The 88,541-nt window shown below is 60.1% G+C and carries 89 protein-coding genes and 1 tRNA gene (1 of these 90 only partly in view); 71 read left to right on the plus strand and 19 right to left on the minus strand.

What is annotated here, in order from left to right:
- From xrtA to HNQ59_RS10670, 16 genes are all read left to right on the plus strand, one after another.
- On the plus strand, nucleotides 1-377 hold the final stretch of the coding sequence (xrtA, locus tag HNQ59_RS10595; RefSeq protein WP_184038848.1) for an exosortase A. 1,156 nt of this gene lie to the left of the window's left edge; 377 of the gene's 1,533 nt are visible here — the last part of the coding sequence; its start codon lies beyond the left edge, outside the window; the stop codon is at nucleotides 375-377.
- Complete coding sequence (locus HNQ59_RS10600; protein WP_184038849.1) at nucleotides 367-1,536, plus strand: TIGR03088 family PEP-CTERM/XrtA system glycosyltransferase; 1,170 nt, start codon at nucleotides 367-369, stop codon at nucleotides 1,534-1,536. Before xrtA ends, HNQ59_RS10600 begins: the two co-directional genes overlap by 11 nt.
- A gap of 67 nt (nucleotides 1,537-1,603) precedes the next feature.
- On the plus strand, nucleotides 1,604-3,526 hold the full coding sequence (locus HNQ59_RS10605) for an XrtA/PEP-CTERM system amidotransferase (RefSeq protein WP_184038852.1): 1,923 nt from the start codon (nucleotides 1,604-1,606) through the stop codon (nucleotides 3,524-3,526).
- A complete protein-coding gene (locus tag HNQ59_RS10610) occupies nucleotides 3,526-4,740 on the plus strand; it encodes a TIGR04063 family PEP-CTERM/XrtA system glycosyltransferase (RefSeq protein WP_184038855.1) in 1,215 nt (404 codons plus the stop codon). The genes HNQ59_RS10605 and HNQ59_RS10610 overlap by 1 nt, the downstream gene beginning before the upstream one ends.
- The gene (locus HNQ59_RS10615) at nucleotides 4,737-5,822 is read left to right on the plus strand and encodes a glycosyltransferase family 4 protein (RefSeq protein WP_184038857.1); all 1,086 of its coding nucleotides are present in this window, start codon (nucleotides 4,737-4,739) and stop codon (nucleotides 5,820-5,822) included. Before HNQ59_RS10610 ends, HNQ59_RS10615 begins: the two co-directional genes overlap by 4 nt.
- Nucleotides 5,822-7,210, plus strand: a complete 1,389-nt coding sequence (locus HNQ59_RS10620; RefSeq protein WP_184038860.1) for a phenylacetate--CoA ligase family protein — start codon at nucleotides 5,822-5,824, stop codon at nucleotides 7,208-7,210. Before HNQ59_RS10615 ends, HNQ59_RS10620 begins: the two co-directional genes overlap by 1 nt.
- Nucleotides 7,211-7,233: 23 nt before the next feature.
- A complete protein-coding gene (locus tag HNQ59_RS10625; protein ID WP_184038862.1) occupies nucleotides 7,234-8,418 on the plus strand; it encodes a hypothetical protein in 1,185 nt (394 codons plus the stop codon).
- The gene (locus HNQ59_RS10630) at nucleotides 8,411-9,340 is read left to right on the plus strand and encodes an AAC(3) family N-acetyltransferase (RefSeq protein WP_184038864.1); all 930 of its coding nucleotides are present in this window, start codon (nucleotides 8,411-8,413) and stop codon (nucleotides 9,338-9,340) included. Before HNQ59_RS10625 ends, HNQ59_RS10630 begins: the two co-directional genes overlap by 8 nt.
- Complete coding sequence (locus HNQ59_RS10635) at nucleotides 9,337-10,776, plus strand: lipopolysaccharide biosynthesis protein (RefSeq protein WP_184038866.1); 1,440 nt, start codon at nucleotides 9,337-9,339, stop codon at nucleotides 10,774-10,776. Before HNQ59_RS10630 ends, HNQ59_RS10635 begins: the two co-directional genes overlap by 4 nt.
- A gap of 1 nt (nucleotide 10,777) precedes the next feature.
- Nucleotides 10,778-12,100 (plus strand): acyltransferase family protein, encoded by a 1,323-nt coding sequence (locus tag HNQ59_RS10640; protein ID WP_184038868.1) that lies wholly within the window; start codon nucleotides 10,778-10,780, stop codon nucleotides 12,098-12,100.
- Nucleotides 12,101-12,263: 163 nt separating this feature from the next.
- Nucleotides 12,264-13,577, plus strand: a complete 1,314-nt coding sequence (locus HNQ59_RS10645) for a putative O-glycosylation ligase, exosortase A system-associated (protein ID WP_184038871.1) — start codon at nucleotides 12,264-12,266, stop codon at nucleotides 13,575-13,577.
- Entirely contained in the window at nucleotides 13,574-14,536 is a 963-nt protein-coding gene (locus HNQ59_RS10650) for a polysaccharide deacetylase family protein (RefSeq protein WP_184038873.1), read from the plus strand. Before HNQ59_RS10645 ends, HNQ59_RS10650 begins: the two co-directional genes overlap by 4 nt.
- A gap of 212 nt (nucleotides 14,537-14,748) precedes the next feature.
- Nucleotides 14,749-15,912, plus strand: coding sequence for an aminotransferase-like domain-containing protein (locus tag HNQ59_RS10655; protein ID WP_184038875.1), 1,164 nt, complete (start codon nucleotides 14,749-14,751; stop codon nucleotides 15,910-15,912).
- A 306-nt stretch (nucleotides 15,913-16,218) separates the two neighbouring features.
- Nucleotides 16,219-18,393: a primosomal protein N' gene (locus tag HNQ59_RS10660; RefSeq protein WP_184038877.1), complete on the plus strand. Its 2,175-nt coding sequence runs from the start codon at nucleotides 16,219-16,221 to the stop codon at nucleotides 18,391-18,393.
- A gap of 326 nt (nucleotides 18,394-18,719) precedes the next feature.
- Nucleotides 18,720-19,205, plus strand: coding sequence for an SRPBCC family protein (locus HNQ59_RS10665; protein WP_184038879.1), 486 nt, complete (start codon nucleotides 18,720-18,722; stop codon nucleotides 19,203-19,205).
- 39 nt (nucleotides 19,206-19,244) lie between these two features.
- Nucleotides 19,245-19,320 (plus strand) — tRNA-Phe (locus HNQ59_RS10670).
- Nucleotides 19,321-19,614: 294 nt separating this feature from the next.
- Here HNQ59_RS10670 and HNQ59_RS10675 read toward each other — a convergent pair.
- From HNQ59_RS10675 to HNQ59_RS10685, 3 genes are all read right to left on the minus strand, one after another.
- Nucleotides 19,615-19,845, minus strand: coding sequence for a DUF2188 domain-containing protein (locus HNQ59_RS10675; RefSeq protein WP_184038881.1), 231 nt, complete (start codon nucleotides 19,843-19,845; stop codon nucleotides 19,615-19,617).
- Nucleotides 19,846-19,917: 72 nt separating this feature from the next.
- Complete coding sequence (locus tag HNQ59_RS10680) at nucleotides 19,918-20,883, minus strand: hypothetical protein (protein WP_184038883.1); 966 nt, start codon at nucleotides 20,881-20,883, stop codon at nucleotides 19,918-19,920.
- A gap of 3 nt (nucleotides 20,884-20,886) precedes the next feature.
- A complete protein-coding gene (locus tag HNQ59_RS10685; RefSeq protein WP_184038886.1) occupies nucleotides 20,887-22,122 on the minus strand; it encodes a hypothetical protein in 1,236 nt (411 codons plus the stop codon).
- 244 nt (nucleotides 22,123-22,366) lie between these two features.
- On the opposite strand from HNQ59_RS10685, the gene HNQ59_RS10690 reads away from it, so the two are divergent.
- The 3 genes from HNQ59_RS10690 to HNQ59_RS19650 all read left to right on the plus strand — a co-directional run bounded on the left by HNQ59_RS10690 (nucleotide 22,367) and on the right by HNQ59_RS19650 (nucleotide 24,638).
- Nucleotides 22,367-22,696 (plus strand): helix-turn-helix domain-containing protein, encoded by a 330-nt coding sequence (locus tag HNQ59_RS10690; protein ID WP_020200576.1) that lies wholly within the window; start codon nucleotides 22,367-22,369, stop codon nucleotides 22,694-22,696.
- A 94-nt stretch (nucleotides 22,697-22,790) separates the two neighbouring features.
- Nucleotides 22,791-23,639 (plus strand): ImmA/IrrE family metallo-endopeptidase, encoded by an 849-nt coding sequence (locus tag HNQ59_RS10695; RefSeq protein ID WP_184038889.1) that lies wholly within the window; start codon nucleotides 22,791-22,793, stop codon nucleotides 23,637-23,639.
- Nucleotides 23,640-23,660: 21 nt separating this feature from the next.
- Nucleotides 23,661-24,638: a hypothetical protein gene (locus HNQ59_RS19650; protein WP_246490956.1), complete on the plus strand. Its 978-nt coding sequence runs from the start codon at nucleotides 23,661-23,663 to the stop codon at nucleotides 24,636-24,638.
- 23 nt (nucleotides 24,639-24,661) lie between these two features.
- Here the strand turns inward: HNQ59_RS19650 and HNQ59_RS10705 are convergent, their stop codons facing one another.
- Nucleotides 24,662-25,591 carry a hypothetical protein gene (locus HNQ59_RS10705; RefSeq protein ID WP_184038892.1) on the minus strand — a complete coding sequence of 310 codons (930 nt, stop codon included), beginning with the start codon at nucleotides 25,589-25,591 and terminating at the stop codon, nucleotides 24,662-24,664.
- 348 nt (nucleotides 25,592-25,939) lie between these two features.
- Here HNQ59_RS10705 and HNQ59_RS10710 point away from each other — a divergent pair, with 348 nt between their 5' ends.
- The 19 genes from HNQ59_RS10710 (at nucleotide 25,940) to HNQ59_RS10800 (ending at nucleotide 39,695) form a co-directional block, all read left to right on the plus strand.
- Entirely contained in the window at nucleotides 25,940-26,413 is a 474-nt protein-coding gene (locus HNQ59_RS10710) for a DUF2924 domain-containing protein (RefSeq protein ID WP_184038894.1), read from the plus strand.
- The gene (locus HNQ59_RS10715; RefSeq protein ID WP_184038898.1) at nucleotides 26,410-27,822 is read left to right on the plus strand and encodes a recombinase family protein; all 1,413 of its coding nucleotides are present in this window, start codon (nucleotides 26,410-26,412) and stop codon (nucleotides 27,820-27,822) included. Before HNQ59_RS10710 ends, HNQ59_RS10715 begins: the two co-directional genes overlap by 4 nt.
- Nucleotides 27,819-28,283, plus strand: a complete 465-nt coding sequence (locus HNQ59_RS10720) for a hypothetical protein (RefSeq protein ID WP_184038901.1) — start codon at nucleotides 27,819-27,821, stop codon at nucleotides 28,281-28,283. Before HNQ59_RS10715 ends, HNQ59_RS10720 begins: the two co-directional genes overlap by 4 nt.
- A gap of 174 nt (nucleotides 28,284-28,457) precedes the next feature.
- A complete protein-coding gene (locus HNQ59_RS10725) occupies nucleotides 28,458-28,721 on the plus strand; it encodes a helix-turn-helix transcriptional regulator (RefSeq protein ID WP_184038904.1) in 264 nt (87 codons plus the stop codon).
- Between the two features lie 11 nt (nucleotides 28,722-28,732).
- Nucleotides 28,733-29,209 (plus strand): hypothetical protein, encoded by a 477-nt coding sequence (locus tag HNQ59_RS10730; protein WP_184038907.1) that lies wholly within the window; start codon nucleotides 28,733-28,735, stop codon nucleotides 29,207-29,209.
- Between the two features lie 5 nt (nucleotides 29,210-29,214).
- Complete coding sequence (locus tag HNQ59_RS10735) at nucleotides 29,215-29,496, plus strand: hypothetical protein (protein ID WP_184038909.1); 282 nt, start codon at nucleotides 29,215-29,217, stop codon at nucleotides 29,494-29,496.
- 2 nt (nucleotides 29,497-29,498) lie between these two features.
- Nucleotides 29,499-30,257 (plus strand): BRO-N domain-containing protein, encoded by a 759-nt coding sequence (locus tag HNQ59_RS10740; protein WP_184038912.1) that lies wholly within the window; start codon nucleotides 29,499-29,501, stop codon nucleotides 30,255-30,257.
- Nucleotides 30,257-31,111 (plus strand): ATP-binding protein, encoded by an 855-nt coding sequence (locus HNQ59_RS10745; protein WP_184038915.1) that lies wholly within the window; start codon nucleotides 30,257-30,259, stop codon nucleotides 31,109-31,111. The genes HNQ59_RS10740 and HNQ59_RS10745 overlap by 1 nt, the downstream gene beginning before the upstream one ends.
- Before the next feature lie 5 nt (nucleotides 31,112-31,116).
- Nucleotides 31,117-31,746 (plus strand): hypothetical protein, encoded by a 630-nt coding sequence (locus HNQ59_RS10750; RefSeq protein WP_184038918.1) that lies wholly within the window; start codon nucleotides 31,117-31,119, stop codon nucleotides 31,744-31,746.
- Nucleotides 31,747-31,755: 9 nt separating this feature from the next.
- The gene (locus HNQ59_RS10755; protein ID WP_184038920.1) at nucleotides 31,756-32,244 is read left to right on the plus strand and encodes a DUF6511 domain-containing protein; all 489 of its coding nucleotides are present in this window, start codon (nucleotides 31,756-31,758) and stop codon (nucleotides 32,242-32,244) included.
- Nucleotides 32,241-32,978 carry a hypothetical protein gene (locus HNQ59_RS10760; RefSeq protein ID WP_184038923.1) on the plus strand — a complete coding sequence of 246 codons (738 nt, stop codon included), beginning with the start codon at nucleotides 32,241-32,243 and terminating at the stop codon, nucleotides 32,976-32,978. Before HNQ59_RS10755 ends, HNQ59_RS10760 begins: the two co-directional genes overlap by 4 nt.
- Nucleotides 32,975-33,202 carry a helix-turn-helix domain-containing protein gene (locus HNQ59_RS10765; RefSeq protein ID WP_024958067.1) on the plus strand — a complete coding sequence of 76 codons (228 nt, stop codon included), beginning with the start codon at nucleotides 32,975-32,977 and terminating at the stop codon, nucleotides 33,200-33,202. The genes HNQ59_RS10760 and HNQ59_RS10765 overlap by 4 nt, the downstream gene beginning before the upstream one ends.
- Nucleotides 33,195-35,486: a phage/plasmid primase, P4 family gene (locus tag HNQ59_RS10770; protein WP_184038926.1), complete on the plus strand. Its 2,292-nt coding sequence runs from the start codon at nucleotides 33,195-33,197 to the stop codon at nucleotides 35,484-35,486. Before HNQ59_RS10765 ends, HNQ59_RS10770 begins: the two co-directional genes overlap by 8 nt.
- Nucleotides 35,461-35,637, plus strand: a complete 177-nt coding sequence (locus HNQ59_RS10775) for a hypothetical protein (protein ID WP_184038929.1) — start codon at nucleotides 35,461-35,463, stop codon at nucleotides 35,635-35,637. The genes HNQ59_RS10770 and HNQ59_RS10775 overlap by 26 nt, the downstream gene beginning before the upstream one ends.
- Complete coding sequence (locus HNQ59_RS10780) at nucleotides 35,612-36,076, plus strand: crossover junction endodeoxyribonuclease RuvC (RefSeq protein ID WP_020200559.1); 465 nt, start codon at nucleotides 35,612-35,614, stop codon at nucleotides 36,074-36,076. Before HNQ59_RS10775 ends, HNQ59_RS10780 begins: the two co-directional genes overlap by 26 nt.
- A 1-nt stretch (nucleotide 36,077) precedes the next feature.
- The gene (locus HNQ59_RS10785; protein WP_184038932.1) at nucleotides 36,078-36,281 is read left to right on the plus strand and encodes a hypothetical protein; all 204 of its coding nucleotides are present in this window, start codon (nucleotides 36,078-36,080) and stop codon (nucleotides 36,279-36,281) included.
- On the plus strand, nucleotides 36,274-36,660 hold the full coding sequence (locus tag HNQ59_RS10790; RefSeq protein WP_184038935.1) for a DUF6362 family protein: 387 nt from the start codon (nucleotides 36,274-36,276) through the stop codon (nucleotides 36,658-36,660). The genes HNQ59_RS10785 and HNQ59_RS10790 overlap by 8 nt, the downstream gene beginning before the upstream one ends.
- 336 nt (nucleotides 36,661-36,996) lie before the next feature.
- Nucleotides 36,997-38,430 (plus strand): site-specific DNA-methyltransferase, encoded by a 1,434-nt coding sequence (locus HNQ59_RS10795; RefSeq protein ID WP_184038937.1) that lies wholly within the window; start codon nucleotides 36,997-36,999, stop codon nucleotides 38,428-38,430.
- Complete coding sequence (locus tag HNQ59_RS10800) at nucleotides 38,427-39,695, plus strand: site-specific DNA-methyltransferase (RefSeq protein WP_184038940.1); 1,269 nt, start codon at nucleotides 38,427-38,429, stop codon at nucleotides 39,693-39,695. The genes HNQ59_RS10795 and HNQ59_RS10800 overlap by 4 nt, the downstream gene beginning before the upstream one ends.
- On the opposite strand, the gene HNQ59_RS10805 is transcribed toward HNQ59_RS10800, so the two are convergent.
- The 4 genes from HNQ59_RS10805 to HNQ59_RS10820 form a co-directional block, all read right to left on the minus strand.
- Nucleotides 39,659-40,024, minus strand: coding sequence for a hypothetical protein (locus tag HNQ59_RS10805; protein WP_184038943.1), 366 nt, complete (start codon nucleotides 40,022-40,024; stop codon nucleotides 39,659-39,661). The two genes, HNQ59_RS10800 and HNQ59_RS10805, sit on opposite strands and share 37 nt — an antisense overlap.
- Nucleotides 40,025-40,121: 97 nt before the next feature.
- Complete coding sequence (locus HNQ59_RS10810; protein ID WP_184038946.1) at nucleotides 40,122-40,481, minus strand: hypothetical protein; 360 nt, start codon at nucleotides 40,479-40,481, stop codon at nucleotides 40,122-40,124.
- A gap of 98 nt (nucleotides 40,482-40,579) precedes the next feature.
- Entirely contained in the window at nucleotides 40,580-41,161 is a 582-nt protein-coding gene (locus HNQ59_RS10815; RefSeq protein WP_184038949.1) for a DUF3489 domain-containing protein, read from the minus strand.
- Nucleotides 41,162-41,255: 94 nt separating this feature from the next.
- The gene (locus HNQ59_RS10820) at nucleotides 41,256-41,453 is read right to left on the minus strand and encodes a DUF6900 domain-containing protein (protein WP_184038952.1); all 198 of its coding nucleotides are present in this window, start codon (nucleotides 41,451-41,453) and stop codon (nucleotides 41,256-41,258) included.
- A 117-nt stretch (nucleotides 41,454-41,570) separates the two neighbouring features.
- Between HNQ59_RS10820 and HNQ59_RS10825 the strand changes: the two genes are divergently transcribed.
- The 29 genes from HNQ59_RS10825 to HNQ59_RS10965 all read left to right on the plus strand — a co-directional run bounded on the left by HNQ59_RS10825 (nucleotide 41,571) and on the right by HNQ59_RS10965 (nucleotide 63,909).
- A complete protein-coding gene (locus tag HNQ59_RS10825; RefSeq protein ID WP_184038955.1) occupies nucleotides 41,571-42,119 on the plus strand; it encodes an elements of external origin in 549 nt (182 codons plus the stop codon).
- A complete protein-coding gene (locus HNQ59_RS10830) occupies nucleotides 42,119-44,080 on the plus strand; it encodes a phage terminase large subunit family protein (RefSeq protein WP_184038957.1) in 1,962 nt (653 codons plus the stop codon). The genes HNQ59_RS10825 and HNQ59_RS10830 overlap by 1 nt, the downstream gene beginning before the upstream one ends.
- Before the next feature lie 17 nt (nucleotides 44,081-44,097).
- A complete protein-coding gene (locus HNQ59_RS10835; protein ID WP_012080616.1) occupies nucleotides 44,098-44,589 on the plus strand; it encodes a hypothetical protein in 492 nt (163 codons plus the stop codon).
- Nucleotides 44,589-44,981 carry a hypothetical protein gene (locus HNQ59_RS10840; protein WP_184038960.1) on the plus strand — a complete coding sequence of 131 codons (393 nt, stop codon included), beginning with the start codon at nucleotides 44,589-44,591 and terminating at the stop codon, nucleotides 44,979-44,981. Before HNQ59_RS10835 ends, HNQ59_RS10840 begins: the two co-directional genes overlap by 1 nt.
- Nucleotides 44,981-45,202 carry a phage head-tail joining protein gene (locus HNQ59_RS10845; RefSeq protein WP_009521720.1) on the plus strand — a complete coding sequence of 74 codons (222 nt, stop codon included), beginning with the start codon at nucleotides 44,981-44,983 and terminating at the stop codon, nucleotides 45,200-45,202. The genes HNQ59_RS10840 and HNQ59_RS10845 overlap by 1 nt, the downstream gene beginning before the upstream one ends.
- Before the next feature lie 2 nt (nucleotides 45,203-45,204).
- A complete protein-coding gene (locus tag HNQ59_RS10850) occupies nucleotides 45,205-46,749 on the plus strand; it encodes a phage portal protein (protein WP_184038962.1) in 1,545 nt (514 codons plus the stop codon).
- A gap of 1 nt (nucleotide 46,750) precedes the next feature.
- Nucleotides 46,751-48,058: a S49 family peptidase gene (locus HNQ59_RS10855; RefSeq protein WP_184038964.1), complete on the plus strand. Its 1,308-nt coding sequence runs from the start codon at nucleotides 46,751-46,753 to the stop codon at nucleotides 48,056-48,058.
- 3 nt (nucleotides 48,059-48,061) lie between these two features.
- Nucleotides 48,062-48,439 carry a head decoration protein gene (locus HNQ59_RS10860; protein ID WP_184038966.1) on the plus strand — a complete coding sequence of 126 codons (378 nt, stop codon included), beginning with the start codon at nucleotides 48,062-48,064 and terminating at the stop codon, nucleotides 48,437-48,439.
- 75 nt (nucleotides 48,440-48,514) lie between these two features.
- On the plus strand, nucleotides 48,515-49,537 hold the full coding sequence (locus tag HNQ59_RS10865) for a major capsid protein (RefSeq protein ID WP_184038968.1): 1,023 nt from the start codon (nucleotides 48,515-48,517) through the stop codon (nucleotides 49,535-49,537).
- On the plus strand, nucleotides 49,537-49,815 hold the full coding sequence (locus tag HNQ59_RS10870) for a head-tail joining protein (RefSeq protein WP_184038970.1): 279 nt from the start codon (nucleotides 49,537-49,539) through the stop codon (nucleotides 49,813-49,815). The genes HNQ59_RS10865 and HNQ59_RS10870 overlap by 1 nt, the downstream gene beginning before the upstream one ends.
- Before the next feature lie 10 nt (nucleotides 49,816-49,825).
- Complete coding sequence (locus HNQ59_RS10875) at nucleotides 49,826-50,251, plus strand: hypothetical protein (protein WP_184038973.1); 426 nt, start codon at nucleotides 49,826-49,828, stop codon at nucleotides 50,249-50,251.
- A gap of 4 nt (nucleotides 50,252-50,255) precedes the next feature.
- On the plus strand, nucleotides 50,256-50,459 hold the full coding sequence (locus HNQ59_RS10880; RefSeq protein WP_184038976.1) for a DUF7210 family protein: 204 nt from the start codon (nucleotides 50,256-50,258) through the stop codon (nucleotides 50,457-50,459).
- A 2-nt stretch (nucleotides 50,460-50,461) separates the two neighbouring features.
- Nucleotides 50,462-51,214 carry a phage tail tube protein gene (locus tag HNQ59_RS10885; protein ID WP_184038979.1) on the plus strand — a complete coding sequence of 251 codons (753 nt, stop codon included), beginning with the start codon at nucleotides 50,462-50,464 and terminating at the stop codon, nucleotides 51,212-51,214.
- On the plus strand, nucleotides 51,214-51,615 hold the full coding sequence (locus HNQ59_RS10890) for a questin oxidase family protein (protein ID WP_184038982.1): 402 nt from the start codon (nucleotides 51,214-51,216) through the stop codon (nucleotides 51,613-51,615). Before HNQ59_RS10885 ends, HNQ59_RS10890 begins: the two co-directional genes overlap by 1 nt.
- Before the next feature lie 29 nt (nucleotides 51,616-51,644).
- The gene (locus HNQ59_RS10895) at nucleotides 51,645-51,800 is read left to right on the plus strand and encodes a hypothetical protein (protein WP_184038985.1); all 156 of its coding nucleotides are present in this window, start codon (nucleotides 51,645-51,647) and stop codon (nucleotides 51,798-51,800) included.
- Between the two features lie 3 nt (nucleotides 51,801-51,803).
- The gene (locus HNQ59_RS10900; protein ID WP_184038988.1) at nucleotides 51,804-52,445 is read left to right on the plus strand and encodes a DUF6441 family protein; all 642 of its coding nucleotides are present in this window, start codon (nucleotides 51,804-51,806) and stop codon (nucleotides 52,443-52,445) included.
- Nucleotides 52,445-55,150, plus strand: a complete 2,706-nt coding sequence (locus HNQ59_RS10905; RefSeq protein WP_184038991.1) for a coiled-coil domain-containing protein — start codon at nucleotides 52,445-52,447, stop codon at nucleotides 55,148-55,150. Before HNQ59_RS10900 ends, HNQ59_RS10905 begins: the two co-directional genes overlap by 1 nt.
- 5 nt (nucleotides 55,151-55,155) lie before the next feature.
- Nucleotides 55,156-56,214 carry a hypothetical protein gene (locus HNQ59_RS10910; protein WP_184038993.1) on the plus strand — a complete coding sequence of 353 codons (1,059 nt, stop codon included), beginning with the start codon at nucleotides 55,156-55,158 and terminating at the stop codon, nucleotides 56,212-56,214.
- Entirely contained in the window at nucleotides 56,211-57,782 is a 1,572-nt protein-coding gene (locus HNQ59_RS10915) for a hypothetical protein (RefSeq protein ID WP_184038995.1), read from the plus strand. Before HNQ59_RS10910 ends, HNQ59_RS10915 begins: the two co-directional genes overlap by 4 nt.
- Before the next feature lie 5 nt (nucleotides 57,783-57,787).
- On the plus strand, nucleotides 57,788-58,576 hold the full coding sequence (locus HNQ59_RS10920) for a DUF2163 domain-containing protein (RefSeq protein ID WP_184038997.1): 789 nt from the start codon (nucleotides 57,788-57,790) through the stop codon (nucleotides 58,574-58,576).
- Nucleotides 58,577-58,594: 18 nt separating this feature from the next.
- On the plus strand, nucleotides 58,595-58,822 hold the full coding sequence (locus HNQ59_RS10925; protein ID WP_009521704.1) for a hypothetical protein: 228 nt from the start codon (nucleotides 58,595-58,597) through the stop codon (nucleotides 58,820-58,822).
- The gene (locus HNQ59_RS10930; RefSeq protein WP_020200527.1) at nucleotides 58,819-59,034 is read left to right on the plus strand and encodes a hypothetical protein; all 216 of its coding nucleotides are present in this window, start codon (nucleotides 58,819-58,821) and stop codon (nucleotides 59,032-59,034) included. The genes HNQ59_RS10925 and HNQ59_RS10930 overlap by 4 nt, the downstream gene beginning before the upstream one ends.
- Nucleotides 59,034-61,304, plus strand: coding sequence for a phage tail protein (locus HNQ59_RS10935; protein WP_184038999.1), 2,271 nt, complete (start codon nucleotides 59,034-59,036; stop codon nucleotides 61,302-61,304). The genes HNQ59_RS10930 and HNQ59_RS10935 overlap by 1 nt, the downstream gene beginning before the upstream one ends.
- Nucleotides 61,304-61,900, plus strand: coding sequence for a glycosyltransferase family protein (locus HNQ59_RS10940; RefSeq protein WP_184039001.1), 597 nt, complete (start codon nucleotides 61,304-61,306; stop codon nucleotides 61,898-61,900). The genes HNQ59_RS10935 and HNQ59_RS10940 overlap by 1 nt, the downstream gene beginning before the upstream one ends.
- A 3-nt stretch (nucleotides 61,901-61,903) precedes the next feature.
- Nucleotides 61,904-62,254, plus strand: coding sequence for a DUF2793 domain-containing protein (locus HNQ59_RS10945; RefSeq protein WP_184039003.1), 351 nt, complete (start codon nucleotides 61,904-61,906; stop codon nucleotides 62,252-62,254).
- 65 nt (nucleotides 62,255-62,319) lie between these two features.
- Nucleotides 62,320-62,625, plus strand: coding sequence for a DUF6127 family protein (locus HNQ59_RS10950; protein WP_020200523.1), 306 nt, complete (start codon nucleotides 62,320-62,322; stop codon nucleotides 62,623-62,625).
- Nucleotides 62,622-63,098: a hypothetical protein gene (locus HNQ59_RS10955; RefSeq protein WP_020200522.1), complete on the plus strand. Its 477-nt coding sequence runs from the start codon at nucleotides 62,622-62,624 to the stop codon at nucleotides 63,096-63,098. Before HNQ59_RS10950 ends, HNQ59_RS10955 begins: the two co-directional genes overlap by 4 nt.
- Nucleotides 63,095-63,562: a glycoside hydrolase family protein gene (locus tag HNQ59_RS10960; RefSeq protein ID WP_184039005.1), complete on the plus strand. Its 468-nt coding sequence runs from the start codon at nucleotides 63,095-63,097 to the stop codon at nucleotides 63,560-63,562. Before HNQ59_RS10955 ends, HNQ59_RS10960 begins: the two co-directional genes overlap by 4 nt.
- An 86-nt stretch (nucleotides 63,563-63,648) precedes the next feature.
- On the plus strand, nucleotides 63,649-63,909 hold the full coding sequence (locus HNQ59_RS10965; protein ID WP_184039007.1) for a hypothetical protein: 261 nt from the start codon (nucleotides 63,649-63,651) through the stop codon (nucleotides 63,907-63,909).
- Here HNQ59_RS10965 and HNQ59_RS10970 read toward each other — a convergent pair.
- The 7 genes from HNQ59_RS10970 to HNQ59_RS11000 all read right to left on the minus strand — a co-directional run bounded on the left by HNQ59_RS10970 (nucleotide 63,890) and on the right by HNQ59_RS11000 (nucleotide 78,386).
- Entirely contained in the window at nucleotides 63,890-65,752 is a 1,863-nt protein-coding gene (locus HNQ59_RS10970) for a GmrSD restriction endonuclease domain-containing protein (protein ID WP_184039010.1), read from the minus strand. The genes HNQ59_RS10965 and HNQ59_RS10970 overlap by 20 nt on opposite strands.
- A gap of 16 nt (nucleotides 65,753-65,768) precedes the next feature.
- Complete coding sequence (locus HNQ59_RS10975; RefSeq protein ID WP_184039013.1) at nucleotides 65,769-68,822, minus strand: type III restriction-modification system endonuclease; 3,054 nt, start codon at nucleotides 68,820-68,822, stop codon at nucleotides 65,769-65,771.
- 10 nt (nucleotides 68,823-68,832) lie between these two features.
- The gene (locus tag HNQ59_RS10980) at nucleotides 68,833-70,746 is read right to left on the minus strand and encodes a site-specific DNA-methyltransferase (protein WP_184039016.1); all 1,914 of its coding nucleotides are present in this window, start codon (nucleotides 70,744-70,746) and stop codon (nucleotides 68,833-68,835) included.
- A gap of 74 nt (nucleotides 70,747-70,820) precedes the next feature.
- Nucleotides 70,821-73,523, minus strand: a complete 2,703-nt coding sequence (locus tag HNQ59_RS10985; protein ID WP_184039019.1) for an ATP-binding domain-containing protein — start codon at nucleotides 73,521-73,523, stop codon at nucleotides 70,821-70,823.
- Nucleotides 73,520-74,221, minus strand: coding sequence for a DUF4391 domain-containing protein (locus tag HNQ59_RS10990; RefSeq protein WP_184039022.1), 702 nt, complete (start codon nucleotides 74,219-74,221; stop codon nucleotides 73,520-73,522). The genes HNQ59_RS10985 and HNQ59_RS10990 overlap by 4 nt, the downstream gene beginning before the upstream one ends.
- Nucleotides 74,218-77,487 carry a helicase-related protein gene (locus HNQ59_RS10995; RefSeq protein ID WP_184039024.1) on the minus strand — a complete coding sequence of 1,090 codons (3,270 nt, stop codon included), beginning with the start codon at nucleotides 77,485-77,487 and terminating at the stop codon, nucleotides 74,218-74,220. The genes HNQ59_RS10990 and HNQ59_RS10995 overlap by 4 nt, the downstream gene beginning before the upstream one ends.
- Nucleotides 77,487-78,386, minus strand: coding sequence for a helix-turn-helix transcriptional regulator (locus HNQ59_RS11000; RefSeq protein WP_034019480.1), 900 nt, complete (start codon nucleotides 78,384-78,386; stop codon nucleotides 77,487-77,489). The genes HNQ59_RS10995 and HNQ59_RS11000 overlap by 1 nt, the downstream gene beginning before the upstream one ends.
- Nucleotides 78,387-78,543: 157 nt before the next feature.
- On the opposite strand from HNQ59_RS11000, the gene HNQ59_RS11005 reads away from it, so the two are divergent.
- From HNQ59_RS11005 to HNQ59_RS11020, 4 genes are read left to right on the plus strand one after another with little or no spacing between them, the layout of a single operon-like run.
- Nucleotides 78,544-80,004, plus strand: a complete 1,461-nt coding sequence (locus HNQ59_RS11005; RefSeq protein ID WP_184039027.1) for a DUF3375 family protein — start codon at nucleotides 78,544-78,546, stop codon at nucleotides 80,002-80,004.
- Nucleotides 79,991-80,698 carry a DUF4194 domain-containing protein gene (locus HNQ59_RS11010; protein ID WP_184039030.1) on the plus strand — a complete coding sequence of 236 codons (708 nt, stop codon included), beginning with the start codon at nucleotides 79,991-79,993 and terminating at the stop codon, nucleotides 80,696-80,698. Before HNQ59_RS11005 ends, HNQ59_RS11010 begins: the two co-directional genes overlap by 14 nt.
- Complete coding sequence (locus HNQ59_RS11015; RefSeq protein ID WP_184039033.1) at nucleotides 80,695-84,069, plus strand: ATP-binding protein; 3,375 nt, start codon at nucleotides 80,695-80,697, stop codon at nucleotides 84,067-84,069. Before HNQ59_RS11010 ends, HNQ59_RS11015 begins: the two co-directional genes overlap by 4 nt.
- On the plus strand, nucleotides 84,056-85,219 hold the full coding sequence (locus HNQ59_RS11020; protein WP_184039036.1) for a Wadjet anti-phage system protein JetD domain-containing protein: 1,164 nt from the start codon (nucleotides 84,056-84,058) through the stop codon (nucleotides 85,217-85,219). Before HNQ59_RS11015 ends, HNQ59_RS11020 begins: the two co-directional genes overlap by 14 nt.
- Nucleotides 85,220-85,262: 43 nt before the next feature.
- Here HNQ59_RS11020 and HNQ59_RS11025 read toward each other — a convergent pair whose 3' ends face one another.
- The 4 genes from HNQ59_RS11025 to HNQ59_RS19915 form a co-directional block, all read right to left on the minus strand.
- Entirely contained in the window at nucleotides 85,263-85,772 is a 510-nt protein-coding gene (locus tag HNQ59_RS11025; RefSeq protein ID WP_024958020.1) for a PIN domain-containing protein, read from the minus strand.
- Nucleotides 85,753-86,832 carry an XRE family transcriptional regulator gene (locus HNQ59_RS11030; protein ID WP_184039039.1) on the minus strand — a complete coding sequence of 360 codons (1,080 nt, stop codon included), beginning with the start codon at nucleotides 86,830-86,832 and terminating at the stop codon, nucleotides 85,753-85,755. Before HNQ59_RS11030 ends, HNQ59_RS11025 begins: the two co-directional genes overlap by 20 nt.
- A gap of 89 nt (nucleotides 86,833-86,921) precedes the next feature.
- Nucleotides 86,922-87,533, minus strand: coding sequence for a type IV toxin-antitoxin system AbiEi family antitoxin domain-containing protein (locus tag HNQ59_RS11035; protein WP_184039053.1), 612 nt, complete (start codon nucleotides 87,531-87,533; stop codon nucleotides 86,922-86,924).
- Between the two features lie 133 nt (nucleotides 87,534-87,666).
- A complete protein-coding gene (locus HNQ59_RS19915) occupies nucleotides 87,667-88,140 on the minus strand; it encodes a helix-turn-helix transcriptional regulator (RefSeq protein ID WP_343074245.1) in 474 nt (157 codons plus the stop codon).
- Nucleotides 88,141-88,541 lie beyond the last annotated feature (401 nt).

The following is an 88,541-nucleotide window of genomic DNA, read 5'->3' on the forward strand; positions in this document are numbered from 1 at the left end:
CCGGCGCCCTACGTGGGGCAGAGATGGTGTCCACTGGCAATGGGCTGTTCAGAGAAGAAGAACATCAAGAGTGGACACTGTTACGGCAGATGAATGTGGAAAGCCGTTACTGGGGCACAGTCAAGCAATCGGATATCCGTGGTGTCGGGACACAGTTCCGGCTGTGGCAGCGATATTGGATCGATGGCATTTGGACGGCTGATCCCTACTATGCCAAGTTGCTGCAGGCGAAAGCACGGCTCCTGGGGGCGCCTGCCCAATCCGCCATCGTCATGATGTATGCGCCCGTGGCAGAGGGTGAGAACGGTCAGGCATTGGATCAATTCGCGGCGGTGATGCTACCGGCCTTGGAGGAAGGGTTGCAACATGCCAGATAAGCAGGGCGGTGCGGCCACCCCCCCGCTGGTTGCACACCTGATCTACAGCCTGGATTTCGGCGGCTTGGAGAATGGATTGGTCAATCTGATCAATCACATGCCAGGAGATGTGTGTCGTCATGTCATCATCTGCCTGACGACCTACAGCGATTTCGCCAAGCGTATTCAACGCCCAGACGTGCCGATCCATGCTTTGAACAAGCCGCCTGGCAAGGCAATCGGGTCGTACTTGAAGTTGTGGCGGTTGCTTCGGCAGCTGAAGCCGGATCTGCTGCATACCCGCAATCTGGCCGCGCTGGAAGGACAGTTCTGGGCAGTGCTGGCTGGCATACCGCACCGTATCCATAGCGAGCACGGGCGGGATGCGGACGACATCGATGGCACCAATCTCAAGTACCAGCGATTGCGGCGTTTGTTCCGCCCATTTGTGCAGCATCAAATTGCCTTGTCGAGAGATCTGCAGCGCTATCTGGCTGACCGGGTCTTCGTGCCCCCCCATGCTTTGTCGCAAATCTACAATGGGGTGGACGACACCCGGTTTGTCCCATCGCCAGAGGGCAGGGCAGACGTTGTCGACTCACCTTTCAATGGCCGGGATGACTTGTTGGTGATCGGCACTGTAGGGCGGTTGCAGCCGGTCAAGGATCAAGTGAATCTGGCTGATGCGTTTGGTCGTCTGATCGCCAGCAATCCGCAATACCGGAGTTTTGTGCGACTGGCGATCATCGGTGACGGCGGTACACGTGACAAAGTACTCAGCAAGCTGGAAGGGTCAGGTGTGGCCGACCTGACCTGGTTGCCCGGCGCACGGCACGATGTGTCTGATCTGATGCGTGCCTTTGATGTGTTTGCCCTGCCCTCATTGGCGGAAGGCATCTCCAACACCATTCTCGAAGCCATGTCCTGTGGTTTACCGGTGGTGGCGACCGATGTGGGAGGCAATGCGGAATTGATCGAGCACGGTCATACTGGGCTGCTGGTGCCCAAGGCAGACCCGGCAGCATTGGCTGAGGCACTCAACCGTTATGTGGTGGATGCTTCCTTGCGTCGGGCTCATGGTTTGGCTGGGCGGCTACGTATCGAGCGCGAATTCAGCCTGACCCGCATGGTGGAAAAATATTCGGATATCTACCGGCGTGCCTTACAAGGCGCGTTGTAACAATCAGGCAGGGAAGGGCAGATACAAGCGCACTCTCCCGCCTCTACATGAATGATGGAGCACACATATGTGTGGCATTGTTGGTCTGTTTGACCTGAAAGGCCGTCGGGTTTACGAGCGTGAGCTGGTGTCTCGGCTCAATGACATTCAATATCATCGCGGGCCAGACGAAAGCGGCTTGCACATCGAGCCGGGCGTGGCATTTGGCCATCGCCGCCTGTCGATCATTGATTTGTCCACTGGTCAGCAACCATTGTTCAACGAAGACCGCTCCGTGGTCGTCGTGTTCAATGGTGAGATCTACAATTTCCAGGAATTGATGCCCGAGCTGCAGGCTTTGGGACACACCTTCCGCACCCACTCCGATACCGAGGTCATCGTCCATGCCTGGGAAGAGTGGGGGGAGGCATGCGTACAGCGCTTCCGGGGCATGTTTGCCTTTGCGCTGTGGGATCGCAACCGGGATATCCTGTTCCTGGCACGTGACCGATTGGGCGTCAAACCGCTGTTCTACGCTTTGCTGCCAGACGGCACCATGATGTTCTCGTCCGAGTTGAAATCGATTGCCGCTCACCCAGCTTTCGACAAGGTACTCGATCCGATGTCGATCGAGGATTATTTTGCTTATGGCTATATTCCCGAGCCCCGTACCGTCTATCTAGGGGCCTCAAAGCTGGAACCCGGCCATACCCTGACCTTCCGTCATGGTGGCATCATGCCGGAGCCGCGTGAATATTGGGATGTGCCGTTCAAATCGATCGGCCCCATCAGCGAAAAAGAAGCGGAAGAGGAAATGATCCGCCGCCTGCGGGACTCCGTGCGGATACGCATGATCTCGGAAGTACCATTGGGGGCATTCCTGTCCGGCGGGGTGGATTCGAGTGCGGTGGTGGCGATGATGGCCGGTTTGTCATCCGACCCGGTCAATACCTGTTCGATCTCCTTTGGCGACCCCAAATTCAACGAGGCCGAATTCGCCCAGCAAGTTGCCAATCGTTACCATACCAATCATCGTGTCGAGCAGGTTGATCCAGATGATTTCAGCCTGCTCGACAAGCTGGCGGGCATGTATGATGAGCCATATGCCGACAGCTCCGCGTTGCCCACCTATCGTGTGTGCCAACTGGCCCGCAAACATGTCACGGTGGCATTGTCGGGTGATGGGGGAGATGAGAACGTCGCCGGTTACCGCCGCTATCGTTTCCATTTGAACGAGGAAAAGCTGCGTTCAGCCTTACCGCTGTCGATCCGCCGTCCGCTGTTTGGCACCTTGGGCACGCTTTATCCGAAAGCGGACTGGGCGCCTCGGATGTTCCGCGCCAAATCGACCTTTGAAGCGCTGGCGAGGGATTCGGTCGAGGCGTATTTCCACGCGGTGTCGATCTTCAAGACCAGCATGCGCGCCAAGCTGTACACCCCTAAATTCATGGCCGAGCTGGGGGGCTATCATGCCAGTAACGCTATGCGCCGCCATGCCCAGAAGGCACCGACTGATCATCCATTGAGCTTGGTGCAATATCTGGACATGAAGACCTATCTGGTCGGGGACATTCTCACCAAGGTGGATCGCGCCAGCATGGCCAACTCGCTGGAAGTCCGCGAGCCGTTACTGGATCACTCATGGATGGAATGGATGTCCGGCCTGCCGCCAGAGCTCAAGCTGAAAGGGGGCGAGGGCAAATACATCCTCAAGAAATCGTTGGAGCCTTACCTGCCCAACGACATCCTCTATCGCCAGAAAATGGGCTTTGCCGTGCCGCTGGCAGCGTGGTTCCGTGGGCCATTACGGCAGCGGGTGCGGGAAGCGCTGTTGGGCGATACCCTGGCCCAGACCGGTTGGTTCAACCAGAGCTACCTGTTGGAGCTGGTCACCCATCATGAAAAGGGTATCCGTGACTACAGCGCACCGATCTGGACACTGTTGATGTTCGAATCCTTCCTGCGCAACTGTCTGGGGGTGACGGCAAGTGACACGAGCAAGGTGGCCTGATGCGGATTCTGCACATTCTGGATCACTCCATTCCACTGCATTCCGGCTACACCTTCCGTACAGCGGCTATTTTGCGTGAGCAGCGCAAGCTGGGATGGGAGACATTCCACCTGACCAGCCCCAAGCAGGAGAACTGTACGGTGCTGGAAGAGGATGTGGATGGCTTGCATTTCTATCGTACCCCGCCCGCCAAAGGCTTCATGGCCAGCAAGCCGGTATTGTCCGAAATCGCACTGATTCAAGCCACAGCCCACCGACTGGAGGAGGTGGCCAAGCAAGTCAGGCCAGATGTCTTGCATGCCCATTCCCCGGTGCTCAATGCCATTCCTGCCTTGCAGGTGGGGCAAAAGCTCGGCATCCCGGTGGTGTATGAAGTACGCGCCTTCTGGGAGGATGCTGCCGTTGACCATGGCACCAGCAAAGAATGGGGGCTGCGTTACCGCGCCACACGCGGTCTGGAGACTTATGCGCTGAAGCGTGTCCAGGCTGTGACCACCATCTGCGAAGGGCTGCGTGGCGATATCGTCGCACGTGGCATTCCTGCGGACAAAGTGACGGTGATCCCCAATGCCGTGGATATCGAGAAGTTCCAGGTTGGCGCCCAGCCAGACCCGGCCTTGCAAGCCAGATTGGGGCTACAGGGCAAGACCGTGCTGGGATTCATCGGCTCGTTCTATGCATATGAGGGCTTGAATGTCCTACTGGATGCATTGCCTTTGATGTTGCGCGAGAACCCGGATATCCGGCTGCTGTTGACTGGCGGTGGCCACCAAGAGACTGCGTTGAAACAGCAAGCGCAACAGCTTGGCATCAGCGAACAGATCGTCTTCACCGGGCGCGTGCCAAATGCTGATGTACCTCAATACTACGATCTGGTGGATGTACTGGTGTACCCACGCCTGCCGATGCGCCTGACCGAATTGGTGACACCGTTGAAACCACTGGAAGCGATGGCGCAAGGCCGCTTGGTGGCGGCCAGTGATGTCGGCGGCCATCGCGAGCTGATTCAGCCCAATGTGACCGGGGTACTGTTCCGTGCAGATGATGCAGCTGATCTGGCCAAGGTGGTGCTGGATCTTGCAGCACACCCGGAACGCTGGCCCGCTATGAAGTCTGCGGGCCGCCACTACGTTGAAACCGAGCGCAATTGGGCGAACAGCGTCAGCCGGTACCAACACATCTACCCCGCGCTATTGAACGGAAAGCGGCGATGAGGGCGTTACGTCTGGCGCTGGTCGGCCCATTACCCCCTCCCTCCGGCGGCATGGCCAATCAATGTCGTCAATTAGCTCGATTGCTGGGTGAGGAAGGTGTCGAGGTCGAGGTGGTGCAGGTCAATGCACCCTATAGACCTGCATTTGTGGAAAAGCTGAAAGGCATCCGTGCGCTGTTCCGGTTGATTCCCTACAAGTGGGCGCTGTGGCGGGCTGCTGGGCGGGCGGATGTGGTACATGTGATGGCGAATTCAGGTTGGTCTTGGTACCTGTTTGCTGTGCCAGCGGTGTATATTGCCCGATTGCGTGGCACACCCGTCATCATCAATTATCGAGGGGGCGGGGCGGCTGAGTTCTTTGCTCATGCGCCTGCACTGGCTTTGCGTGCACTGAAAAAAGCCAATGCCCTGATCGTGCCCTCGGGTTTTCTACGAGAGGTGTTTGGCCAGTTGGGTTGTACGGGCCTGGTCATTCCCAACATCATCGATCTGTCGCGGTTCACCCCGCGTCAGCCGCAGCCTGGTAAGGTGGATAAACATGTGATCGTCACCCGAAATCTGGAGCCGATCTACGACATTCCCACTGCATTACAGGCATTTGCCAGGGTGCGTCAGCAGCTGCCATCCGCACAGATGACCGTGGCGGGCTCGGGGCCGGAGCTGGCCAATCTGCAGCAGCTGGCGCAGACCTTGGGCATTGCCGATGCCGTCCATTTCGTCGGTCGCATCGACAATGATCAGATGAGTGCGCTGTATACCTCAGCTGATCTGATGCTGAACCCCAGCACCATCGACAATATGCCGATTTCCATTCTGGAAGCCTTTGCCAGCAATGTTCCGGTGGTCTCCACGGATGTCGGGGGTGTGCCATTCATCGCAGAGCATGGGCGTACCGCGCTGCTGGTGCCTGCGCGCGATGCCGATGCGATGGCTGCAGCCATGCTGCAGATTTTGCAGGATGATGCTTTTGCCGAACAGCTGTCCACGGCAGGCATGGCAGAGGCGCAACGTTATGCTTGGCCCGTGGTGCGAGAGCAATGGCTGGCGGCCTATCGTGGCCTGATGCGGCTGGAGTCCAGATAATGGGGCTCTATACCACCTTTGCCGCCAATGTGTTGTTCCCGCTGCACGAGCGTCTGAAGCACCATGACACGGTGGCCGTGAAACGCCAACTGGAACAGACACAATGGCTGAAACCCGAAGCAATCCGTGCGCTTCAGCTGGATCGGCTACGTGCATTTCTGACTGACTGTGGCCAACATGTGCCGTACTACCGCGATCTGTTCGCCAAATTGGCATTCGACCCGGTGGCCATCACCTCATTGTCAGATCTGGCCCGCCTGCCCATTTTGACCAAAGACATCATCCGGCGTGAATTCGAGCAATTGAAATCATCACAGGCTGAGCCGATGAAATTGTTCTCGACGACTGGATCAACGGGTGACCCGTTGCGCTTTTTCATCAGCAATACCCGTGTCAGCCATGATGTTGCCGCCAAGTGGCGCGCAACCCGGTGGTGGGATGTCGATATCGGTGACCGTGAAATGGTGATCTGGTCGAGCCCGATCGAGTTGACCAAACAAGATCGTGTCAAGCAGCTGCGAGATTGGCTGTTGCGTAGCCGATTGGTGCCCTCGGCAACCTTATCGCCAGCGGACATGGCGCGTTTCGTCGAGGCGATTCGCCGTTTCAAACCGGCCATGCTGTTTGGCTACCCATCCTCCATGACACTCATTGCCCAACATGCCGAGAAACAGGGGGTACGCCTGGATGATCTCGGTATCAAGGTCGCATTCTGCACGGCAGAGCGTATGTACCCGCACCAGGCCGATACCCTGAAGCGCGTGTTCGGCTGCCCGGTGGCCAATGGCTATGGTGGGCGCGATGCTGGCTTTATTGCCCACGCCTGCCCGCAGGGTGGTTATCACATCACGGCTGAGGACATCATCGTCGAAGTGGTGGATGAACAAGGCTTGCCTTTACCTGCGGGCGTGCCAGGCGAGGTGGTAGTCACGCATCTGTACAGTACCGGTTTTCCATTCGTGCGCTACAAAAACGGTGATGTCGCGGTGCTGGATGACGCGCAGTGCGCCTGTGGTCGTGGGTTGCCACTGCTGAAAGAGGTGCGGGGCCGTACCAATGATGTGCTCCTGGCCGAAGACGGCAGCATGGTTCACGACGTGGCCATTGCCATGGTGTTACGCGACATGCCCGGCGTGATCGCCTTCAAGGTGATTCAGGAAACCTTGCACCATTGTCGCTTGCAGCTGGTGCGGGATGAGCGCTTTCAAACGGTATCCAGCGAGTTGTCCATCCGAGACACCTTCCGCGCCCGGCTGGGGCAGGGTGTCAAACTTGATATTGAATACGTTGCGGCGATCGAGCCGGAAAAATCCGGCAAATATCGTTATGTAGTCAGTAAGGTCAGCCAGCACCAAGCCGGCCATCCCACCGCAACCATACAGAATTGATCTGCATTCGGAGTGAATAGACCATGTTAACCGCTGCCAAGAATCTGCTGCGCGATTGGCGCGATCAGATGCAACTGACCCCTGCCGCCAAGGCCGAAATTGCCCGCGACAAAGCCGGGGTGCCCAGTCAAGACCCGGGCATCGAGCCCGCTGTCCATGCCGCCATCCAATGGCTGAAGCGTGCGCAGGATCAGTCCGCCTCCAATGATGGGGGTGTGGCACGGGATTACAGCTTGATCAAAGGCTGGGGGGTGTCCTATCCAGAAACCACGGGTTACATCATCCCGACCATGATCGACTATGCCAAGCGTTATGACGACCCGGACTCGATCGACCGCGCCCGTCGCATGCTCGATTGGTTGGTCAGCATTCAATTCCCAGAGGGTGGCTTCATGGGGGGGCGCATCAACGCTGATGTCCGGGTGCCGGTCACCTTCAATACCGGGCAGATCCTATTGGGCCTGGCGGCAGGGGTGGCCGAATTCGGAGAGATCTATCGCCAGCCGATGCGCAAGGCGGCCAATTGGTTACGTGATTCGCTCGACCCAGATGGCTGCTGGCGTAAGCATGCCACCCCCTTTGCCAAGGCAGGTGACAAGACCTATGAAACCCATGTTTCCTGGGGCTTGTTCGAAGCTGCACGGGTTGACCCGGAGCAAGGCTACGCTGAGGCGGCCATGAAACAGGTCAATTGGGCGCTGACCCAACAGCAGCCCAATGGCTGGCTGGCCAATTGTTGCCTGACCAACCCTGATACGCCATTGACCCATACGCTGGGCTATGCGCTACGCGGCTTCATGGAGGCGCATCGTTTTACCAAGGATGATGCCGTATTGGCCAAAGCCATCAAGACTGCCGATGGCCTGATGTCTGCACTGCAGCCAGATGGCTTCATTCCTGGCATGTTGAAGCCGAATTGGCAGGGCGCTGTCACTTGGTCCTGCCTGACTGGAGAGGTGCAGATCGCTCATAGCTGGTTGATGCTGTATGCGCTGACTGGCGAGACGAAATATCGTGATGCCGCTGCCCTGGCCAACCGCTATGTCCGCCGCACCATGCGGCTGGATGGCCCGGTGGATACATTGGGCGCGGTGAAGGGATCATTCCCGGTCAGTGGTGCCTATGGTGAATTCCAGTATCTGAACTGGGCACCGAAATTCATGATCGACTCCAACCTGCTCGAACTGGATATCTGTCATCGTGGCTAAACTGATCCAATCGCTGAAACAGTGGGTGAAAGGCGTGCTGTCCGCCCAGCATGCCAAAAAGCGCGAAGCCGAGATCAAGGCCGAGGCCCCACACATCACCAAGACCATGATTGTTGAGGGATTGCGGGCGATGGGCATCGTGCCGGGGGATGTGGTGATGCTGCATTCCTCGCTCAAAAGTCTGGGTTATGTGGATGGTGGTGCGCAAGCTGTGCTGGAGGCGGTGCATGAGGCGGTCAGCCCAGGCGGCACCTTGGTGGTGCCTACTTACTATCTGCCCGGCGGGACGATCTACAACACCTGTCAGATGACTGATTATGTGTTTGACCCACGGGAGCATGGCTCCAACCTGGGGGCCTTGCCAGACACCTTCCTGAAGATGCCGGGCATTCGCCGCAGCATCCACCCGACCCATTCGGTATCCGCCCTGGGCCCGCAGGCGGAATACATCGTCAGCACCCATCATCTTGCACCGTCCATCTTTGGTGAGGGGTCGCCATGGGAACGTTGCCTGCAGGTGAATGCCAAGGTGCTCGGGCTGGGTATCACCATGGGGCCGGTCACTTTCTACCATCTGCTGGAAGACATGTGGCTGGACCGCTTTCCCTTGCCGGTGCGCCTGCCTGAGGTCTTCAAGCTGAAATGCCGGGACTGGGAAGGCCAACTGATCGAGGTGCCCGTCACGCCGCTCGATCCGCAATACAACCCGCGTCGGATCGACAACAAAGCGCGGGCGGATCTGCAGCAGTTTTTCATGGATGACTTCAGTCGAGTGGGTATTTTGAAGCCTGGTAAGGTGGGCGAGGCCAGTGCCTGGTATGTGACGGCACAGGATTTCTATGCCCGCCTGGAATGGCTGGCGGCACGTGGCATCACCATCTACGCCGAGCCAGAACAGATCGCCAAACCGGTTCTGGAATGAGTAATCTACGTTCGCAAGTGGTATCGGGCCTGCGTTGGACGGCAGGTGCGCGGATCGTGTCACAGGTCTTCACCTGGGCGATGACCATCATTGTCATCCGGCTGCTGACACCGGGTGACTATGGCCTGTTGGCCATGGCCAATATCTTCGTGGCCTTTCTGATGCTGATGTCCGAGATCGGTCTGGGGCTGTCGATCGTGCAGGCGGATAAGGTCGAGCTGCCGGAGCTGCGGCAGATCTTCGGTTTGGTCATCCTCTCCAACATGAGCTTGTGCGTGTTGTTGTTGGTGTTGGCGCCATTGATTGCCAGCTTTTTCAACGAGCCGCGCCTGACCATGGTGATTCAGGCGCTGGCGGCGCAGTTCCCGCTGGTCGCCTTGACCTCCATTCCCAAAGCCCTGCTGGAACGCAAGATGGACTTCAAACCTGCCTCGATGTTGGAGGCCATCAGCGCCATCATCAATGGGGTGGTGGTGCTGCTACTGGCCTATTGGGGCTATGGAGTGTGGGCGCTGGTGTGGGGCAATCTGGTCGGGCTGCTGCTGCGGGCGATCGGCTTTCAGATCATGTCGCCTTTTCGCGAGTGGCCTACCTTCAGCTTGGCAGGCATGCGGCGCTTTGTGTTTTTTGGCGGGCATGTCACGCTGGCCCGTATGTTGTGGTTTTTTTATTCACAGGTTGATTCCTTCATCGTCGGCAAATTGCTGGGCAAAGAGCCGCTGGGTATCTATTCGGTGTCCATGCATCTGGCTGGATTACCAGTGGCGCGGGTGTCGTCGGTGTTGAATCAGGTTGCCATGCCAGCCTTCTCACGGGTGCAGAATGACCTGGGCGCAGCCAGTGCCCACTTTCTGAAAGCAGCACGGCTGATGGCGTTCGTGGTGTTCCCCGTATCATGGGGAATGTCGGCGGTCGCACCAGAGCTGGTCGATCTGCTGATGGGTAAGCATTGGGCGGGCGCGGCCATGCCGTTGCTATTGCTGTGCCTGATCATGCCGTTTCGCATGTTGAGCAGCATGATTCCGGCTGCAGTACAGGGATTGGGCAGGCCAGAGGTGTCGGTGATGAATCAGATCTCCGCCTGTGTGGTCATGCCGATAGCGTTCGTGATCGGCTCGCAGTGGGGCCTGCTGGGAATCAGCATTGCCTGGGTATTGGGCTTCCCGCTGGTGCTGTTGGGCAATCTGTTCCGGGCCATGCCGGTGGTGGGGCTGACCGTGTGGCAATTGGTGCGCAGCCAGGTCCCCCCGGCCATCTGCGCCGGTGGCATGTGGGGCGCGGTGGAATTGCTCAGGTTGGTGGTGGGCGACTTGGCGCTCATTCCACGGCTGTCGCTGCTGGTTGCCAGCGGCGGCGCCATGTACGTGTTGTTGGCTTGGTCGATCAACCGGGCCGGCTGCCAGGAGGCGCTCGGTTTTTTCCGGCGCAAGGGCTGAGATGTCAACCACGCACGCACCCCTGCAACCGGCCACCCGCATCAATGTGGTGGAAGCGGCACGGGGGCTGTGCGCTGGCTATGTGGTGCTGGCTCATGTGTTTCAAATCCTGGGCTATAAATACTCGCTGTTGGGGGCAGCGCCCTTGCTGGTGGACCTGGCTTCGGGCTACCCACACGAGGCGGTGCTGTTCTTCTTCCTGCTGTCGGGCTTCAGTATCCACTATGCCAGCATGGATCGTCCGCTGAATCACACGGCAGGTGTCTGGCACTATCTCTACCTACGCTTGCGCCGGGTCTATCCGATTTTTCTGGTTGCCGTGGCGGGCATTTTTGGTCTGTATGGCTTGGGCCTGATGCTGGGAGTGCCGCATTATCAGCAGATCTGGCAGACACTGCGCTGGCAGGATGTGCTGGCCACTGTGACATTTGTGGCGGATCGTGTTACCGCTTGTGGCCGAATCGCAACCGTGTTGCCAACCAATCCCCCATTCTGGTCGCTATCGTATGAGATGTTCTATTACCTGCTGTACCCCGCCTTCTGGTGGGTGTCGCAGCGGCGCTCCATCTGGGCCATGGTCTGGCTGGGGGCCGGTATCAGTGTGGCGGCGGTAGTGATCGGGGCCTGGCAATGTGGGCATGGGTCGAATGTATTGGGCCTGTACTATGTGTGGTGTCTGGGCGCGTTGGTGGCGGAATACAAACGGCGCGGGCTCATCCTGCCCATCCCTCGTCCGATTGTATATGTGCTGCCCTATCTGGCCATGCTGGTCGTATGGTTGATTGCGCAATCACGGTTGGTGGCCTTCGAAACTCCCTTTTGGGTGACCGCTTTCTTTGTGGTGCTGGCCTACCCGGTTTCGCAGGCCCGATCCCAGCTGTTGTCAGGTTGGCGCAAAGCCATGGTTTTGGCCGTCATCCTGGGGGGATGGTTGGCGGTGGTGGGCCTGACGCAGTTCAAATCTGTCGCTGATAACATGCTAGTGTTTCATCAACGACTGGTGTTGTTCTCGTTGATCTGGCTAGGGTTGGTCATCAGCGATGGTCAGCCTTGGCGGGCTTCGTTCACTCGTTGGCTGATAGAGCGATTGTATGGTTTGGGCGGTATCTCCTATGCCTTGTATCTGATCCATTACCCCGCCCTGGTCTGGATGCGGGAGTGGACGCTCCATCAAGGCTTGGCTATTCATTGGGGGCTGACAGTGATTCCGCTGGTGCTGCTGGCGGCTTGGTGGTTGGAGCGCTGGCTGCAACCACGGCTGGTGCCCTGGTTGGACAAGGCATTCAAGGTATTGCCCACGCAGAAAGCTGCGGCAGCCACGTGAATGTATCGAGCAGGGGCGGCCTATTGGCCAAGTAGGTGTTGGGTGGTGTAGGTATCGGCGTGCCGGATGTCATTCAGTCGGCGCGATGTTGTGTAGCATGGCCTGCTGGTGACTGCTGGCAGCGTCATTTCATAGGTGGCATTCAGCCAAGTGTGTTGTCGTCATGCGTGACCTTTTACTCGTCGGTTTTATCCTGGGTTCGGTGCCCTTCATCCTCAAGCGCCCTTGGATCGGCGCTGTCATGTGGGCATGGGTGAGCCTGATGAACCCACACCGTTTCACCTGGGGGTTTGCTTACAACTTCCAGGTTGCCATGATCGTCGGTGCAGCAACATTGTTGTCGTTGGTCATGCATCTCAAAGAGGTCAAAGCCCCACCCAGAAACGCTGCCATGGTCGCACTGGGCATCTTTGTCCTGTGGCTCAACATCACCTTGCCATTTTCATTCAATTTGAATGAGGTCTATGGCATGTGGGACAAGGTGATGAAAATCATGCTGATGCTGTTCGTGACGGGCATGTTGATCATCGAGAAAAAGCAGATTCAAGTGCTGATCTGGGTGGTGGCACTCTCCATTGGTTTATTGGGTTTGAAGGGGGGGATCTTTACCGTATTGCAAGGCGGCGAGAACCGCGTGTGGGGGCCAGCGGGCTCTTTCATCGAGGGCAACAACGAAATCGGTTTGGCCTTCATCATGGCGATCCCATTGATGTATTACCTGCATGAACAAGTCACGGACAAACGTATCCGCTGGGGAGTATTGGTCTGCATTGGCAGCAGTGCCGCTGCAGCGTTGGGCACCCACTCGCGGGGTGCATTACTGGCCATTGCCGCGATGACTTTCTTCCTGTGGCTGAAAAGCCCGCGTAAGTTATTGAATGGGTTCATCATCCTGCTGCTGTCGCCATTGCTTTACTTCTTCATGCCTGACAAGTGGCATGACCGGATGGCCACGATTGAAACCTATGAGGAAGATGCTTCCGCCATGGGGCGGATCAATGCCTGGAAAATGGCGTATAACCTGGCGTCTGACAACTTCTTTGGTGGAGGTTTCCAGATCTACGACGGCAATACCTTCGCGCGTTATGCACCCGTCCCTGAAGATGTGCATGCTGCGCACAGCGTCTATTTCCAGATATTGGGCGAGCATGGCTTTGTCGGCCTGTTCCTGTACCTGCTGGTCGGCTTTCTCACTTGGCGCCTGGCCAATCGACTGATCAAACAAACCGATGGCAAATCTGACCTGCGCTGGATATCGTTGTTCTGCCGGATGAGCCAGGTCAGTATCGCTGGGTTCGCCGTGGGCGGGGCCTTTTTGAGCTTGGCCTATTTCGATCTGACTTATTATCTGTTGATCATCATGAGCACCATGGATCGCTGGCTGAAAATGAACCCGATCACCACGGCCATCAAGCTGCCATTGGCAGCCGGGCAGGTGGGCCCATTGCAGACAGCCTCAACAGAAAGGCGGACATGATGACTGGTATGCTGACCCGCTTGATTGGTGGTCGTGGTCTCAAGCAAGGGCTGAATATTCTGATCTACCACCGCGTGCTGGATACGCAAGATCCTTTGTTTCCCGGTGAGCTGACCCGGCAGCAGTTTGAGTGGCATCTGCGTTGCCTGGCGCGGGAATTCAACGTATTGCCGCTCACAGAGGCCATCGAGCGCCTGCAAAAGAACAGCCTACCCACTGCCGCCGTCGCCATCACCTTCGACGACGGCTATGCGGACAACTACACCGTTGCCCTGCCGATGCTGCAACGGCACGGCTTGCCCGCGACTGTCTTTGTCGCCAGCGGCTATCTGGATGGTGGCATGATGTGGAATGAACGTGTCATCCACTGCATTCGTACCGCACCTGACGGCGAGATCGATCTACAGGCGCTCAATCTCGGCGCCCACCAGGTCAGCACGCCCGCCAGTCGTACCACCACCATCCGGCACCTGCTCGGCAAACTCAAATACCTTGATTGGCAGACCCGGGAAGATCAGGTCAATGCCCTGGTTGCCCACCTGGGCGTGACATTGCCAACCGACCAGATGATGACTTCCATGCAGCTGCGGGCCATGGCGGCATCAGGTATCGAGATCGGCGGCCATACCCGCCTGCACCCGATCCTGGCCACCCTGAGCCGTGAACAGGCCCGGCAGGAGATGGTCGATGGCCGTGATGAGCTCACCGCCCTGATCGGCTACCAGCCCAGGCTGTTTGCCTACCCCAACGGCAAGCCACGCCAGGACTATCATGCCGAGCACGCTGAGCTGGCTCGCGAGCTTGGCTTCACCGCCGCTGTCTCTACCGCCTGGGGCTGCGCCCGCAGCAACAGCCCTGTATTCCAGCTCCCCCGGTTCACACCTTGGGATCAATCACCATTCAAGTTCCAGCTACGCCTGGCCAGGAGTTTTCGTAGCCAGACACATGACGTGGTATGAGCCATTTCACGGCATGATCCCGAATTCGCACAGTCTCGGTTATGTATCAGCACATCCCAGATCATTTGCCACCTGCAAAGGCCCTCGATAGGTTTGGCTGATGCCGCAACAGGCCAGCACAGTTTTTGCATGTGTCGATCCATAACTGTAGCTGTGCGTGGTGCCGACACGGCCTTACACTGGGTGTTCATTCATTGACAAGGCATGGCCCCATGTTTTCCGAGCGCATCGAACGTCTATCGGGCTCGCTGATCCGCGAGATCCTGTCTCTCACTCAACGACCAGGCATGATTTCCTTTGCTGGCGGCCTCCCCGCCAGCCATATGATGCCTTGTTTCGATTTCACTCAACTGCCTGCCGAGCTTCGCCAGTATGGGCCCAGCGAAGGCGAGCCGATTCTGCGGGAAAAGATTGCTGAACATGTTCGGCAGCTGGGTATCCAGGCCACGGCTGAACAAGTGCTTGTCCTATCTGGCTCGCAACAGGCCCTCGACCTTGTTGCCAAATTATTCATCGACCCAGGTACGCCCATGCTGGTCGAGGCGCCAACCTATCTGGCCGCACTTCAGAACTTCAAGCTGTTTGGTGCAGACCTACACGAGCTGCCGCTGAGCGCGGCTGGCATCGACCCAGAACAATTGCGGCAGACGGCGCAACGCACCCGTCCAGCCTGCTGTTATCTGATCCCTACCTTTCAGAACCCATCGGGCTACTGCTACAGCCCTGAGACCCGTGCAGCGGTATCGCAGGTGTTGGATGATTTGATGCTCCCGTTGATTGAAGATGAACCCTATCGTGAACTTGCCTATGATGCCGTTGAGCGTCGCCCGCTTTGTGCCGGCTTGAAACAAGCGCCTTTCATCTATTGCGGAAGCTTCTCGAAAACGGCCACGCCAGGGCTTCGGGTGGGCTATCTGGTGGCCAGCCCCAAACTGATGCCGTATCTGATCAAGCTCAAGCAGGCCGCCGATCTGCATACCAATCGGGTAGGCCAGTATGTGCTGGCCAAGTGGCTGGATACGCCGGACTACCATGCGCATATCGCTACGATCCGGCAATACTACCGCCAACAGCGCGACACCATGATCGATGCCCTGAACCGGCATTGCCAAGAGCTGGCCGAGTGGGAGACACCGCCAGGCGGCTTGTTTATCTGGGCCCGTCTGAGGAAGCCGTTGGATACCCGAGAGATCCTGAAAACCACCATGGCCCGCAATGTCGCCTTCATGCCAGGCGAGCCCTTTTTTGCCACACCAGTGGATACAGCAGGGTGCATCCGGTTAAACTTCAGCCACGCGTCGGCAGACGCGGTTGAACAAGGCATCGCCATTATCAAAGACGCTTTACAGGACGCATTTGTCAACCTGAAAAGTTGATGTGCCGACCTTGACTTTCGATAAGTTGTTCACATAGTGCAAGAAAACGGGCAAACCAGAGGCTGGCAAGCAATCTGGCGCACAAATCAAATTCAAGTGTTTGATTTTAATCAAATTATTTTATTGCCGTTTTTTTGCACAATCTAATAAATGGCCTTTCAAGTTGAGAACTTGCTCCGTTTTTCACTCATATTCCACAAAGTTATCCACAGAAACTGTGGATTTCTTGAAAAGTGCTTGCCAGTGAACCACCTAGCGTAACTTGGTGAGAAATTACCGCAACATGACAATCTGAAATCGTTACGCATGACCATCGCCCGAATTGCTCTGGATGTCCCATTGGCTGGCCCTTTCGACTATCTGGCCCCCCAGCTGACCCAGGAGGATGTGGGCCGACGGGTCGTTGTGCCTTTCGGGCCCCGAAAAATGGTGGGTATTGTGCTGGACATCACCCCGCATAGTGATTACGATCCGGCCAAGCTCAAACCAATCAAGCTGGTGCATGCAGATATGCCGCCGCTTGCTGCCGATGTCTTGGCCACCTGCCAGTTCTGCTCAGATTATTATCACCACCCATTGGGCCAAGTCATTTTCACTGGCTTGCCTGGTCGCCTGCGGCAAATCGAGGCCTTTACCCGCCCTGCGGGCTCCCACTGGTGCCTCACTGAGCAGGGGGCGCATGCGCTGCCTTCGGCCATCACGCCGCGCGCCCGGGCGCAGGCCAAGCTGTTGGTAGCATTACAAGCCAACCCATTGGGTGCGGACCAAGCCCAGCATATCTCTGCCAATGCTCCGGCGATCTTGCGCAAATGGGCTGCAAACGGCTGGGTGCAGCGAATGACACCGGCCAGATCACCTTACCCCCATGCCCCAGCAAGCCCGTCCCTGACAGATGAGCAGCGCGCAGCGATTGATCTGGCCCAGTCACATGCTGGATTTCAAGTCATGTTGCTACATGGCGTAACCGGCAGCGGCAAAACAGAAGTCTACCTGCAGCTGATTGCCAAAGCGTTGGCTCAAAGTCGGCAGGCCCTGATTCTGGTGCCGGAGATCAATCTTACCCCGCAGCTGACCTTGCGCTTCAGTGAGCGATTCCCTGAGCGACGGATCGTCAGTCTGCATAGTGGCCTGGCTGATGGCGAACGGGCCGACAACTGGCTCGCGGCGCAATCGGGGGAAGCGGATATCATCCTAGGCACCAGGCTGGCGGTATTCACCCCCATTCCCAGGCTGGGCCTCATTGTCGTCGATGAAGAGCATGACGGCTCCTTCAAGCAGCAGGAGGGCTTGCGCTACTCAGCCCGCGATGTTGCCATCTATCGTGCGCATGTGCGGGACGTGCCAATCATCCTTGGCTCGGCTACTCCCTCGCTCGAAACCTATCACAACGCTCAGACAGGTCGGTACCGATATGCCAAGCTCAGCCGACGCGCTGTACAGTCCGCCCGGCTCCCCACCATCCAAACCATCGATACCAGCCGACTGCTTTTGCAGGACGGGCTGTCCGATCCATTGGTCAATGCGCTGCACGCCAGACTGCAAGCCGGCGAACAGAGCTTGGTATTCATCAATCGGCGCGGATACTCACCTGTACTATTCTGTGGGGAATGTGGCTGGATCGCAGGCTGCAAGCGCTGCTCTGCCCGATTGGTCGTCCACCTGCGTGCGCGCCAATTGCGATGCCACCTCTGCGGGCATGAAGAGCCCATCGTCAGCGCCTGCCCAGACTGCGGCAATCAGGACATCCGCCCGCTTGGCGTGGGCACGCAGCGCATCGAGGCCGCGCTGGCCGACCGGTTGCCCGAAGCCCGCATCATCCGGGTCGATCGAGATGTCACCCGCCGGAAAGAAGCCTTCACAGATATCCTGTCCGATATTCATCAAGGCAAGGCCGATATCCTGATCGGTACCCAGATGCTGGCAAAAGGCCATGATTTCCCGAATCTCTCTCTGGTATGCGTGCTGAATGCCGATAGCGGGTTATACAGCGCCGATTTTCGCGCCACAGAAAAACTGTTTGCACTCTTGTTGCAAGTGTCAGGCCGCGCCGGTCGCGCTGAGATTCCCGGGGAGGTCTTGATCCAGACACAATTTCCCAATCACCCGTTACTGCATGCATTGATCACCCACGACTTTGACAGCTACGCCAGGCGCCTACTGACGGAGCGCCAACAAGCGCAATTCCCGCCCTTCGTCTATCAAGCCATACTTCGCGCCGAAGCCCCCGACATCGATCAAGCCATCGCCTTTCTCGACCGTGCCAAAGCCCTGGCCGAGCAACTTGACTCCCCCGTCACCTTGTTCGACCCCGTGCCATCACCATTGTCCAGGCTGGCAGGGCTCGAACGCGCCCAGCTGTTGGTGCAACACCCATCCAGAAACATCCTGCAGACCCTGCTGAAGCACTGGCTCCCCCATCTGCACGCCTTGAGCGACCGCCAGATCCGCTGGATTATCGACATCGACCCACAAGACCTGTGACCGCGCCTACCACTTAAACCACGCTGCCGTCCAAGGCCGACACACACGACTCATACTCAAGCTGTTAGCCCCTCATAAGGCAAGTGTTAAATTTTGCAACGACCACCTTGCCACGTTGAAAAACCCCGCTAAAATGCCATTCGAATATTCAGACATTGCTCTCCGCACTCAATAATCCACTCGGAGCACCCATGCACCCAGTCGTCCGTCTAGCCCTCGCCGGGCTGATCGCCTCACTCGGCAGCGTTGAAGCAGAAACCACACCAGGCACCGCACTGGATGTCAAAGTCACCCGCCAAGGTGAGGAAGTGATCGTAGACTGCGACATGCATACCGACGTCAGCCAAGAAGAAGCCTGGGCCGTTTTGACCGACTTCGATCACATGGCACGCTTTGTACCCAACGTGCAGGAAAGCACCATCATCGAAAAGAAAGGCGAACAGCTACGCGTTCACCAAAAAGGACGAGCCCGATACGGCCTGCTCAGCTTCGGCTTCGAATCCGTACGGGACATCGAACTCAAACCCATCTCAGAAATCCGCTCGAAAGCAATCAGCGGCAATGTCAAATCAATGAACGGCGTCACTCGTCTTTCTCAAGATGGCCATGGCAGCACCCACATCACCTTCCATTCCGTCAGCGTCCCTGGCGTCTGGATACCACCCGGCGTCGGCATTGCTTTCATCAAAAACGAAATTTCCGAGCAATTTCAAGGCATGCTTACTGAAATGAAACGCCGCCAGCCCCCAAGCATGACCGAGCAAAAACAAGCACACCAAAAATTCTCACACGATTTTGAAAAAAACTCTTGACGCAAAAAGCTCGATAGTATTTAATGGCGACCTCTCGACGGCCAAGTAGCTCAGTTGGTAGAGCAGAGGACTGAAAATCCTTGTGTCGGTGGTTCGATTCCGCCCTTGGCCACCAAAATTCAGCGCCCAACTGTTCTCAGTTGGGCGTTTTCATTTGTGCTTCCCGCATGACACGCGGGGTTCCCGCACATTCTGCGTGTGCGACCGGGGTCCTATGGCCTGGCAGGAACATCCCCGGTTGCCCTCCATTCCGCCCTCTCTTCTCTCGAAATCGGCGCTAACTTCTTCGCCGTGGCACACGCAGACGGCGCTGTTCGTCAACCACTTATGCGTGCGCCGACGGGAATGGTTGGCTCGCGGGTTTGCACGAGCAAAGCAGAACGGCAAACCCGCGAGGCCAGCCTCCACGTCAACCCTTGGGCGGGAACGGATCGTCACCGTAGCTGTTGCGCTCACGGATCTGGCCGTTCCGCCCTTGGATGAGCATCTCGCTCTGCTGGTTGATGGCGATGTCCCGCGCACGGTCAATCGCCTGTTGCTGCGTGTCATGGATGGAGGTGAGACGGTCGTTGCCTTCTCCCCGCACACCCCACTGATCACCGCCGTTGATGGGTACGACCCATTGGTTCTTTCCGCCCATTTCAATCTCTCCAAAAAAATGAAAAAGTCAGGCTCTTGAAGTCGGCGCGAGCCAGGCGCTTCGGTGCTGAATTCATGTCATGACGTTCGCCCCCTTTCCAGTTGCCGAACACGGCATCGCATACAGTCCAGCGCGTTGCTGTGTGACGACGAGTGCCCCGTAGGCTGCCAGTCGAGCCTCGTGCTCCGGCTTGCCCTTGTCCTTCGACTTGATCTTGAACAGGTCAATCGGCTTGTCGCTCTTCTGGCCAGCGCGCTGCATGATCCTTTCGCCGTCCACCTCGGCACCCTTGAATGACCAGAGCGCTTCGAACACCTTGGCCTGACCTTGGGTGAATCGGATTGGTGTGGACTGCACATCCGGCAGCGTTGCCCACTTGAAGTCGGCCGAGAACGGCCCGTTCACTGGCGCGGCCGGATCGGCCACTGCTGGCACTGCAAACGGCACCGAGGGGATGAAGGTGATTACGCCGCCATAGAATGTGAAACGTTCATCCAGTGCCAGCCATTCCACGCTGGAGCCGAAGGGCGATCCACGCGTCGTGCGCGGCCTGGGAGTGATGACCCGGATGTTGCTTCCCGCCACCCGAATACGATCCAGCAAGGTCGGCTCATGCAGCACTCTCGTCAGATCTCGGGCCAGCACGACCGGAGAGCTGCGGGCATTACCGAGCCGCCAAGCACCGTCGCCCAAGTCATCGATGTCATCGCGGCTCTCGATGTCGAGCGCGAGGCGCATTTTCTGCCGCAGCCAGTCTTCGTCCAGGGCCAACGCCGCACCGTCGATTGCCTCGACAGGAACCTGGCCACACTCCGGGCACCGGCAGATCCGACCGCCCCTTCCATCGCCCCAGACCTGCGCCCGATGCTGCTGACAGTGGGGACAGAGCACAAAAAACTGATCCACCACTGTTGGCCTGACGGCTTTGCCGAGCATAGACAAAGCAGATACCTCGCGTGGCGACAGCGTGGCACGCAGCACCGGCGTGCCACCTGCGAACAGCCGGCAAACCAGGGCCCAGGCATCGTGCGTCGTCATTGGTCAGTCCTCGAAAGCGGATGAGGAACTGACTGGGTCGGTCTCTGGCGGCAACTCCTGGGCGCTGAGGGTCTGGCCCTTCTGCAAGATGCCCACCGCAACCAAGTAGCCTTCCAGCTGCGCCTGCATCTTCGCGTCGAACTTGTGCAGGTTCAGCCGCCCTTTGCTGGTCACTTCGATGGTGACCACCTTGGGGCGAGTCCTGCCCGGCTCGGGTGGGTAGTAGAGATTGACCTGCGCCGCCGTCACCGCCCACTGCCCCTCCAGCGGGCCCGGCAGCTTCTCCTTCAGCAAATCGTGCACCGAGCGTTGCTGGCTGGATTGCATCGCCGTGCATTCGATCTTCAGCGCCGTGTCAGGGCTGAGCAGGGTGAGTGCCTTCAACTGAACCATCGAGAAGCCGTCCTCGAACGCATCCGGCACATCGAACCCGGTGCGCAGCATCGACAGATCCAGAGTCGGCGACTTGATCTTGTGAGCGCTTGCTTTCACGCCCAGCACATGCTCCGCGAAGGCCTCGACCAGCATTTGCTGATACTTTGCGCCGCCGCGCACCAGCGTGCGCACTACACCGGTGGACTTGGCGTACTCCAGCACCATGTGGATGTTGGGGTTGCCGACCCGGCGTTTCAGGGTCGCTCCCTCGAACTCCAGGCGCAGCATCGCCATGTCCTTGACATGGACCGACAGCAGGAACACGCCCGGGCTGCGCTCGACCAAGTGCGCCACGCTGCCGTCTCCGCATTGGAGTTCGCGCTTGTAGAAGGCCGAGATGGCGTGACGCAACGCGGTCAGATTGGCATCCGAACCGTTCGGTTGGCGTTTCAGGCCAAGATCGTATTGCTGTGTCTGTTGCCCATGCTGTTCCCAAAAGCTGAAGTCATAGGCACGCTCGAACAGTGCCGGGTGGTGGACGTAGAGCCAGAAGGAACGATGGATGTCGCTTGCACACAGCGTCAAACCCGCCAAAGCGGCACCGTCGGTCACGGCCGCCTCAAACATCGCCTGCTTACCAGCCGCATCGCCCAACTGAACGCTGGCCATGAGGTTGGCCGTCATCCGGTCGCGGGCAGCAATGTCGGGCCAGACTTTGACCGCTTCGACCAGAAACTGGCTGGTCTCCGGTGTGTCATCCCAGGCAAAGCCATCGGGCACAGGCAGGCTATGGGTGGTCAGGAAGTCGCGCAGCGTGGCGTCCACCGGCAGCTCGAGCATCACGTCGACAAAGGTCTTCTTCATCTTGATCGTCCTTTCTGGATCGGCGTCGAAGGTCTGCGACCGATGTACGGACTGCACTGGCCAGCGACTAGGTTACTGAACACGCACCCCACACAAGTAAAGCAGCGAGATACAAGCGCGATTCTGAACCTCAGATTTCCGCTTGTCAATCAAAGCGGCACATCTAGACCTTATTTGTATCTCGCGGCTATACTAGCGGTCTTGTTTTTGTTAACTGACTGTTTTCCCCTACAGGAGCATCGCTATGGCTTCAGCGTTCGGAGCACGCCTGCGACGCTTACGCGAGGCGAAGAAATTGACCTTGCAACAGGTCGCCGACGAAGTCGGCTGTACCAAGGCGTATATATGGGAACTGGAAATGAAGGACGGCCAGCGTCCATCCGCTGAACGGGTCCAGGCCTTGGCCAGGGTGCTGGGCGTGACGATGGAGGACATCATGGGCGAGCCCATTGAACAGGTTCCTCAGGCCAGTCCAGAAGATGTGGCCTTCTTCCGCGAGTACGCTGGAATGACGGACGAGGAGAAGGATCGTTACCGTCAGGCACTCAAAATCATGTTCCCCGACAAGAACTAAGGCGGTCTGACAATTGAGCTCATCCCAGCCCCTAACTGGTTCCATCGCGGCCAGCACCGTCTTGAGATGGTTGCGGGCGTGGCACGCCGACGGCATGCCGGATGCCGTGGATCTGGAAGTCGTCCGGCAAATGCTTCCAGAGACGCCTTACGGCAAAGGGGTGCGGGAGATCAAAGCCCCGATGGTGCTGGACGTCAATGCCTGCGAAGGCATGCTCGTGCGCAACCCAAAGGACACGGCCGAGTGGGGTATTTTCTATAACGGCAAGGCCAATCCAGAACGCCAGCGCTTCACCATCGCCCACGAGCTGGGCCACTTCATCCTCCACCGAGATCAGCGGCAAAGTTTCAACTGCGACAAGGAAAGCGTGTACTCCGGCGCTGACACCATCCGTGTCATCGAACGTGAGGCGGACGACTTTGCCAGCAACCTGCTGATGCCTGGCGACTTGCTGCGCGAGTGGATCTCGAACCAGCGTATCGACCTGCATGTCCTGAGCGCGCTTGCCAAACGATTCCAGGTGTCGTTCGAGGCGCTGTGCATCCGGTTCATCAAGTTCACGACGCAGCGGGCAATCCTTGTCTATTGGGACAACGGCTTCGTGAAGTACGAATGGCGCAGCAGCAGCGCGGTCAAGACGCGCGCTCGCATCCGGCGCACTGACGATCCGCAAGAACCGTTACCCGGCACCCTGGCTGCTGATTCCACTGTTGAGCAGGAGTGGGATGGCACGGAGATGTCTGCCGCGATCTGGTGCCCGGAGGAGGCGCCACACATGAAGTTGCGCGAGTTCAAGCACAGCTACACCACAGGAGATCGCGTCCTGACCCTTCTGCTGCTGGAAAGCGCTGAACCAAGATCATGGGATCGGTCTTGGCAAGACGGCGAGAGCTTCGACAGCTATGACCAATTCGTCGCCAACGGCCAGCATCCCGTTCGGTGACGCCTGAGAAGAAGGCCAACGATGGAAATTCTTGAAGCGTATTGCGAAGAACTTGGGGGCGTCGTTGAAATCTACGAAGCGCAGGAAGAATACTTCGCCCAGCCAGCAGCCAATAGGCATCGCTTTAAGTTCCGTTGCTCAGACGCCGCGTGTCGTGCCGCGAAAAACCCGCTCGTTGTGGGCGTGAATTACGACAAGAACGCGGAGGAATCCGACAAGTACCAGCAGCCGCACTTCAAGTCGCACACGAACCATCCGCATATCGATACGTGCGTTTGGGTCGTGAGCGACGCGGGCAAGCGTGAAGAAAATCCAAGTGGAAACGAGCGCGATGATGTTCGCCATCCCCGTCCGAAGGCGACGAACGTCGTCGATGTCTTCGAGCCACGCCACTCCGACACCTTGTTGGGTGCTGCTTCCGCAGATGCGCGTCCGCCAGCAGTCGTTTCGAATGACGCGCCGCAGGAGGATGGTGGCCAAGCAGGTATTCGTGCAGGAACCACGACCACATCTCGTCTGGAAAAACTGATCGACTGCTGGTCGAACATGGAGCTAGATGCGCGCCGCCACCATCGCATCACAATCAATGGCCGCACGCTTACTTACCATCAGCTATGCCTCCGCATCATCACCATATCCGAAGAAGAAAACGGATCGCGGGTTGTCTATGGTGGCGCTCGTGTCAGAGCTTGGCCTGAAGATAAGCCCACTCACTACTACGTGAATTTCATCGACGGATGTGATCGCTTTCCAGAAGTAGGGGGCGAAAAATCGCTGACAATTTCCCTACCCATCAAGCGCCTAAAGCAGTCACGGCGCGGAGCCTTGCTTACGGATCGCATTGAGCAAGCATCGCAGCCAAATCATTACTTGAAGGTCTATGCTTGGGGAGATATCACGGCTCGCACCGGGAATAAAAAGGGCTACGAACTGGAAGTGGCTGCTTTGGACAACCTCGTGCTCAAGGTAGTCAAGAAAAAACCGGCGGAACGAAAGTAAACACCCACACTCGATACTCCAGACTAGGTGCTTGCCTTCGGGTGTTGATATATGCCGTCGCCCACACAATCTCCGCCTCCCCAATTGAAGAACGCATCAAGATGTGCAGCAAGCGGGTGACCAGCGACGGCATCCATGCGATTCAACGGGCCATAGAGAGCATCAGTATCCCGGCTCTTGAAAAGGTAGTTCAGGCTGTTCGCCAGCACATCGGCAGCAAGCACCAGACCGTCACTATCGGGCATTGTCACGATGGACAGGCTGCTCACCAATGGCGAAAAATCGAGTTCAGGCGGCCACTGCACAGTGGTCGTGACTGAGCCAGTCACGACCCTTTTCTCGACAGCGTCAAAGCCTGTTGCTGTCGCAACGCTTGGGTCGTTGTCGAGAAGGTCTCCGGCAACCTCGGTGAATCTCTTCACGAGCGGTGTGTCCACTTGATCCGTCCGAATCTCGATATCCACGCCTTGCCGGTCACGCTCCGAAAGAAAAGCGACAAGATGCGAGTAGAGGCCGGAAAACAGTTCCACATGCATGGACGCTGCCTCTTCACGCTGGCTGCCGCGCTTGATTCGAGGCTCCGCGCCACCACGCGCGGCACGCAATGCTTCGGCACTCTGCTTGAGAGTCTGAATGAAGGTTTGATGATGCGAATGCAAACCGGCAACATGGATTGCATACCAGAAGCATGGCAATTTCGTGTTCTTGATTGCCGCGAAAAGTTCGTGCCGCAGGGCTTCCTGTTGTGCAGGGGCGAGATCTGCAATGTGCAGCTTTCCTGATGCCGGCGTATAGCGGGCTGCAATTTGATCGAATGTGGGCTTCACTGTCGCCAGACACTCCTCTGGCACCATGATTCCAGCAAACACGCCGACTTCTCCAGGGAAGGCTTCGTCTTGGTTGGCGTAGCCCTTTGCTCCCGATTCATCGCAATAGAAAAATACCGCCGTCACAGTGCCCCCTGTGGTTCTGTTGTTGACTCGCGGGTACAGAACAATCACCTCTAACCCGCGCAATCCCGCTAAATCACGTTACGCGAAGTGCCCTTGGTTTCTAGCATGAGCAACGTTTTCCATCGGAATGCCTGCCATGCCAGAACGCCAACCGTTGTCCATTTTCCCACCGACCGACCAACCACGCCACGCGCATCAAGAAATCGCTGATCTGTTGGCTGCCGCGCTACTGCGCCTTCGTGCCCGCCAATCGTGCGACACCCCCGAAAACAGCGAGCATGTTTGCCTTGGCTTCCCCGGCCAACAGCGCGTGAATGCGAACCCCGATCACAACAACGGAGTTCGCCCATGACAGCACACGCAACCTCACCAACGCCCGCCTCAGTCGCCGCCCGCGTCGGAGCTATTCCCCATCTTTCGATGGACGATCTTTGGGCACTCTGGGACGACCATTTCGAAGAGCGGCCACATCACCACCATCGGGTCTGGTTGGAAAGTCGCCTGGCCTACCGGATGCAGGAGCGCGCGTTTGGCGGCTTGAAACCGTCACTGCGCAAGAAGCTCGAGGATGTTGGTGAAACCGGCATCTTGCCCAAGCAACTGCGCGGCGATAGTCAGCGTCTGTTGCCCGGCTCCGTCCTTACACGCATTTACGACGACATTGAGCATCGTGTGCTGGTGCGTGGATCGAATGATTTCGAGTACCAAGGGCAACGCTTCAAAAGCCTGTCCGCTGTAGCCAAACGCATCACGGGCAGCCACTGGTCAGGTCCGGTGTTCTTTGGCTTGAAGGCACCTGCTTCCAAGAAGGGGGCAGTATGAGCTCAGTGCGTCGAAACCCAACTCCCGCAGTCACGCCAAAGAAGCGCTGCGCCGTGTACACCCGCAAGTCCACTGACGAAGGACTCGACCAGGAATACAACAGCCTCGAGGCACAGCGTGATGCGGGCTTGGCCTTTATTGCCAGCCAACGGCATGAGGGCTGGATTGCCGTCGACGACGGATACGACGACGGCGGCTACTCGGGCGGCAACATGGAACGGCCCGGGTTACGCCGCCTGATGATCGACATCGAAGCGGGGAAGATCGATACCGTGGTCGTCTACAAAATCGACCGCTTGACACGCAGCCTGCCGGACTTTGCCAAGCTGGTCGACGTGTTCGACCGCAACGGCGTCTCCTTTGTCTCAGTCACGCAGCAGTTCAACACCACCACATCGATGGGGCGATTGACGCTCAACATCCTTTTGTCATTTGCGCAGTTCGAACGCGAGGTCACCGGCGAGCGCATCCGTGACAAGATCGCCGCCAGCAAGGCCAAGGGCATGTGGATGGGCGGAGTCCCACCTCTCGGATACGACGTGGTCGAACGCAAGCTCGTCGTCAACGAACGTGAAGCCGAGCTGGTGCGTGACATCTTCCGCCGCTACGCCGAGCACGGCTCGGCTGCGCGACTCGTCCGCGAATTGGAAATCGAAGGGCATACCACCAAGGCATGGGTCACCCAGTCCGGTCGGGAGCGATTGGGGCGAAGCATCGATCAGCAGTACCTCTTTACCTTGCTGCGAAACCGCATCTACCTCGGCGAGATCTGCAATCACGACACGTGGTACTCGGCCCAGCACGACCCCATCATTTCTCAAGAGCTGTGGAACGGGGCACACGCCTTTATCGAGAGACGAAAGCAGGCACCGCGCGAACACCGTGCCAAGCATCCGGCATTGCTGGCGGGGCTGCTGTTCGCACCGGATGGCCAACGCATGCTGCACTCCTTTGTGAAGAAGAAAAACGGTCGGCAGTACCGCTACTACGTGCCTTACCTGCACAAGCGGCGCAACGCAGGTGCCAGCCTGGCTCCGCATACTCCGGACGTGGGCCACCTGCCAGCCGCTGAGATCGAAGACGCGGTGCTGGCAAAAATCCATGCGGCGCTTTCATCGCCCCAAATGCTGATCGCTGTATGGCGATCCTGCCAGCAGCATCCAGTCGGTGCGGCTTTGGACGAAGCACAGGTGGTGGTCGCCATGCAGCGCATCGGTGATGTGTGGTCGCAACTGTTCCCTGCCGAGCAGCAACGGATCACACGGCTGCTGATAGAACGCGTGCAACTACATGGGCACGGCCTGGATATCGTTTGGCGGGAGGACGGCTGGATCGGATTCGGTGCGGACATCAGCATGCATCCCTTGATCGAAGAATCCCAAGAACGTGCCGAGGAGGTTTGGGCATGAACGCCAAGACCAACCACCGACAGCGAGCCGTCCGCATCGAGATCGGGGCGGAAGCCCGCAGCTATGTCAGTGAGGGGCAGAGAGTCACCTTGGTGCCCTTGACGATCAAGCGCCGCCAGAACCGGAAGCTGCTGATACCGCCATCCCCCGAGATCGTGGACCGGATCGGTGGCTTTGATGTGCCGATGATCAAAACGCTGGGCAAGGCTTTCTACTGGAAGCGCTTGATCGATGAAGGCATCTATCCCACCACCACGGATCTGGCGCACGCCATGAAAGTCGAGCCTGGATGGGCTGCCGAGGTTCTGCGCATGACCATGCTGGCCCCCGATATCGTGGAGGCGATATTCGAAGGCCGTCAGCCACGCCAGCTGAATTTACACACCTTGCGCGGCCGCCAAGAGCAACTGCCTCGCGATTGGTCGGCGCAACGCCGATTGCTCGGTTTCTCCGACGCCTGATCTGCTTCCAGACACACCCGATGACGGCGAGCCATGTGCTCGCCGTTTGCATTTCTGCCCTGACCTTTTGGCGAACCAGGAGTTTCGCCGTGGTTCGCCATTGCGTCCCTTAAAGGTTCGCCACCCGAAGTTTGGAATGACACCTGTTACTCAACAACGTCACAGGAGCATTCCATGCAGACACCAGTCAGCAGTATCCCCCGGTCGCCACAGCAGGCGATCAACACCATGTCACCCGGTGATCGCCGCGTGCTCAACGAGAACGAGCTCGCGCAACGCTGGGGCGTTAGCCCCAAGACTTTGCAGCGCTGGCGCAGTGAGGGTCGCGGTCCACGCTACCTGAAGCTGTCCAAGCGTGTCGGCTACCCGGTCGACGCGATCCTCGAGTTTGAGCGCGAAGCGCTGCACGACTCGACATCCGAACGCGCGGCGGTTTGAGGAGAGATGCGATGAACGACATCACCATCTTCCCCGCCGACATTGCAGAGATGTCCGTCAGCCAGCTAGCCGCATTGCCGCCCGCGCAGAAACACGAGATCGACAAAAACCTCGACGCGGCAATCGATTGGCTCAAGAAGGCGCGCACCAAGTTCGACGCGGCACTGGATCAATGCTACGGCGAGCAGGCACGCACCGCGCTGCGCGAATCCGGCCGTGACTTCGGCACCGCACACATCAGCGATGGCCCGCTGCATCTGAAGTTCGAGTTGCCCAAGAAGGTCAGCTGGGATCAGAAGCAACTGGCCGAAATCGCCGAACGCATCGTCACCTCAGGCGAGAAGGTCGAGGGGTACCTCGACATCAAGTTGTCCGTCTCCGAATCCCGTTTCACGAACTGGCCGCCTGCCTTGCAACAGCAGTTCGCCGCCGCTCGCACTGTGGATTCCGGCAAGCCGTCTTTCACCCTTTCCATCGATTCGGAGTAATCACTATGAGCACCAATCTCATCGCTTCACTGCGTAAGCAACTGCCGTCCATCTACGGCGAACACCTTCCCGACGAAATCCGGTATCGCCGCGCCGACGGCCAGGACGTCGTTGTCCCCCTCGATGCCGCCACGGTGGACGAGCTGGCCTTCGCTATCCAGACGGCCAATACGGAATCGCTGGCGCTCGGTCGCCGTCGCACCGCGCTGGAAGAGCTCCACACCGAGGTGCGCAAGCGTGCCGCGCGTGGAGCCGATCGTATCGCCGACGTGTCGTGGGAGGTCTGATCATGAGCGCGATCATTCCCTTCCAGTTCGAAGCGCACGCCGTGCGCGTCCAGGTCGATGAACTCGGGCAGCCGTGGTTCAACGCCACCGATGTCTGCGACGCGCTGGAGATGGGCAATCCGTCTCAGGCGATCAAGTCCCACGTCGATGCCGAGGATCTCCAGAAATTGGAGACCCTTACGGCGGGTGGCCGTCAACGCCAAAACCACGTCAACGAGTCGGGGCTTTACGCCCTGATCCTCGGTAGCACCAAGGATGCCGCCAAGCGTTTCAAGCGCTGGGTCACCAACGAAGTGCTGCCTGCGATCCGCAAGACAGGCGCATATTCGGCTACCTCCACGATGGCCGCCTTGCCCGCGCCCACCCACGACCGGGTCACCGCCATCCTGCTGATCGGCGAAGCGGTCGCCAAGGTGCCGGGCGTCAAGACCGGCATTGCGATGGCTGCAACGTTGACCTGCATTCAGGAAAACACCGGCCTGACCACGGAAGTGCTGCGCCGCGCTTTGCCTGCCGCCAATGAGCCGATCTGCTCGCTCAACGCCACCCAGCTCGGCAAATTGTTGAGTCGCTCAGCCAAGGCCACCAATCAGTTGCTGGCATCTGGCGGCCTTCAGTTCCGCAACGACCGGGACGAGTGGGAGCTGACCGAGGCCGGTGAAGCATGGGCCGAAGCCATGCCGTACTCGCGTAACGGTCACAGCGGCTACCAGATCCTCTGGAATCCGGCGGTCGCGGAACAACTGAAGGAGGTGGCGTGATGTCCCTCCCGATCATTTCCGCGCAGCAGCGCTTGGCCGAGCGCAAGGGTGTGAAGTTACTGATGCTGGGCAAATCCGGCATCGGCAAGACCACCCGGCTCAAAGACCTCGACCCTGCCACCACCTTGTTCCTCGACATCGAGGCGGGCGATCTCGCTGTGGCCGACTGGCCGGGCGACACCATCCGCCCGGCATCGTGGCCCGAGAGCCGCGACTTTTTCGTGTTCCTCGCAGGCCCGGACAAGTCGCTGCCGCCGGAGAGCGCGTTCTCGCAGGCGCACTACGACCACGTCATCGAGAAATTCGGCGACCCGGCGCAGCTGGACCGATACCAGACCTTTTTCCTCGATTCGATCACGCAACTGTCCCGTCAGTGCTTTGCGTGGTGCAAGACGCAGCCAGGTGCCACCAGTGACCGCTCCGGCAAGCCAGATCTGCGCGCAGCCTATGGGTTGCTCGGCCAGGAAATGGTCAGCGCATTGACCCACCTCCAGCACGCACGCGGCAAAAACGTGGTGTTCGTGGCCATCCTCGACGAACGCCTTGATGACTACAACCGCAAGGTGTTCGTCCCGCAGATCGAAGGCAGCAAGACCAGTCTGGAACTGCCCGGCATCGTCGATGAGGTCGTGACGCTGGCCGAGATCAAGGCCGACGACGGCAGTGCCTACCGCGCCTTCGTCACGCACACCGTCAATCCCTACGGCTTCCCAGCCAAAGACCGAAGCGGTCGCCTCGACTTGCTGGAGCCACCGCATCTGGGCGCGCTGATCGCCAAGTGTGCTGGCCAGTCGCCAGCGCCCGTCAGCAGCGGCATCCCCACTACAGAAAACACCACCGAATCCAAGGAGTAATCGCCATGTCGTCCAACTATTTTGATTTCCAAGATGCCGATCCCCAACAGTCGGGCTTTGACCTGATCCCCAAGGGTGCGGTCGTGCCAGTGCGCATGACCATCAAGCCCGGTGGCCATGACGACCCGGAGCAAGGCTGGGGCGGCGGCTACGCCACCGAGTCTTTCGAGACCGGCTCCATCTATCTCGCCGCCGAATTCGTGGTCACGGCTGGTGATCACGCCAAGCGCAAGATGTGGTCGAACATCGGCCTGCACTCCAAGAAGGGCCCGACCTGGGGCCAGATGGGGCGCAGCTTCATCCGCGCTGCGCTTAACAGCGCCCGCAACGTTCACCCGCAGGACAACAGTCCGCAGGCCACCGCTGCGCGTCGCATCCAGGGCTTTCATGAACTGGATGGCTTGGAATTTCTGGCCCGAGTGGACATCGAAAAAGACAGCAAGGGTCAAGACCGCAACGTGGTCAAGATCGCGGTCGAGCCCGATCACCCCGACTACGCAAAGCTGATGGGCGTGCCGTCCAAGGCTTCGGGCAGTGCAAATTCCGGCGCTCCGGCGCAGGCCGCTGCGCCTGCGTATCAGGCACCGGCTCCGCAGCGCGCACCCGTGACGGGTAAGCCGTCTTGGGCCCAGTGAGGGAGGCCGATGAAATGCTGGGTCTGCAAACGACAGGCCCGGGGATTCGGCCACACCGACAACCGTCACGGTGTCGGCAATCCCCGGCGCTATCCCATCGATTGGGTGTTCTGCTCGCAGCGCTGCCAAAACGCGTTTCACGCGTTGTACGGCAACTGGCTGCGGGTCAAGGAAGGTCGCGTCGACAGCAAGGAGGTCGTCATGATCGATCCGTCTGATATCGAGCTGGCCGCGATGAAGAAGTGCCTCAAGGCCTTCGGCGAGGCAGCGGGCGAGATCGGGTTCACCAAGCCGCTGGGCGATTACTCCGAAGCCGAGGCGCTGCAAGTGATCGACGCCATCGTCACTTGCTACACCGAGGCAATGGTCGCGCACCACGAGGCAAGCAAGTACCCGCCGGTGCGTGGCATGACGCCTGCGCCCGACCCTCTGGCCAACCCGTTCGCGGATCTGGAGGACGACCTCCCCTGGGAAGAGCCGAAGGGGAGGAAGCCATGATCGACTTCAACTCCACATCAAGCATCTCCGGTCAGGTCACCGTCTTGGTCGACGCCGGGATGCAGCAGGCTCGTGCCCGCCAGTCCGAACGCCAGTACCTCGGGGCATCGCGTCTCGGCGTGGCCTGCGAGCGTGCGCTGCAGTTCGAGTATGCCAAGGCGCCCATCGACCACGGGCGTGATGTCCCGGGCCGGATGCTGCGCATCTTCGAGCGTGGCCATGTCATGGAGGACTGCATGGTCGCGTGGCTGCGGGATGCGGGCTTTGACTTGCGCACCCGCAAGGCCGACGGCGAGCAGTTCGGTTTCTCGGCGGCTGACGGACGCCTGCAGGGTCACATCGATGGCGTCATCGTCGGCGGACCGGATGGCTTTGCCTATCCCGCGCTCTGGGAAAACAAGTGTCTGGGCAACAAGTCCTGGCGCGAGTTGGAGAAGAACCGCCTTGCCGTGGCCAAGCCGGTCTACGCCGCGCAAGTGGCGATCTACCAAGCCTATCTCGAATTGCACGAGCACCCGGCGATCTTCACGGCACTCAACGCCGACACGATGGAGATCTACACGGAGGCCGTGCCCTTTGACGCAGCCCTGGCCCAACGCATGTCGAATCGGGCGGTGAAGGTCATTACGGCCACCGAGGCGGGCGACCTCCTGCCGCGCGCCTTCAATGACCCAACCCATTTCGAATGCCGGATGTGCGCGTGGCAAGACCGCTGCTGGAGGACACAAGCATGAATACCTCGAATTTGAATCACGTACTGGGCGAGCAGCTGATCGACGTGCGCCAGGCTGCACTGATGTTCAACCTGCCGTCGTATTGGCTCTCACAAGCCAAGGAGCGACAGGAGCGTCGCATTCCGCATTACCGCGTCGGCAAACTGGTTCGCTTCAAACCCAACGAGCTGGAAGCCTGGATCGCTGCGCAGCAGACGTCACACGAGGGTGGTGCCGATGCTTGATTTCAATGACACATCACCACCGGGAGAAACGGGTCGGCGAAACATCAATGACAGCGAGCGGGACGAGATTCGCACTGAACTGATCGCACGCATGGAATCAGTCCTGACCACGATGTTCCCGGCGGGAAAGAAGCGTCGTGGCAAGTTTTTGATCGGGGACATCCTGGGCAGCCCGGGCGACAGCCTCGAGGTGGTACTCGAAGGCGACAAGGCAGGTCTCTGGACGGATCGTGCCACGGGTGATGGCGGTGACATCTTTGCTTTGATCGCCGCCTACCTCGGGGCTAACGTCCACACCGACTTTCCCCGGGTGCTCGACGAGGCTGCTGATCTGCTCGGTCGTTCGCGATCAGTGCCGGTTCGCCGCGTCAAGAAGGAAGCTCCGGTTGATGATCTCGGCCCGGCCACGGCCAAGTGGGACTACTTCGATGCCACCGGCAAACTGATTGCGGTCGTGTACCGCTACGACCCACCCGGGCGCAAGAAGGAATTCCGGCCGTGGGATGCCAAGCGGCGCAAGATGACTCCGCCCGATCCGCGCCCGCTGTACAACCAGCCGGGGCTGGCTGCCGCTGGTCACGTTGTGCTGGTCGAGGGCGAGAAGTGTGCGCAGGCCCTGATCGCCATCGGCGTGGTGGCAACCACGGCCATGCATGGCGCAAATGCTCCCGTCGATAAGACCGACTGGTCGCCGCTGGCGGGCAAATCCGTGCTGATCTGGCCTGACCGGGACGCGCCGGGCTGGGATTACGCTGACCGTGCATCGCAAGCAATCCTGAACGCGGGTGCGACCACGGTCGCCATCCTGGTGCCACCCGATGACAAGCCGGAAGGCTGGGATGCGGCTGACGCCATTCCGGATGGCTTCGATGTGGGGGGCTTCCTTGCCGTCGGCGAGCGGATGCCGGTGATGCGCTCGGTAGAGGAAGCACCTTCGCCAGACTTGCTGACGGGCATCGATTGGACGACCGAGGATGGCTTGTCCAGCGCTTTCACCCGCCGCTATGGCGAGGACTGGCGCTACTGCGCGCTTTGGGGCAAATGGCTGGTCTGGACCGGCGTGCGCTGGAATCCGGATCAGGTGCTCTATGTGTCTCATCTGGCGCGCGGTATCTGCCGGATGGCGTCACTCAAGGCGGACAGCCCTCGGCTCACAGGCAAGCTGGCCAGCTCCGCCACGATCTCGTCCGTCGAGAAAATCGCACGCTCCGATCCCAAGCACGCGTCCACCGCCGAGGAGTGGGATGCCGACGTCTGGGCGCTCAACACACCAGGCGGTGTGGTTGATCTGCGCACGGGCCGCATGCGACCGCACCGGCGCGATGATCGGATGACCAAGGTGACCACGGCCACACCGCAGGGCGACAGTCCGACGTGGCGCGCATTCCTGGCCGACGTCACTGGCGGCGACGCTGAACTGATGGCCTACCTGCAACTGATGGTTGGCTACTGTCTGACGGGCGTGACCAGCGAGCATGCGCTGTTCTTCCTGTACGGGACCGGCGCGAACGGCAAGTCGGTGTTCGTCAACGTCCTGACCACCATCTTGGGCGACTACGCGGCCAACGCGCCGATGGACACGTTCATGGAGGCGCGCACCGACCGGCATCCGACCGATCTGGCGGGCCTGCGCGGCGCACGCTTTGTGTCATCCATCGAAACCGAACAGGGTCGGCGTTGGAACGAATCCAAGGTTAAGGCCATCACCGGTGGCGACAAGGTTTCCGCACGCTTCATGCGCCAGGACTTCTTCGAGTACGTGCCGCAGTTCAAGTTGGTGATCGCAGGCAACCACAAGCCCTCGATCCGCAACGTGGATGAGGCGATGAAGCGGCGACTGCACCTGATCCCGTTCACGGTGACGATCCCGCCCGAACGGCGTGACGGCAGGCTGACGGAAAAGCTGCTCAAGGAACGGGACGGCATTCTGGCGTGGGCGGTCGAGGGCTGCAGCCTTTGGCAACGCCAAGGACTGAAGCCACCCGCCACTGTGGTGTCGGCGACTGAGGAGTATTTCGAGGCCGAGGACGCGCTCGGGCAGTGGATCGAGGAGCGTTGCCTGCTGGCCAAGACCCACCGTGAAGGCGTTTCCGAATTGTTCGCCGACTGGCGTGAATGGGCGGAGCGCGCGGGTGAGTACGTGGGCTCGGTCAAGCGCTTCTCCGAACTGATGGCGGCCCGCAAGTTCGAGAAGTGTCGGCTGACCGGGGGCGCACGTGGGATCACGGGCATCGCCCTCAGGCCCAAGCCGTATAGCCATGGCTACCCCTACCGAGATGACTGAGCAATCCGGGCGAGTGACGGATTTGACGGGTTTCCTGATTGACGCGCTACGCGTGCGCGCACGTAAAGGCTGTTTTCCAAAGAACCCGTCGCATCCGTCACTCGCCCCCGAACTGGAGCACGACGATGAACACGACAATCTTGGCCCTTGATCTGGGCACACACACCGGGTGGGCTTTGCAGCACCTGGACGGCACGATCACCAGCGGCACGGAGCACTTCAAGCCGCAGCGATTTGAAGGGGGCGGCATGCGTTTCCTCCGTTTCAAGCGCTGGCTCAACGAATTGCTCTCGGCCAGCAACCACATCAACGCGGTGTTCTTCGAGGAGGTTCGACGGCACGCTGGCGTTGATGCGGCGCACGCCTACGGTGGCTTCATGGGACACCTGACCGCATGGTGTGAGCATCACAACATTCCGTACCAAGGCGTTCCGGTCGGCACGATCAAAAAGCACGCGACCGGCAAGGGCAATGCGGGCAAGGACGACATGATCGCGTCTGTCCGCCTGCGTGGTCACACCCCAGTCGACGACAACGAAGCCGACGCCCTGGCCTTGCTGCACTGGGCTGTCGAGACACAGGAGGTGTGACATGAAGGTGCCGACACTCCAATACCGCTGCCCCCTTGGTCGTCTGCAGCCTCAGGCCACGGATCTGGATGCGATCAAGGAACGTGGCTGGCGTGATCAACACATCCTGGTGGTCAACGCATCCGACGAACGTCTGGACTTCATCGAGCGCGAGATCGTGCGACGCATCGGTGACCGGCTCTACGGAGGGCAACGCAATGACTAAGTGGACTATCGAGGACGTTGCTGCTCGGTTTGAAGAGGCGGCAAGCACCAGTCGACGGTTGCCTCCTGTTCGAGTGCAGGGTTACTTCAACTGCTGGCCTGCCATTGTCCGAAACGAGTGGGAGACCTTTGCTGCTGACGAGAGGGTTTACCGATCCTTTCCGCCGAGTCCAGACGCGATTGAACGAATGCTGGAAGTCATGCGCTGGGTGCAGTGGCTCACAGTTGAGCAACGTCATCTCGTATGGATGCGCGCGAAGCGCTATGGCTGGCGGGACATCACGATCCGTTTTGCCTGCGACCGCACGACGGCATGGCGGCATTGGCAGCGGGCATTGCAGACGGTCGCAGATCAACTCAATGGTGTGTTGGTCGCGTAGGGTTTTGGCGTGATTTGGCGCGTATGGTCGGGGATGTGCGTAATCACGCGGCAATCAGCGGTTTTTACCCTTGCAACAAAACGACCTGATCTTGCGTAGTATTCATCTATCGTCTGGACAGAGGTGACGGCAGAGGAAGCAGCCCAGAAATCTACGGGTCCTTCCTGGCCAAAAACCAATGCGGGGGGCGCGAGCGCGGCGCTTTTTTAGCGTCAGGGTGCGAACCAAGGTTCGCACGGTTCGCACGGTTCGCAGTTCGCACCTTGCCAGTTCGCACTAACCCCAAAACCCGCCCACGGCTTCGTCGGCGGGTTTTCTATTTTTAGGACATCATCTTTGAACACGCTCAACGTCGAGTACCGCAAGGTCGAGGCGCTGATTCCCTACGCCCGCAATCCGCGCACGCATTCCGATGCGCAGATCGCCAAGATCGCCGCCAGCATCGTCGAATACGGCTGGACAAACCCGGTTCTGGTTGATGGCGACAACGGCATCATCGCGGGCCACGGTCGTCTGGCTGCTGCTCGCAAGCTCGGGTTGGATCAAGTGCCGGTGATCGAACTGGCTCACCTCAGCACCGCGCAGAAACGTGCGCTGGTCATCGCCGACAACCGACTGGCGCTTGACGCTGGCTGGGATGAGGAGATGTTGGCGCTCGAACTGGCGGAGCTTTCCGAAGCAGGTTACGAGCTGTCGCTGACCGGCTTCGAGAACATCGAGATCGATGCGCTGCTGGCTGATGCCACGTCCGCTGAAGCAGAACCGGTGGTGCAGGATGAAGCAGACGCCAACGAACCTGATGCAGCAGACGATGTGCCTGCTGCGCCAGTGGTCGCAGTGTCGCGCGAAGGTGATGTCTGGGCCATCGGCTCGCACCGATTGATCTGTGGCGACGCCGCCGACCCGGCCGTTGTCGCCACGCTGATGCAGGGTGACACCGCGCAGCTGTGCTTCACCTCGCCGCCTTATGGCAATCAACGCGACTACACCTCCGGCGGCATCGCCGATTGGGACGCACTGATGCGCGGTGTGTTCGCGCATTTGCCGATGGCGGGCGACGGTCAGGTGCTGGTCAACCTTGGGTTGATCCACCGCGACAACGAAGTCATACCCTATTGGGACGGCTGGCTGTCCTGGATGCGTCAGCAAGGGTGGCGGCGCTTCGCGTGGTACGTCTGGGATCAGGGGCCAGGCATGCCCGGCGACTGGCAGGGCCGATTGGCTCCCAGCTTCGAGTTTGTTTTCCATTTCAATCGCAGCACCCGCAAACCCAACAAGATTGTTCCATGCAAGCACGCAGGCCAGGAATCGCACCTGCGCGCTGACGGGTCGTCCACGGCGATGCGCAGTAAGGATGGCGAGGTCGGCGGCTGGACGCACAAGGGTCAGCCGACGCAGGACACCCGCATCCCCGATTCGGTGATTCGCGTGATGCGCCACAAGGGCAAGATCGGGCAGGACATTGATCACCCGGCCGTGTTCCCGGTCGCATTGCCTGAGTTTGCCATCGAGGCTTACACCGATTCGGGTGACGTCGTGTTCGAGCCCTTCGGCGGCAGTGGCACGACGATGCTGGCCGCGCAACGCACTGGTCGTATCTGCCGCAGTGTGGAAATTGCGCCGGAGTACGTGGACGTGGCCATCAAGCGTTTTCAGCAAAACCACCCCGGCGTGCCGGTCACGCTCATCGCAGGCTGTGGAATCAAATCGGGCCAGTCCTTCGACGACGTGGCCACAGAACGGCTGGCGACCACGGAGGTAGAACAATGAGCGCGTCCTGGTTGGCAGACAAGATCGAGCAGTGGCCGACAGCCAAACTGCTGCCCTATGCCCGCAATGCGCGGACGCACTCGGATGATCAGGTGGCGCAGATCGCCGCATCGATTGCCGAGTTTGGCTTCACCAATCCGATCCTTGCAGGCAGTGACGGCATCATCGTCGCTGGGCATGGGCGCCTGGCCGCTGCGCAGAAACTTGGGCTTGAGATCGTGCCCGTGGTCGTCCTTGATCACCTGAGCCCGACCCAGCGCCGCGCCTTGGTCATCGCAGACAACCGCATCGCGGAGAACGCTGGCTGGGATGACGCAATGTTGCGGATCGAGCTGGAGGCATTGCAGCTGGAAGGGTTCGATCTGGACATCACCGGCTTCGACGCCGACGCGCTGGCCGAACTGATCGCGGGCGACGAGCCGGACAATGAGGGCCAGACCGATGAGGACGCGGTACCGGAGGTTGGCGAGACACCCATCTCGCGCCCGGGCGATGTCTGGATCATGGGCCAGCACCGACTGCTGTGCGGCGACTCGACTGTGGCAGGGAGCTATGCCCGACTGATGCAAGGTGACGTGGCGGGCATGGTGTTCACCGACCCACCGTACAACGTGAACTACGCCAACAGCGCCAAGGACAAGATGCGCGGCAAGGATCGCGCGATCCTCAACGACAACTTGGGCGATGGTTTCTACGACTTCCTGCTGGCGGCGCTGACGCCAACCGTGGCCCATTGCCGGGGCGGGATCTACGTGGCGATGTCCTCCAGCGAACTGGATGTGCTGCAGGCCGCCTTCCGTGCCGCCGGGGGCAAGTGGTCGACGTTCATCATCTGGGCCAAGAACACCTTCACCCTGGGGCGCGCCGATTACCAGCGTCAGTACGAGCCAATCCTGTATGGATGGCCTGAGGGGGCACAGCGCCACTGGTGCGGGGACCGTGACCAGGGCGACGTCTGGAACATCAAGAAGCCGCAGAAGAACGACCTGCACCCGACGATGAAGCCAGTGGAACTGGTCGAGCGGGCGATCCGCAATTCGAGCCGACCCGGCAACGTGGTGCTCGACCCGTTTGGTGGCTCGGGCACGACCTTGATCGCCGCAGAGAAGTCAGGCCGCGTCGCGCGGCTGATCGAACTCGACCCAAAGTACGTGGATGTGATCGTGCGCCGGTGGGAGGACTTCACCGGCAAGCAGGCCGCCCGCGAGGCGGATGGCGCGGCGCTTGATCAGGCGGCGAGCGACTCTTCGATGATTTCGAAGTGAATCACAAAGCCCGTCAGGTAAGGCAGGCCGCGCGGGATGCCGTACTGCCTGCTGGTCTGGCGGCCAATCGTCCAGCCCATCCAACGTTGGGTGGCGGCGTTGATCGCAGCCTGCAAAGTTTGCCCTTGGTACAAGCCGTTCTGGACGTCGTCGGCAAAATGGCGTCCGTGGCGACTGTCGAGGAAGATCCGCACCGATTCAAGCGGTTGGCAGGTGGCGTCCGAGATGGCGTTCATAGTCAGGGGCCATGCGGCTTCCGCGTGCTCGTTCATCGTGCCCCAAAAGCCCCAGGCTTCGTTCTGGGTGGCGGGGACCTGGTTGGTGGTCATGGTGTTTTCTCCGGGTTGATCGTTGCGACACCTGTAGTAACGCGCTGTTCGATTGAGAAGCCAAGTTGTACATGGCTTCTTTCTCGAACAATTTCGATTACCCGAGACGGGCTACGTAGCGGGCGTAATCACCGCCCTCGGGATTGACGTAGAGATAGGGTCGTCCGGGAGCAGTGACCTCGACGCAGAGGTAGCCGTCGCCAGTGCCCCCACCCTTGCCACGCAGCCAGTCGCGTGACACCAGCAGGCTGCGCCCAAAGGCGTCGAATTCGGCAGGGGTCAGTTCCTTGGTCTCGGTGACGTAGACCTTGTGCTGGTCGCGACCGCCCAGTTCGCCGAGGTCGGCAGGTTTGCGTGCAAACGGCAGGTGGACGCTCAATTCTTCGACCTGGAGGCTCTGGCCTCCAAACTGCAGGGTACGTTGGGTGCGTTCGATGGTGATGGTCATGGTGCTCATGGCGGTTCTCCTGGTGTGGCGTCGTCAATCACGACACCTGTATGAACGCGCTGGTGGAGAGAGAAGCCAAGCTATTCATGGCTCCTCTCTCCATTTTTTCAGGCGATGCGGTAGACCCGCTCGCCACCCTGCGGCTTGTCCGAGACGATGGTCAGGCCGAGCTTTCTCTTGAAGGCTCCGGCGAAGGTGCCGCGCACCGTGTGTGCCTGCCAGCCGGTGGCGGCGCAGATCTGGCCGATGGTTGCTCCGTCGGGGCGTTGCAGCATCCGGATCACTTCGGCCTGCTTGCTGTTGTCGCGGGTGCGCGGCTTGGCCTGCGTCGGCTCTTGTATCCACGTTGATTCGGCGGCGGTGACGGCGGCTTCCAGTTCGGGATCGCTCGTGGCGGCTGGCGCGCCTTCAGCGTTGGCGATGATCTGGTCGAGATGGGCCTCGAACTGACCGATAGCCTTCTTTTTCAATCCGGGGCGCTGCATGCCCAGGACGTCGTAGCCCTCAGCCGCGACAAACCAGTCGGAGCCGTCGGTGGTGATCAGTGCACGGTTAAACAAGCCGTCGAGCACTTTCTTGCGCGCGCCGCCTTTGATGTTGTCAGGGAACCAGTCGATCTTGCCACTGGTGTGCTCAACAGCGTGGGCCAGGATCGTGTGCTGTGCCGGGGTCAGTTGTGTGGTGGTCATGTCTTGCTCCTGCGATGTGGTGGACGGTGATGTGATGAACGCGCTGTTCCCAAGTGAAGCCAAGCGTTTTCTACTTGGCTTACGGGGTTCTCAATCAGGTGTTGGCCTTGTCCGACTGCGTGGCATTGCGGCCCTGTTCGATGCCCGCGTTGAAGGCCGCTTCGAGCGCATCGCGCAAACACCAGACAGCCACGTCGTGGAAATCGAGGCTGTCCGAGCGGCGGGTTTCCAGGGTTTCGATGCCCAGCTTGTTTTGCGCGATCTGGGTCAGGAGTTGTTCGAGGTTGCTCATGTCCGTGTCCTTTCATGGTGTTGATGACGAACGTATGAACGCGCTGTTCCAGATGGAAGCCAAGCTCAATCCGCAGGAATGACGAATAAATGATTGAAGGTGCCCCGAAGGGGAAATATGGGTATTTCGATTCGTGCCTACGCACGCCACCGAGGGGTGTCCGATGCGGCTGTGCGCAAGGCCATCGCTGCGGGACGGATCACGCCGGAGGCAGACGGAACGATTGATGCCGAGCGCGTCGACCGGGAGTGGGCGCGCAATTCCGATGCACCGCGCAATGGCACGGCCACCCGCGCGGTCAAGGTTGCCGTGCCGGAATCTAGCGCTACCACGGGTGACGGGCCTGCCGCCTCATTGGCTACATCCGCAGCAGGCGGCACGTCCTTGCTGCAGGCGCGCACGGTCAACGAAGTGGTCAAGGCGCAAACCAACAAAGTGCGCCTAGCCCGTCTCAAAGGCGAACTGGTAGATCGGCCACAGGCCATCGCCCACGTTTTCAAGTTGGCGCGCTCCGAACGCGATGCCTGGCTCAACTGGCCCGCACGCATCTCAGCACAGATGGCAGCCAAGCTCGGCGTCGATCCCCACACGATGCACATCGCCCTGGAGGCAGCTGTGCGTGAGTACCTGCAGGAACTGGGCGAGATGCGCCCAAGGGTGGATTGATGGACATGGACTACGAAGGCGCTGCCGAGATCGAACGCGCGTGGCGCGAAGGACTGACTCCCGACCCGCTGCTCACCGTGTCCGAATGGTCGGATCGCCACCGGATGCTCTCAAGCAAGGCGTCTGCCGAGCCCGGGCGCTGGCGTACCAGCCGCACGCCGTACCTGAAAGCAATCATGGATTGCCTGTCGCCGACCTCGCCGGTCGAGCGTGTGGTGTTCATGAAAGCTGCGCAGCTTGGCGCGACCGAGATGGGATCGAACTGGATCGGCTATGTGATCCATCACGCACCTGGGCCAATGATGGCGGTGTGGCCGACAGTGGAGATGGCCAAGCGCAACTCCAAGCAGCGGATCGATCCGCTGATCGAGGAGTCGTCCGCACTGGCTGAACTGATTGCACCGGCGCGTAGCCGGGATTCCGGCAACACCATCCTGGCCAAGGAGTTCCGGGGTGGCGTGCTGGTGATGACCGGTGCCAACAGCGCGGTCGGGCTGCGCTCGATGCCGGTGCGGTATCTGTTCCTCGACGAGGTCGACGGCTATCCGTTGGACGTCGAGGGTGAAGGGGATGCGATCTCGCTGGCCGAGGCGCGTACACGCACCTTCGCGCGGCGCAAGATCTTCATCGTCTCGACGCCGACGATCTCAGGGGCGTCTGCTATCGAGCGCGAGTACGAGGCCAGTGACCAACGCCGCTACTTTGTGCCGTGTCCGCATTGCTCGCACCGGCAGTGGCTGCGTTTCGAGCAGCTGCGTTGGGACAAAGGGCAACCGGAGACCGCTGCCTACATCTGCGAGTCATGTGACGCCGCGATTGCCGAGCACCACAAGACGTGGATGCTGGAGCACGGCGAGTGGCGCGCGATGATCACCGATGGCGCGGGTAAGACGTCAGGTTTCCACCTGTCGTCGCTATACAGCCCGGTGGGTTGGCGCAGTTGGCGGGAGATCGCCGCTGCCTGGGAAGCCGCCGTCAGCAAGGAATCAGGATCAGCAGCAGCCATCAAGACCTTCAAGAACACCGAGCTGGGTGAAACCTGGGTCGAGGAAGGCGAAGCGCCGGACTGGCAACGGTTGGTCGAGCGCCGAGAGGACTACCGCGTCGGTAGCGTGCCGCAAGGCGGTCTGCTGCTGGTGGGCGCGGCCGACGTACAGAAGGATCGCATCGAGGCGTCGGTTTGGGCCTTCGGGCGCGGGAAGGAGTCCTGGCTGGTCGAGCACCGTGTGCTGATGGGTGACACCGCCCGCGACACGGTGTGGAAACGCCTTGCTGAAATGCTGGCCGAGAGCTGGACACACGCCTCGGGCGCATCGATGCCGCTGGCCCGCTTCGCACTGGATACCGGGTTTGCCACGCAGGAGGCCTATGCCTTCGTGCGGGCCTGCCGCGATCCGCGTGTGATGCCGGTCAAAGGAGTTCCGCGCGGTGCAGCCTTGATCGGCACGCCGACCGCCATCGATGTCTCTCAGGGTGGCAAGAAGCTGCGCCGTGGCATCAAGGTGTACACGGTGGCAGTCAGCATCGCCAAGCTGGAGTTCTACAACAACCTGCGCAAGAGCGCAGATGTTGGCGAGGACGGATTGACCACGGTGTTCCCGGCCGGATTCGTCCATCTGCCCAAGATCGACGCCGAGTTCATTCAGCAACTCTGCGCGGAACAACTGATCACCCGCCGCGACCGCAACGGCTTCCCGGTGCGTGAGTGGCAAAAGATGCGCGAGCGCAATGAAGCGCTCGACTGCTACGTCTACGCCCGCGCGGCCGCATCGGCGGCGGGTCTGGATCGCTTCGAGGAACGCCACTGGCGGGAACTGGAGCGACAACTGGGGCTGGCCAGTCCGCCATCCCCTGAAACAACAACTGAATCGATCAACGAGGCCACCCAACGCGGTGGCCTCACTGTTTCTGGCAACCGTAACACCGGTCGGCGCGTGATCAAAAGCCGCTGGCTGTCCTGACACCTCAAGGAGAAAACATGAGTCTTGCTACCCGTATCGAAAGCCTGGTCATCCGCGTCGCGCAGGAGTTCAACGACGTCCGCGCCAAGGCTGGCAACCTGGCCAACCTCACCACCACCGACAAATCGAATCTGGTCGCAGCCATCAACGAACTGAAGGCTGCCGTGGTGTCGTCGGCGGTGATCGACGATGCGCACGTCGCGGCCACGACCACGTACTCGTCCAACAAGATCGTCTCGCTGCTCGATGCGCTCAAGACCGAAATCTTGGGCGGTGCCGATGCCGCCTACGACACGCTGGTGGAAATCCAGCAACTGCTGCAGAACGGCACCAGTGGCCTGGATGCCCTGCTGGCCGCCGTCAACAACCGTGTGCGCTTCGATGCGGCGCAGTCGCTGACCGTGGCCGAGCAACTTCAGGCACGCAGCAACATCGGTGCCGTCGCGGCCAGTGATGTCGGCAATACCGACACCGACTTCGTCGCGGTCTTTGTGGGTGCTTTGGTCTGATGAGCCTCGCATCGCGCATCAGTGCGCTGGCCAGTCGTGTCGGGCTCGAGGTCAAGACCAAGATCGACGCCACCCACCCCGGCCTGGCCCGGGCGTGGGTGTGCTTCGGCTACGTCGGCAACCAAATCGTCGTGCGTTCGTCGCACAACGTGGCCAGCGTGACCAGGACGGCGGCGGGTCGCTACCGCGTGACCTTCGCCACTGCCATGCCGGATTCCAACTACTGCTGGACGGCGCTCGCCCGCAGCAGCACCAACAGCGGCACGCAGCGCATTGCGATTGTGCGATCCAGCACCGACCAGAAGACCGCTCAGTACGTCGACATCAGTTGCGCCACCACGGCCGCATCGTTCGACGACTCCTCTGAAATCAACCTCACGGTGTTTCGCTGATGGCCTACACACAAGCACACCTCGACGCGTTGGAAGCGGCGCTGGTCAAGGGCGAAAAGCGCGTGACCTTTGGCGACAAGACTGTCGAGTACCGCAGCGTCGATGAACTCCAGGCCGCCATTGCGGCGGTCAAGCGCGACCTCTTCGAGCAGGCTGTGGATACCGGGCTGTGGCCCGGTGCGCCACGCCAGATCCGGGTCACCACCGGCAAAGGGTTCTGAACATGCAATGGTTTGACCGAATGCGTGATCGGTTACGAAAAGGCGTCGGCATGAGACTGCTTGGCGGTACGCCGTTCTATGACGGCATCGGTGGCGGTCGCCGCGCGTTGGCGTGGCAGGTCGGCAATCCAGGTGCCGTCGCAGCGCTCGCGTTCACCCAGAACGAATTGCGCGCCAAGAGCCGCGATCTGGTACGCCGCAATGCCTGGGCAGCGGCAGGCGTCGAAGCTTTTGTCTCGAACGCCATTGGCACCGGCATCAAGCCGCAGAGCATGCTGGCAGATCAGCCCCTGCGCGAAGCCATCCACAGCCTGTGGTGGGACTGGTGCGAGGAGGCCGATGCTGCTGGACTGACCGATTTCTACGGCCTGCAGGCCTTGGCCTGTCGCGCCATGCTCGAAGGCGGGGAATGCCTGGTGCGGCTGCGCTATCGCCGCCCGGAGGATGGCCTACCGGTGGGCCTGCAACTGCAGCTGCTTGAACCCGAACATCTGCCAGCCACGTTGAATCAGGAATTGCCCTCGGGAAACGTGATCCGCGCAGGCATCGAGTTCGACAAGCTCGGAAGGCGGGTGGCTTACCACCTGTATCGCTCGCACCCGGGTGATGGCTCACTGGCCCCGATGTCGGGCACTGGTGGCGTGGTGGGCGGTCTCGACACTGTGCGTGTTCCAGCCAGCGAAATCATCCACCTGTTTCGTCCCTTGCGGCCCGGACAGATCCGGGGCGAGCCGTGGCTGGCGCGCGCGCTGGTCAAACTCAACGAACTCGACCAGTACGACGACGCCGAGCTCGTGCGCAAGAAAACCGCCGCGATGTTTGCGGGCTTCATCACGCGCATGTCACCCGAGGACAACCTGATGGGTGAAGGACTGCCGGATGCCAGTGGCGCAGCCTTGGCTGGGCTGGAGCCGGGCACGATGCAGATCCTGGAGCCCGGCGAGGACGTGAAGTTCAGTCAGCCTGCCGACGTTGGCGCGAGCTACGCCGAATTCCTGCGAATGCAGTTCCGGGCGGTGGCAGCGGCGATGGGCATCACCTACGAGATGCTGACCGGCGACCTGACGCAAGTGAACTACTCGTCGATCCGGGCCGGGCTGCTGGAGTTTCGCCGCCGCTGTGAGGCCATCCAGCACGGCGTGATCGTCCACCAGATGTGCCGCCCGATCTGGCGTACCTGGATGGAGCAGGCACTGCTTGAAGGCGCGCTGGCGCTGCCGCAGTTCACCGAGAAGAAGCGCGACTACTTCGCGGCCAAGTGGATTCCGCAGGGCTGGCAGTGGGTCGATCCCAAGAAAGAGTTCGACGCCATGCTGACCGCCATTCGCGCCGGGTTGCTGTCTCGCTCGGAAGCCATCTCGGCCTTTGGCTACGACGCCGAGGACATCGACCGCGAGATCGCCGCCGACAACCAGCGTGCCGATGCGCTTGGTCTGGTCTTCGACTCCGACCCGCGCCATGACAAGGCTCCCCAACCCTCGACATTGGGCGCTCCCATGAATGCGGCCGCCACGGTGGCCGTGCCGCAAGACCCACAGGAAAACTGACATGCAACTCATTCATCTGGCGTCCCGCCTCTACGGGACGCCGCTCCTCATTGCGCGTCCCAAACTCGATGTGATCCTCTCAGTGCTGGGCTCCCGCATCGGGTTGCCCGATCTGGACATGGCCATGCCGCTGCCCACGCCGCGCCAGAGCACCACTTCGGGTCAGGCGGGCATTGCCGTCATCCCGGTGGTCGGCACGCTGGTCAGGCGTTCGATGGGTATCGAAGCGGCCTCTGGCCTGATGTCCTACGGCGAGATCGAAGCTCGCCTGGACGCCGCATTGGCCGACCCGCAGGTGGCGGGCGTCCTGCTCGATCTGGATTCGCCCGGCGGTGAGGCCTCGGGCGTGTTCGAGCTGGCTGAGCGCGTCCGCGCCGCCAGCACCATCAAGCCGATCTGGGCGCACGCCAACGATGCCGCGTACTCGGCAGCCTTTGCCATCGCGGCGGCCTGCCAGCGCCTGACGCTGTCGCAGACCGCCGGTGTCGGTTCGATTGGCGTGATCGCGCTGCACGTCGACCAGTCGGTGAAGGATGCCAAGGACGGCCTGAACTACACCGCCGTCTTCGCGGGCAGCCACAAGAACGACTTCTCCCCGCACGAGCCACTCACCCCGCAGGCCACCACGGCGTTGCAGACCGAAGTGGATCGCCTCTACGACATCTTCGTGAATCAGGTCGGGCAGATGCGCGGCCTCGACCCGGACGCCGTGCGCGCCACCGAGGCGGGTCTGTTTTACGGCGAGCAGGCGGTGGCAGTGGGCCTCGCCGACGCCGTGATGCCGCTTGAACAGGTGATGACCGAGTTCACCGACGCGTTGGCGGCCAAGCAGCGGCTGGCGCAGCCCGGCGTGGCTCGCGCCTCGCCGCGAAGCCTGTCCACGCAGCCCATCTCAAGCCCGCCCCGAAGCAAACCTTTCACCCTGGAGAACACCATGACCGACCCCAAGAACGACCACGACAACCCAAACGATCCGACCGACGCCGACCCGCAGGGCGACCAGCCGCAGACCGACAGCGATCCGCAACCGACGCCTGCTGCCCAAGCAGCACTGGCGCAGTCCTTTGCCAGCGGGCGCAGCCAAGCACAGGCCATTGCAGAGATGTGCCTGATCGCGGGCCAGTCCCAACGCACGGCGGAATTCCTCGCAGCAGGCTTCTCGGAAGCGCAGGTGCGCCGCGCCTTGCTGGATGCCCGTGCCGACCAACCCGAAATCGCCTCGCGCATCACCGCCGATGCAGGAACCAGTCAGCGCCCGGAAAACAGTCCGGTGGTCGCTGCCGTCAAAAAACTCACCGCCAAGGAGTAAGCCATGCCCACTGTCTCTCAACCCAAGAACCTCGGTGACATGCTGAAGTACGAAGCGCCGAATTTCTACTCGCGTGACCAGGACACCGTCGCTGCCGCGCAGAACCTGTCGCTGGGCACGGTGGTGGGCCGCGAAACGGCTAGCGCCAAGCTCAAGGCCCTCGACCCGAGCGCCACGGACGGCACGGAAACCGCCGTTGGCGTGCTCGGCAATGACGTCGATGCGACGTTGATCGACCGCGAGGACGCGATCTTGATCGCCCGCCACGCCATCGTCGCGCGCGGCGCATTGGTCTGGCCGACCGGTCTGACGGTTGCACAGAAGGCAAATGCCGTTGCCCAACTCACCGCCCTTGGGGTGCTGGTGCGCGAGAGCGCCTGATCCCGTCCCAACGATCCATCTCACTCCCCCCGAAAACCCGCCGCTGGCGGGTTTCGTCATTTCTGGAGATCCCAAATGCAGAACCCTTTTGAAAACCCCGGCTTCTCGATGGCCAGCCTGACGGCCGCCATCAACCTTTTGCCCAACCGCTATGGACGGCTGGAGCAACTCAACCTGTTCCCGGCCAAGCCGGTGCGCACCCGGCAGATCATCGTCGAGGAGTACGCCGGTCGTCTGAACCTGCTGCCCACCCGCGCGCCCGGTTCGCCCGGCACGGTGGGTGAACGTGGCAAGCGCAACCTGCGCTCCTTCGTGATCCCGCACATCCCGCACGACGACGTGGTGCTGCCGGAAGAAGTGCAAGGCCTGCGCGCCTTTGGTTCCGAAACCGAAATGGAAGCCATTGGCGGTGTCATGGCCCGTCATCTGGAGACCATGCGTAACAAGCACGCGATCACCCTGGAGCACCTGCGCATGGGCGCACTCAAGGGCAAGATCCTCGATGCCGACGGCAGCGAGCTGGTCGATCTGTTCGACGAGTTTGACATCACCGCGCAATCAGTGTCCTTCGAGTTTTCGACGGCGGCCGACAACGGGCAAATCAAGAGCGCCTGCCTGGAGCTGCTTGGGCTCATGGAAGATGGGCTCACGGGCGAGTTTTCGACCGGCGTGCATGTGTTGTGCTCGACCGAGTTCTTCCGGGCGCTGACCACCCACAAGGAGGTCAAGACCGCCTACCAGAACTGGCAACAGGGCGCGGTGCTGATCAACGACATGCGCTCGGGCTTCAGCTACAGCGGCATCACCTTCGAGGAATACCGGGGCCAGGCGACTTTTGTGCAGGCCGACGGCACGCTGGGGTCGCGCCGGTTCATCGCCGCTGGTGAAGCCCATGCATTCCCGGTCGGCACGGTGGACACCTTCGCCACCTACTTCGCGCCAGCGGACTTCAACGAGACCGTGAACACCATCGGTCAGCCGCTGTATGCCAAGCAGGAGCCACGCAAATTCGACCGTGGCACTGATCTGCACACGCAATCGAACCCGCTGCCGATGTGCCACCGCCCAGGCGTGCTGATCAAGCTGACCTCTGCCTGATGGATGTCACGACGCTCTACGAAGCCGCCCGCAACGCCGGGCTGCTGACGCCGGTCACGGTTGCGGGCGGAACGGTGCATTGCGCCTTCCGCGCTCCGGACGAAACCGTGCTGGATGGCTTCGCGCTGTCGCGGGACTACCAGATCGACTACCCGGCGTCTTGGCTGACGCTGGCAGTTGGGGAGACGGTCGAGGTCGCAGGCAACACCTATCAGGTGCGCGACGTGCGTGCCATCGGCGACGGTTCCGAGCGTCGCGCCTCGCTCACCCAACTCTGAGGAATCCGCCATGAACTCCGTCCGCGAGCGCGTCTTGCGGGAGGTCGTCACGCGCCTGGCATCTGCGATTGCCCCGATCCCGGTGCTGCGCATGCCTGCCGTGCCGGTCACCCGCGAGGCCAGTCCGGCGCTGCTGCTGTTTGTCGATGGCGACAGCATCACAGCCCACGCCAACCACCTCGTCGACCGGCTGCTGATCGTCCGGCTTGCCGTGGTGGCACGCGGAGCGGATGCCTTCGACGTGGCCGACCAGGCCCTGGTCGCAGCCCACGCGGCTTTGCTGGCTGACCCGAATCTGGGCGGGCTGGCCATCGCCGTGCGCGAGATCGACTGCGAATGGGAGTTCGACGACGCCGATGCCGGGGCCGTCGCGCTGCCCGCCCGCTACGAGATTCGTTACCGCACCCACGCCATCGACCTCACCCAAACAGGATGAATACATGCACATCGAACTACTGAAACCCCATACCCATGCAGGCAAGCGCCTCTCCGTAGGTGATCGCCTTGATCTGAATGACGCCAGCGCCCGTTGGCTGATCACACAAGGCACGGCCAAAGCGGCCACTCCAGCCACTGATTCCAAACCCACCCGCCGTGATGCCACGTCCGGTGTTTCCACAACTGCAGCCACCCAAGGAGACTGAACATGGCTTACTTTTCCGGACAAGGTCGCGTCTACATCGGCGCACGCGATGAACTCGGCAACCCAGCAGGACTGACCTTCGTCGGCAACGTGCCCGAACTGAAGGTATCGTTGTCGGTGGATACCATCGAGCACCAGGAAGCGCAGTCGGGCCAGCGCCTGACCGACCTGCAGCTCATCAAGACCAAGAAGGGCGAATTCGCCTGCACGCTGGAGGAACTGATCGCCACCAATCTGGCGCTCGCGCTCTACGGCACCACGACCACGATCACCCCCGGCACCGTGACCAGTGCACTGCTGCCCAACCCGGTCACGCCGGGCAGCCTCTACCCGCTGGCCATGCAAAACGTGTCCGCCGTGCAGATCCAGGACTCAGATGCCACGCCCAAGACGCTCCCGGCCAGCCAGTACAGCGTCAATGCCAAGCACGGTTCGCTGGTGGTGCTCGATGCCACGTCGGGCGGCCCGTACACCGAGCCGTTCACCGTCGATTACGCCTATGGTGCGGCGCAGAGCACGGCGATGTTCACCCAGCCCTTGCCAGAACGCTGGATTCGCTTCGAGGGGCTCAACACCGCCGACGGCAACCGCGAGGTGGTGATCGACCTGTACCGCGTGGCCATCAACCCGGCCAAGGAACTCTCGATCATCACGGACGAACTGCTCAAGTTCGAGCTGTCGGGCCAAGTACTGGCGGATCTGACCAAGCCAGTCGGTGGTGATCTCGGTCAATTTGGCCGTCTGGTGCTGCTGTGATGGATGACTTCAAGACTTTCCCACCTGCACCGGTGGTCGTGACGCTGTCCAGTACGGCGCTGGAATTGACACCGATCCGGCTGGGCGAGTTGCCACGGCTACTGGCCGTGGTGCGTCCGCTGGCCGAGGAAATCACCAGCGATCCGGACTGGATGGCGCTGCTGGGGCGGCACGGCGATGCCGTACTGGATTTGCTGGCGATCACCACCCGGCGTGAACGCGCGTGGATCAATGACCTTCAGCTTGCGGACGCCGTGCAACTGGCCGCCGCCGTGTTCGAGGTGAACGCGGATTTTTTCGTGGCGCACGTCGTGCCGAGCATTCAGGGCGCAGCCCAGCGACTCGCGCCGACACTGCGCTCACTGACGAACTCGGCTGGGACGCTGCCATCGCCCGCTTGATCCGCTCCGGGCACCGCCTTGGCGACGTGATGGCCTACACACTCACCCAAGCGCAAGCCTTTCTGGATGTCGACGGCCAGATCGAGCGGCAGCAACTGGCCCAGCTGCTCGGCATTCATGCCGTGGCAGCGCAGGGCGAGAAGCGTGGCATCGAACAACTGCAACGCGATCTTCTGAAGGACTGAGCCATGCGTCTCTCGCTCACCACCACCGGCTTGCTGGACCCGCGCCAGTTGGCAGCGTGGAGCACCGAGCGGCGTCGTGCCATCCACACCGCCGTCGCCAAGGGCATGCTGTCGGGCGGACGCGAGGTGCGTGATGCCGCGCGATCCGAGATGCGCAGCGCCTTCACCGTCAAGCGCAACAGCTTCATCTCATCGATGGGTGTGAAGGTGTTCGACAAGAAGCCGGAGCAACTGCCCGCCTTGCTGGTGGGCAGCAAGATTCCTTGGCTCGGCCTGCATGAAAAAGGCGGCACGGTGAGCGGCAATTTGCTGATACCGCTGCTGCCCGGGCGCATCGGCCCCAAGCGCTTCAAGGCGGTCATCGATGGCCTGATGCGCTCGGGCAATACCTTCTTCATCGAGAAGAACGGTCGCGTGCTGCTGATGGCCGAGAACATCAAAGAGAACGCCGGGCAGCTCAACCGCTTCAAGCGTGCCGAGCGTGCCCGGACTGGCGCAAAACAGATCAAGCGCGGCCAGGAAATTCCCATCGCCGTGCTGGTCAAGCGCGTCGATCTCAAACGACGACTGAATCTGGCGGGTGGCGTGCAACGCGCACTACCTGCCTTGGCGCGAGCGATTCAACAAGAACTGGACAAAGTCTGATGGCAAGCAATCGTGCCCAAATCCTGATCAGCGCCGTCGACCAGACCAAGACCGCTTTCGACTCGATCAAGCGGGGCTTGGGCGGCCTCACCGATACGGCCAAGAGCGTCAATGGCGTGCTGGCCAACCTTGGTGTGGCCGTGTCGGTGGCGGGGCTGACCGCTATGGTGAAATCGGCCATCGACACTGGCGACGCGCTGGACGAGATGTCGCAACGTGTCGGTGTCAGTGTCGAAACCCTGTCGGTATGGAAACCGGCAGCCGAGCAGTCAGGTGTCTCCGGCGAGTCCTTCGAGAAGGGCCTGCGCAAGCTGTCCACCACGATGCTGGAAGCCGCGACCGGGTCGGAAGATGCCGCTCGCGGATTTTCTGCGGTGGGCGTCGAGTTCAAGAACCAGGACGGCACCCTGCGTGCCACCGATCAGGTGCTACTGGATCTGGCCGAGCGCTTCAAGGCCATGCCCGATGGCGCGGAGAAGACTGCGCTGGCCGTGCAACTGTTCGGCAAGTCAGGAGCGGAGCTGATCCCGTTTCTGAATCAGGGGCGCGACGGCATCAACGAGCTCGCCGCCGAGATGCAGGCGCTCGGCGTGCAGATGAGCAGTGAGACTGCAGCACAGGCTGGCAACTTCAACGATGCGCTCGACAAGCTGAAGCTGGCCACCACCAGCATCGGCAACCAGATCATCGCCTCCTTGCTGCCCGCCCTGAACGACATGGCCGGTGGCATGGTCGAGTCTGCAAAGCAAGGCGGCACATTGCGCGCGATCCTGGATGGCGTGGTGCTGGTGCTCAAGACCCTGGCGCTCGGTGCCGCCACGGTTGGCAAGGCCTTCGTCGCCTTGGGCGAGGCCATAGGTGCAGGTGTCGCTGCCGCTGTGGAAGCGCTCAAGGGCAACACCGATGGGGCCAAGGCCATCATTGCCGACCTCAAAGGCAATCTGGTCAAACGGTTGGATGAGCTGGCGTCCTTCCGCGACAGCCTGTTCGATCCCAAGCCCATTGAGGTCAAGGCTCCCAAGATTCAGGCCGATCCGGAACTTCTGCAGCGCTTGACCAAACCCAAGGCCGCCAAGCCCGCGCAGGACACGACCGGCGCGCAGACCACGCTGATGAAAGCGCAGCTGGACGCCGAGTTCACGCTGCTCAAGGACGGACTGGCGCGGCAGCAAACTGCGCTGGATGCAGCACTTGAAGACCGTCTGGTTTCGGTGCGCGACTACTACGCGCAGAAGACGGCCATCGAGCAACGCGAGGTCGATGCCGAGATTGCCCGAAAGCAGCAAGAGTTGGCGCGCAGTCAGCAAGTCGCCACCACGGGCAAGTCAGAAAACGACCGCCTGCGCGCTAAGGCTGAAGTGGCCAAAGCGGAAGCCGACCTCATCACGCTCAACAACCGGCGCACAGACATCGAGCAGGCCAATGCGCGCAAGGCTGCGCAAGCCGAGCGTGAACTGGCCGATGCTTTGGCGCAGGCGCGTGAGGAACTGGCACAGATCACCGGCACAGCCACAGATGCCGACCGGCAGGCTGCCATTGAGCGTAGCTACCGCGATCTACGGGCGCGACTGGCGGCAGAAAGCGATGCCGACGGCGTGTCGCTCGTTGACCGGCTGATCAACGTGAAGGCAGCGCAGGCCAATCTGGCGGCCTTGGAGGCCCAATGGCGGCAGGTCACCGAGCGTCTGCGCAATGCGCAGGAGGCCATTCAGACCCAGCAGCAGGCCGGTCTGCTCACCGAAACGCAGGCCCGTCAGCAGATCGTGGCCTTGCAACAGCAATCAGCCACAGAGATGGAGCGCTTGTTGCCGACCATGCAGCAAGCCGCGCAGGCCATCGGGCCCGATGCAGTGATTCGCGTGCAGGCGTGGCGCAACGAGCTGGATCGCACCAAGCTCACCGTCGATGAAATGGCACCGCTGTGGAACCGCATCGGTGAGAGCTTCGGCGGTGCGCTCAACGGGATGATCACCGGCGCGCAGACCTGGCGCAGTGCCTTGGCCAGCATTTTTCAGCAGGTGGCCGACGCCTTCCTGCAGCAGATCGTGATCCAGCCGTTCCAGCAGTGGATCGCGATGCAGGCGCGGATGCTGGCCCTCAAGTTGGGTTTCATCCAGCAGGAGCAGACCGTCGATGCGGCGGCCAGCGCCGCCAAGGTCGCGCAAAAGACCACCGAAACCACCGCCGTGGTGTCGATGGATGCGGCCAAGGCGGGAGCCGGGGCTGCGGCGTCGCAGGCTTCAATTCCCTACGTTGGCCCGGCACTCGCGGTGGCCGCGATGGTAGCCATGGTCGCCGCAGTCATGGCGCTCTTGGGCGGCATCAAGAAGTTCGCGGGTGGCGGTCTGGTCTCCGGGCCGGGCAGCGCCACCTCGGATTCGATCCCGGCACGTCTGTCCGCAGGCGAGTACGTGGTGCGGGCGGCCGCAGTTCGCCAGGTCGGTGTGGCCTTCCTCGACTCGCTAAATGGCTTGTCGGTAGGCCCGCGCTTCAAAGGTGGTGAGCTGGCCTTTGCTGCCGGTGGTCTTGTGCCGGAAGTGAAAGTGCCACCCGCGCAGCCGCAGATGAATCAGGCGGTGCGCATCGTTAACGCAGTCGATCCGGGCGTGACGCACGACCACCTGCAGTCCCCTGCCGGGGAGAAAGTCATCGTCAACATCATCGGGCGCAATGCACGGGCCATCCGTGCGGCGCTGCAAGGGTAAATCTCATGGCACTTCTGTTCATCGACGGTTTCGATCACTACGACCCGCAGGCCGTGGACAGCTTTGGCGATCCGTGGCTCGCACGTGGCAAGGCGGCCTACCTGTCGCCGCAGGCCACCCGCATCAATGGCCGTCGCCCGTCCTCCTATGCCCTGCGATTGCCGGAAGGTTCCGGAGGCGGCTACGTCAAGAACCTCGACGCCACCAAAACCAGCCTGATCGTTGGTGCCGCCATCCGCGTGGTGCCGTACCAGAACACCTACACCGAACCCTTGCTGCTCGGCGTGCGTGACGCCAATTCGCAGGTCGCGCATCTCGTGAAAATCGGCGAGGACGGTCGGCTCAAGCTCTACCGCTGGCAATACGGCTACGACCAGCTGATCTCTGTATCAGTCGCCAGCGCTCCGGCGCGCGGCTGGCACTACATCGAGTTGCAGGTCACGCAAGGCACCAGCAACGGCATTCTGTCAGTGCGCATCAACGGCATCCTGGCCATCCAGATGACGGCGCAGAACACCATCCAAGGCGGTGGCCAACTGCTTACGGCATTCGTGGGCGCGGTGCCTGGCCAGAACTGTCCACTCACCATCGACGTCGACGACTTCTACATCGCTGACACCAGCGGCACGATCAACAACACATTCCTCGGTGATGTGCGCGTCGATGCCTTGCAGGCGCAGGCCGATGGCAGCCTAAACCAGTGGACAGCCAGTCCGGTCGGCACTGCCGCATGGGAAGCCGTCAGTGACGAGGACGAGGCTACGGCAATCAGTGCGCCCAGCGTGGGGTTGCGCCAGTCCTTCGATGTCGAGCCGCTGCCGGTGATGGCCACGCCCGCCATCTACGGCGTGCAACTGACCATGCTGGCGCGCAAGACCGACGCCGGTCTGGGCAAGGTCAAAGGTCTCGTGGTCAGTGGTGCGCAGAGCGCCGTCAGTACCGACATCATTCTGCAGGAGCAACTGGCCTGGCAGAGCACGCTGTTCGAGCGCAATCCGAACGGCAGCGTGCAGTGGACGGAGGCCGCCTTCAATGCCGCTGAATTCGGCGTGGAGTCGGCATGACGGATCGCGTCGTCGTTCGAGACATCACGGAGGTTTCCAGCAAGCCGACGCCGGGAAGCGAACTGCCCGCCTTCCAGAGTGAAGTGCTCTCGCGTGCCACCTTTGGGGCGAGCGCAGCCCGCTTTACGCCGGAATCGGCTGTGGCTCCGCTGCCTCCCAATCTTGCGGCCAGCCTGCTGGCGGAATCCTTGGCAGGCCCCTGGCCACCCATCGATACACCGACCTTCTTAGTCGAAGTGCTGCGCCGAGATACGGCCTCGAGCGCCATCGTCGCCACGGGTATGGATGCCTTTGGCGACCAGCCGTGGCCGGATGCGCAACGCGGCGTGTTTGCCTTCCGACACGATTGGATGGAGCCCCTCGTGGAACGGCTGGAGTGGCAGACCAGCGTCACGCGGCTGGCCAGCGGCAACGAATCCCGACAGGCGCGCCGACGCGTTCCCCGGCGCTGGCTCACCTACAAGGTGGGTAACGCCCGGCAGACGGATGCCCTGGTGGCCGACTGGCTGGCCGATCATCTCGGTCAAATGGCGCTGTGGCCGCTGCCGCAGTACGCGGTTCACCTGACCGAGTCCTGCGAACGTGGCGCACTGGCACTCAATGTGACGGAGGCAGACGGGCGACAGTTCGGGCCACTCTCGGCCAATGTGCATCTGACCTACGACGGAGTGCAGGGCTGGCAGGAAACTGAGAACAATGGCCGCTGGATATTGATCATCTCCGCCGATGGCTGGCAGATCGCGCAATTCAGCGATATGGAAAGCGATCTGCTGTGGCTGACGGAGCCTTTGGCACGCGCCGCAGCCATGGGCAGCACCGTCATGCCCTTGGTGTGGGGCAAGGCCATCGACCCGGTGGATCTCACCCAGTGGGTGCCTGGCATGGTCGGCGCCAACATCCCCACACAGATCCAACCTGCGCCACTGCCCGACCAGGATGTTCTCGATGACCCATGGCTCGACGAGATCCCGGTCTGGCCAGATGGCAACTGGCGCGACGATCCGACGGCTGCCGCACAAGCGACGATCACCCGCCAGGACTTTTCACCCGCTGATCCGAGGGTGCGCCGGGACGATCCGTGGTCGACGACGACTTTGCAGCGGCGCTATCTGGCCAGCTCACTGGATGAAATCGAAATCTGGCGGGCGCGACTGTGGCGCACTGAAGGTCGTCTGGAAGCGTTCTGGCTGCCCGATGGCTTGGCCCCGATCCTGCGGGTGACCGTCGAAACCGATCCCGAAGATGGCTTCCTGCGCGTGGATGGCAAAGACATCTCTGCGTTTTGGCATCGCCCCGCCGCCTGCTTGATCGTGCATCCGGACGGATACCGGCAGCACGCCCTGACGGCGACCTGCCATCTGGATCATGGCGGTGTGTTGGTTCTGCGCTCGGGCCTCGACGACTGGGTGCCCGAAGGCAGCCGCGTCATTCGTCTCGTGCGCTGCCGCCTGGATCACGACGCCATCGACTTGTACTGGCACAGCCCGACGCTGCTGGAGATCACCCTGACCGCGCGCCAGTTGCCCGAACCACGCGGTAATGACCGTCAAACCTACGAGGGAGAGTAAGCACGATGAGCCAGAACCCATTACTGGAAGTCGAGCTATACGCCTTCGCCAGCAACAGCGCGCAGTTCTACCTGACGCCGCACGAATTCGACGTTGATCTGGACGGCAATCTGTACGCAAGCCTGCCCATCGAACGCAACGAACTGGCGCTGGGTGCTGAAGCTGCGAAGGCTGGCTTGGATCTGAAACTGCCGCCGAACTGTGATTTGGTGCGCCATCTGCTCGCCAACTCGCTGACCGGCGACACCACCTCGATCACCCTGCGTATCGGACGACGAGACACGTGGGGCGACTACTGGTGGATCTCAGGTACGCGCTGGATGGGCCGGGTGCTGGGCGTCGAAGTCGCTGACGATGTCGCTCGCGTTCGCTGCGAGTCGGCGCAGGTCAGCCTCAAGCGTATCGGGTTGCGGCGGCTCTACAGCCGCAAGTGTTCTCACGTGCTGTATTCAGCTGCCTGTGGTGCCTCACCCATTTCCGCCAGTGCCCTGGTGAGCAACAGCAATGGCCGCAACGTCGATCTCGACGGTGGCTCGCCCGGCAGCGTCAGTGGTGGCTTGGCCGGTGGCTGGCTGCAAACCCCGGAAGGTGCCCGCCACATGATCGTCAATGACTACGGTGGCGGCGTCGAGTTGCTCTATCCGGTAGCCATTGAGGTCGGCACCGAAGTGCTGCTGACGGTCGGTTGCGACCACAGCACGGCCACGTGCGAGTCGCGCTTCGGCAACCTCGACAACTACGGCGGCTTTCCCGCCATCCCAAGCAAGAACCCGTTTTCGACCGGCGTGTTCTGAATCCCTGGAGAAATCGCCATGTGGTACCTCGTCGTCATCGTGGTGGCGGCGCTGGTTTCGGTCGCGCTCGCCCCGAAACCGCCCGAACCCAAACCGGCGTCCCTGTCCGACGTCGATGCCCCAACCGCAGAAGAAGGCCGACCGATTCCCGTCGTGTTCGGCACCGTGCTGCTGCGCGGCTCCAACGTCGTCTGGTACGGCGATCTGGAAGCCGATCCGATCAAGAAGAAAGGTGGCAAGAAATGACCACGCAGACCGTCATCACCATCGATCACGTGCGCGCCGTAGGCCTGTGCGTGAACGGCACGCGCACATGGTTTGCGCGTCACGATCTGGACTTCCGCGCCTTTCTGCGGGATGGCTGTGACGCCGACACCCTGCTGGCCACCGGCGATGCAATGGCGCAGCGGGTGGTCGAGCACGCCCGAAATCAGTCCAGCCAGCGGGAGCACGGCTGATGGGTGGCAGCAGTAAATCGCAAACTGTCGGCTACCGCTACCGGATGGGGCTGCATCTGGCCTTGTGCCAAGGGCCCGTCGATGCCGTGCAGGAAATCCAGATGGGTGACCGAACCGCGTGGGGCGATGCCGACCGCGCGCCGCTATCGAACGGGCATGGGCTGACCAGTCTCTTCATCAACAAGCCCACGCTGTTTGGTGGTGACGAGCGTGAAGGCGGCGTGGTCGGCACCATCGATGTGCTGTCGGGCCATGCTGGTCAGGGGCGTAACGACTATCTGATGAGTCGCCTTGGGGCGGCCATTCCGGCATTCCGAGGCGTGCTGTCCTTGGTGGCGCGCAAGATCCTGTTTGCGGCCAACAACCCCTATATCAAACCTTGGGCGGTGCGGGTGCGCCGCTTCAATGCCGGTTGGCATGACCATGCCTGGATGGGAGATTCCGAAGTCCGCACATGGGATGAGGACGAAGGACAGGAGATCAGCGTCGGCATGAATCCGGCGCACATCCTGGTTCAGTGCCTCACCGATCCGCATTGGGGCATGGGCTATCCGCAGAGCACCATTGGCTGGAGCCTCTGGAACGCGGCATGGGCGTTGTCGAGCGAGGGCTTCGGCCTCAATCTGATCTGGACGCGCCAGCAGCCCATCGAGAGCTTCATCGGCCAGGTCATCGACCACATCGGCGGCATCCTCTACACCGATCCGGAGCAAGGTACGTTTGAACTCAAGCTGCTGCGCGACGACTACTGGATCGACAGCCTGCCGCAGTTGGGGCCCGACGAAATCGTGCGACTGGAACGCTTCGAGCGCGCCCAGTGGGGCGAGCTGCCCAATGAACTGACCGTGGTCTACACCGACTGGCAAACCGGCGGTGATGCGACGGTCACAGTGGAGAATCTTGCCGCCATCCAATTGCAAGGCGGCGTGATCAATCAGCGCCGCGACTACCCGGGCGTCAACTACGGGCCGCTGGCCGCACGGCTGGCCTTGCGTGACCTGCGCGCCTTGGGTTCGCCCCTGGCCCGGATGAGTCTGACCGTGGCACGCGACACGCTGGAACGTGCGCCGCTGCCGGGCGATCTATTCCTGCTGAACTGGCCGCGCTTGGGTGTGGATCAGATGGTGGTGCGCGTCACCGGCATCGACACCGGCACCTTGGGCGCGGCGGAATGGCGCATTGAAGCGATGGAAGATGTGTTCGGGATGAGCAACACCGTGTTGTCGCCCCCGCCCCCGCACATCGAAGATCCGACCATCGAACCTTTGCCACCCGCCTTGGTGCTGGCCGTCGAGGTGCCGTATTGGGAACTTGCCCGGCGCTTGTCGCGCGCAGAGCTGGCCTACCTGACCGTCACGGACACCTATCTCGGTGCGCTGGCCGCCGCCGGTGGCTCGGGGCAGTTGAATTGGCAATTGGCAATCGGCGCTTCAGGCGGCGACCTCGCAGCTGTCGTGGGCGAAGACTACGCACCACTGCTGACGCTTGATGCAGCCTTGCCCGCCAGCGAATTCGATGCCATCGGCGTGCCGGTGACGGCTATCAGCCAACCAGAGAGGCTGGCCGAGGGCGACTACGCCTATCTCGTGGATGCCAGCGGGTCGATTGCAGAGGTAGTTGCCGTCCTGGCCTTCGATGCCGCAGACGCGACCATCGATCTCGCACGCGGCATGCTCGACACCACGCCCCAAGCACATGCCTCGGGGACTCGACTGATCGGTGTTGGTGAATGGCTGGCATCGGAAGGTGCCGAACGCGCCCCGGGCGAGTCGGTGTTCGTGGGTGCGATTCCTCGCACATCGACCGATCAGGGCGATCCTGTGCTGGCCGCCAATGGGCAGCCGATGGTGCTGACCGGTCGGCAGGCTTTGCCGTATCCACCCGGTCGTATCCGCCTCAATGGCCAGACCGAGCCTGTCGTGGTGGCCGGTGACCTCACCGTCGCGTGGGTCCATCGCGACCGCACGCAGCAGACCGCCTATCTCGTGCAGCAAGACGAGGGCGACATCGGGCCGGAACTGGGCGTGACCTACACGCTGCGTATCCGCAATCGCAACAGCGTGCTGGCGCACATCGAAACGGGACTGCTCGGCACTGCCTTTATCTGGACGGCAGCAGTGGCCGCGCTGGATGCCGGTGCGCTGGGCGACCGCATCACGGTGGAGATCAGCGCCGAGCGCGATGGTTTGAGCAGCTGGCAGCCGCAGGTGCGGGTCATGGATCGCGCGGGCTACGGCCTGCGTTGGGGACAGTATTGGGGAGGTGTGTGATGGAGCCGCGCATTGATGTTCATCTGCTCTCCCTGAACGAGCCTGCCGAATGGCGGGAGGCCTGCATCGCCAGTCTTGAAGGTGCGCCGATCCAGTTGCACGTTCTGCCCGGCATTCCAGGCCTTATCGGTGAGGCACGCGCGGTAGGCTATGCACAAGGCGCGTTGCCGCTGGTGTCCTTCGTCGATCCCGACGATCTGTACGAACCCAGTGCCTTCACACAACTGGCCGATGCGCTGGATGCCTGCCCGCAGGCCGTGATGGCCTACACCGACGAAGCGCTGACCGACGAAAACGGCCAGGACATCGCGGTGCGGCGTCTGGCCTACAGCCGCTGGCAGCACGCGAACAGCGCCAGCCACGTGCACGGCCTGATCGTGATGCGTCGATCCGTAGTCGAAGCCGTGCTCAAGGAAACCACCGACCTCAACAACTTCGCCGACTGGCTGCTGACCCTGCTCGTGGCCAAGCGCGGCGGCGTGCTGTACCTGCCCATCGTTGGGCGGCACTGGCGACAACACCCGCAGCAAAGCCATCGCACCGGCGATCCGGACGCTGTCCGGCGTATTCGTCAGGCATCGAATCTCTGGAGATAAACCATGTCATCAACCGATCCGAACCTTGGACTCAACTACGGCTGGACGCTCGGCGAGAGCGGCTGGGACACCGGCATGGATGCCAACCTCAAGCGCCTCGGCGCGGTGGTCGGTCTGTCCGTGAAAGACCGCGACCTGACAACGCCACCGGCCAGCCCCATCAATGGCGACCGCTACATCGTGCCTGCCGCTGCCACGGGCGTGTGGGCGGGAAAAACCAATCAGATCGCGGTGCGCATTGCCGATGCCTGGGAGTACCACTCGCCCAAGATCGGCTGGCTTTGCTACATCGAGGACGAAGCCAAGCTCTCGGCCTACAAGTCCACCGGCTGGAGCGCAGGCGTCTCCATCTGATTTCCCATCTTCGTACCCACCAGAAACCCGCCCACGAGGCGGGTTTCGTATTTCTGGAGACCGCAATGACCGAACCCGAACAACAACAGCCTGCGCTCGTCGAGAACATGCTCCTCTTGCGCCGCGAGGACTTCGACGAACTGCTGGACCGCGCCGCTGAACGCGGAGCCGAGCGTGTCCTGACCCACCTCGGTCTGGAAAACGGCCACGCAGCGCGCGACATCCGCGAATTGCGCGACCTGCTGGAAGCCTGGCGCGATGCCCGCCGCACGGCTTGGCAGACCACCGTCAAGGTCATCACCACCGGCATCCTTGCCGCGCTGCTGGTCGGAGCCGCCATCAAGTTGAAACTGATGGGAGGCCCACAATGATCGAGACCTTGCTCGGTGGCCTCCTCGGTGGGGCCTTCCGTCTCGCACCTGAAATCCTCAAGTGGCTCGACCGCAAAGGTGAGCGCGGCCATGAACTGGCGATGCAGGACAAGGCGCTGGAGTTCGAGAAGCTGCGTGGCGCGCAGCGAATGTCGGAAATCGGCGCGGGTGCCGATGCCGCGTGGAACGTCGGAGCCATCGAAACCTTGCGCGAAGCCGTGCGCACGCAGGGCGAGAAAACCGGCGTGCGCTGGGCCGATGCCCTGTCTTGCAGCGTTCGCCCGGTCATCACCTACTGGTTCATGGCCTTGTACTGCGCCGCCAAGACGGCCGCATTCGCGGCTGCAGTGACTGCCGGTGCTGGCTGGGGCACGGCCATCCTGCATGCCTGGACGGAGGCCGATCAGGCGCTATGGGCAGGGGTGCTGAACTTCTGGTTCCTCGGGCGCGTGTTTGACCGGGTGCGGCCGTGATCGAGGTACCCAAAGCGGCCATCGAACTGGCCAAACGCTTCGAGGGATTCGAGCGCAGGGTGAAGCGCGGAATCGAGATCACCGCCGTTCCCTACATCTGCCCCGCAGGTTTCTGGACGATTGGGTACGGCCATCTCTGCGACCCCAAGCACCCGCCAATCACAGAGGCAGAAGCCGAGTCCTATCTGACGTGCGATCTGCAGACGGCTCTGGCGGCGACGCTGCGCTACTGCCCGGTGCTAGCCACGGAGCCGGAAGCGCGGCTCGCGGCCATTGTCGACTTCACCTTCAACCTCGGCGCGGGGCGGCTGCAGACATCAACGCTGCGTCGGCGCGTCAATCAGCGGGACTGGACTGCCGCAGCGAATGAACTGCGCCGATGGGTCTACGGCGGCGGAAAAGTGCTGCCGGGGCTTGTCGCTCGGCGGGAAGCGGAGGCCGCTTGGCTGCTTCGCAACGCCTGATCCCGAACCAGTAGGAAGAGCTTGGCTTTACCGCCGAACAGCGCGTTCATGTCATCCACGTCACCAACCACTTGAAGAACTACATCATGAAAAATGAAACCGAATGGCAGACCCAGATCGCAGAACAAAACGCTGCGGATGCGCTGGCCAATGCACGTGGAACGTTGATCCGAGCCCTGCATGAACTTGATTCATATATCGAGAAGTTCGACGCAGCCGATAGCCCGGCCCGGAAGGCGGAGTTGCTCAACTGGACGCTGAATCACTTGGCGACCGGTATCACACCAAACCTTCGGCTAGACCTGATCGCCAATGCCCAAGCGATGTTCACGCGACTGGCGAAATGACTTCCTGCTGATCGCTGTCATCCTCTTCGGCCTCACCAAGCTCCGGTCCGCCAGTGCCAACTGCCGCCGCCTTGCCCATGGCCCGCTCGACCAGCTTGACCAAGGCTGCCTTTCGGGCTTTGTAGAAGCCTTCGAAATCATCAGCCCGGAGCGCCGTCGTATCGATGAGATGTGACCCGACAATGGCGTTCATCGGCGCGTCTGCCAGCTGAACCTGCGTGTGCGCCTGCAACTTTGACAAGTAGATCGATGGCGCATGCCCCCCGATCATTCGGTTGGCCTTGTAGGAGATAGGGGTCTTGTTGACGACCGTGTTGTAGACGGAGCGCTTGATACCGTTTTTCTCACACCAGTCCTGCGGAAAGATGTGATGAATATCGAGGGCAAGCTCTTCGTCGTCAAGTTCCTGGATTTTTGCCTTCCAGAAGAAATCCTGTGCGCCCTCACGAAGCACCAGCACGTTCAGCCCTTTGTATGCAGCTGACAGGCGAGAGGTCATCGTGTCGAGGCGGTCAGGGCTGAAGGCCGCATCCGCAATGGTTCGAGGTGTCGCAGCGTCGCTTTCGATCCATTGCAGAAGATCTTCAACGTCGTTCGCGATTCGAGTTTCGATGGCGCTGCCGTAAAGTTCGCCAAGAACACCGCTCCAGTACCAGTGAGACAGCTTTTGGTAAATGCGCGGCTCAAGCCAGCGCTCACGCAGGTGGGCAAGCACCGAAGCAAGCGGAGCCAGTTGTGTTCGATAAGGCAGTTCGCGTGGCGTTTTTACACACTCTTTGCGCAGAAACTTGGCTGCGAGAAGGAAGCCCGCTTCGACTTCGTCTGCCCATTTGGCATACGCGCTCAAGGGCATGGCCAGTATCGACACTCGCTTTGCGCTCACAGGTTGCACGGACTTCCCCGTTTTCCCCGACGCTACATCGGCACGACGCAACTCCAGCGTGTGCAACATCGATACGGCCTGCAGGAAGTCCGTGGACTCCACTTGTGACAGTAGCGCCTCTTTGCACAAGCGCTGATACCGGCCAGAGATATTACGGGTGGCGTTGCCATGCCAGTCATCACGCAGATTGAAGCCGTCAGCCGCGTAGGTCGCTGTGACCAGTTCGAAAACATTGAGAGGGACACCACCTGTGTTGACCTTCTCGAAGACCAGGCATACGGCTTCCTTCGTGGTGGCCTTGCCCAACTGGATCACAGGTAGCTGGTAGTTTCGGAAGGCATTCAATACCTGACGACGGAACTGCATGTACAGGCCGAACTTCTCTGGCGCGTACTCCTGCAAGGCTTCTTCCCATGCATCCGAGTTCAGGATCTGATCGCACGGAAAATAAAGCTGCTCACACTCCTTCTGCGTCGTGCTCAAATCAAGATCGATCTGACGGCCAAAGTTAGAGCGTTTGATCTTGTCCTCTTCGATGGCCTCGATGGCGTCCTCCAGGCGATCCCCGCCTTCCAGCGCCACTTCGACGTTCCAGTAGTAGTGGCGTCGAATCGGCTTGCCCTTTTCTGTGCGGGTCTTTACCGCTTCCTTCGTGGCCAAGACTTGCGTCAAGGTGGTGAGGCGTTGCTGTCCATCGAGGATTAAGAGTTCCGCATCTGAAGAACCTGGCGGGGGCGCAATCCCCTCGACGGGCCGCACCTGAAATTTGGCCTCGCCCCCGGTTTCCAGCAGCATGACTGCGCCAACCGGGAACGACCGGGCGATGCTCACCAGAAGGCTGCGAATGTGCTGGTCATCCCACACCCATCCACGCTGAAAGTCCGGCAACTGAATCTTCGCCTTGACGATTTCGGCAAGGATCTCTGGCAATAGCCGCTTGGTGCTGTCGAAAGTGCTCATGGTTTTGCCTTCGTTTTCACTTCACCAGATCCATCAACTTGTCGAAGCTCTTCACCACGTCGTACTTGACGTTCTCGGGAGCGTACTTCCGGTTGATCTCATTGAAGAACTTGCGGGCGCATTCGATCTTGGTTTCCTCGATCTTCGTCAGTTGCATCGTTGACATCGACCCCTTTGTCTCCGCAACGAAATAGACATGCTTGACGGTGCCCTCTTTGAACGAGATTGCCCAGTCAGGGTTGTAGTCACCCACCGGCGTCGGGATCAGGAAGCCACGTGGTAGCTTGGCGTACACAACCACTTCGGTGCAGGTGTCCAGCGTCTCGACGAATTTCCGCTCGATGCCGGAATCCGTGATCACGTAGTCGTAGATGTGCCGCTTGAGCTTGTCACCGGCCTTGCTGAAGTCCTGCTTGGTCTGGCCTGCAGTGAAAATATCTAGATCGAACTTGTCCTCGACCGGGTCGTAGGCCAAGTGTTCGATGATCATCGTCGCCTTCTGCTCATTGATCAGCCGCACGGTTTCAGCAATGAAGCTCTCCGGATTGGTGCGGAACTGGGCAAACACCGCGACGTTGATTCCTTTGAGGATGTCTGCCGTCGTGCGTCGGGTCAGCTGCGTACCTTCAGCGATCTTGCCGATCAGGTCGTACTTCACCGCAGAGTGAATCGAATGCACGTTCTTTTCCGTTTCGGTGGCCTTGAGCACGAACGCTTCGCCATCCTTGAGACCGTCATAGGTCACCTGGGCCGCCTGCTCGCCAGTCTGGATGGTGTACTGCAACGGCGTCACGCGAAGACTCTTGTCCAGTTCGGCGACCGCCTTTGTCACCAACTCTGCCGAATCGAAGTCGACGCTGTAGGCCGCCTTGCGATTGATCCGGTTCCACAGCGCCTTGAACTCCTGTTTGTCGAAGTTGCTGTTGAGCGGGTTCTTCTTGGGGCGGCGGTCGTCGCCGATCTCAAACATCTGGCTGTCGCTGAAGACACTGTCGATCAGCTGGTACACCTGCTCGGCATGCGCCTGCAGCTCCGGGGGCAGCGGTGCCAGGGTGCCGCCTTTCTTGGCCTCGTGGTAGGTGCCTGTGATGCGGTCGGTATCGTCGCTGTAATCGTTCTTGAGCAGGTACTTGTAGATCTGCTTGGCCAGTTGCGGCGTCACTTCGACATCGCCGGTGGGCGTCTTGAGCACCTTGCCAGTGAAGTAGGCTTCGTTGGCCACCTTGGGGCGGGCCGACAAGGAGTCGCTGATATCTTTCTGCAGCGCGGTGACGAACTCCTTGAAGCTTTCGCTCGCCACCACGGTCAGCACGTTGATGTCATGGACGATGGCCGGATGATCCACCCGGTCGCCGAGCTGATTGACAGACAAGCGCAGACCACGACCGACCTCTTGTCGGCGCGTGACCTCGTTGTTGTAGTCAGGGTGCTTCAGGAAGCAGATCACGAAGACGTTGGGGTTGTCCCAGCCTTCGCGCAGGGCCGAATGCGAGAAGATGAAACGTACCGGCTCTTCGAATTTGAGTAGTTGCTCCTTCTTTCGAAGGATCAGGTCGTAGGCATCCACATCGTCGGACAGGCCTTTGTTCTCGCCAGTCTTGGCTATGCTCGGGTCGACGTCGCGCTTGGTCTTCTTGTCGATGGAAAAGTATCCGCTGTGCGTCTTTTCCGCTGCAATGCCCTTCAGATACTTGATGTACGGCGTTTCATCCAAGTCCAGCACCTCGTTCAGGTACTGGCTGTACTCCTCTTCAAAGATCCGCGCGTAGTCGCCTTTCTCGTCCGCTGCCGAGTAGTCGCGGTACTTGACCACTTCATCGATGAAGAACAAGGTCAAGACCTTGATGCCTTGCTGGAACAGCGCCTGTTCCTTGTCGAAGTGCGCCTTGATCGCCTCCCGAATCTGGATACGGCGCAGCGATGCTTCGTTCACGTCGCCGGTGGCCTCGCCCACAAACAGTTCAACGCCGTTGGTGAAGCTCAAGGTGTCGGTGTTGGCATTGATGTCCGCCACCACAAAACCACGGTACTGATCCAGCTCGTTTGAAAAGCCGTCGGAAAACAGGTTGTCGCCCTTGCCCAGCTTGCGGACGATGCGCTTGATCTCGCCACTTTTCAGCTTCTGCTCGAACTCAACGCGGGCCACCGGTGCCTTGCTCGAAATCTCGATGGACTGCAGATACAGATAGGCATTGGTGCCCGCCAGTCCCTTCACTGAGATGCCGCGCACTGCGATCTTCTTCACCAGCTTCTGGTTGTACGCGTCCAGGGCGTCCAGCCGGTGGATCTTGTTGTGCGTTGTCTTGTGGGTGGCCGAGTAGCGCAGCACCATCAGCGCCTTGAATTCCTCCAAGGACTTGAGCGTTGCTGCACCTTCCATTTTTTGCGGCTCGTCCAGGATCAGGATTGGCCGGTTGGCGCTGATCACATCAATCGGGCGGCGAGACTGGAAATCGTCGAGCACATCGTAAATACGCCGGTTGTCCGCGCCACGGGCGGCAAAGGCCTGCACGTTAATCACCATCACGTTGATGCCCGCATCCGACGAAAAGCTCTCCAGGTGATGCAGCTGTTTGGAGTTGTAGATGAAGAAGCGCGCCTTCTTGTGGTAGGTCTCCAGAAAGTGCTCGGCCGTGATCTCCAGCGACTTGGCCACACCTTCGCGGATGGCGATGCTGGGCACCACGATGATGAACTTGCTCCAGCCGTACTGCTTGTTCAGCTCGAAGATCGTCTTGATGTAGCAATAGGTCTTGCCGGTGCCGGTTTCCATCTCGACATCGAGGTTGACCCGGCTGACCTTGGTCTTCACCAGTTCGGACGACTGCGGCAGGTTCTGTTGATGCTGAACTTGGGTGATGTTCTCCAGCAGCGCGATATCGCTCAGCTTCAGGTCGGCGTTCTTGAACCCGCCCTCCGCAAACAGGTCCTCGACACCTTTCTTGGCCTTGCCCGGATCGATGCGATAGCTGATGGCCTCTGCCGTGGCAGGCGGCTGCCCTTTGAAGCAGTCGACCACGGCTTGTACCGCCGCTGTCTGATAAGCCTGCGTTTTGAATTTGAGTTTCATCGCGCGCCCCTCAGATGCATTTCACTTCGGTGGCGGGCGACAAGAGCTTGAAAATCTGCTCGACGTTGATCTTGACCGCGCTGTTCTTGTAGCCCGCGTCGCGGAACACCACACGCAGAGGCTGTTGCTTCGCCAGTTCCTTCACAAAGGCTTCGTCGATACTGCCGCTGGCGTCGAAGCAGGCGGCCAGCACATTGCCATCGACAAAGAACACGTCTTTGCCTTGAATGGACTGCTTGGTGATGGGCAGGGCCAGGTCGACACCCCAATCCAGCATCACCTGGAACAGCAGGTCCTCGGGCGTGCGGTCGGGCTTGATGTTGTCAACGAACAGGTCGAACTTGGCCTTGTCCAGGGCATCAGGCGCGTAGTAAACGTCGGCCATATTGGAGGTTTCGACTTTGAGAACGCGGAAACCGACATCCTTGCTCCAGTTCTCATTAGGACTTTTCTCCAGAATCTCTTTCCCTGCTCTACGCAGGCGCTCCTTTGTCAGTTCCGCAATATTTGACTCAACCCCAATCTGCTTGCAGAAGATAGCTGCACTTTTTTGAGTGTTATTTTCTTCGGACAGTGGCTCTGGAAGTTGAATTGCAATGTACTGGCGAACTCCGCCGTCTTGGGCATTGGCTTTCAAGGTTGCGTGTGCAGTTGAACCAGAACCTGCAAAAAAGTCGAGAATAATCCCGTCCTTTGCTCCTGCAATAGCAATCATTCTCTCGATCAGCCGAATTGGCTTCGGTGTGGAGAATACTTTTTGGCCAAGTAATGCAGCTGTTTCCTTCTGCGCTTCATCGTTGTGACCACACTCCTCGAACGTCCACCAGGTCGGAGGAACAATCCCCTGTTGAACCTCTTTGAGGTAACGCTTTAGTCGCGGCTTTTTATAGGATTGGTTTGGTCCCCAAAACAGCCGACCCTCCCGTTCAATCTCCAAGTGTTTTTCCTTAGAGTATCGCCAGACCGCGTGCTCTTCCGGCCAAACTTCCTCGCCAGTGCGAGGATGAGTGATTGAGTACCAAAGTGTCGGTCGCTCATCTTTAGATTTGTTACTAACGTAATTATCCGAAGCCCATTCGCCCCTGGGGTCATTATCTGGATTGGTGTAGCGTGCGTTTTGCTCCGCTTTACGTGGGAGCAGGCCTCTGACGAATGCCTCTGATTTTCGATAGACGAGAACGTGGTCGTGCATTACGCCAATTCCAGGATCATCATTTGCTACCGCATATTTTTTTTGCCATACAACGTTTGCCAAGAAGTTGCTTTCGCCGAAGATTTCATCGCCTATGCGTCGCATGTTGGCTACTTCTGTGTCATCAAGAGTCAGGAAAAGAACTCCGTCCTCGGAGAGAAGATTTTTGGCCAGCTTAATTCTTGGATACATCATTGACAGCCAATCCGAGTGAAAACGGCCATTCGAATCCTTATTGGCGACAAGGCGATTTCCTTTTTCATCGACTTGATTTGATTTCCTTAGGAATTCTTCACTGTTTTCGGCGAAGTCATCTTCGTAAATGAAATCGTTTCCCGTGTTGTATGGCGGGTCGATGTAGATCATCTTGATCTTGCCGAGGTAGGTCTCCTGCAGCAGCTTCAGCGCGTCGAGGTTGTCGCCCTCAATGAACAGGTTCTTGGTGGTGTCGAAGTCCACGCTTTCTTCGCGGCAGGGGCGCAGCGTTTTGGCAATCGGCGCGTTGGCCGTGAGCAAGGCTTCGCGCTTTCCTGGCCAGTTCAGGTGGTAGCGTTCCTGCGGGCCTTCGACAATCGATTCAGCCAACTCTTGCCGCAACTGGTCGAAATCCACCGCCAGGCGCACAGAGCCGTCTTCCCCCTTGGCCTCGGTGACGCAGCCTGGGAACAAATCACGAATACGGGCAATGTTGTCCTGCGTGAGATTGGGTGAGTGCATTTTTAGCTTTTCCATGTTTTTCCTCTATTCGCCGTGCCTGCTTCAGACAATGCGCGGCTTTTCAATTGTTCAAATTCGTATTGGGCTGTTCAGTCGCCTTGTTGCCAGTCCTGGCACAAGTGCATGCGCAGGCTCTCGATGGTGGAGGGCAAGGTGCCCCGGCAAGTCACGCCCAAGTAGGTGGCCGCGCGGGTGGTGCCGACGTACAGGTATTTGTCGAACAGCGCCGGGTGCAGCGAGGCGAGCTGGTCAATGCCGACAAAGAACACCGCCTCGAATTCCAGGCCTTTGATGTGCTGGATATCGAACACGCGCACGTTGCTTTCTTGCCCCACAGCCTGACCCTCGCGACAGGCGATCACCTGAATGTTGTGCTCGGCCAGGGCGGTGTTGAGTGCCTCAGCTACCGGGGCAACGTCGTCCTCGGTGTTCACAAAGATGGCGGTGGATGGCAATTGGCCGACAAAGCGTTCGATCTCGCGAATGCGATCCGCCAGCCAGCCAACCGTGGCTTCCGTGCTGGTGGCGTGTTCCAGCAGAGCTGGCGCGACACCCACACTGTCCATGTGCGCGGGCAAGCTGGCGTTTTGCTCGGTGCCACCAACGGCCCGGATCATGGCGCGGGCCAGATCGTTCAGCTGCTTGCTTTGCCGGTAGGAGACGGTGATTTCCTTGATGTCGAAATCGGAGAAGACCCACTTCAAGTCGTCGGCGGAGCGTGCGCCCCAGGTAGTCAGGCGCTGGTTGAAGTCGCCACAGGCAAAGAATGAGCGCAGTCGCGGATGCGCCAGCGCCGCCATGCTCGCAAGCTGGATGGGCGAGAAGTCGGTCGCTTCATCCACCAGGATCTGGTTGCGGTAGTGCCCGAGGATGGGCTGGAGCGATGACCAGGCGGGGCTATCGATGTCGCGCAGGACGTTGGGCCGACTGATCAGGTCGCCTGCGGCGCGCAAAATGGCCAGCAATACGATGTCCAACTCCAGCGGGTGGATGTCACGCGCTTCAAAGCCTTCATGGCGATACCAAGTGTTTGCCGGTTGGCGCTCGCGCCTGAACGCACGGTAGCGCTTCGGGATACCATCGAGGTAGCGCTTGACCGGGTTGACGAAGCGGCGGGCACTGGCCTGCACCAGAAGGCTAGCGCCCACCTCGGCGCGGTCCGCCTCCGTCAGGCCACGATCCCCCAGCCACTCGATAATCTTGCCGTTGCGAGATGTCTTGCTGACGGTGCGCTTGGATGCGGCCGCCCGAGCTTGGGCACGCACAGCTTGCATATAGGCATTGAGCGCGGCAGCACGGCCCGTGCGTGGTGCAGTGGCGTCTTCTTCCTCATCGGTATCAGGGTCGTCTTGATCGTCCGCATCCGTTGCTTGCGCTTGTTGCAGGCTGTCGATCACGCGGGCCAACTCATCCAGAAAGGCTCGGTTGCGGTTGAGCTGCAGGTTGAGTGCGGCCTTGATCTTGGCGTCGGAGCCTTCCTTCAAGCTGCTGACGAGCGCCTGCACTTTGGCAACCTCTGCAGCCAGCGAGCCGAACATGGAAACCAGTGCGCCATCGGCCGCCCGTGACAAGATGTCTTGCAGGCGTGCGCCGAGACTCAGGACTTCGGGAGCTTTGGCTTCGTGGAGCTGGGTTGCTGCATCATTCAGCTCCTGCACATAGGCCTTGCGCTGCCATGCGTCGAAATCGTCAAACCATTGAATGGGACGCTCCAGTGCGGCGTCGCTCAGGCTGGACAAGCCGTCTTTCAGGACAAAGGTGCCGCCACCGGAAGCTGTTCTGAGCACGCCGAATGCGTTTCGGGCCAGTTCGCGTCGATAGTCCTGCCACGTTCTGATGCGCAGATCCGAAGCGGGAACACCTTCGCGCGCAAAAGCCTCCTTGAGGTATTGCTTGAGCAATTCGGTCGGCGTGAACATCAGCCAGCTGTTGGCGTGTGCTATGCCTTGGGCTGAAGCGACGGTCTCAACCAGACGCTGTTCGCCTTCTTCCAGGAAGGCGGTGTCGAGTTTTTGGCCGAGGCGGCGAATCAGGGTTGTCGTTTTGCCGGTACCGGGCGGCCCCAGGATCAGCAGGCGCTTGTCGAGAGGAAGACGGAAAATCTCGTCCTGGTATTGATCGAGGATGGGCTGATCACGCAACCCCATCTTGGTGATGACGCTGCGGCGAACGCCGTCGATGATATTGGCCTTGACGGTCTCCTCGGCCAGCAATTGGCCCAGGATGTCTTCGGTGACTTCTTCCCCCGCAACCTCTGTTAGTAGAGCTCGCAGTGACTCGATGGTGAACGGCCCAAAATGTTCGGCTTCAACCACGGTGTCGCGAGAGTCCCACCCATCGGCAAGCGCATTGGGGCGGAGTTGAGCGCGCTCAAGAACCTCAACGACGGTTCCATTGGGGAGTGTGAACTCTGCGCCAATTACCAACGAGGCTAATCGGCCCACAGGCGCGCGGTAGCTGGCCAAATTGGGGAAGCCCGATACCGGTGTAGTGCGGCAGATGTAGTAGGTTTTTTCTTCGCCCTCTTCATCGATCACCACCACGCGGGCGATGGCGGGCTCCGTCGCCAGCACTTGGTAGCTTTCGCGGTTCGCCTGGCTGATCTGATCCAGCCGTTGGATAGTTGAACTGGAGGTCATTGTGTTGATGCTTGCCAGCGCATCGGACCCCAGGGTTCGCCCATCGTGCAGCTTGCTCTTGGCCGTTTCGGCGATGCTTTCGAGCTGCGCTAACGCTTCGCCAGCGACCAGCTCGATGTGTTTCCTCGATTCGTCATTCAGGCTCTGCGTCATGCACCCTCCCTCCCGGTCAATTCTTCAAGTTCGTTTTTAAGCTGCCGCAAGTGCGCGTTGATCTCTACCTTGCGGTTGAATTGTTTTTCTTTGGCAAGTCTGCTGGAGGCTTTCTCGACCTCACGCCGCTTGGCTGCAACCAGTTCAACGCGGGCGACCAAGTCAGCGAGGCTTTCTTGTGGGCGCGCGGGCGTGGGGATCAGGCGATGAAGCACCTGCTCATACAAACCGCCCAAGTCGAGTGCCAAGGGCATGGCAGCGCGTTCGATGTCACTCGGCAACCAGGCCGTCGCAAAGTAGTCGCTCAAGACCCAACGGCTGGCGTCTGACTCGTTCGGGCGCTTGTACGCGGCAATCACCTGCGTTCGGCCATCAAAGCTCAGCTCGAAGATGATGGGAAACTGCACAGCGCCATCGATGCAGCGCAATACATCCAGATTCAGATCTGGCGTCTTGAGCTGGATGCTAAAAATCTGAAGCTCCGGCACCCCCGCCTTGGCAGGCAGGTTGATCGTCTCCGGGGCCAGCTTGTATTGCCAGATGATCTGCTCCACCTGCTCGACGAACAGGTCTTTCAGCCGAGTGTTGGCACCGCTGTGTTCGTAGATCTTGTTCTTGGGCAGGGTTCGGCCAAAGGCTGCCTGCTTCGGGTAGCTGATGAACGCGGCGTTCGACACCAACGAGGCGGGCTGACTCATCCAGCCTCCTGAATCACCAGGAAGGTGATGAGCTCGAAGTCATCCAGCCCGGCGATGGTGTTGACCAGCGCGGTGGTTTTCCCGCCGCTGAACAGGCTGTCCAGATCCTTCTCTTCCTTCACCTCAATCATTGAGCGGATGGTCTTGCCGAGCAGATCCGAGTACACCTGCATCTTGCGGCCATCGGCTGTTTCTTTATTGAACAGGCGGCAGGCATCCGGTATGGGCTGGGCTTGGCCCTTGCAGCAACTACGCACCAAGTCCAGCAAGCGTTTGACTTCGGTGTGGTCGTGAATGACCTCGCCTTCACGGTTGATGTACACGAGGTAGTAAGGGTGAAGCCGGTTGTGCTGACTGACGTTGACGCTCGGGTTGCGGTTGCGCAGCGTGAAGATCACGCCCGGGCGCAGGCCCATCTCCGGCTTGGCAGGTACGACTGCGTGCATTCCGCTTGGCACGTTGCTCAATTCGCCATTGGCCTTCACGTAGTTGAGCAAGTCCATGCGGAAGTCGTTGAGCCCGAGGTCCGTGATCGACACACCGGTCTTCAGATCTTCCAGCTCGATCACTTCCTCTTGCAGACGACGCAGTTGCTCCTTGCGATAAGACACGTCGTTGGCTTGGGCGCTCAGCACGTTGTCGTCGCCAGTGGCCGTGACGTCGGCAATCATCATCCGACTCTCGACCCGCTCCTTGAGGTTGATGTACTCGTCGAGCGAGATGTCAGGCCAATAGTTGACGAGCTGGATGCTGCTATTGGGCGAGCCGATGCGATCCACGCGGCCAAAGCGCTGAATGATGCGCACAGGGTTCCAGTGGATGTCGTAGTTGATCAGGTAGTCGCAGTCCTGCAGGTTCTGGCCTTCGGAGATGCAGTCGGTGCCAATCAGCACGTCAATCTCGGCTGCTTCGTTCGGCAGCACGATGGCTTTCTCCTTCGAGCGCGGCGAGAAGAGGGTGAGCAGCTCCTGGAAATCGTAGCTCTTCTTGAGCGTGGACTTCGGCGCACCTTTGCCGGTGACTTTCGCGCTGTGCAGGGTCTGTGTGGCCAGCAACTCCGGAGCCAAATTGGCATACAGATAGTCAGCGGTGTCGGCGAAGGCGGTGAAGATCAGCACCTTCTTGTTGCCGGGATTCAGCGGTGCTGCGATCTTTTCCAGAACCAGTGCCTTCAGGTGCTGCAGCTTGGCATCATCGGCAGGCGTGATCTTGTTCATGGACGCCAGCAAGGCATCAATGATTTCCAGATCGACTTTCAGCTCGTGTTCCCAAGACGGCAAGTCCATATCGGCGAGGCTGATCTTGACCTTGCCGCCGATCTCGCTGTCCCCAATGGTGGGCAGGTCGTCGTCCTCCGCGTCGAGGTCTTCCAACTGGTCGGTCAGGTCATCAATGCTGGTGACGCTGCCGGTCTGGTTGAACGTGCTGATCTTGGCCAGCGTATTCGTGTGGTTCGCACGCAGGGACTGGAGCGTCAAGCGGAAGGACTCAATCGAGCTTTCTAGGCGTTTGAGCAGATTGGTCGTCATCAACGCCTGCAGGCTCTTTTCGCGGTCGGCTTGCTTGAGCTTTCCTTTGCCAGCGACCTGGGTGTCGTACATCTCCTCGTATTTCTTGAGCCGACTCGGCAGGATGTAGCTGATCGGGGCATACACGGCGAGCTTGAGCAGGGATAGTTGCTCGAAGATCTCGTTGAAGCTCATCACGTCCGTTCGCTGCGTGAGCGGGCTGTGGAACGACAAGGGTTTGCGACGCTCGGGGAATTGGCCGATGTCCTTGGTGTCGTAGAAGGTCTGGATGTGCTTGCGGGAGCGCGCGATGGTGACGCTGTCGAGCAATTCGAAGAAGTCGAAGTCCAACGAGTCCAGGATGGCCCGCGCTGTGCGCTCTTCCGGTGGAAGCTTTGCCCATGCGTTGAAGCTGGCCTGCGCACCACGGAAAATGTCCTCTACCGTCTTGCCCGTGCGCAGCTTCTTGCTGAGGTTTTCGGAGTCGCCCTCGTAGGCCAGTGCCAATTGGTTGCGCAGGTCATTGAAGCGGTTGTTCACCGGGGTGGCCGAAAGCATCAGCACCTTGGTTTTCACCCCCTCCTTGATGACCTTGTTCATCAGCTTCTGGTAACGGGTTTCCTTCTCCTTGTAGGCGTCGTTATTGCGGAAATTGTGCGACTCGTCGATGACGACGAGGTCGTAATTGCCCCAGTTGATGCGGTTCAGCGGAGTGCCAAACGACTCGCCGCTGGTGCGGCTGAGGTCGGTATGACAAAGCACGTCGTAATTGAACCGGTCGCGGGCAAAGATGTTGGTCTTGAGGTTGCGGTTGTAGTTCAGCCAGTTGTCCGCCAGCTTCTTGGGGCACAACACCAGGACTGACTTGTTGCGCAGCTCGTAATACTTGACGACCGCCAGGGCCGTGAAGGTCTTACCCAAGCCGACGCTGTCGGCCAGGATGCAGCCGCTGTAGGTCTCCAGTTTGTTGATGATCCCGGTGGCCGCATCTTTCTGGTAGTTGAAGAGCTTGTTCCAGATGAGCGTGTCCTGGTAGCCCGTGCGGTCGTTCGGCAGGACGTCCTCGTTGATGTCGTCCAAGAACTCATTGAAGATGTTGTAGAGCATCAGGAAATAGATGCTCTCGGGAGAGTTCTCTTGGTAGACCGATGCGATGTGGTCGCAAATCTGCGCGGTCACATCTTCCAGCTTCTCGGGGTCCTGCCAGATCTGGTTGAACAGACTGAGGTAGGTCGCTGTGAATGTCGGCTCGTCCATCTTGTTGACGAGGTTGGAGACAGCGTTGCCCTGCTGGTAGCCGAGGTCGACGGCGGTGAAACCGTGCAATGGCATGTAGGCAGTCTCTGTGGCGGCAGCTTGAACGCAGGCGAACTGCTGCATAGGGGCCTTGCTACGATTTGACTTGAAGGTCGCCTTGCGCCGCATCCAGTCAGCGCACTCCTTTGCAATCGCGCGCTGGGTCAGCTTGTTGCGTAGCTGAATCTCGAACTCGCTCCCATACAGACTTCGTTCGCGGTCAGCCTTCGGGATGTGGAACTCTTTGCGTTCCTTACGAATCTTGTCGGTGACCTCGTTGGCGGTGAATGTCGGCGAGGTGAAGATGAATTGAAGCTCGTCGATTTTTTCCAGCTCTGCTTTGAGCGCTTCGAACGCGTACATCGAGAAGCAGGAGGCCGCAATCTTCAGGCAGGCACCAGGCTTGAGCGTCTGCTTGAGATCGTCACCGAGCAGGCGGTTGATGTTGTCGATCAGTTCCATCAAGAGTCCGCCTTCGTAGTGGCGCTATAGCCCGGTGCCAATACGGCATTTTTCACGCCGTAAATCGCGAGGTGATCTTTGAGCCATAACCGGTACTCCGGTCCGCGCAGACAATGATCGGGCGAGCAGTCGACACTCCATTTGCGCAGGATGTACCCAGCTGTGGCGGCGCGCAGCTTCATCCGCAGCACGCCGTCGCGCATGCCGTAATCCATTTCGGTGATCTCCGGCCGGGGCTGATCCGGGTGCGGCACCAACTCCAGTTCGACGATCCGCGTCCACTGAATGTCTTGATCGCTCATCTCATGGGCTGCAACTGGCTGCCCCTTGAGCACGACAGGGTTTTTGATCCGGGTGATGACGAAATCCCGGAACTCCTGAGACTTCCGGTCAAAGGCGCGGACATGCCAGCGCAGGCCGTTGTCGATCAGCGCAAAGGGGACGACTTCCCGCTCAGTACAGCCGCTAGATATTGAGTAGTACTCGACGCGGAGCGGACACCCCTGATGGATCGCCCGGGTCACGCTGGCCAGCACATCCAGATCCGGGTGTGTAAGCCGTGAGGGGCTTTCGCTGGCCACCCACGCCTTGAGCCGCATCGGCTCGCCGTCTCCAAAACCCTGCGTCAGCCAAGACAGCACCCGCTCCGGAGGAAAGTCGAAGATGGGGCGGAAGTCTGGCCCCAGGACGTAGGCCTTGCCTTTGGGGTCATAGTCGATGTTGCCTGGAGACAACTCCTTATAGAGCGCCAAATCCCGGGTTGCCGCTGCGGACTGGATGCCAAAACGCGCAACCAAGTCCTGCCGACGGATCTCACCCACGAAGCGCACACGCAGCTCGATGAACGCGAGCCGGTCGCGCTGAGGCTGGGTCAGTTCTGCAAGTTGGTCTTTGGGCATTCCTGAGTGCTCTATCGGGTTAACGAATACTTGTGCGGGTTATTGCGGGAAGTATATAAGCTGCTCTAGAATGTGGCAATGCAATGTTTTTGATTCTTGTATACGTTGCATTGTGATTACCACATGACGGGCGACGCCCGCACTTTGGAGCATGGGAGTGAAAGCAGACAAAGCCATCGCGACCTACCGGCGCATGCGGGCGCAACCGCTGTGGCGTCTGCTTGCCTCGACTACCGGGCCCACCGTCATTGGCCTGCTTCAATCTCATCTGTATGAGGGCGAGCGAAGCCTCCCTGCTTCCATTTTTCACGAACGCATCGCAAGGGATCTGGAAGAGCTGCGCGCCCAAGGCGAAGACTTTCCCCAAACGGCACAGGCGTATGTCGCCAGCTGGCTCGCCGATGGCTACTTGGAACGACGCTTCCCGGCTGGGGCTTCAGAGGAGGAATATGAACTCTCCACGGCGGCTGTCGAAGCCATTCGGTTCGTATCTGGACTGGCACAGCCGCATTCAGCTGCGACCGAAAGCCGCCTGACCCTCGTTATCGAGGCCTTGGCCCGACTTGCCGAGGACACCGACACCGACAAGTTCCGACGCATCGACCGGCTCATGGCCGAGCAAGCCCGTATCGACAAGGAAATTGACGCCATCCAGAAGGGGCAGATGCGCGTGCTACCCCATACAACGGCGCTCGAGCGCACGCGGGAGATCATCACGCTGGCCGACGATCTGGCCGGTGATTTCCGCCGTGTTCGCGATCAGTTCGACCAATTGAATCGCGATCTCCGTGAACGCATCATGGACAACGATGGCAATCGTGGGGATGTTCTGGATTCGCTGTTCGCCGGAATCGATCTGATTTCAGAGAGCGACGCAGGCCGGACTTTCTCCGCTTTCTGGCGGTTGCTTACGGACCCGGAGCAGGCGGCCACGCTTGATCAGGCGCTTGATAGCGTTATGTCGCGGGAGTTCGTGGGGCAGCTCGAAGCCAAGGAGCGACGATTCCTTCTGCGGCTGACGCGCACCCTTCTTGAGCAGGGCGGCATGGTTCACGAGGTGCTCCAGACCTTCGCGCGCAGCCTAAAGCACTTCGTCCAGAGCCGTGAATACCTCGAGCAACGCCGACTCAATCACTTGCTGAAAGACGCTCAGCGCGCAGCACTGAGCCTGAAAGATGAAGTCAGGGCCACTGAGACCCTCCAGTACACGCTGGAACTCACGAGCAGTCGGTTGCGCTCCTTGTCCCAATGGGTGCTGCACGACCCATCCCTGCAAGCATTGCCCGGGCAGATGGCAGAAGGGGACGCGCCGCCCATCGACCTGGAGTCTGTGAGCGAACTGGTCGCTCAGTCCGAGATCGACTTCCGAACACTCAAGGCCAACGTGCTGGCAGTCCTGGAGCAACGCTCCCAGGCATCGATTGCCGACGTACTGGAGCAGTTCCCTGCCGCACAGGGGTTGGGCAGCGTCGTCGGCCTGCTGGCGTTGGGCAGTCGGCATGGGTTCAAGGCCGACCACAGTGAAACCGTTGGCTGGGTTGGAGGCGACGACGAGCGTCGTAGCGCCCGAATTCCAAAGATCTTCTTTTTGAGGGAGCGGGCCAATGAACTGGTCTGAGAACGATGAATCGGCAATGCCGGCCGAAGCACAAGCACCCGAGGCTGCTCAGGTGCCTGCCAACACCCTGTTCATGGGTGACAGCGGTGAGTTGGCACTGGATACCCGGCGCGCGCTGGTGCAGCTACTGGCAGGGCCGTCGCTGGATGGACGTCGGCATCCAAAACTCTGGCCGATCTTGGTGCGAGACGAAGCGGTGATCCGTCGGCGTCTTGCCGAACTGTTTCTCGAACTGGTCATCGACCGAGACGTGCAAGTGGCCTTCACGCGCCAGGCAGATACCGGCGACCTCGAAGTGCCCCTTCTGCTGCGTCGCGCCCAACTGACCTTCATTGACTCCATTCTGTTGCTCCACCTTCGCCAGCGATTGACCCAGGCGGACTCGCAGGGCGACCGCGCCGTGGTATCGACAGACGAGATCACGGAGTTTCTCTCCCTCTATGAGCGCGCCGCCAACACCGACCGTGCAGGGTTCGTGAAACGGGTTCACGCCTCTATCGAGAAGATCAAGAAGCACAGCATCCTGCAGAAAATTCGCTCAAGCGAGGATCGCTTCGAGATTTCGCCGACGCTGAAACTCCTATTCTCAGCCGAGGAAATACAAGCGCTGACGCACCTGTATCAGCGCATGGCCGCCGGAGAGGCGCCAGCGCAACTGACTCAGACCGACGCTGATGAGGAGGTCGACCAATGATTTCGGAACCCCAAACCGCCTCCTTGTTTGCCCGCGAGCAGTTTCGGATGACTCGCCTGCAGGTTTACAACTGGGGCACTTTCTCCGGCTTGCACGATGTGCCGATCAGCGAGCGAGGCTTTCTGTTTGTGGGTCGATCCGGCGCTGGGAAGTCGACGCTGCTCGATGCATTTTCGGCGTTGCTGACACCGCCTCGCTGGATCGATTTCAACGCTGCAGCGCGCGAGGCGGACCGCAGCGGTCGTGACCGAAACCTCGTTACCTACATACGTGGTGCGTGGGCTGAACAGAAGGATGGGGAGTCAGGCGAGATCGCGACCCGCTACCTGCGCGCGGGGACGACCTGGTCAGCCTTGGCGCTGACCTACCAGAATGCCTTGGGCCAGTCTGTGGTGTTGGTTCAGGTGTTCTGGCTGCGCGGTAATGCAAACGGTAGCGCCGACGTCAAACGCCACTACCTTGTCATGGAGCGGGCCTTTGACCTGCGCGAGCTGGAGGACTTTGGTCAGTCAAACTTCGACATCCGAAAGCTCAAGCAGCCCTTCCCGGAGGCATTCGCTCGCGACGAATTCCGCCCCTATTGCGAACGGTTCTGCCGTCTGCTCGGCATCGAGAGCGAAATGGCTCTGCGTTTGCTGCACAAAACCCAGTCGGCCAAGAACCTCGGCGACCTCAATACCTTCCTGCGCGACTTCATGCTCGACAAGCCCGAGACCTTCGAGGTGGCGGATCGCTTGGTCAGTGAATTTGGCGAACTCAATGCTGCCCACCAGGCGGTTGTCACGGCCCGCGAGCAGGTTCAAACACTCGCGCCAGCGAGGGATCAGCACCAGCGCAGGGACTCGTTGATGCTGCAACGCAATGGACTGGATGAGCTTCGACTTGGCGTTGATGGCTACCGGGAAACTCGGCGCATTGAGCTTCTCAAGGAGCATGTGGCAGCCCTGGAGGTGCAAGCCAACGGCTCAGAAGGTGAAGTGGGGCGACGTCAAAGCACCCTGGATAACCACGCCGCAACCTTGCGCGATCTGGAGCGGCAGCACCGTGAGGCAGGCGGTGATCAGATCGAGCAATGGGAGGCTGAGAAATCGGGGCTGGAGGGCCAGCGCACAGATCGCCTGCGCAAACGCGGTCAGGCCGAAGAGGCATGCAAGAAGCTGGGGTGGAGCCTCCCGGATTCGCCTCAAGCCTTCGCGGAACTGTTGGGAAACGCGCGGGAGGAGGTTGAAAACTGGGAGCAGCGAAGCAACGCGAACCGCGAAGAACAGTTCCGCCTGGCAGGAGAAAAAAGGGACGCTGAGGCAGCATTTTCGCAAGCAGTGAAAGAGGTGCAGGCACTCCAGCGCCAGCCATCGAACATTCCAGCCGACATGCTGGAAATGCGCCGAAATATCGCTGCCGCCATCGGGATCGCGGAGTCGGCACTTCCCTTTGTTGGCGAACTCGTCGAAGTGAAACCTGACGAGGCCGAATGGCAGGGGGCCATTGAGCGCGTCCTGCACGGCTTTGCGCTCTCACTCCTTGTGGACGAGCGCCAGTATTCCGCGCTGGCCAATCACATCAACACCACCCACCTTGGGCAGCGCTTGGTGTATTACCGGACTGGCCGTCCGGAGACGTGGCAGGCCAAGCCAATCGGGGCTAACTCGCTCGTACTCAAGCTGAACGTCAAAGAGGGAGCCTACGCTGATTGGCTCCAGGCAGAACTGCGGCAACGCTTCGATTACGCGTGCGTCGATTCCATTCAGTCGTTCAGGAGCGCAGATCGCGCCATCACCCGCGAGGGCCAGGTCAAGCACAGCAAAACTCGGCACGAGAAAGACGACCGCAGAAGTGTCGGCGACCGACGAAACTGGGTGCTCGGATTCGATAACCGGGAGAAGTTCGGGCTGTTTCAAGCTCAGGCGCAGGAGCAGGCTGACGCGATTGCGCGCCTCGGCGGGGAGATCGACAAACTCTCCGACCAAGACAAGAACCGTGCAACCCGAGCGATGCAGTGCCAAACGCTGGTGAATCTCCAGTGGCAGGAAATAGATCTGCTCCCATTGCTGGATCGCATCTCCACCATTGAGCGGCAAATCCGCGAAGCGCGGGAAGGCAACACCACCCTACTGCAGCTCAGTGAGCAGATCGAGAAGCAAAAGAAGCTCGTCGAGGATGCTGATAAGGAGCTTCGCCAGGCAACGCGCGCGCACGACTCGATTCTTGACCAAATCAAGACCGGTACGCAGAAACTGGAATCGCTCCTACAGGACGCGTCTCTCGTTCCTTTGACGCCGCACCAGGTTTCGGGACTCGACGAGCGCTTCGCCAAGCAGTCAGATGCAGTCCGGCTCGACAACCTCGACAAGGTGACAACCTCTGTAGAACGCGCACTCAATGCGGAGATCGAAGAGGTCAACCGTGGGATTGGTGCCTGCGAGAAGGAAATAGAAGCGCGCTTCGCCGATTTCAAACGTCAGTGGCCCATGGACGCGGGCGACATGGACACGAGCCTCGCCAGCGCGCCAGACTTCTTCGCCAAATTGGTTCGACTGGAAACGGATGGCTTGCCTGCCTATGAGCAGCGGTTCTTCGAGCTGCTTCAAAACCAAAGCCACCAGAATCTGGCGGCACTTTCCACTTACCTGAACGATGCGCGCAAAGCCATCCTTGAGCGGATGGATCTCGTCAACGACAGTCTTGGCCAGGTGCCTTTCAATCAGAGCGCCAATCAACGCACCTATCTCCACATCGATGCCAGCGACCGGCAGCTTGTCGACGTCAAGGAGTTCAAGCAGGAAATCCAGCAGGCTCTGAGCCATGCGTGGACGGAGGACCGCGAGTTTGCCGAGGCACGGTTCCTGGCCCTACGCCGACTTGTTGATCGACTCGCCAGTCAGGACCCCGAGCAAAAACGTTGGCGTGAAACCGTGCTCGACGTTCGACAACATGTGGAGTTCATCGGAAGGGAAATCGATGAAAGCGGCGTCGAGGTCGAGATCTACCGCAGCGGAGCAGGCAAGTCTGGCGGTCAACGACAGAAGCTGGCCACCACGTGCTTGGCCGCTGCATTGCGGTATCAGCTGGGCGGGAACGACCACGGCGTGCCGATGTACGCGCCCGTCGTGCTTGATGAAGCCTTCGACAAGGCTGATAACGAGTTCACCGCTTTGGCGATGAACATCTTTACCAATTTCGGATTCCAGATGGTAGTCGCTACACCGCTGAAGTCCGTCATGACCCTTGAACCATTCATCGGTGGTGCCTGCTTCGTAGATATCAGCGACCGGCGCGTTTCAGGCGTCCTGCTGATCGAGTACGACGGTGACCGTCAGCGGTTGAAGCTCCCAGAGCACGCACGAGAGGAGGCTAGCGTTGAAGCTTCCTGAAGATGTCAGGCAGGCCCTTGTCCGTCGCTTTCAGAGCAAGCACCGCGAGTGGTTGATCGGTGATGCGGGCGAAAGCCTGTGGCCGCTAGAGGTTGCGCTCGGTGCACCGACGGAACAGGCTGCGCTGAGACAAGTCGATGGTGTTCGCGCTTGGGTGAGCGCATGGCAAGGCTGGCAAGGGGTCGGCATCCTATCTTGGTGTGACCGGCGGTGGAAGGCGCTTGGTGTCCAGCGACTGCCAGAGAAACTAGCGTTGCGCGGTCCCGAAGACGTTGCCATGTGGATTGGTGAATCCGCACGGTGGGAGCGCGCCCAGTCTCGCTACCGGGCGCTAATTGCCCGCTGGCCGGTACTGGCGCAGCAGTTGCCGAGATACTTTGATGTCCTCGCAGACTACAGCGATGCCGACTATCAAAGGCTTACAGAGATGCTGGATTGGATTGCGAGCCATCCGAACTCCAACCTGTATCCCCGCCAGATGCCGGTATCAGGACTGGACAGCAAATGGCTTGATGGGCGCAAAGGGCTGCTGACGGATCTGATGGCCGCAATACAGGAGGACTCATCCAGCGACCTGGATTTTTACCAGCGGTGCGGCCTGAAGGCTCCACCACTCCTTGTGCGCATGAGGGTGCTGGATCAGTCGTTGCGAGCTCATGTCGGAGGCGTGGGTGACATCACTGCGCCGGTTGACGACCTCGCAGGTATCAGTTGGCCTGTCTCGCATGTGTTCATTGTCGAGAACCTTCAAACGGGACTGGCAATGTCCGACATGCCGGGCGCTGTCGTGTTCATGCGCCTTGGCTATAACGTCGACGTGTTGGCCCGGCTACCTTGGCTTGCCCGTGCGAGGTGCATCTACTGGGGTGACTTGGATACCCATGGATTTGCCATTCTGCATCGCGCCCGTTCATACATTCCAGAGTTGCAATCCGTGCTCATGGACGAAGAGACTTTGCTTCGACACAAGGCACTGTGGGTGGACGAGGCGGCGCAGCATTCAGCAGCGGAACTGACGCTCCTAACCAAGGATGAGCAGCAACTTTATCGGGATCTCAAGCAGCAGCGCTGGGGACAAAACGTTCGCTTGGAGCAGGAGCGAATCGACTGGACTACCGCATGGAACGTGTTGCAAGGGTCATTGGCCTAGAGCCAGCGGCCTGTAGCAGTTGGTAGCCGATGGCGACCCCTGATCAGCGCAGCGCGTTCAACACTTTTTCGGCTTCTGGCCAGGGCAGCCGTCGCTTGCCCGACTTCATTCGGTCGAGTGCCTTGAAGGCGTCGTCGACAGTCAGCAGCTGGTTCTCGATCATGGCGCACAGCAACCCAATGGTGCCCATGACGTTGACCTGTTCCTTGTTGGCAACAATTCGCAAATTGGTGTCGCCCGTGAGTAGGGTGCAGGCCTCTTGCTTCGCAAGCGCCAATGCCAAGTAGTCGTTGTGACTGGGCTTGGGGCCGTTTTTCGCGGGAAGTAGGTGATTGTGCTGGCCTGGCAACTGCTGGGCATAGGCTACGAAGTCGCCGCTGACCTCCATGACCTGCAAGCCCAAGTCTTCCAGGCCCGGACTGCCCGGCTCGATTTCTTCGTAGTACAGCAGATCAGGGATGCCGAACTGCATCGGAAGCTGGAAGAGCGTCTCCATCAACGCTCCCGCTTCCATATCGATCAAGATGTTCGCATCACTGATGAGCAACCGCATCCGATGACTCCAGCTGGCGTTCTTTGTGGAAGCGCATCATCGGGATGCCCAGCAGTTCCGCCGCCTTGCCTTCGGAAATGTATTGTTCGGCCAAGGCGCGGTACACCAACTGATCAAACAGTCGTGGATGCTCTTGCGGCAGTGGCTCGCCCGGCTCAGTCTTTCGCCAGCCCTTGGCCGAAAACCGCTTCACCATCGAAAGGTGAGCAGCCTCGGTGATCACGCCACACTGTTTTGCGCGCTGCAGCCATCCGGCCATCGATAGGCCGAACTCGTGTTTGAGCACGTACAGCTCTTGCCATTCCAGGGCATGACGTTGTGCGCCAAGCAACTGCAACACCGCGACACGCGGAGCCAGGAAGGCACCGGCGAACCGGTCGCAGGCCTTCTCTTCGTCGATGCCGTCAGCCAGTCGTCCTTCGAGCAGCAAATGCCCCAGCTCATGCGCCAGGGTGAACCGCTGTCGATCACCAGGCCAGCGCTTGGAAACAGCCACGACCGGATACTCCCGGCCATCATCGGTTCGAGCCTTGGCCGTCAAGCCAGAGAAGCCCGGGTTTTCTTCATCGACCACGATGACCAGCAAGCCAAGGCCTTCGAGGGTGTCGGTGAGGTCAGCAATCGGATTCAGCCCCAACTGCCAAGCGTTGCGGACCGTATCCGAGAAGGCATCGATCTCATCCAGCGAGGTGATCTGCTCAGGCAGATTCTCGGGCGGTGCAAACGCCGGGAACGGCAGTTCGGGAAATGCGCCAAGCAACTCCACGCGCCTTTCCACCAGTTCGACGACCTTGATCTTCAGCGCATCCTGCGCCGTCTTGCCAAAGGTCGAGAGCTTGCGGAACTCGGGCTGCAGCAGTTCAACCGTATGCGTACGGAAGAAGTACTCGGTCCGGATGCCGCAGGCGCGGGCCAGCTTGAGCAGCTGAGTCGACGACGGCGTCAGCAGACCCTTCTCGTACTTCTGGATGGCGGTGTGAGAAACACCCACCTGTTCACCCAACGCACCCAGGGTCAGACCTGCCGCCAATCGTGCTTGACGAATGCGATCTGCAATCATGACGCCTCCTTGGGTTGGGTTTAAAACAACCGTCATTCTACCAAATTTTTAAACCAAAGAGAACCCCGCCCGCCTCGGAGGCCGTGGCATCACTCGTGGGCGACTGCCTCCATGTAGGGGCGCATCACAGTGGCGACGCGGCAGTCCTGGGCGTAGCGCCACAGATCGTCTGCGGACGCCTTGCGCGTCCTCCAGGCGTCTTTCAAGGCCTCCAGCGCCACATCCAGACCGATCTTGTTGCGATGTTTGAAGCAATCGACAACGGTCTTGGCCGGACTGTAGATCCGTACCTTCACCCCGTTGCAAAGGTGCTCTTCGACGCCTGCCAGATGAGCTCCACCGGCCATCTGAACCATCCGAATCGGCGGATAGTCGATCCGGGGTGAGTGGCTACCGCGCGGCATCGCGATCCAGACTTGACGCGGCAGTTGGGTGGTCAGCCCGTGAAACTGGAGTGCGGTGAGCAGGCAGAACACGGCTTGCGGCACCCTGGTGGCGACAAGGGCAAGACTCTCGAATTCCGTCATCTGTGTGCCTGGAAGACGGTAAAGACCCCGCCCGACCCGTTCCAGCAGTCCTGCGGCAGTCATGCGCGTCAGGATGACCCGGGGCGAGCCGATGGCGTCCAAATCGCTGGCGCGCAGCAGCCCTCTCTGGCTGGCCAGATCAAGGATGCGCTGGGTGTGGGTCTCGGAGAGCATTGCTGAAGTATGTTCCGTTTGATCGTCTAATATTTGTATTTGACGATCAAACGGAACTGGACGACTGGCTGCTGCGGCCTGAGCCATTTCCGCGCCCATTTACACCCATTTTTCAGTGTTGTGGATGCTACGGTCAGGCTGGCAACGATGCCAAGGCGTGCAGCAACGATCTGCTCTGGCTTGAAGGATCGACCTTGACATCAATGCCCTGGTCTTGGGCATCCTGGACCCAGCGTTTGGCCCATGCTATGACCTCGTCGCGGTCGAATCGGATGAGCTTCTGAACCCGACGATGCGGGATGCCCAATGCCTCTCGCATCTGCTTTTGCGTGAAGAGGTACAAAGGGAGCCCGGTCACATACGAAATTTCGCGCGGGTCCATCAACGTAGAGCCGCTCGGAAGCACGACGTCGGATGCTCGCTCCCAAGTTGAAGCTCGGAGGGCTTTGGACTCAAAGTCGAAGACTTCATCGATGGGGTATACGACGCGCTTGGACATTTTCATGAATCGAGGCCCGCGCCCCTCGCTACGCCAGCGTTGAAGTGTCTTGGGACTGATGTTCCAGCGCGTGGCCAGCTCGTTTTCGTTCATCATCATCTTCTGCATGGTTGACTCCGTCTGTGGTTGAAGGCAACGCATTCAGGCGTAGATCCGGCCACGAAGCCAAGTCATTCGCGGAGTTGCGATGCGGCTCGTCGCCTGACCGGGAAATCAGCGTGCATCAGCGGTCCATACCAATGTCCCTGCTGAGCACGACGATACGGACTTCTATGGGGACGTTTCGGCATCGTTGAAGATAAGCGGTTCGAGGCTCTGCTATACTCCACCACCAAGATTCAACGCCAGACTGTTATCAGTCTGGCGTTTTCATTTCTTCTTCTTAAGAACGCGTTCACGATCTCCTGAGCAGTACTGACCTTTCCCCGTTAGGTATCCCAGTCTTTAATTAGCAACCTGGGTCCTCTGTTGGTGGTACTTCTGCCGGAATTCTTCCGGCGTTAAATATC

The organism is Chitinivorax tropicus (assembly GCF_014202905.1).
Classification (GTDB): domain Bacteria; phylum Pseudomonadota; class Gammaproteobacteria; order Burkholderiales; family SCOH01; genus Chitinivorax; species Chitinivorax tropicus.

Excerpts from the sequence above, each read along its gene's own strand:
- HNQ59_RS10680 (WP_184038883.1), bottom strand. The coding sequence starts at position 20,883 with ATGACGACGCACGATGCCTGGGCCCTGGTTTGCCGGCTGTTCGCAGGT.
- HNQ59_RS10820 (WP_184038952.1), bottom strand. The coding sequence starts at position 41,453 with ATGAGCAACCTCGAACAACTCCTGACCCAGATCGCGCAAAACAAGCTG.
- HNQ59_RS10825 (WP_184038955.1), top strand. The coding sequence starts at position 41,571 with ATGGGTATTTCGATTCGTGCCTACGCACGCCACCGAGGGGTGTCCGAT.
- HNQ59_RS10985 (WP_184039019.1), bottom strand. The coding sequence starts at position 73,523 with ATGACGCAGAGCCTGAATGACGAATCGAGGAAACACATCGAGCTGGTC.
- HNQ59_RS10805 (WP_184038943.1), bottom strand. The coding sequence starts at position 40,024 with ATGACCACCAACCAGGTCCCCGCCACCCAGAACGAAGCCTGGGGCTTT.
- HNQ59_RS10605 (WP_184038852.1), top strand. The coding sequence starts at position 1,604 with ATGTGTGGCATTGTTGGTCTGTTTGACCTGAAAGGCCGTCGGGTTTAC.
- HNQ59_RS11015 (WP_184039033.1), top strand. The coding sequence starts at position 80,695 with ATGATTTCGGAACCCCAAACCGCCTCCTTGTTTGCCCGCGAGCAGTTT.
- HNQ59_RS11030 (WP_184039039.1), bottom strand. The coding sequence starts at position 86,832 with ATGATTGCAGATCGCATTCGTCAAGCACGATTGGCGGCAGGTCTGACC.
- HNQ59_RS10845 (WP_009521720.1), top strand. The coding sequence starts at position 44,981 with ATGGCCTACACACAAGCACACCTCGACGCGTTGGAAGCGGCGCTGGTC.
- HNQ59_RS10660 (WP_184038877.1), top strand. The coding sequence starts at position 16,219 with ATGACCATCGCCCGAATTGCTCTGGATGTCCCATTGGCTGGCCCTTTC.
- HNQ59_RS10745 (WP_184038915.1), top strand. The coding sequence starts at position 30,257 with ATGTCCCTCCCGATCATTTCCGCGCAGCAGCGCTTGGCCGAGCGCAAG.
- HNQ59_RS10675 (WP_184038881.1), bottom strand. The coding sequence starts at position 19,845 with ATGGGCGGAAAGAACCAATGGGTCGTACCCATCAACGGCGGTGATCAG.
- HNQ59_RS10635 (WP_184038866.1), top strand. The coding sequence starts at position 9,337 with ATGAGTAATCTACGTTCGCAAGTGGTATCGGGCCTGCGTTGGACGGCA.
- HNQ59_RS10990 (WP_184039022.1), bottom strand. The coding sequence starts at position 74,221 with ATGAGTCAGCCCGCCTCGTTGGTGTCGAACGCCGCGTTCATCAGCTAC.
- HNQ59_RS10980 (WP_184039016.1), bottom strand. The coding sequence starts at position 70,746 with ATGGAAAAGCTAAAAATGCACTCACCCAATCTCACGCAGGACAACATT.
- HNQ59_RS10790 (WP_184038935.1), top strand. The coding sequence starts at position 36,274 with ATGACTAAGTGGACTATCGAGGACGTTGCTGCTCGGTTTGAAGAGGCG.
- HNQ59_RS10775 (WP_184038929.1), top strand. The coding sequence starts at position 35,461 with ATGGCTACCCCTACCGAGATGACTGAGCAATCCGGGCGAGTGACGGAT.
- HNQ59_RS10905 (WP_184038991.1), top strand. The coding sequence starts at position 52,445 with ATGGCAAGCAATCGTGCCCAAATCCTGATCAGCGCCGTCGACCAGACC.
- HNQ59_RS10855 (WP_184038964.1), top strand. The coding sequence starts at position 46,751 with ATGCAACTCATTCATCTGGCGTCCCGCCTCTACGGGACGCCGCTCCTC.
- HNQ59_RS10975 (WP_184039013.1), bottom strand. The coding sequence starts at position 68,822 with ATGAAACTCAAATTCAAAACGCAGGCTTATCAGACAGCGGCGGTACAA.
- HNQ59_RS10645 (WP_184038871.1), top strand. The coding sequence starts at position 12,264 with ATGCGTGACCTTTTACTCGTCGGTTTTATCCTGGGTTCGGTGCCCTTC.
- HNQ59_RS10920 (WP_184038997.1), top strand. The coding sequence starts at position 57,788 with ATGAGCCAGAACCCATTACTGGAAGTCGAGCTATACGCCTTCGCCAGC.
- HNQ59_RS10665 (WP_184038879.1), top strand. The coding sequence starts at position 18,720 with ATGCATACCGACGTCAGCCAAGAAGAAGCCTGGGCCGTTTTGACCGAC.
- HNQ59_RS11010 (WP_184039030.1), top strand. The coding sequence starts at position 79,991 with ATGAACTGGTCTGAGAACGATGAATCGGCAATGCCGGCCGAAGCACAA.
- HNQ59_RS10695 (WP_184038889.1), top strand. The coding sequence starts at position 22,791 with ATGCCGGATGCCGTGGATCTGGAAGTCGTCCGGCAAATGCTTCCAGAG.
- HNQ59_RS10880 (WP_184038976.1), top strand. The coding sequence starts at position 50,256 with ATGCACATCGAACTACTGAAACCCCATACCCATGCAGGCAAGCGCCTC.
- HNQ59_RS10625 (WP_184038862.1), top strand. The coding sequence starts at position 7,234 with ATGTTAACCGCTGCCAAGAATCTGCTGCGCGATTGGCGCGATCAGATG.
- HNQ59_RS10710 (WP_184038894.1), top strand. The coding sequence starts at position 25,940 with ATGACAGCACACGCAACCTCACCAACGCCCGCCTCAGTCGCCGCCCGC.
- HNQ59_RS10955 (WP_020200522.1), top strand. The coding sequence starts at position 62,622 with ATGATCGAGACCTTGCTCGGTGGCCTCCTCGGTGGGGCCTTCCGTCTC.
- HNQ59_RS10750 (WP_184038918.1), top strand. The coding sequence starts at position 31,117 with ATGTCGTCCAACTATTTTGATTTCCAAGATGCCGATCCCCAACAGTCG.
- HNQ59_RS10610 (WP_184038855.1), top strand. The coding sequence starts at position 3,526 with ATGCGGATTCTGCACATTCTGGATCACTCCATTCCACTGCATTCCGGC.
- HNQ59_RS10620 (WP_184038860.1), top strand. The coding sequence starts at position 5,822 with ATGGGGCTCTATACCACCTTTGCCGCCAATGTGTTGTTCCCGCTGCAC.
- HNQ59_RS11035 (WP_184039053.1), bottom strand. The coding sequence starts at position 87,533 with ATGCTCTCCGAGACCCACACCCAGCGCATCCTTGATCTGGCCAGCCAG.
- HNQ59_RS19915 (WP_343074245.1), bottom strand. The coding sequence starts at position 88,140 with ATGCAGAAGATGATGATGAACGAAAACGAGCTGGCCACGCGCTGGAAC.
- HNQ59_RS10655 (WP_184038875.1), top strand. The coding sequence starts at position 14,749 with ATGTTTTCCGAGCGCATCGAACGTCTATCGGGCTCGCTGATCCGCGAG.
- HNQ59_RS10685 (WP_184038886.1), bottom strand. The coding sequence starts at position 22,122 with ATGAAGAAGACCTTTGTCGACGTGATGCTCGAGCTGCCGGTGGACGCC.
- HNQ59_RS11025 (WP_024958020.1), bottom strand. The coding sequence starts at position 85,772 with ATGCGGTTGCTCATCAGTGATGCGAACATCTTGATCGATATGGAAGCG.
- HNQ59_RS10740 (WP_184038912.1), top strand. The coding sequence starts at position 29,499 with ATGAGCGCGATCATTCCCTTCCAGTTCGAAGCGCACGCCGTGCGCGTC.
- HNQ59_RS10850 (WP_184038962.1), top strand. The coding sequence starts at position 45,205 with ATGCAATGGTTTGACCGAATGCGTGATCGGTTACGAAAAGGCGTCGGC.
- HNQ59_RS11000 (WP_034019480.1), bottom strand. The coding sequence starts at position 78,386 with ATGCCCAAAGACCAACTTGCAGAACTGACCCAGCCTCAGCGCGACCGG.
- HNQ59_RS10940 (WP_184039001.1), top strand. The coding sequence starts at position 61,304 with ATGGAGCCGCGCATTGATGTTCATCTGCTCTCCCTGAACGAGCCTGCC.
- HNQ59_RS10875 (WP_184038973.1), top strand. The coding sequence starts at position 49,826 with ATGAACTCCGTCCGCGAGCGCGTCTTGCGGGAGGTCGTCACGCGCCTG.
- HNQ59_RS10760 (WP_184038923.1), top strand. The coding sequence starts at position 32,241 with ATGATCGACTTCAACTCCACATCAAGCATCTCCGGTCAGGTCACCGTC.
- HNQ59_RS10800 (WP_184038940.1), top strand. The coding sequence starts at position 38,427 with ATGAGCGCGTCCTGGTTGGCAGACAAGATCGAGCAGTGGCCGACAGCC.
- HNQ59_RS10815 (WP_184038949.1), bottom strand. The coding sequence starts at position 41,161 with ATGACCACCACACAACTGACCCCGGCACAGCACACGATCCTGGCCCAC.
- HNQ59_RS10765 (WP_024958067.1), top strand. The coding sequence starts at position 32,975 with ATGAATACCTCGAATTTGAATCACGTACTGGGCGAGCAGCTGATCGAC.
- HNQ59_RS10935 (WP_184038999.1), top strand. The coding sequence starts at position 59,034 with ATGGGTGGCAGCAGTAAATCGCAAACTGTCGGCTACCGCTACCGGATG.
- HNQ59_RS10720 (WP_184038901.1), top strand. The coding sequence starts at position 27,819 with ATGAACGCCAAGACCAACCACCGACAGCGAGCCGTCCGCATCGAGATC.
- HNQ59_RS10810 (WP_184038946.1), bottom strand. The coding sequence starts at position 40,481 with ATGAGCACCATGACCATCACCATCGAACGCACCCAACGTACCCTGCAG.
- HNQ59_RS10865 (WP_184038968.1), top strand. The coding sequence starts at position 48,515 with ATGCAGAACCCTTTTGAAAACCCCGGCTTCTCGATGGCCAGCCTGACG.
- HNQ59_RS10725 (WP_184038904.1), top strand. The coding sequence starts at position 28,458 with ATGCAGACACCAGTCAGCAGTATCCCCCGGTCGCCACAGCAGGCGATC.
- HNQ59_RS10690 (WP_020200576.1), top strand. The coding sequence starts at position 22,367 with ATGGCTTCAGCGTTCGGAGCACGCCTGCGACGCTTACGCGAGGCGAAG.
- HNQ59_RS19650 (WP_246490956.1), top strand. The coding sequence starts at position 23,661 with ATGGAAATTCTTGAAGCGTATTGCGAAGAACTTGGGGGCGTCGTTGAA.
- HNQ59_RS10785 (WP_184038932.1), top strand. The coding sequence starts at position 36,078 with ATGAAGGTGCCGACACTCCAATACCGCTGCCCCCTTGGTCGTCTGCAG.
- HNQ59_RS10835 (WP_012080616.1), top strand. The coding sequence starts at position 44,098 with ATGAGTCTTGCTACCCGTATCGAAAGCCTGGTCATCCGCGTCGCGCAG.
- HNQ59_RS10945 (WP_184039003.1), top strand. The coding sequence starts at position 61,904 with ATGTCATCAACCGATCCGAACCTTGGACTCAACTACGGCTGGACGCTC.
- HNQ59_RS10615 (WP_184038857.1), top strand. The coding sequence starts at position 4,737 with ATGAGGGCGTTACGTCTGGCGCTGGTCGGCCCATTACCCCCTCCCTCC.
- HNQ59_RS10890 (WP_184038982.1), top strand. The coding sequence starts at position 51,214 with ATGGATGACTTCAAGACTTTCCCACCTGCACCGGTGGTCGTGACGCTG.
- HNQ59_RS10970 (WP_184039010.1), bottom strand. The coding sequence starts at position 65,752 with ATGAGCACTTTCGACAGCACCAAGCGGCTATTGCCAGAGATCCTTGCC.
- HNQ59_RS10840 (WP_184038960.1), top strand. The coding sequence starts at position 44,589 with ATGAGCCTCGCATCGCGCATCAGTGCGCTGGCCAGTCGTGTCGGGCTC.
- HNQ59_RS10770 (WP_184038926.1), top strand. The coding sequence starts at position 33,195 with ATGCTTGATTTCAATGACACATCACCACCGGGAGAAACGGGTCGGCGA.
- HNQ59_RS10995 (WP_184039024.1), bottom strand. The coding sequence starts at position 77,487 with ATGGAACTGATCGACAACATCAACCGCCTGCTCGGTGACGATCTCAAG.
- HNQ59_RS10910 (WP_184038993.1), top strand. The coding sequence starts at position 55,156 with ATGGCACTTCTGTTCATCGACGGTTTCGATCACTACGACCCGCAGGCC.
- HNQ59_RS10895 (WP_184038985.1), top strand. The coding sequence starts at position 51,645 with ATGGCCTACACACTCACCCAAGCGCAAGCCTTTCTGGATGTCGACGGC.
- HNQ59_RS10860 (WP_184038966.1), top strand. The coding sequence starts at position 48,062 with ATGCCCACTGTCTCTCAACCCAAGAACCTCGGTGACATGCTGAAGTAC.
- HNQ59_RS10930 (WP_020200527.1), top strand. The coding sequence starts at position 58,819 with ATGACCACGCAGACCGTCATCACCATCGATCACGTGCGCGCCGTAGGC.
- HNQ59_RS10885 (WP_184038979.1), top strand. The coding sequence starts at position 50,462 with ATGGCTTACTTTTCCGGACAAGGTCGCGTCTACATCGGCGCACGCGAT.
- HNQ59_RS10650 (WP_184038873.1), top strand. The coding sequence starts at position 13,574 with ATGATGACTGGTATGCTGACCCGCTTGATTGGTGGTCGTGGTCTCAAG.
- HNQ59_RS10965 (WP_184039007.1), top strand. The coding sequence starts at position 63,649 with ATGAAAAATGAAACCGAATGGCAGACCCAGATCGCAGAACAAAACGCT.
- HNQ59_RS10950 (WP_020200523.1), top strand. The coding sequence starts at position 62,320 with ATGACCGAACCCGAACAACAACAGCCTGCGCTCGTCGAGAACATGCTC.
- HNQ59_RS10715 (WP_184038898.1), top strand. The coding sequence starts at position 26,410 with ATGAGCTCAGTGCGTCGAAACCCAACTCCCGCAGTCACGCCAAAGAAG.
- HNQ59_RS10900 (WP_184038988.1), top strand. The coding sequence starts at position 51,804 with ATGCGTCTCTCGCTCACCACCACCGGCTTGCTGGACCCGCGCCAGTTG.
- HNQ59_RS10600 (WP_184038849.1), top strand. The coding sequence starts at position 367 with ATGCCAGATAAGCAGGGCGGTGCGGCCACCCCCCCGCTGGTTGCACAC.
- HNQ59_RS10870 (WP_184038970.1), top strand. The coding sequence starts at position 49,537 with ATGGATGTCACGACGCTCTACGAAGCCGCCCGCAACGCCGGGCTGCTG.
- HNQ59_RS10735 (WP_184038909.1), top strand. The coding sequence starts at position 29,215 with ATGAGCACCAATCTCATCGCTTCACTGCGTAAGCAACTGCCGTCCATC.
- HNQ59_RS10730 (WP_184038907.1), top strand. The coding sequence starts at position 28,733 with ATGAACGACATCACCATCTTCCCCGCCGACATTGCAGAGATGTCCGTC.
- HNQ59_RS10640 (WP_184038868.1), top strand. The coding sequence starts at position 10,778 with ATGTCAACCACGCACGCACCCCTGCAACCGGCCACCCGCATCAATGTG.
- HNQ59_RS10755 (WP_184038920.1), top strand. The coding sequence starts at position 31,756 with ATGAAATGCTGGGTCTGCAAACGACAGGCCCGGGGATTCGGCCACACC.
- HNQ59_RS10780 (WP_020200559.1), top strand. The coding sequence starts at position 35,612 with ATGAACACGACAATCTTGGCCCTTGATCTGGGCACACACACCGGGTGG.
- HNQ59_RS10915 (WP_184038995.1), top strand. The coding sequence starts at position 56,211 with ATGACGGATCGCGTCGTCGTTCGAGACATCACGGAGGTTTCCAGCAAG.
- HNQ59_RS10925 (WP_009521704.1), top strand. The coding sequence starts at position 58,595 with ATGTGGTACCTCGTCGTCATCGTGGTGGCGGCGCTGGTTTCGGTCGCG.
- HNQ59_RS10830 (WP_184038957.1), top strand. The coding sequence starts at position 42,119 with ATGGACATGGACTACGAAGGCGCTGCCGAGATCGAACGCGCGTGGCGC.